Origin of the sequence: Pseudoalteromonas sp. TB41 (assembly GCF_000497975.1) — a bacterium.
Lineage (GTDB): Bacteria > Pseudomonadota > Gammaproteobacteria > Enterobacterales > Alteromonadaceae > Pseudoalteromonas > Pseudoalteromonas tetraodonis.
Window position 1 is genome coordinate 1 of the sequence record NZ_AUTH01000110.1, and the last position, 115343, is coordinate 115343.

At 41.8% G+C, this 115343-nt stretch carries 115 protein-coding genes (1 of these 115 running past the window's edge); 71 read left to right on the forward strand and 44 right to left on the reverse strand.

Annotated elements, in window-relative coordinates:
• The first annotated feature begins 71 nt into the window (after positions 1-71).
• From tnpA to L641_RS0119720, 10 genes are all read left to right on the forward strand, one after another.
• Positions 72-506 carry an IS200/IS605 family transposase gene (tnpA, locus tag L641_RS0119665; RefSeq protein WP_024601958.1) on the forward strand — a complete coding sequence of 145 codons (435 nt, stop codon included), beginning with the start codon at positions 72-74 and terminating at the stop codon, positions 504-506.
• 79 nt (positions 507-585) lie between these two features.
• The gene (locus tag L641_RS0119670; RefSeq protein WP_024602874.1) at positions 586-1443 is read left to right on the forward strand and encodes a DUF692 domain-containing protein; all 858 of its coding nucleotides are present in this window, start codon (positions 586-588) and stop codon (positions 1441-1443) included.
• A gap of 54 nt (positions 1444-1497) precedes the next feature.
• Positions 1498-2250 carry a putative DNA-binding domain-containing protein gene (locus L641_RS0119675; protein WP_024602875.1) on the forward strand — a complete coding sequence of 251 codons (753 nt, stop codon included), beginning with the start codon at positions 1498-1500 and terminating at the stop codon, positions 2248-2250.
• Between the two features lie 72 nt (positions 2251-2322).
• Positions 2323-2445, forward strand: a complete 123-nt coding sequence (locus L641_RS23765) for a hypothetical protein (RefSeq protein ID WP_275450857.1) — start codon at positions 2323-2325, stop codon at positions 2443-2445.
• Positions 2446-2606: 161 nt separating this feature from the next.
• Positions 2607-3152 (forward strand): adenine phosphoribosyltransferase, encoded by a 546-nt coding sequence (apt, locus tag L641_RS0119685; RefSeq protein WP_013465193.1) that lies wholly within the window; start codon positions 2607-2609, stop codon positions 3150-3152.
• Between the two features lie 3 nt (positions 3153-3155).
• On the forward strand, positions 3156-5489 hold the full coding sequence (dnaX, locus tag L641_RS0119690) for a DNA polymerase III subunit gamma/tau (RefSeq protein WP_024602876.1): 2334 nt from the start codon (positions 3156-3158) through the stop codon (positions 5487-5489).
• Positions 5490-5549: 60 nt separating this feature from the next.
• Complete coding sequence (locus tag L641_RS0119695; protein ID WP_010388590.1) at positions 5550-5876, forward strand: YbaB/EbfC family nucleoid-associated protein; 327 nt, start codon at positions 5550-5552, stop codon at positions 5874-5876.
• A 6-nt stretch (positions 5877-5882) separates the two neighbouring features.
• Positions 5883-6491, forward strand: a complete 609-nt coding sequence (gene recR / locus L641_RS0119700; protein WP_024602877.1) for a recombination mediator RecR — start codon at positions 5883-5885, stop codon at positions 6489-6491.
• Positions 6492-6596: 105 nt separating this feature from the next.
• Positions 6597-7310: an RluA family pseudouridine synthase gene (locus L641_RS0119705; RefSeq protein ID WP_024602878.1), complete on the forward strand. Its 714-nt coding sequence runs from the start codon at positions 6597-6599 to the stop codon at positions 7308-7310.
• 408 nt (positions 7311-7718) lie between these two features.
• Entirely contained in the window at positions 7719-8915 is a 1197-nt protein-coding gene (locus L641_RS0119720) for an integrase family protein (RefSeq protein WP_024602879.1), read from the forward strand.
• A gap of 13 nt (positions 8916-8928) precedes the next feature.
• Here the strand turns inward: L641_RS0119720 and L641_RS0119725 are convergent, their stop codons facing one another.
• The 18 genes from L641_RS0119725 to L641_RS0119825 form a co-directional block, all read right to left on the reverse strand.
• A complete protein-coding gene (locus tag L641_RS0119725) occupies positions 8929-9132 on the reverse strand; it encodes a helix-turn-helix domain-containing protein (RefSeq protein ID WP_024602880.1) in 204 nt (67 codons plus the stop codon).
• A 324-nt stretch (positions 9133-9456) separates the two neighbouring features.
• Positions 9457-9747, reverse strand: coding sequence for a hypothetical protein (locus L641_RS0119740; RefSeq protein ID WP_024602882.1), 291 nt, complete (start codon positions 9745-9747; stop codon positions 9457-9459).
• Entirely contained in the window at positions 9744-9893 is a 150-nt protein-coding gene (locus tag L641_RS23315) for a hypothetical protein (protein WP_158000851.1), read from the reverse strand. The genes L641_RS0119740 and L641_RS23315 overlap by 4 nt, the downstream gene beginning before the upstream one ends.
• Positions 9890-10102 carry a hypothetical protein gene (locus L641_RS0119750; RefSeq protein ID WP_024602883.1) on the reverse strand — a complete coding sequence of 71 codons (213 nt, stop codon included), beginning with the start codon at positions 10100-10102 and terminating at the stop codon, positions 9890-9892. The genes L641_RS23315 and L641_RS0119750 overlap by 4 nt, the downstream gene beginning before the upstream one ends.
• Positions 10103-10109: 7 nt before the next feature.
• Entirely contained in the window at positions 10110-10655 is a 546-nt protein-coding gene (locus L641_RS22500) for a hypothetical protein (RefSeq protein WP_139016080.1), read from the reverse strand.
• A gap of 46 nt (positions 10656-10701) precedes the next feature.
• Positions 10702-11118 (reverse strand): hypothetical protein, encoded by a 417-nt coding sequence (locus tag L641_RS0119760; RefSeq protein WP_024602885.1) that lies wholly within the window; start codon positions 11116-11118, stop codon positions 10702-10704.
• A gap of 94 nt (positions 11119-11212) precedes the next feature.
• Entirely contained in the window at positions 11213-11404 is a 192-nt protein-coding gene (locus L641_RS0119770; protein ID WP_029750478.1) for a hypothetical protein, read from the reverse strand.
• Position 11405: 1 nt separating this feature from the next.
• The gene (locus L641_RS0119775) at positions 11406-11852 is read right to left on the reverse strand and encodes a hypothetical protein (protein ID WP_024602886.1); all 447 of its coding nucleotides are present in this window, start codon (positions 11850-11852) and stop codon (positions 11406-11408) included.
• Positions 11849-12496, reverse strand: coding sequence for an MT-A70 family methyltransferase (locus L641_RS0119780; RefSeq protein ID WP_024602887.1), 648 nt, complete (start codon positions 12494-12496; stop codon positions 11849-11851). The genes L641_RS0119775 and L641_RS0119780 overlap by 4 nt, the downstream gene beginning before the upstream one ends.
• Positions 12486-12983, reverse strand: coding sequence for a hypothetical protein (locus L641_RS0119785; RefSeq protein WP_024602888.1), 498 nt, complete (start codon positions 12981-12983; stop codon positions 12486-12488). Before L641_RS0119785 ends, L641_RS0119780 begins: the two co-directional genes overlap by 11 nt.
• A 50-nt stretch (positions 12984-13033) precedes the next feature.
• Positions 13034-13708: a single-stranded DNA-binding protein gene (ssb, locus tag L641_RS0119790; RefSeq protein ID WP_024602889.1), complete on the reverse strand. Its 675-nt coding sequence runs from the start codon at positions 13706-13708 to the stop codon at positions 13034-13036.
• A 10-nt stretch (positions 13709-13718) separates the two neighbouring features.
• Positions 13719-13862 (reverse strand): hypothetical protein, encoded by a 144-nt coding sequence (locus L641_RS23690; protein ID WP_158000852.1) that lies wholly within the window; start codon positions 13860-13862, stop codon positions 13719-13721.
• Entirely contained in the window at positions 13862-14638 is a 777-nt protein-coding gene (locus L641_RS0119800) for a hypothetical protein (protein ID WP_024602890.1), read from the reverse strand. Before L641_RS0119800 ends, L641_RS23690 begins: the two co-directional genes overlap by 1 nt.
• 16 nt (positions 14639-14654) lie before the next feature.
• The gene (locus tag L641_RS0119805; protein WP_024602891.1) at positions 14655-14894 is read right to left on the reverse strand and encodes a hypothetical protein; all 240 of its coding nucleotides are present in this window, start codon (positions 14892-14894) and stop codon (positions 14655-14657) included.
• Between the two features lie 57 nt (positions 14895-14951).
• Complete coding sequence (locus tag L641_RS0119810; RefSeq protein ID WP_024602892.1) at positions 14952-15536, reverse strand: 3'-5' exonuclease; 585 nt, start codon at positions 15534-15536, stop codon at positions 14952-14954.
• Between the two features lie 51 nt (positions 15537-15587).
• Entirely contained in the window at positions 15588-17291 is a 1704-nt protein-coding gene (locus L641_RS0119815) for a YqaJ viral recombinase family protein (protein WP_024602893.1), read from the reverse strand.
• Positions 17291-18028: a recombinase RecT gene (locus L641_RS0119820; RefSeq protein WP_024602894.1), complete on the reverse strand. Its 738-nt coding sequence runs from the start codon at positions 18026-18028 to the stop codon at positions 17291-17293. Before L641_RS0119820 ends, L641_RS0119815 begins: the two co-directional genes overlap by 1 nt.
• Before the next feature lie 32 nt (positions 18029-18060).
• A complete protein-coding gene (locus L641_RS0119825) occupies positions 18061-18357 on the reverse strand; it encodes a hypothetical protein (RefSeq protein ID WP_024602895.1) in 297 nt (98 codons plus the stop codon).
• Between the two features lie 157 nt (positions 18358-18514).
• Here L641_RS0119825 and L641_RS0119830 point away from each other — a divergent pair, with 157 nt between their 5' ends.
• Entirely contained in the window at positions 18515-19324 is an 810-nt protein-coding gene (locus L641_RS0119830) for a hypothetical protein (protein ID WP_024602896.1), read from the forward strand.
• Positions 19325-19359: 35 nt separating this feature from the next.
• Here the strand turns inward: L641_RS0119830 and L641_RS0119835 are convergent, their stop codons facing one another.
• A complete protein-coding gene (locus tag L641_RS0119835; RefSeq protein ID WP_024602897.1) occupies positions 19360-20079 on the reverse strand; it encodes a S24 family peptidase in 720 nt (239 codons plus the stop codon).
• A gap of 125 nt (positions 20080-20204) precedes the next feature.
• Here L641_RS0119835 and L641_RS0119840 point away from each other — a divergent pair, with 125 nt between their 5' ends.
• From L641_RS0119840 to L641_RS0119850, 3 genes are read left to right on the forward strand one after another with little or no spacing between them, the layout of a single operon-like run.
• Positions 20205-20408 carry a Cro/CI family transcriptional regulator gene (locus L641_RS0119840; protein ID WP_024602898.1) on the forward strand — a complete coding sequence of 68 codons (204 nt, stop codon included), beginning with the start codon at positions 20205-20207 and terminating at the stop codon, positions 20406-20408.
• 41 nt (positions 20409-20449) lie between these two features.
• Positions 20450-20935, forward strand: a complete 486-nt coding sequence (locus L641_RS22670; RefSeq protein ID WP_158000853.1) for a phage regulatory CII family protein — start codon at positions 20450-20452, stop codon at positions 20933-20935.
• On the forward strand, positions 20935-21345 hold the full coding sequence (locus tag L641_RS0119850) for a hypothetical protein (RefSeq protein WP_024602900.1): 411 nt from the start codon (positions 20935-20937) through the stop codon (positions 21343-21345). The genes L641_RS22670 and L641_RS0119850 overlap by 1 nt, the downstream gene beginning before the upstream one ends.
• Before the next feature lie 32 nt (positions 21346-21377).
• Here L641_RS0119850 and L641_RS0119855 read toward each other — a convergent pair whose 3' ends face one another.
• Positions 21378-21626 carry a hypothetical protein gene (locus L641_RS0119855; protein WP_024602901.1) on the reverse strand — a complete coding sequence of 83 codons (249 nt, stop codon included), beginning with the start codon at positions 21624-21626 and terminating at the stop codon, positions 21378-21380.
• Between the two features lie 96 nt (positions 21627-21722).
• Between L641_RS0119855 and L641_RS0119860 the strand changes: the two genes are divergently transcribed.
• The 38 genes from L641_RS0119860 to L641_RS0120065 all read left to right on the forward strand — a co-directional run bounded on the left by L641_RS0119860 (position 21723) and on the right by L641_RS0120065 (position 57789).
• Positions 21723-21932 carry a TraR/DksA C4-type zinc finger protein gene (locus L641_RS0119860; protein WP_024602902.1) on the forward strand — a complete coding sequence of 70 codons (210 nt, stop codon included), beginning with the start codon at positions 21723-21725 and terminating at the stop codon, positions 21930-21932.
• A 2-nt stretch (positions 21933-21934) separates the two neighbouring features.
• Positions 21935-22348 (forward strand): hypothetical protein, encoded by a 414-nt coding sequence (locus L641_RS23325; RefSeq protein ID WP_024602903.1) that lies wholly within the window; start codon positions 21935-21937, stop codon positions 22346-22348.
• A 248-nt stretch (positions 22349-22596) separates the two neighbouring features.
• A complete protein-coding gene (locus L641_RS0119870; protein ID WP_024602904.1) occupies positions 22597-22812 on the forward strand; it encodes a hypothetical protein in 216 nt (71 codons plus the stop codon).
• Between the two features lie 59 nt (positions 22813-22871).
• Positions 22872-23969, forward strand: coding sequence for a hypothetical protein (locus L641_RS22675; RefSeq protein ID WP_024602905.1), 1098 nt, complete (start codon positions 22872-22874; stop codon positions 23967-23969).
• Between the two features lie 273 nt (positions 23970-24242).
• A complete protein-coding gene (locus tag L641_RS0119885) occupies positions 24243-24443 on the forward strand; it encodes a hypothetical protein (RefSeq protein ID WP_024602907.1) in 201 nt (66 codons plus the stop codon).
• The gene (locus tag L641_RS23330; protein WP_158000854.1) at positions 24440-24613 is read left to right on the forward strand and encodes a hypothetical protein; all 174 of its coding nucleotides are present in this window, start codon (positions 24440-24442) and stop codon (positions 24611-24613) included. The genes L641_RS0119885 and L641_RS23330 overlap by 4 nt, the downstream gene beginning before the upstream one ends.
• Positions 24610-25035: a hypothetical protein gene (locus L641_RS0119895; RefSeq protein WP_024602908.1), complete on the forward strand. Its 426-nt coding sequence runs from the start codon at positions 24610-24612 to the stop codon at positions 25033-25035. The genes L641_RS23330 and L641_RS0119895 overlap by 4 nt, the downstream gene beginning before the upstream one ends.
• Complete coding sequence (locus tag L641_RS0119900) at positions 25032-25229, forward strand: hypothetical protein (RefSeq protein ID WP_024602909.1); 198 nt, start codon at positions 25032-25034, stop codon at positions 25227-25229. The genes L641_RS0119895 and L641_RS0119900 overlap by 4 nt, the downstream gene beginning before the upstream one ends.
• Positions 25222-25674 (forward strand): recombination protein NinB, encoded by a 453-nt coding sequence (locus L641_RS0119905; protein WP_024602910.1) that lies wholly within the window; start codon positions 25222-25224, stop codon positions 25672-25674. The genes L641_RS0119900 and L641_RS0119905 overlap by 8 nt, the downstream gene beginning before the upstream one ends.
• Positions 25661-25963 carry a DUF1364 domain-containing protein gene (locus tag L641_RS0119910; RefSeq protein ID WP_024602911.1) on the forward strand — a complete coding sequence of 101 codons (303 nt, stop codon included), beginning with the start codon at positions 25661-25663 and terminating at the stop codon, positions 25961-25963. Before L641_RS0119905 ends, L641_RS0119910 begins: the two co-directional genes overlap by 14 nt.
• Positions 25960-26400, forward strand: coding sequence for a hypothetical protein (locus L641_RS0119915; RefSeq protein WP_029750488.1), 441 nt, complete (start codon positions 25960-25962; stop codon positions 26398-26400). The genes L641_RS0119910 and L641_RS0119915 overlap by 4 nt, the downstream gene beginning before the upstream one ends.
• Positions 26401-26532: 132 nt before the next feature.
• Positions 26533-27132 (forward strand): hypothetical protein, encoded by a 600-nt coding sequence (locus tag L641_RS0119920; protein WP_139016082.1) that lies wholly within the window; start codon positions 26533-26535, stop codon positions 27130-27132.
• Between the two features lies 1 nt (position 27133).
• Positions 27134-27457 carry a hypothetical protein gene (locus tag L641_RS0119925; RefSeq protein ID WP_024602914.1) on the forward strand — a complete coding sequence of 108 codons (324 nt, stop codon included), beginning with the start codon at positions 27134-27136 and terminating at the stop codon, positions 27455-27457.
• Positions 27454-27765, forward strand: a complete 312-nt coding sequence (locus L641_RS0119930) for a hypothetical protein (RefSeq protein ID WP_024602915.1) — start codon at positions 27454-27456, stop codon at positions 27763-27765. Before L641_RS0119925 ends, L641_RS0119930 begins: the two co-directional genes overlap by 4 nt.
• Positions 27758-27967, forward strand: coding sequence for a hypothetical protein (locus L641_RS0119935; RefSeq protein ID WP_024602916.1), 210 nt, complete (start codon positions 27758-27760; stop codon positions 27965-27967). Before L641_RS0119930 ends, L641_RS0119935 begins: the two co-directional genes overlap by 8 nt.
• A gap of 189 nt (positions 27968-28156) precedes the next feature.
• Positions 28157-28642, forward strand: a complete 486-nt coding sequence (locus L641_RS0119940) for a lysozyme (RefSeq protein WP_024602917.1) — start codon at positions 28157-28159, stop codon at positions 28640-28642.
• Positions 28623-29126 (forward strand): hypothetical protein, encoded by a 504-nt coding sequence (locus L641_RS0119945; RefSeq protein ID WP_024602918.1) that lies wholly within the window; start codon positions 28623-28625, stop codon positions 29124-29126. Before L641_RS0119940 ends, L641_RS0119945 begins: the two co-directional genes overlap by 20 nt.
• Positions 29127-29230: 104 nt before the next feature.
• A complete protein-coding gene (locus L641_RS22510) occupies positions 29231-29524 on the forward strand; it encodes an HP1 family phage holin (RefSeq protein ID WP_024602919.1) in 294 nt (97 codons plus the stop codon).
• On the forward strand, positions 29517-30731 hold the full coding sequence (locus L641_RS0119960) for an SGNH/GDSL hydrolase family protein (RefSeq protein WP_024602920.1): 1215 nt from the start codon (positions 29517-29519) through the stop codon (positions 30729-30731). Before L641_RS22510 ends, L641_RS0119960 begins: the two co-directional genes overlap by 8 nt.
• A gap of 55 nt (positions 30732-30786) precedes the next feature.
• Complete coding sequence (locus tag L641_RS0119965; protein WP_024602921.1) at positions 30787-31083, forward strand: hypothetical protein; 297 nt, start codon at positions 30787-30789, stop codon at positions 31081-31083.
• Positions 31076-31615: a terminase small subunit gene (locus L641_RS0119970; protein WP_024602922.1), complete on the forward strand. Its 540-nt coding sequence runs from the start codon at positions 31076-31078 to the stop codon at positions 31613-31615. Before L641_RS0119965 ends, L641_RS0119970 begins: the two co-directional genes overlap by 8 nt.
• Positions 31616-31621: 6 nt before the next feature.
• Positions 31622-34087, forward strand: coding sequence for a terminase family protein (locus tag L641_RS22680; protein ID WP_024602923.1), 2466 nt, complete (start codon positions 31622-31624; stop codon positions 34085-34087).
• Complete coding sequence (locus L641_RS0119980; RefSeq protein WP_024602924.1) at positions 34088-36307, forward strand: hypothetical protein; 2220 nt, start codon at positions 34088-34090, stop codon at positions 36305-36307. It abuts the gene before it with no gap.
• 2 nt (positions 36308-36309) lie between these two features.
• A complete protein-coding gene (locus L641_RS0119985; RefSeq protein WP_024602925.1) occupies positions 36310-36504 on the forward strand; it encodes a hypothetical protein in 195 nt (64 codons plus the stop codon).
• Between the two features lie 82 nt (positions 36505-36586).
• Positions 36587-37480, forward strand: coding sequence for a hypothetical protein (locus L641_RS0119990; protein WP_042849423.1), 894 nt, complete (start codon positions 36587-36589; stop codon positions 37478-37480).
• Between the two features lie 11 nt (positions 37481-37491).
• Positions 37492-38514: a N4-gp56 family major capsid protein gene (locus L641_RS0119995; protein WP_024602927.1), complete on the forward strand. Its 1023-nt coding sequence runs from the start codon at positions 37492-37494 to the stop codon at positions 38512-38514.
• A gap of 67 nt (positions 38515-38581) precedes the next feature.
• Positions 38582-39103, forward strand: a complete 522-nt coding sequence (locus tag L641_RS0120000; protein ID WP_024602928.1) for a hypothetical protein — start codon at positions 38582-38584, stop codon at positions 39101-39103.
• A 4-nt stretch (positions 39104-39107) separates the two neighbouring features.
• The gene (locus tag L641_RS0120005; protein WP_139016083.1) at positions 39108-39752 is read left to right on the forward strand and encodes a hypothetical protein; all 645 of its coding nucleotides are present in this window, start codon (positions 39108-39110) and stop codon (positions 39750-39752) included.
• Entirely contained in the window at positions 39752-41350 is a 1599-nt protein-coding gene (locus L641_RS0120010; RefSeq protein WP_024602930.1) for a hypothetical protein, read from the forward strand. The genes L641_RS0120005 and L641_RS0120010 overlap by 1 nt, the downstream gene beginning before the upstream one ends.
• A 1-nt stretch (position 41351) precedes the next feature.
• The gene (locus L641_RS0120015; RefSeq protein ID WP_024602931.1) at positions 41352-41972 is read left to right on the forward strand and encodes a hypothetical protein; all 621 of its coding nucleotides are present in this window, start codon (positions 41352-41354) and stop codon (positions 41970-41972) included.
• A 478-nt stretch (positions 41973-42450) separates the two neighbouring features.
• The gene (locus L641_RS22685; protein ID WP_024602933.1) at positions 42451-43374 is read left to right on the forward strand and encodes a hypothetical protein; all 924 of its coding nucleotides are present in this window, start codon (positions 42451-42453) and stop codon (positions 43372-43374) included.
• 3 nt (positions 43375-43377) lie between these two features.
• Positions 43378-45450: a hypothetical protein gene (locus tag L641_RS0120030; RefSeq protein ID WP_024602934.1), complete on the forward strand. Its 2073-nt coding sequence runs from the start codon at positions 43378-43380 to the stop codon at positions 45448-45450.
• An 83-nt stretch (positions 45451-45533) separates the two neighbouring features.
• Complete coding sequence (locus tag L641_RS0120035; RefSeq protein ID WP_024602935.1) at positions 45534-46985, forward strand: hypothetical protein; 1452 nt, start codon at positions 45534-45536, stop codon at positions 46983-46985.
• Entirely contained in the window at positions 46982-47440 is a 459-nt protein-coding gene (locus L641_RS0120040) for a GNAT family N-acetyltransferase (protein WP_024602936.1), read from the forward strand. The genes L641_RS0120035 and L641_RS0120040 overlap by 4 nt, the downstream gene beginning before the upstream one ends.
• On the forward strand, positions 47437-48363 hold the full coding sequence (locus tag L641_RS22525; RefSeq protein WP_024602937.1) for a hypothetical protein: 927 nt from the start codon (positions 47437-47439) through the stop codon (positions 48361-48363). The genes L641_RS0120040 and L641_RS22525 overlap by 4 nt, the downstream gene beginning before the upstream one ends.
• A complete protein-coding gene (locus L641_RS0120055) occupies positions 48363-48938 on the forward strand; it encodes a hypothetical protein (RefSeq protein WP_024602938.1) in 576 nt (191 codons plus the stop codon). Before L641_RS22525 ends, L641_RS0120055 begins: the two co-directional genes overlap by 1 nt.
• 1 nt (position 48939) lies before the next feature.
• Positions 48940-49875: a hypothetical protein gene (locus tag L641_RS0120060; protein ID WP_024602939.1), complete on the forward strand. Its 936-nt coding sequence runs from the start codon at positions 48940-48942 to the stop codon at positions 49873-49875.
• 42 nt (positions 49876-49917) lie between these two features.
• A complete protein-coding gene (locus L641_RS0120065) occupies positions 49918-57789 on the forward strand; it encodes an LPD5 domain-containing protein (RefSeq protein ID WP_024602940.1) in 7872 nt (2623 codons plus the stop codon).
• A gap of 5 nt (positions 57790-57794) precedes the next feature.
• Here the strand turns inward: L641_RS0120065 and L641_RS0120070 are convergent, their stop codons facing one another.
• Positions 57795-58352 (reverse strand): HNH endonuclease, encoded by a 558-nt coding sequence (locus L641_RS0120070; RefSeq protein ID WP_024602941.1) that lies wholly within the window; start codon positions 58350-58352, stop codon positions 57795-57797.
• Between the two features lie 313 nt (positions 58353-58665).
• On the opposite strand from L641_RS0120070, the gene htpG reads away from it, so the two are divergent.
• Together htpG and adk are read left to right on the forward strand one after the other, a co-directional pair.
• On the forward strand, positions 58666-60582 hold the full coding sequence (htpG, locus tag L641_RS0120075) for a molecular chaperone HtpG (RefSeq protein ID WP_024602942.1): 1917 nt from the start codon (positions 58666-58668) through the stop codon (positions 60580-60582).
• Positions 60583-60944: 362 nt separating this feature from the next.
• Positions 60945-61589 (forward strand): adenylate kinase, encoded by a 645-nt coding sequence (adk, locus tag L641_RS0120080; RefSeq protein WP_013465187.1) that lies wholly within the window; start codon positions 60945-60947, stop codon positions 61587-61589.
• A 73-nt stretch (positions 61590-61662) separates the two neighbouring features.
• On the opposite strand, the gene tpx is transcribed toward adk, so the two are convergent.
• Positions 61663-62244, reverse strand: coding sequence for a thiol peroxidase (gene tpx / locus L641_RS0120085; protein ID WP_013465186.1), 582 nt, complete (start codon positions 62242-62244; stop codon positions 61663-61665).
• A 221-nt stretch (positions 62245-62465) separates the two neighbouring features.
• On the opposite strand from tpx, the gene L641_RS0120090 reads away from it, so the two are divergent.
• On the forward strand, positions 62466-63470 hold the full coding sequence (locus tag L641_RS0120090; protein ID WP_013465185.1) for a response regulator: 1005 nt from the start codon (positions 62466-62468) through the stop codon (positions 63468-63470).
• Positions 63471-63476: 6 nt separating this feature from the next.
• The gene (locus L641_RS0120095; protein ID WP_024602943.1) at positions 63477-64448 is read left to right on the forward strand and encodes a diguanylate cyclase; all 972 of its coding nucleotides are present in this window, start codon (positions 63477-63479) and stop codon (positions 64446-64448) included.
• Between the two features lie 10 nt (positions 64449-64458).
• On the opposite strand, the gene L641_RS0120100 is transcribed toward L641_RS0120095, so the two are convergent.
• From L641_RS0120100 to L641_RS0120120, 5 genes are all read right to left on the reverse strand, one after another.
• Positions 64459-65340 carry a universal stress protein gene (locus L641_RS0120100; protein WP_024602944.1) on the reverse strand — a complete coding sequence of 294 codons (882 nt, stop codon included), beginning with the start codon at positions 65338-65340 and terminating at the stop codon, positions 64459-64461.
• A gap of 5 nt (positions 65341-65345) precedes the next feature.
• Positions 65346-66860 (reverse strand): SpoVR family protein, encoded by a 1515-nt coding sequence (locus tag L641_RS0120105; RefSeq protein WP_013465182.1) that lies wholly within the window; start codon positions 66858-66860, stop codon positions 65346-65348.
• A gap of 18 nt (positions 66861-66878) precedes the next feature.
• On the reverse strand, positions 66879-68162 hold the full coding sequence (locus L641_RS0120110) for a YeaH/YhbH family protein (RefSeq protein ID WP_024602945.1): 1284 nt from the start codon (positions 68160-68162) through the stop codon (positions 66879-66881).
• 31 nt (positions 68163-68193) lie between these two features.
• On the reverse strand, positions 68194-70116 hold the full coding sequence (locus L641_RS0120115) for a PrkA family serine protein kinase (RefSeq protein ID WP_024602946.1): 1923 nt from the start codon (positions 70114-70116) through the stop codon (positions 68194-68196).
• Positions 70117-70324: 208 nt separating this feature from the next.
• The gene (locus L641_RS0120120) at positions 70325-70906 is read right to left on the reverse strand and encodes a Fe-Mn family superoxide dismutase (RefSeq protein ID WP_010388603.1); all 582 of its coding nucleotides are present in this window, start codon (positions 70904-70906) and stop codon (positions 70325-70327) included.
• A 264-nt stretch (positions 70907-71170) separates the two neighbouring features.
• On the opposite strand from L641_RS0120120, the gene L641_RS0120130 reads away from it, so the two are divergent.
• From L641_RS0120130 to L641_RS0120145, 3 genes are all read left to right on the forward strand, one after another.
• Positions 71171-71509 carry a Grx4 family monothiol glutaredoxin gene (locus tag L641_RS0120130; RefSeq protein ID WP_024602947.1) on the forward strand — a complete coding sequence of 113 codons (339 nt, stop codon included), beginning with the start codon at positions 71171-71173 and terminating at the stop codon, positions 71507-71509.
• Positions 71510-72745: 1236 nt separating this feature from the next.
• Complete coding sequence (gene gltB, locus L641_RS0120140; protein ID WP_024602949.1) at positions 72746-77203, forward strand: glutamate synthase large subunit; 4458 nt, start codon at positions 72746-72748, stop codon at positions 77201-77203.
• Positions 77204-77212: 9 nt separating this feature from the next.
• Positions 77213-78628, forward strand: a complete 1416-nt coding sequence (locus L641_RS0120145) for an FAD-dependent oxidoreductase (protein ID WP_013465171.1) — start codon at positions 77213-77215, stop codon at positions 78626-78628.
• A 222-nt stretch (positions 78629-78850) separates the two neighbouring features.
• Here the strand turns inward: L641_RS0120145 and L641_RS0120150 are convergent, their stop codons facing one another.
• The 4 genes from L641_RS0120150 to nadK all read right to left on the reverse strand — a co-directional run bounded on the left by L641_RS0120150 (position 78851) and on the right by nadK (position 82683).
• Entirely contained in the window at positions 78851-79168 is a 318-nt protein-coding gene (locus L641_RS0120150) for a hypothetical protein (protein WP_024602950.1), read from the reverse strand.
• Between the two features lie 48 nt (positions 79169-79216).
• Positions 79217-80890, reverse strand: coding sequence for a DNA repair protein RecN (gene recN / locus L641_RS0120155; RefSeq protein ID WP_013465169.1), 1674 nt, complete (start codon positions 80888-80890; stop codon positions 79217-79219).
• A 75-nt stretch (positions 80891-80965) separates the two neighbouring features.
• Complete coding sequence (locus L641_RS0120160; protein ID WP_013465168.1) at positions 80966-81523, reverse strand: hypothetical protein; 558 nt, start codon at positions 81521-81523, stop codon at positions 80966-80968.
• A 275-nt stretch (positions 81524-81798) separates the two neighbouring features.
• Positions 81799-82683: an NAD(+) kinase gene (gene nadK / locus L641_RS0120165; RefSeq protein ID WP_024602951.1), complete on the reverse strand. Its 885-nt coding sequence runs from the start codon at positions 82681-82683 to the stop codon at positions 81799-81801.
• A gap of 338 nt (positions 82684-83021) precedes the next feature.
• Here nadK and L641_RS0120170 point away from each other — a divergent pair, with 338 nt between their 5' ends.
• Together L641_RS0120170 and grpE are read left to right on the forward strand one after the other, a co-directional pair.
• Positions 83022-83987, forward strand: coding sequence for an HrcA family transcriptional regulator (locus L641_RS0120170; protein WP_016900402.1), 966 nt, complete (start codon positions 83022-83024; stop codon positions 83985-83987).
• Positions 83988-84045: 58 nt separating this feature from the next.
• On the forward strand, positions 84046-84657 hold the full coding sequence (gene grpE, locus L641_RS0120175; protein ID WP_013465165.1) for a nucleotide exchange factor GrpE: 612 nt from the start codon (positions 84046-84048) through the stop codon (positions 84655-84657).
• A 27-nt stretch (positions 84658-84684) separates the two neighbouring features.
• Here grpE and L641_RS0120180 read toward each other — a convergent pair whose 3' ends face one another.
• Entirely contained in the window at positions 84685-85884 is a 1200-nt protein-coding gene (locus tag L641_RS0120180) for a Bcr/CflA family efflux MFS transporter (RefSeq protein ID WP_013465163.1), read from the reverse strand.
• Positions 85885-86054: 170 nt separating this feature from the next.
• On the opposite strand from L641_RS0120180, the gene L641_RS0120185 reads away from it, so the two are divergent.
• Positions 86055-86852 carry a M48 family metallopeptidase gene (locus tag L641_RS0120185; protein WP_013465162.1) on the forward strand — a complete coding sequence of 266 codons (798 nt, stop codon included), beginning with the start codon at positions 86055-86057 and terminating at the stop codon, positions 86850-86852.
• A gap of 66 nt (positions 86853-86918) precedes the next feature.
• On the opposite strand, the gene L641_RS0120190 is transcribed toward L641_RS0120185, so the two are convergent.
• The gene (locus L641_RS0120190) at positions 86919-87707 is read right to left on the reverse strand and encodes a nucleoside-binding outer membrane protein (RefSeq protein ID WP_024602952.1); all 789 of its coding nucleotides are present in this window, start codon (positions 87705-87707) and stop codon (positions 86919-86921) included.
• A gap of 118 nt (positions 87708-87825) precedes the next feature.
• Entirely contained in the window at positions 87826-89139 is a 1314-nt protein-coding gene (locus tag L641_RS0120195) for a Na+/H+ antiporter NhaC family protein (RefSeq protein WP_013465160.1), read from the reverse strand.
• Between the two features lie 571 nt (positions 89140-89710).
• Here L641_RS0120195 and dapB point away from each other — a divergent pair.
• The 5 genes from dapB (at position 89711) to L641_RS0120220 (ending at position 96998) form a co-directional block, all read left to right on the forward strand.
• Complete coding sequence (dapB, locus tag L641_RS0120200) at positions 89711-90508, forward strand: 4-hydroxy-tetrahydrodipicolinate reductase (RefSeq protein WP_008463955.1); 798 nt, start codon at positions 89711-89713, stop codon at positions 90506-90508.
• Positions 90509-90870: 362 nt separating this feature from the next.
• Positions 90871-92007 carry a glutamine-hydrolyzing carbamoyl-phosphate synthase small subunit gene (gene carA / locus L641_RS0120205; protein WP_016900401.1) on the forward strand — a complete coding sequence of 379 codons (1137 nt, stop codon included), beginning with the start codon at positions 90871-90873 and terminating at the stop codon, positions 92005-92007.
• A 16-nt stretch (positions 92008-92023) separates the two neighbouring features.
• The gene (gene carB, locus L641_RS0120210; RefSeq protein ID WP_016900400.1) at positions 92024-95242 is read left to right on the forward strand and encodes a carbamoyl-phosphate synthase large subunit; all 3219 of its coding nucleotides are present in this window, start codon (positions 92024-92026) and stop codon (positions 95240-95242) included.
• Positions 95243-95292: 50 nt separating this feature from the next.
• Complete coding sequence (gene greA, locus L641_RS0120215) at positions 95293-95769, forward strand: transcription elongation factor GreA (protein ID WP_010388635.1); 477 nt, start codon at positions 95293-95295, stop codon at positions 95767-95769.
• A gap of 170 nt (positions 95770-95939) precedes the next feature.
• Complete coding sequence (locus L641_RS0120220; RefSeq protein ID WP_013465157.1) at positions 95940-96998, forward strand: S66 peptidase family protein; 1059 nt, start codon at positions 95940-95942, stop codon at positions 96996-96998.
• 44 nt (positions 96999-97042) lie between these two features.
• Here the strand turns inward: L641_RS0120220 and L641_RS0120225 are convergent, their stop codons facing one another.
• A complete protein-coding gene (locus L641_RS0120225; protein ID WP_008109298.1) occupies positions 97043-97699 on the reverse strand; it encodes a nitroreductase family protein in 657 nt (218 codons plus the stop codon).
• A gap of 127 nt (positions 97700-97826) precedes the next feature.
• Here L641_RS0120225 and L641_RS0120230 point away from each other — a divergent pair, with 127 nt between their 5' ends.
• Complete coding sequence (locus L641_RS0120230; protein WP_024602953.1) at positions 97827-98762, forward strand: LysR family transcriptional regulator; 936 nt, start codon at positions 97827-97829, stop codon at positions 98760-98762.
• A 27-nt stretch (positions 98763-98789) separates the two neighbouring features.
• Here L641_RS0120230 and L641_RS0120235 read toward each other — a convergent pair whose 3' ends face one another.
• The 3 genes from L641_RS0120235 to L641_RS0120245 form a co-directional block, all read right to left on the reverse strand.
• Positions 98790-100244: a serine hydrolase gene (locus L641_RS0120235; protein WP_024602954.1), complete on the reverse strand. Its 1455-nt coding sequence runs from the start codon at positions 100242-100244 to the stop codon at positions 98790-98792.
• A gap of 173 nt (positions 100245-100417) precedes the next feature.
• Positions 100418-103591, reverse strand: coding sequence for an efflux RND transporter permease subunit (locus tag L641_RS0120240; protein WP_024602955.1), 3174 nt, complete (start codon positions 103589-103591; stop codon positions 100418-100420).
• A gap of 3 nt (positions 103592-103594) precedes the next feature.
• Positions 103595-104770 carry an efflux RND transporter periplasmic adaptor subunit gene (locus tag L641_RS0120245; protein ID WP_024602956.1) on the reverse strand — a complete coding sequence of 392 codons (1176 nt, stop codon included), beginning with the start codon at positions 104768-104770 and terminating at the stop codon, positions 103595-103597.
• A 171-nt stretch (positions 104771-104941) separates the two neighbouring features.
• Here L641_RS0120245 and L641_RS0120250 point away from each other — a divergent pair, with 171 nt between their 5' ends.
• Positions 104942-105205, forward strand: coding sequence for a YkgJ family cysteine cluster protein (locus L641_RS0120250; RefSeq protein ID WP_008109286.1), 264 nt, complete (start codon positions 104942-104944; stop codon positions 105203-105205).
• Between the two features lie 371 nt (positions 105206-105576).
• On the opposite strand, the gene L641_RS0120255 is transcribed toward L641_RS0120250, so the two are convergent.
• Positions 105577-107430: a TonB-dependent receptor gene (locus L641_RS0120255; protein ID WP_024602957.1), complete on the reverse strand. Its 1854-nt coding sequence runs from the start codon at positions 107428-107430 to the stop codon at positions 105577-105579.
• 202 nt (positions 107431-107632) lie between these two features.
• On the opposite strand from L641_RS0120255, the gene L641_RS0120260 reads away from it, so the two are divergent.
• Positions 107633-108136 carry a peptide-methionine (S)-S-oxide reductase gene (locus tag L641_RS0120260; RefSeq protein WP_024602958.1) on the forward strand — a complete coding sequence of 168 codons (504 nt, stop codon included), beginning with the start codon at positions 107633-107635 and terminating at the stop codon, positions 108134-108136.
• 395 nt (positions 108137-108531) lie between these two features.
• Here L641_RS0120260 and L641_RS0120270 read toward each other — a convergent pair whose 3' ends face one another.
• From L641_RS0120270 to L641_RS0120290, 5 genes are all read right to left on the reverse strand, one after another.
• The gene (locus L641_RS0120270; RefSeq protein ID WP_029750492.1) at positions 108532-108831 is read right to left on the reverse strand and encodes a hypothetical protein; all 300 of its coding nucleotides are present in this window, start codon (positions 108829-108831) and stop codon (positions 108532-108534) included.
• 200 nt (positions 108832-109031) lie between these two features.
• Positions 109032-109583 carry a DUF4136 domain-containing protein gene (locus L641_RS0120275; RefSeq protein ID WP_013465143.1) on the reverse strand — a complete coding sequence of 184 codons (552 nt, stop codon included), beginning with the start codon at positions 109581-109583 and terminating at the stop codon, positions 109032-109034.
• A 104-nt stretch (positions 109584-109687) separates the two neighbouring features.
• Complete coding sequence (locus tag L641_RS0120280) at positions 109688-112480, reverse strand: hypothetical protein (RefSeq protein ID WP_024602960.1); 2793 nt, start codon at positions 112478-112480, stop codon at positions 109688-109690.
• The gene (locus tag L641_RS0120285) at positions 112477-113025 is read right to left on the reverse strand and encodes a hypothetical protein (protein ID WP_013465141.1); all 549 of its coding nucleotides are present in this window, start codon (positions 113023-113025) and stop codon (positions 112477-112479) included. Before L641_RS0120285 ends, L641_RS0120280 begins: the two co-directional genes overlap by 4 nt.
• Positions 113026-113030: 5 nt before the next feature.
• A complete protein-coding gene (locus L641_RS0120290) occupies positions 113031-114302 on the reverse strand; it encodes a hypothetical protein (RefSeq protein WP_024602961.1) in 1272 nt (423 codons plus the stop codon).
• 196 nt (positions 114303-114498) lie between these two features.
• Between L641_RS0120290 and nhaD the strand changes: the two genes are divergently transcribed.
• A protein-coding gene (nhaD, locus tag L641_RS0120295) for a sodium:proton antiporter NhaD (protein WP_024602962.1) crosses the window boundary here: on the forward strand, positions 114499-115343 show its 5' portion. It continues 403 nt past the right edge of the window; only the first 845 of its 1248 coding nucleotides appear in the window; it begins with the start codon at positions 114499-114501; its stop codon lies off the right edge, out of view.

The following is a 115343-nucleotide window of genomic DNA, read 5'->3' on the forward strand; positions in this document are numbered from 1 at the left end:
GGCTTTGCCTGTAAAAAGTACTCATGTTAATTCCTTAGTTGATTTTTAGCGAAGTCACAAAAGGAAAAAACATGAGTAGATACGAGAAAGCATCGCATGTGTATTGGCGATGTCAATATCATATAGTTTGGACACCTAAGTATAGATTTAGGCTCCTTAAAAATAAAATAGGTAGGGATGTCTACAGGTGTATTCAGGTTTATTGCGAACAGCTTGGGTGCAAAGTTGTTGAGCTGAATGTACAAATAGCTCACGTACACTTAGTAGTAAAAGTGCCGCCAAAACTGTCAATTTCAAAGTTAATGGGCGCATTGAAAGGTAAAATAGCGTTAAAAATGTTTAGTAAATATCCGTACTTAAGAAAGAACAAGCTATGGGGTAATCATTTTTGGCAGCGAGGATACTTTGTTGATACGGTAGGCATAAACGAAGAAATAATACGAAGATATGTCAGGCATCAGCAGAAGGAGGAGAGACAAGAGCAAGCTCAGTTAACTCTGGAGTAAACAACGCCCCCTTTTAGGGGGCTAATTCAAAGCCACCTTCTTTAGAAGGTGGATCTTTTACTTAATATGAGGTTTTATTATGGCTCAAAATCAAACGCCTAACTTTGGCATGGTCGGTTTAGGCTTGCGAAGAGAAATGCTAGATGAGCTTGAGCATGCCATACCAAAACAAATTGAGTTTATGGAAGTGGCCCCAGAGAACTGGTTAAAGCTAGGTGGGCGCTTTGAAAAGCAATTTAAGCAGTTAACCAATACTAATTATTTTGTTTGCCATGGTTTATCTCTTTCTATTGGCTCACCTGAGCCGCTCGATATTGAATTTATAAAGTCGTTAAAATCTTTCTTTGATAACCACGATATTAAAGCTTATAGCGAACATTTAAGCTATTGCTCAGGTAAAGGCCATATGTATGACTTAATGCCAATTCCTTTTACTGAGGAGGCGGTTAACCATGTTGTTTCTCGGGTTAAACAGGTACAAGATATTTTAGAACGCCCGCTAGCGCTAGAAAATGTGTCTTATTATGGTGCCCCTGGTCAGCAGCTATCAGAGCTTGAATTTACCAATGCTATTTTAGAAGACGCAGACTGCCAGTTGCTATTAGACGTTAATAATATTTATGTGAACTCGATTAATCATGGTTATGATGCACAAGCGTTTTTAAGTGGGCTACCAACTAATAAAATTGCCTATTGTCATGTTGCAGGCCACTACAATGAGGCTGATGACCTTATTATAGATACTCATGGCGCAGATGTTATTGATCCCGTATGGCAGTTGCTTGATAGCGCTTATGAAACACATGGTGTATTTCCGACGCTGTTAGAGCGGGACTTTAATATTCCACCTATTAACGTGTTAACCAAAGAGCTGGATATAATTCATCAATTACAAGCAAAGCACCTGCAGCTGTTATCCACTGAGCAAAGTGCTTAAACAGTCCTATGCAGCTAGTAATAACAACAGCATGGTTTTAAAAGAGTATTAACTATGAGTTTTATCGATATTCAAAATGAGTTTATGGCTCATATTCGCCAGCCCAACACGAACCCTTGCCCAGCAGATGTTGAAGACAGACGTATGGCTATTTATCGGGAGCTTTTTTTTAATAATATTAATGGGTTTGTTTCATCAGCATTTCCAGTTTTAAAAACACTCTATAGTGAGCAACAGTGGCTATTACTAGTTCGTCAATTTTTTAGTGAACATGATTGCCAGTCTCCTTACTTTTTAGATATTGCTGAAGAGTTTATAACGTATTTAATGACAAGTTATGTGCCCAAAGAGTGCGACCCTGTGTTTATGCTAGCGCTGGCGCATTATGAATGGATTGAGCTTGATGTATCGGTAACTCAGGCTGACTTGAATGAGACCGAACTGGTAACGAATCAATTAACCCATAGCCCTTTATATTTATCTAAAACGGCACGTAACTTAAGCTATGAATTCCCCGTACAACATATTAGCGAAGCGTTTCAACCGCAACAGCCCTCTGAGCAGCCACATTATTTTGTGGTGTACAGAGATAAAGACGATGAAGTACAATTTTTAGCAACTAATGCGATGACCGCCATGCTGTTGTCTATTATTGACAATAACGCAGGAAGCACATTTGCGCATGTTTGCCAGCAAGTCAGTGAAAATGCACCTCAATTTAGCCTTGAGCAAATAACTCAAGGCGCATTAAGTACCCTAACGGCTATGGCACAGCGTCAAATTATAGTGACAAAAAATCAAGATTAAGCTCTTTATAGATTATTTCACATCGTCTATTATAACGCCTTTATTTGTTGTGCTTAATAAAAGGTTGTACCGATGTCAGATGATAAAGAGTTTAAAGACCCGTTTAATGCGGTTTACTTTTTTGCATTTTTAGCCGTGTTTGCTGGAATAGGGTGTTTAAATGCTATTTTAGGTTGGATCACCAGCTTGACGTAATTTTTGCTTTATTTCATAAGGCTGTTGTTTTCATCAGCCTTATATTTTTTTATCTTGTTTACCCTTCCTGAATTTTTATAACTACCGCAAACTCGCAATTTACGCTCACTTAAGGTTATAATCACCTGCTTTGTAATATGAACCATTGAGCAGTTAAAATTATGACTCAAGTAACACCAGCAATTATCAAAAACAGCATTACTACAATTGCTGATTACCCTAAAGCGGGCATTATGTTTCGCGATGTAACAACCCTAATGGCAAACCCTGAAGCGTTTAAAGCAACCATAGATGCATTTATTAACGCCTATAAAGATCAAGGTTTTACTAAAATTATCGGCACAGAATCGCGTGGCTTTATTTTTGGTGCACCGCTATCTTATGCCTTGGGAATTCCTTTTATCCCTGTTCGCAAACCTGGTAAATTACCGCGCGAAGTTATTCGCCAAGATTACCAACTCGAATATGGTGAAGATACATTAGAGCTTCATACTGATGCGATTGTAGCCGGTGACAAAGTATTGCTAGTTGACGACTTGTTGGCGACCGGTGGTACAATTGAAGCAACAGCCAAGTTGGTTGCAAAATTAGGCGGCAACGCCACAGATGCAGCATTCGTCGTATCGTTACCTGAACTAGGTGGGGAGCAGCGTGTTGAAAAAATGGGTATTAAAATCCTAAAATTGGTTGAATTCGAAGGCGAATAATCGATGAGTTATCAGGTTCTAGCGAGAAAATGGCGTCCTCAAACCTTTCATGAATTGGTTGGGCAGTCTCATGTTAAACAAGCGCTGGTTAATGCGCTGAGTCAAAATAGACTGCATCACGCTTATTTATTCACTGGAACCCGTGGTGTTGGTAAAACGACCATTGCGCGTATTTTTGCTAAAAGCTTAAATTGTGATGAGGGCATTTCTGCCACACCATGTGGTCAATGTAGTAGCTGTGTTGATATAGAAGCAGGGCGCTACATTGATTTACTCGAAATAGATGCGGCCTCACGCACAAAAGTTGAAGATACTCGCGAAATACTCGATAACGTTCAATATGCGCCAACCCGCGGACGCTATAAAGTGTACTTAATTGATGAAGTACACATGTTGTCAAAGCACAGCTTTAATGCCTTATTAAAAACGCTTGAAGAGCCACCTGAGCATGTAAAGTTTTTACTGGCGACCACCGATCCACAAAAATTACCGGTAACTATTTTATCGCGCTGTTTACAGTTTAATTTAAATGCCTTGTCGCAAGCTGAAATTAAGCAACAGCTTGAGCATGTTCTTACGCAAGAGCAGCTCAATTTTGATAATGATGCCCTAAGTATTATTGCTAAAGCAGCCGATGGCAGTATGCGAGATGCGCTGAGCCTGACCGATCAGGCTATTGCCCAAACAAATGGCGATATTAATAATCAAGCTGTTCAAGCCATGCTTGGTTTAATGGATACCCATTATAGTCAGAGTTTACTCGCTGCATTACTCGCGCAGGATGGCGCAGCCTTAATGGCTGAAGTTGCCCAAGTCGCGAGCAGAAATCCTAATTACATTGCACTACTTGATGACTTAATTGCACTTACGCATATTATTCAATTAAGCCAATTAGTGCCTGAAGCGGCAGCACTTGATAGCAATAATGCTGACTACATTAAGCATGTTGCAGCGCACACTCATGCTCAGCAAATTCAAGTGTATTATCAGTTATTACTGAATGGCAAAAAAGATTTACAGTGGGCGCCTGAGCCACGCTTAGGGTTTGAGATGATTATGCTACGATTGTTAGCATTTCAACCTGAGCACTCACAAACGACGCATTCAGCACCTAGCTCGCAACCCGCGCCAGAGCAAAATGCCACAGGGCGTACCAATGCATTGCGTGATATTTTAAATAAAAATAAACCAGCGCAGAGCAATAGCACTGAAAGTCAGCCATCAATACATAATCCACAGCCAATAGAGGCTGCTGAGCCTGAGGTTTCGCGCTCTGATAATAGCCGGACTCACATTGAGCAAGAGTCAACGCAAAGTCAGCCAAACGTGTCTGATACAACGCCAATGAGCGATGAACAAGCACAGCGTCAAAGCAAAGATGATGCCTACATGCAGCACAGCGATGTAGAACAAACCATTGCAGCGCAATACGATGATGTAATGAGTAGCGCGGTTGACCAAGGATTTAATCCTGAGCTATCAAACGTACCTAGTAGCACTGAGCATTCAGCGCCAACAATGGGCGAGCAAGAAGCACGTGCACAGTCTGCAATAGCGCGTATTTTACGTGACAGAAATATTTCCGGTGCGGGTAAACTGTCAAGCGCAGCAACCGAAAAACCTGTTGTGCCAAAATCGACCCCTGCTAGGCCCGTCGATAAACCTATTAGCAATACACCTCAAACTGTAGCGCAGGAGCCGCCTCCATGGGATAGTGAGGCGGGTGATGAGTTACCAAAAAAGCCAGCGCTCCCCATGTCAGGGAGCAAGCCACAGGTAAGCACTAAACCTGCAAATAAAGTTGACTTTAAAGCAAAGCATCAAACAATTACCGAAAATCTTGCACCTGAGCTATTAGAGCAAATTAATCCGCAAAAACCGGCTCCTGTTGTTGAACAAGCACCAAGTATTCCGGTGCCGGATGATTTTCAAAGCCCCATCAGTGAAATTAGATTTGCCCATCAACAAGATGAATGGGCTTATTTAATTAAGCGAATGGGGCTTGGCGGGCGCATGCGCCAGTTTGCCTTGCATTCAATTTTTACCAAGCAAGACAATCATTTTCATATTGAAGTCGATGAATCGCAAAAGCATTTAGATACGCCTATGCTGCGCCAAAAGTTAAATGTGGCGTTATCGACTATTTATGGACATAACGTTGAGCTAAATATCGACTTTGCCAGTGGGGTGATTGACTCGCCTTATCTAATTCAACAAAAAATTGATGCAGGTCGTCATCAGCAAGCGATTGATGTGATCACAAGTGATGAAAATATAGTACAATTTCAACAGTTATTTAGCGCTGAAATTGACGAAAACAGTATTCAGGCATTGTAATTAACGACCAGTGCCCTTATTTATACTTCAGTTAATGTATTAAAAGAAAGAGAGACGATTATGTTTAAAGGTGGAATGGGTAACATGATGAAGCAAGCGCAGCAAATGCAAGAGCGCATGCAAAAAGCCCAAGAAGAAATCGCAACAATGGAAGTCGTTGGTGAAGCTGGTGCCGGTTTAGTTAAAGTAACCATGCTTGGTAACCACAACGTGCGCCGTGTTGAGCTTGATGAGAGCTTAATGGAAGACGACAAAGACATGATTGAAGATTTACTTGCAGCAGCGTGTAATGATGCTGTTCGCCGCGTTGCTGAAGAAACGCAAGAGCGTATGGGCAAAGTGACAGGCGGTATGCAATTACCGCCTGGTATGAAAATGCCGTTCTAAGCAACTATGCAACTTTCAGATAGTTTAACATCGCTGATAGAGGCACTTCGTTGTCAGCCAGGTATTGGCCCGAAGTCTGCCCAGCGTATTGCATTTCATTTATTAGAGCGCGACCGTAAAGGCGGTGCTCAACTTGGTAATGCCTTGACTAAAGCAATGAGCGCTGTAGGTCATTGCCAATCGTGCCGCACATTTACCGAGCAAGCACAATGTGATATTTGCTTAAGCACTAAACGCCAAGACAGTGGTATTTTATGTGTTGTTGAATCGCCAACGGATGTACTCGCCATTGAGCAAACAGGTCAATACAAAGGGCTTTACTTTGTATTAATGGGGCATTTATCACCGATTGATGGCATAGGGCCTAAAGAAATTGGCCTTGATGTACTCGAGCAAAAGCTTGCGCAAGGCGGTATTAATGAAGTCATTTTAGCCACAAATCCTTCGGTTGAAGGCGAAACAACGGCGCATTATATTGCTCAGCTTTGCCACAAAAACAATGTGGGTGCATCGCGTATTGCTCATGGTATTCCTGTTGGTGGTGAGCTTGATTTAGTCGATGGAATGACGCTTATGCATGCATTTAGCGGTAGGCGCTTAGTCAGCCATGAATAGTTTATTTTAAGCTTAACTATTTGAACTTACTTTAAAAGCCTACATACATGCTGTAGGCTTTTTTGTTGGCTTTAATTGCAATATAAACAAAAGTTTAAGGATGGTATGGCTGCAATAACCCAAAGTGCTAATGTGATTGTTGATGACTTTATCGCACCTGTTTGCCATGAACACATAAAAATTATTTATCAAGATGAGGCGCTTTTAGTGATCAATAAACCTAGCGGTTTATTGAGTTTGTCGGGTAAAAACCCACTAAATTGGGATTCCGTTCATTATCGTTTAGTCAATGGTCAACAGGGTAAAACAGCCGCCTTTGCAGAAGCAAAGTTACCTCATCGATTAGATTTTGGAACCTCAGGGATCATGCTGGTGGCACTCAATAGTGAGTCGGCAAAAAACCTCAATCAACAATTTCAAAGTCACACCATAAGCAAACGCTATGTCGCTATGTTGCAAGGAAAAGTGTGCGATAACCACGGACAAATAAATTACCCGATTGCTAAAGACAAACTCTATTTTCCTCGTGTTAAGTTATGTAACACCACAGGCAAAGCGGCCTTAACACACTACACAGTACTTAAGCGTTTTATACAACCAATCAAGACGTTAGTGCAATTTACCCCCGTTACTGGTCGAACGCATCAATTACGTATTCATAGTCATGCAATTGGGCATCCTATTTTAGGCTGCGATTTGTATAAAAGTGAACAGAGTGAGCAGATGGCGTCGCGTTTGCAGTTACATGCCAGCGATATATACTTTCATCATCCAAGCACTCAAAAGCCGATGCATTTACACTGTGCTAGCCCATTTTGAACAGATATTGTTTTTTATAATATTGTTGTTTTTTGCTGGCAGCTTTTTTTACTTTTTTCCCTTGAAGTTCTGACACCTCCCCCCATATTAAGTGCATAACGCAGACACTTTGCAAATTGGAGATACATAAATGACTGCAGCACAAAAAGAAACATTAGGCTTTCAAACAGAAGTAAAACAATTACTAAACTTAATGATTCATTCTATATAGTAACCCCGCACTAAATATTTATACCCCGCAATAATTAATCATATCAGTTTTAAATCAATCACTTAAATAGCATTTATGGCGTTTTAACGCTATATAATCCGCACTAAACATGACTATTATAGATAGCAACTGCGTACCAAGCTGTGTACCATTAATTAATTAAACTAAAATTTGGTACACATTCGGAGTTAATACCAGTGAATATAACGGCGGCAAAGCTTAAGAGTATAAGCGGTAAACCCTACGATGGCGCGGCGGAGGTTTCCGACGGTGATAACTTATCGCTGCGCATTTCACCCAAGGGTAAAATCACATTTCAAATACGATTTAGATTAAACGGCAAGGCAGTGCGCTATAAGCTGGGAACGTATCCTGAGCTTACACTTGCTAAAGCGCGTGAAGAATGCGAAGCGCATATGGCTCAAGTTAGAAAGGATCTTGATCCTCGAAAAATGAAAGCGGTTAACAGCGTTGCTATGCTTGATAATAAAAACCCTACGCTAATGGATGCGATTAATTATTGGTACACGCTCTACTGCGAACCTATGCGTGATAACCCTAAAGGTATTTTTCATCGCATTACGTCGTGCATTAGTGAGCAGTGGCGAGATCAATATATATCAGAAATAAATAAGCAGCATTTTTCTGCCTTGTTTAAATCTATAAATGATGAAAGCTTATTGGGCAAGCGGGGCAGTGGCTTTTCGTTTAATGCGATTATTGAACTTAGATCGGCGCTTAGGTTTTGTTTGCGCCAGGGGTTTATTAATAACGCCGAGTTTGAAGCGCTAAGGCCAAGTGACTTTGCAACTGACTATATGCCGCGTGAGCACTTTTTAACAATAGAAGAGTGTAAGTTGATTTGGTCTAACATCGATAACCTTGCTTTAACTGATAGAAACAAAGTTATTTTACGCTGTGTTATGGTTTTTGGTTGTCGTATTAGCGAGCTTTACACTGCGTTTAAAGATGACTTTGATTTAACAAACCAGTTATTCACTGTGCGCAGAGAAAATACAAAAGGGGGTGTGCACTCTATTGTTAGGCCTATACCCGATGTGTTAATTGAAGATCTGCAGCACATTAAAAGCTTAACACCTGCCTTTAAGTACATGTTTAATAATAGAGGGGGTGATAAGCCGGCTAGCGGTTCTAGCGTTAGTTTAATTGCCAATGCCTGCTATGAAAACATAGATGGTTTAAGGCCGTTTAGAATGCACGATTTTAGACGAACCATATCAACGCACTTAACGGATGCGGGATGCCCTTTGCAGTTTACTGAAAAATTGCTAGGGCATAAAATGAAAGGCGTGCTGGCGATATACAATAAATCGCCAATGCTTGATGGCTTAACGGAGTGGGTGAATAAGTGGGTTACTATGATCACTAAGTAGCAGCGCCAAGCCATTAAGCGCTGTGCTTAATGGCTTGCTCGTTCATATCGCTGTAGTGTTTGTCTATCACTACTTTTAACCAGCGGTGCGGCCTGCCTACGTGAGTAGGCTTTATAAATTCGCCTTTGCTTACTTGCTTGCGTAAGTAATCCTCTGTTACGCCCTCAAAGGCAGCTACTTCTTTGGTCGTGTAAAATTTGCTAGATGGTAAACTCATTTGTCGCTCCAAGGGCAGAGGGCCAATAAAATAGGCCATAATAATATGGCGGTTATATAAACAGGCAAGCTTACTTCGTCGCTTTTGCCTGTCATGTAAACAAAACTAAGTCCGCACTTTATGTAAAAACAACATAAAATAAGTGCGACGATTAAAAATATAATTGCGTCATTGGTCATAAGTCACCTTCATATTGTTCATTATAACTAGCCACAAAGGACTCGGCTTCCTGGCTGTGGCTAAATTTAGCTACGAGTCTGTCGGTTTCCTCACCGTAAACAAAGCCAGACCCACCGCTATACAATCTTTCTCCAAAATTTACTTTCATAAATCACCTCGTTCGTAATTTTTTAAACGCGGGCTTTCTTTGCCGGCTATTTCAATGCGTGGCTTTAAAAGCGCTTTGTTAGCTTTGCCTATAGTGCTATCTGTTAGATCAAGGCCTTTAAATGCTTTGGTCTTGTTGTGTTCGTCATTAATAATTTGGTTGCGCTCAAAGTTGCGCATTTCAATTACTTCATCAAAGTGATCACCACAAGCAAAAGCGCCGCGATATTCATAAGCTTCATTTGCTTTTAGCTTAGCCTTACATTTTTTGCATGTGTAATTGCTCATAAATCACCTATTGATTCGAAATCTTCAAATTCTGCGCTACCATCTTCAACTTCACGATTCATACATTCAGCGCAAACAAAACTGCCCATAGAATCAATTAATTCAGCTTCATTTTCACAATGAGCGTATTCACAAGATTTACTCATAAATCACCTTTGCCTTTTATTTTGCCTTGCTTTCTCAAGCTGCATGCCATTTCAGTAATGGCCTTGTAGGTTCGACCCAATGACAAGCACAGCTCAGACACTGGCACTTTGCCGTAAAACTCAATTAAGTATTTTTGATCCGTGGTGGTCATTGGCTTTTTGTGGTTAAAGTGAACCTGCGGATCGTATTTGCACATTAGCTCTTTCATAAATCACCTATGGGTTTAAATACTCGGCATCGCCAACGGTAAGCCTAGTGGAAAGCTCCATGTGGTAACTTGCTAGCTCACTTTCTTCTACTGCAACAACTCTTGATGACTCAGGGTTTCCATACTCTTTAGCTATGCTGTTAAACATTGACACTAATTCATTTGCATCATCTTTGCTTTTTGCAGCAAACCAAGTGTCACTTCCACCGTGGACAGCCCAATATTTAGAGCTTTCCTTGTCGCTTTCAGTGTTTTGATTTTTTATCGAAAATAGCTTTTTAAGTTCGTCGCTATATTCGGGATAATCGTTGATAAACTCTTTAACGCCGTAATTAAGATAAAAAGCATTGCTTATGCTTTCTCTTAGATGCCCGAACGCCGCACATTCACCTGTTTCAGATTCGTAGTTTTCTCTTAATTTCAAGCATGAAATACAAGTTTTATAACTATCTGGCTCGCCATCCCATACCCCGCTACAATACTGATAATTTTCACCAATATTTATTTTCTCTAAACACTCACAGCAATTGTGAGGTTTTCTTGCTTTGCGCATTTTTTCTCTGAATGCACTTGGAATATTACAGTCACACATAAATCACCTATGCTAATTTTTTGGCGTAGTCAGGGTTCATTGCTCTATAACACGCAGACTTCATACAGCCTTTGGCGTTATTAAGGCGTTTGTTTAAATCTTCGCGGGTGTCTGGCACTGCGCATTCAAACGTGTCACGTTCTACACCGTTGTAAAAATTCCATGCTATACGTGGCTCGTCTTTGCATACATCGTTAGCGTAAATATTGACGCGGTAACCGCCGCTCTTTTCAGGGATACAATCAGCCGCATCTTTTAACAAGTCAGCCAAGTACGCTTTATGCGATACATTTGGCTGGCCGCTTTGCAGTAGTGCCCAGGCGAATGAATAAACGTAGTCGTTTAAATCCATTTCACCGCTAGCCTGCTGTTTTAATTTAAAGCCATGCTGTAAGGCTAGGGCTTTTATTTTTGCGTTGTTCATGCTGTCACCTTATGTTCTTTATTATCAGGCTTTGCAGCCGATTTAGGTTTAAGCGCATACCAGTTATGCGCTCTGCGTTTAACTTGCGGTTTCATTAGGCTGCTACCTCTGCATCAGGTTCTTGCTTGTAGTTGCTGCAAACCTCAGCCGCAAACACGCCTTTATTTAGTTTTGAACAGTTGCCGTATTTAGCTTTTTTACCATTCTCACTCAGGGCAAAGCCTTTGCAGGTAAAGTTCTGGCAGCTAATGCACGCTTTAGGCATGCCTACTTTTGATATTTCCATGCTATGCCCTCGCTTTAAGTTGGTTAGTTGTTAGTCGTTCGTATTTCTTCTGCGTTATTCCATGCGCTTTAAGTGCTTGACTTGTTTTCATACCACTATTAACTTTTTCCTTAATAGCGCTTAGCAGTAAGTGCTTGTTATCTCGCTGTATGTTATTAATAACTGTTTTTGTTATATTTTTCTTTTCTAGCTGATAGTAAATTGTGCCAGTTGATACACCGATTTCTTTTGCTATAACCGCAATACTTTTGGTTTTTAACTGTTCTGGTACATTGGCATTTTCAACTTTCAGCGCAGGCACGCTACCTTTAAGTTCAACACTATTTCTTCTCATGTGGTAACGGATCGTTTCAGGGTAAACGTCAAACTTATCTGCCACCTCTGTTATAGGCAGTGTTTTAACGAGCTCTAAAATTAGGCTTATATCCTGCTCACTTAATTTTTTCATGCTGCTTTCCTTTTATTTAACTTACCCACTTCGTTACCCCAAACAGCCCAGCCTTTTGTGCGCTTGCGTGAAAACAACTCAATACGCGGTACGTCACCGGCCAATTCAACGCAGGCCTCTCTGAACTTGTTAGGCTTTTCGCTATGCTGTAAAACAGGGAATGCACCACTAAAAACAGTAAAGCCTAATAAGTCGTCTAGGCTTGCCGCGTCATAATTACCAACGGCTCGCACTGAACGGCTTGCTACCTTTGGTTTGCCTTTGATTGCTATAATGGCCGACTCGCTACCTTGGCGTGTCCAAAAGCCCATACCAAACACGGGGTTGTTATTAACAGTGAGTTTGTTCCATACAAACCCGCTCATCGTTTTAATTGTGAAGCCCCATGATTTAACAACGTCTAGGGCTTCTTGTGGCATTGAACCAACCCACCACATAACCAATATGCAATCGTCCGCTGCAATATCATCAATAGGCATCGCTTTTAGCTCGTCTACGCTCATTGTTGATTTGTAGTGATGTGCTGCACCGCTTTTCATACTGCCGCCGGTCTTTTTATTGCTGAATTGCCAAGCAGGATCCGAGTAAATCAGATTAAATTTTTGGCCTTTAAACTCTGAAAAAATTGATTCTTTATTTTTCACAACTAAGCTCCCTAATCATGCCTTTATGAATATTCACCACCTGGTTGAAGTCAGAGAAATCTTCTATGAGCATAATTCTTGAATTGTTTTTTCTTGCATTGATGCCGAATTTCTTACTTCTCATTTCAATTGTTTGTTTCACAAACCCTTTGTTCTTCTTGCTCTCAAGCTCATTTACATGCATAAAAGAGACTAATTTTAAATCGAGAAGTACAAACACATAAAAGTCACAATTATCAATTGAGTTTTTCCTCAATGCGCCTTTTCCGCCTCTAGTTCCGAACCTAGCAACGTTGAAGCTCCTGCCGTAATCTTTATGTGTTTCCGTAGACTTTACCTGCCCTCTAAGTATCTCCCCGTTGACATCTACTAAAATGTCGTAAGGGAGACCTTGATCACTTAGAAAAGAAACGAAGCCAGATCTCATTAACTCAAAAACAGCAAGGTATTCTCCAGCTTTTCCTATTTCTATTTCGTTTCTGCTCAAAATAACCTCCTACACTTTTAAAGCTAACATGATCTAAAAAAGGAACTTCCTTACATGCACATTAAGAGTGCTGGGTATTGCAAGCCGATTGGCGCGAACGGAATATCGTCGTCAAAGTCTATGGTTGGGCTCATCGGGTTACTTGCTGTGCCTTGCTGTTGCCCGCCGCTCATGTATTGGCTATTTGATACGCCTTGCTGCGCTTGACCTCCTTGCTGTTGGCCTTGGTTATTTTGGCGCTGAGCTTGGTTGTTGCCTTGGTAATTATTATTACTATTGCTGTAAGAATTATTACCCTGCGCTTGGCCTTGATTATTGCCTTGTGCGTGGTTGTTTTGTTGGCCTTGGTAATTATTATTACCTTGGTTGCCCTGATGTTGATTATCTTGTCGCGAATCGAGCATTTGCATATTTTCTACTACAAACTCTGACGTATAACGATCTGCGCCGCTTTGGTCTTGCCATTTTCTGGTTCTGAATTTTGCTGTAACAAAAATCTGTGAGCCTTTACGCAGGTATTCGCCCATTATTTCGGCTAGCTTACCGAACGCAACAAGGTTTACCCATTCGGTATTTTCCTTTTGCTGGCCTGTGTTTTTATCTTTCCATTTGCTACCAACAGCAATAGAAAATGATGCCGCAGCTTGCCCTGATTGGGTGTAGCGAATTTCAGGGTCTTTACCTAATCTACCGATAAAGTTAGCTTGATTTAGATCGTTAGCCATTACTTACTCCTTACTTAGTTGTTATTAAAACGATGATGGCTAGCACTAAAACGCGTACTGTATTTACTGCTGCCATCTTTAAAAACTCTTTGCGCTGCTGCTTTGCAATAGCGCTTGAGCTGTTACCTTTGATTGCCATGTAATCGTGTAGCATTAGTAGTGGTACCAGGTGGTGTCGTAGTCGTCGGCATCAAGCCCTTGGTCAAGTTCGATGCGGCCTTTCATTGCGTACACATTGAAAAGTATTTTTTCCATACCATATAAGCGGCCCATAGACATCGCTTCACCGGGCTTTTTATCGTCAACTCGAATACCTAAAATGTCATACTTGCCAGTTTCCTTGTCTTTACTTAAATGCAGGTCGTAGGCGCAGTTACGGCTATCTTGATCAGGCTCTTTATCTATATATACAGAGAGTGAGTCGCCATACTCGCCAAATTTCCAATCATGTTTATCTTTAAAATCTTCTATAATCAGCGTTATTTCACCCTCGCCATCACCATCTTCTTGAGCGTCTTTTAGTAGCGACTCAACAATGTAAGAAAGCGTTATTTTTTCTGGCACTTCTGCCATTATTTCTGCAAACTCTTTATCTAGAACCTCGGTTAGGCGTGAGTCGTAAAACCCTTGCGCTGCTACTTTTAAGCGGTTTAATACAAAGTCGTGATACGTTGGTAAGTCATCCATTTCTTCTAGCTGCGGCATGATGGCTTTAGTCATTTTTTCTTTTAGGGCTTTGCCTAAATCGCTGTAACTGCGAAAAACATCGTTAGCGGTTTCTTCGATAAGCGAATCGACCTTTTTGCTAATTGCTATTTCAAGCGCGCCAGCTTGGATTTTTTCACTAAGAATACTGCCAAACATTTCTTGAACTGTAGTGCTGCTTGGATCAATTGTTGGTTCAAATACTTCTTTGGTTTCGTTGCTCATTTTTATTCCTTATTGCTTACGCTGCTCGGTTAATTTTTTCTGCTGGCTTAATACCGCCTAAGCCCTCGATTAAGTAGTGCATTTTTGCGCACACGCTATGGGCTTTATCTCGGTTTGTTGTGAACCTACAGCCTGGTAAGGCCCAGCCGTCTAAGCTGTTTTTTTTAGCGCTTACTACTGTTGCTAAGCCAACTGTTATGTTGTCGCTGGCAAGGTGCTCAACCATGCGTAGCTGTGGAACTCGTGAATTAGTCATATAAACCTCGTTAAAAGAGCTGCGCCCGCGGGCGCTTGGCTCAGGTCGGAGTTAAAATTAAGCGGCTTCGCCTTTTTCTGGTTCGCTTGGTTCAGTTGCTGCAAAATAAACAGCCATACTTGCTTTAGCGTCATTTAATGCGTTATGGGCGCCTTCAAGCTCTTTGCCTGTAAAGTGCTTATATGCCTCTACCAGCTTTGGATTTTTACCGGCTTTCATGGCTTTTTTAGCAAGGAACATAGAGCAATGATGGTCATCTTTTTGCGCCCACTTTTCTTGTACCGCTTCATCAAAGAAGCGTTTCAAGCCAATGCGAACAATGCGTTGGTCAAAGGTTCTGTTGAATGCGATGCGCTCAGAGCCTTCACAAAAATCTAAAAGCTGTTGGATAGCTTCTTTTTCAGGGATGCCGACTTCGATTGCATGCTCGTTAGTAATGCCGTGAATATCGATTGTTTCTTGCGGGATAACCCAGCCATCGGGCTTGATAATTAAATCTAGCTCGCCGATCAGCTCTTTTGTTTCAGGGTCGTGCTTTACTGCTGAAATTTGCACAATGTGCGGCTGGTTCTCGCCATCGCTTGGGGTTTTCCAATCTGGGATGCCGGTTGTTTCTGTGTCGTAACTTACTAATGGTTTCATGGTATTTGCCTTAGTTTTATAATGGGTTGGTGGTTAAATTAAGCCGTTCAATTAAGCTGCGTGAGCTTTGTTTAAGCGTTGCTCTAAATCTTTTATGCGAACGTCCTGCGCTTCGATATGACATTCAGCTAAATCAAGTTGGTCGCAGATACGGCCTAGCTCTTCGTTTTCTGCGCGGTCTGCATCGCTTGGCCATACATCAAGTGGTGTGTAATCGGTTGGGGCGCTTGTGCTTTCAAACACTGGCGACTTGAACGACTCACCTAATAGCGGTTCGTTTTGTCCTAGCATGCGGTTAACTTCGGTTAATGCTTCATGCTCTTGCTGCTCAAGAGGGAGTGAGCTTGATTGCTCTGCTTCAATTGCTTGATGCTCTGCGTTGCGCTGCGCGTTTAAATCGGCTTGCGCTGCTTGTTGCTGTGCATCAATTTCGGCTTGTGCGTTAGCTTGGCGTTGTTGCTCGAGCTCTGCCTGCTCTTGTTCGTATTGGGCTATACGGCCATTTATTAGGTGCGTAAACTGCTCTTTATCTGCAAGCAAGTGTTGCTGTATATCGTTAAATAAAAACTGATAATTATGCGCAAGCTCATTAAGCGTGCTTATATTCATTCGCATGTGCTGAGCGGTAGATGAAAGGTTTATTTTTTCATTGGCTACCGCTGTATCTATGGCGTTGCTGATTGACTCTAGCGTGCGCTTGCCTTTTATTTCGCTTTTAAGGTCAAGTGTTGATGGTGGCAGTTTGAACGGCGCAAGCTCTGCGTTAAGCTCATTGATGTGTGATGCTAAAGATACAGAACCGTTAATAATCGCATCGTTTTTTATTTCTTCTTTGCGGCTTTTTACTTGCTTTTCGGTTGCTAATCGAGCCTGGCGCAATTGCTCTTTTATAAAGTTTAAATCTTTAACGAATGCGTCAATGTCTTGAACTTCACCAAGTACAACTCCCGCCATGGCTTCTAGCTTTGTTTCAGCGCTTTTAAATACTTTGACCATGCTTTCAGCGTCAGCAAAGTCCTGATCAGACTCTAATCGCTTCTTTGACTTCTCAACTAAGTCTTCTGCTGCTGCTTTGTATTCACTTAGGTTACTGGTAAGTGTTAGCCCATCCATTTTATAAGCGATTGCAGGTAGGTCGCGTATTGGTTGCGCTTCAACCTTTTGCTTTTCCTCTTCTTCAACGTAGTTGCTTAAATCATTTGCAAATTGATGCCACCCAGCAATTACTTTTTCGCGGCGCTCAGGCACTGACTCATACCAGCAATGCAACGCTGTTTCTTCTGTGCCTTGAGAAGCCATAAATAAAGTGCGCTCTGCACCTGATACCAATAGCTGATGCTCAAGCTGCGGCCAGTATTCATCTGGCATTTCATTGTTAGGTATTGCATCGCTTAACAGTTTATTAAGCGTTTTATGTTCCCATGCCTGATCCTCAAGCATGGTAATGCCATCGAATGATGCTAAGAGTGGCAGGCCGTCAACTTCTTGCGTGCCAGTTGCCGGGAAAAGCTCATCATTAACAACGCGTTCAGCGATAGGGCGTGCCATTGCTTCATACTCATGGCCCGCTGAAAAGATCTTTTCCTGCTGTGCTGTCACTTCTGGCACTTCACCGGTGGCCTTTTCTTTTAACAATTGGTTGCGGCTTTTGTACTTACTAAGGCCAAGCATTGCGGTCGCTTCGCTTGCCGTAAAATGTGCACTGCGCACTTTATGCCACTCTGCTGAACCTTGTACTAAGTTTAAAATTCTCATTATGCTGCTCCTTTTACTTGTACTGAGTGAATTGTGTTTATTTGATCTTCGGTTAGCTTTGCTTTCGATTGAACTTTTCCAATAACTTGATCTGCGCTCATTTTTCCTGACTCAATGGCTTGCGCCCACTTAGGAAAGTTCGCGTTAAAATGCTCGCTAGGGTAGTAATCTAGTTGCGCTGGCTTATTGGCTGGGTTTACTTCTTTTTCAGTCACGATTGCGCCGGAGTCTTTAAAGCGCTCAGCTTCATCTGGATCAATAATTCCTGAAATGCCAAACGCATAACGGCCCGCTTGAATGGTTGCTTTATGGCGCAGCATGCGGGCAGGCCACTGTTTCCAAGTATCGGTAGTGCGTTTGCACTCTTCCATGTACTCGGTCACCTCAATAGGGTGCTGGCAATTCTTTTTAAATATGCGGCACGTAACAGCAATAAGATTTGCGCCGTCTCTAATGTCGTTAAACACCATGCCGTCAAAATCGTGATGGCTATTTATGATGCGCAACCAACCATCTATAGAAACAATTGGCTGTATCCCTCCTCCTTTAGCTGGAAAGGCGTAAATTTCTTTAACAAGTGGGTTAAGGCTATATTCGTTAGCCACCGCAATGAACGATGCAAATTGCTCTCGCGTTACTGGCTTTCCAGAAGGCATAACCGTGTTTAATATTACGTTTTCAACTTCTTGCTCATCCATTGATAAGCGAGTTGCTAACTGCGTTAATGCTTTACTCATAATTCAACTCCGATTGATGGTTTTTTAGATTCTTAACCTGCTAACTTAAGGTTTGATTGGGGTAGTGCGCCTTGTTTTTTAAAGTTGCGCACTGTGTTGTATGCCGCTTCTAGCTGCTCAACTGCGTCGGCATCTGTTAAAAAAACAGTTATTGATTTTTCGCACCTGCCATTGACGTAAATAAATACGCAAATTGATGGGTCGGTTGCTGTAGTAACCACATTTACATGCACGCTATGGCGAAAATTAAATGACTCAACCGCCAAGGCTTCAATGAGCGTTTTCGCATCAAGCGATAAAGCGGGGAATGTATTTGCTTTAATATCCATTTTTGTAACCCTAGTTTCATTTGATGCTTTACAATGTAACCAAAGTTCCAAAATGCGTCAAGTATAAATGGAACTAAAGTTACATTTATTTTTTATTAATTGAGGGTTAATATCTTCTTAGAGCTTGATAATCATTGATATAGAGGGATTTAACGCGATGAAAATAAAATTTTTAGGGGTTATGGTTGCAACGGCTACGCTTGCTGCTGGGTGTGGAGGTGGTGGCAGTGACTCCGGTTCTGGGAGTGGTGGTGTTATTGTTAATCCGCCGCCTGTAAGCTCTGTTGACTATCCAATTAACAACTCTTCATTGGTTAAATACTCTGCGGGAGATTACATTCAGTACGATGGCCGCGTTAAGCTTAGAGAGAGCGATACTTACGTTGGCTTTGATCAAAGCGCAACTGTATTAACTCAATATCAAAACCCTATTGAGCCTTTTAATATTGATTCAGGGAAAGATTTTTTAATTACACAGTTGGTTACATTAGAGTCAGGCGACGTTGTTACAGATAAGTACCATGTAATACAAACTGAAAGCGCTGAAATCTACACTATATATAACAGCGATACGTCTGAATATAATTGCGCTAGATATGAGGTTAATGACAATTGCATCGGTTTACTGACGATGCCTGGCGAGTATTTTAAATCAGATGTGTACACTCAAACTGGCTTTGAGGGCTCTTGGTTCTCTGGGAGATTTGATAAAGAATATGCAGTTACCCACACGCTACAGATGGGCGATACTGTAATTGTTGATACGCAATTGGGAACTTTTGAAACATACCCTTTAAAAATAACTTATTTAAGAGAAGATTTATATTTTCCTACTTTAAGCAAAAGCATTGTTGGTACTTACTGGATTCATCCAGATGTTGGGGTTGTAAAGGCTGAGTATGTGAGAAAGGAAAGTAATAGTGAGGTTTACGAGGTTAACTATTCAATTGTCGATAGTAGTTTTTAATTTAGTTTAAAGCTGGCTTGTTATGCCAGCTTTAATTATTGCTGAACCATTACAGAGTACCAAAACACTGAGCCTAAAACTTTAATATCTTTAGACTGCTCACTGTCGTAATCTTCATCCGGGTACTCATCTCGGTTAAAGCTTCTAAGTCTTATTCCACCTGATGGTAATCTATGAACAACTTTAACTCTTAAAAAGCCGTCATGATCAATGGCGTACATTGAGCCATCTTTAATCCTGGTGTTGGCTGTGTTTATTCCTACGGTTGCTTTGTCTGGTAAAACAGGCTCCATACTATCACCACTAACAGTAACACATGCTGCACACGCTGCATCTACGTTATAGCGTTTTAATGTTGATTTGGCGAAGCGCAGTTTAAATCCTGAGTCCTCTTTTTTAACCAACGAACCAGCACCGGCCGCTAACTCAACTTCCTTGTAAAATGGCACTTCTACCTCGTCATCTTCAAGATCCGTACTGCCTGACCACTCATAAATAACGCCAAGCTCAGCAACGTTAGATGTTAGCTTTTCTGTTCTTTTGTATGGAACACCGACTTTTTCACCGTAAAGAATATACTCAGGCGTGCAATCTACCGCTTTAGATAGCTTTAAAAGGCTATCCCCATTTATTTTTACTGTTGGATCTCGCTCCCACTTAGTAACCGCAGCGCGGTCTACACCGCACGCATCACCTAGGCTTTGCTGACTCAACTTGGCTGCTTTGCGCAGCGTTCTAATACGTTCATTTTGCATAATGGAACCTAGGTTACATTGTTGGGCCTTATAAGTCATCGTTTCTATAGTTCCATTTTAACTTGATCTAATATGGAACTACGGTTACTATTGGTTACTAAAGTTCCAAAAATAAAGGTGCTGAAATGCATAAAACCGCAGTCATAAAGCACTTTGGTAACCAAAGCGAGGTCGCCAGAGTGCTCGGCATTAGTCATAACGCAGTAGGTAAGTGGGGAAAAGTTATCCCGCTTTTAAGGGCTTACCAAATCCAAAGTCTTGACGGTTGCGATCTTAAAGTTGATTTATCTCTTTACGATTCGAACTCTCAACCCAAATCAGCAGCATAGGAGAACTATAGATGCTTTTATCTAAAAAGAGTACGAGAAACTTGCCCGTAGCTTATCGCTGTGTATCAGAAGCCGCAGCAAGTTTTACTCGTGATTACAATATATCTGATATTGCTAGACAAATGGGAAAGTCAGCAACAACGCTGAGCAACAAGCTTAATCAAAATGTTGATTCTCACATGCTTGGATTGATCGAAGCAGAAGCAATACAGCTGATCACGCAAGACTTTAGAATATTAAACGCAATGGCCTTGCATGCCGGGAAAGTTCTATTTGATCTGCCAGATGCAAACCTTACCAGAGAAGAATTAACAGTATTAAACCTGTCTTTGATGGAGTCTCAAGGCGAGCTGGCTAAATCAATGCGAGTAGCGCTAGAGCATAACCATATTACCGAGACTGACTTTACGATTATTGAAAAGACAGCTCTTGAGTCTATCACTAGCACTTTACAAATTGTCGCTGAATTACGCGAAATGGTAGGACGCAAACTGCCAGGTCGCGCCGAGAGCTTAAAGGTGGCGTGATGAGTGATAAATACTTAGATATTAAAGACCTTGTTGATGGCAAGTTTTATAAGTTTTCGCTTGATGGGCGTGCTTGTGCAGGCGTTTTTATAAAGGCCTTAGCTGGCGATAAAGAAGAAGACGGGTTTTATTGCAATGGTGTTGAGGTTTGCCCTGTTGCTGATGCGCAACAGATTTTGTCGTTGAGTGAAGAACGCGAAGCGCTTCACCGCTACAACCCAGCAGTACTAACCATGCCTGATTTTGATGCTGAATATTTAAGCCGAGTAACGAATGCTAGAGCAGAAATTGACGCTGTGATGCAAAGGTATGGTTTTGAGGGAATAAGAACAGAAGCGGGTAATAGCAAAGCGTGCAAGACGTTACGGGACGCTTTTCGCCATGATGTTTTAGTTAAATATCGGCCTTAAAGTGCTTAAGGCCGTGGGTGTTATTTGTTGTTTTATTTGCTTGAAAGGGCTTCTTTTAAGTCTTTCTCAAGGTCAATACCAAATAATGCTAGCGACTTTGCTGTGAGTGTATACCAGCCATCGGTGTGTTGTTTTATAAGCCCTTCTGATTCTAAAAAAATCAGTAGCCCTTTATGAAAATCGACGTCTGGTTTTTCCTCAGGCTTGAATGGTTTGGGAAAGTCTTTTTCAAGAGAGTTAAGTACAGCGACGGCATCGTTATAGAAAGTTTCTAGTTCCATGTTGTTGTCCTTTTGTTTGTTGGTTTAGTAATTCGCACTTGCATGCTAGCAGACAAAAGGGCGCTTTTTAATCAGTTTTAATTTTAGGTTTTATTTATGGATGCAGCAGATAACGCACAAATAGAAATAGACCGCGAACAAGCGCGGCAAATTGCCAATTTAAAACAAACTGAGGTTGTTGCAACTGATGAATGTATTGAATGCGGTAACGAAATACCAGAAGAACGCCGAAAGGCAGTGAATACCAATTTATGTATTGGTTGTGCAGAAATGCAAGAAATCAAACGAAAGCAGTTTAGGCGGTGAGTATGGAGCTTAACCAAAATACATTATTTGCTTTTTCATGCGATTGGTTTTCGTTTCAGTTAAACGGAACTAATAACGCAAGACGCGGGAAGTTTAATACGAATGTATTTTTTGGCTTCGGCAAGCGCGCAAGTAATCGCAAGCTTTATAAGTTACCAACGCTGTTTTGGACTAAAGGTGAAAATTCAGTCTCAACTATTCGCGCGATTAAACGCAGCACACAAACGGGCGGTTATGTGCAAAGGGGATTAAGAGCGCAAAGCATGCTTAGCCTTTATTTTTTGCGCTTTTATATTTCGGCACACTTTGACACTTACCGAGCAGGCGAGCTGGGGTTAACCGCGACTAATAATTTATTAAATGATGGGGAATACACCCTCTTCGTTAAGTTTGGGCGGTGGCAGTTTTTCATTTAGGCAGGATTGCGTTAGGCGTTCTTGCATTTCACGGCGTAGGCCGTCGTGGTTTGCTTCGCTACATGCGCTGCATATGTCGGCGCCATAGCGGTGCAAAGGTTTAAGCCTGAGTGTTGGGTGATCATGTTTGGTCTTTTGACAGACGATACAGGTGTATGAGTAAGGCATGTTTGCCCCTTTGTTGTGTTGTGATTCGCACTTGCAGCTTAAAACAACGAGGGGGCAACTTACAAATGATAGGTGTGAGTATGCGATTTATTTTTTGGCACGGTTTAAATATTGGCTTGCTGTTAATGCTGGCGAGTTTACTTGTTAGTGAAAAAAACGCTCTTTCAGACTTGTTAAGCATATTAGCGTGCGTTGCTTTTGTAGCTGGCTTTTTAGGCAGCTTTATTAAAGGGCGCAGGCGATTAAAAGAAGATAAGAAAATTAAAGCGCGGCCTACAGGTGTAGACCGCAGATAAAACAAAACCCGCATCAGCTTAGGAGGCACGATAGCGGGTTTCAATTCATCGAGGTAATTATGGCTAATTTAGCAGAAGTTTACAAGTTCCCTGATAAACAGGGAGGACTTAACGAAAAAGAACGGCGGCAGCTTATGAGTGAAAAAGGCGGCTTTGCTAGTACGTACAGAAGCATTGACCAGCAACCGTGGAGTAATGACGGCGTGTGCATGCTTATAGCGCAGTATTTAATACGTAACGCGGCGTTTAAGGCGCTAAGTATTGAGTACCGCAGTAACAGGCTTAAATTAAGCGCTGGGCAGTTTGTAACGACTGTGAGAGAGCTGGCAGCAAAAGCGGCTATAAACTCGCTATATAAAACAGAAAGCTCAGCAGCAACAGCTACAAACAGAGCGCTAGAAAAACTTGAAAAAGATGGTTTTTTAACACGTAAATCTATAGGCAGAACAGTGACGCAATGCACTGTAATTAGCCTACCAAACTACTCAAAATTTAACCAAAAAAGTGAAACACGAAGTGAAACACGTAATGAAGCACGAAGTGAAACACGTGAAAGCCTTGGTATAAAAGGCGTTGCAGCTAGTTGTGAAACACGAAGTGAATCACGCAATGAAACACGAAGTGAATCACTAAATAAGAATGATATTAATAATAAAGATCTAATAACCCCCCTTACCCCCCAGGGGGTGACTGCGTTGTTTGATGCGTTTTGGAAATCGTACCCAAGCAAAAAATCAAAACCCACTGGTCGCAAGGCGTTTGAAAAAATCGCAGCAAAATTCAAAACCAAGCCTGATGAATTTAAAACCTTGGTTGGCGAAATCATTAGCCATGTTGAAAAACGCAAACTTGACGATCCGCAGTGGACCAAAGACAGCGGGCAATTTATCCCGATGCCGGCCACTTTTTTGAATCAAGAGCGCTGGAACGATGAATACACAACGGGGGCAAACCATGAAAGCAGTCAGCACAATCTTACAAGCCAATCACATCGACAATTGCGGTCGAATCCTAATACCCGATACGCAGACGCACAAGCGTACTTGGAATCACGCGGACTCGCCGGACCTAGAGAAAGCGGTAGTAGCCCTGTGGACTCGTCTGGACCAAATGTTTACGGGCCGGTGGACGCGGGAACATGGGGGACTGGGGAGTGATGATTTTAAATATTTGCTTGGCTTGCTCACTGAAAAGTTTAAAAGCCCCGATGATGTTGCCGCCGCGAGCATTAAATTGCTTGAGAGTGGGGCAGAGCATCCACCGTCAATCCCTAAGCTTTTGTCGCTTTGTCAAAAGCCTAAGCAGCATGCAGCACACAAAGAGATTAATCGTGATTTTTTGTTGCCGCAGCTTGCAAAAGGCCCGCGCAGCGAAGGCACAGAACAAAAACTTACAGCTTTGCGTGAGCAACTAAAGCGGAGGGCTTTAAAGTGAACAAATACAAAAAAATTACAGTTGTTTTAAAGGGTTTTTTAGCCGTTGCTTTAGCGATATATGTGTTTTTGTATATTGGCTCATGTGCGCAGCAGCTTGATGAGGCGCGTGAAAACGTGTGCAAAGAAAAAGGCATGGTTTTAGTAACTGCTCGCGGTAAAGACTACTGCACATACGGCACAAGGGAGGGACTATGACTCTATTTAAAGAAATCGCAGAGCGTCAAATTAAATGCGAAGTATGTGGCTGTGACACTATTGCGCTATACGGTGGTGGCTGGGATAACGATTTAATCTACTGTAGAGATATTGAGTGTGGTGCTGAGTACGTATTCCCAACAACGACAATTGCGGAGGGTGCGGAATGAAATCATACGAGCAAGACCAAAAAGAGTTTATTCGTGCGCTTAAGCAGATTTTAGGTAGCGATTACCAAGCGGCATTGGTTGACGCAAAAGCAGCTAAGGCGGCAGCGCTTGAGGGGATAAGTAACCCAACACCAAAACAGATTGGCTTTGCAACAGCAGAAGCTAACCGCGCTATGGCAAGGCACGCTAAAGCCCATGGTGTTGATAGTGTGCCGCAGTACATTAAGGACCAAAAAGAAGCGGCTAAGAACAAACACGCACAGCGCAATAATTCACATAGCCAAAACCGCCAAGCGGCTAACCGCATGCAAAACATTAAAGCGAACCCCGGTAACTTTACATCAAACAAAGTGCCAGCTAACCAAGGCTATTCGCTTAACGCTGAGCTTGAAAAAACATACAGGGCAAAGGTGGCGTCATGAAGCTAAACGAACTTAAGCCAGGTACTGAATTTATTCTAGTCAGAACAGGCCAGCGCTACAGAAAGAAGATAAACCAGAATGGCAATAAATTAGGCTTTATTGCTTGCTCAAGAGTGATAAGCACAAAGCAAAGTGCATCCATAGATATTAATGGCCAGTGCTTTGTTGAGATAGCGAGTAACGACGATGAGTAAGAAAGTGCTAACCGCTACTAATGTCCAATACTTCATGCCGCAGATAGGCCAAGCAGTAAGAGACTTGTTACGCCAAGGCAAGAACGTGGTTATTGAGTTTAAAGAACACAAGGCTAAACGCTCATTAGCTCAAAATAGATTGCTTTGGATGTGGAACCAAGAAATAGCTAATCATTTTCGTGATCACTTTGGTCAAGAAAACAGCTCGGAAGATGTGCACGAAGTATTTGTTCGGAAAAAGTTTGGCGTGAAAGTCATTCAAGCCGGTAACGAAGAACCAATCATCGTACGCAAGCGCACACGCAAACTAAACACTAAGGAGTTTTGCGAATACCTAAATTGGATGGAGCAGTATTGCGCTGAGTATTTAGAGCTCATGCTACCTCAACCAGAGGACTTATATCACTTAGCCATTTACGGGGAGTCAAACAATGTCGCTCATTAGTAAAAAAATACGTAACAGCGCTCGCGGTCAAAACTGCCAAGTGCGCATACCAAGTGTATGCAACCATAACTCTGAAACCGTAATACTTGCCCATGTTGGTAAAGGTTCGGGTATGGGCCAGAAGTGTGACGATATACATGCCACTTACGCATGCTCTGCTTGTCACGATGTAATTGATAGACGAGTACGCCAAGGAAGCGCAAACGAAGTGATGGTTTATGCCTATGAGGGCATGGTTAGAACGCAAAAGCTTTTACTAGAGCAAGAATTGATACAGGTGGCTAAATGAAAATAACCATTGGTATTGATCCCGACTTTGTTAAAAGCGGCATAGCAGTTACCCAAAATGAAACGATTATTCATTTAGAGTCATTAGGCTTTGTAGATTTGTTTGAGTACATAGCCGCCGCAGGTGATAAGCAAAGTATTTTAATTAAGCTTGAGAACCCAAGCGCTATAAAGCCGCTATTTGGTGCAAAAGCTAAAAACAAGCGCTCTATACGTGAAAAGATTTGTCAGGACGTAGGGAAGTGCAAAGCCACCGGCTCACTCATTCAGCAAGTGCTAGAAAGCCAAGGCTATAAAGTGAAGTTAGTAAAACCACTTAAGGGCCCTGTTAAACGCCAAGCTAAAAATAATGCTGTTTACTTTAACAAGTTAACCGGCTGGCAAGGGCGAAGCAACGAAGATAAGCGCGATGCCGCATTGGTGGCGCTTTATGGGTGATAAATAACTGATTTAAAAGGCTAATAAAACTAATTAGCGAAGTGGGCGGGAAAGTTATTACAATTGGAAATGTTAAAAATTGTGTACTTTACCCGTTTTGTAAACATTTTCTTACACATGGGGCGCATACCGATGATGTCAATACAATTGCTTTACAGCAGACAAGTACCAAGAACAATAAATTGCGATCCTGCAATGCTTACGCGCAGCGCTAACGCAATCACCAAAGAAGAGATATTAGCCATACTAGGCCAAGTACAGCACAAGCACCCAATTGGTAACGCGGTACTTGATGCGCAAATAGCGATGGACGAATCAGCAAAGGCTTTATTGCAAGACGCGTTAATGCGTTCGTTAATAAGTCAGGGCTATGATGAGTTTATATCACAGGCGCTTGCTACAGTTGCCGTAATTGAAGTGTGCGATAGTCCTGCTTGTTCACGATGCAAAGGTACAGGTTTATTCATGAAAGCGGGGCAAGGAATGATTGAATGCTCTAAGTGCCATGGGGTAGGTTCGTTTGTACCAAGCGGGCGCGAGTTGCACCGAATGGTGCTGCAGGCACTACCGTTGGGTAAAGGCTTTAGCAGAGACACATTTAAACGCAAGTGGTACGATATTTACATGGGCACTGTTGATACGCTGCACACAGAAGCGGGCGACGCCGCTGCATATGCTAAAGACATATTACGCAAGATTGAAAGCGAAAACGAATATAGGGAAGTGGGCTGATATGGCAACGGTAAGCATCAATGGCAACCACATTGTTATAGATAAAATAACAAGGCTGGAAGAGTCTATTATTTCAATGGGGTTCAGTCCTGAAAATGGGGTGGACACTTTTCATTGTAGGTATGGATATATAATTCACATGGGGACCGACTCCATGACGATTGATTTAGGGACTTACACCAATAAGGTTAAACTTCCCGCTGATTTAAACACGAAAGAAGCGGTGCTTGATTTTCACAAAGAGATAGAAAACAATATTGCTAAGTGCGCAAAAAATCTTGCCAGGGAAGAAATCAAGCATTTCATAAGGATGACCGGACTATGAAACTATTCAAACTCAGCATAATCGGTGCTTTGTTCTCATACCATGAGCAGGCCAAGCCTGATTACTTGAAAGATACTATTGGCAATGCAGAGGCTGGGCCGCAAGCTCTAAATGAAATAATTAACCGTAGAGGCAAGAGCTTTACTCAAAGGCTGGTTATTCCGCCTAGCTTAATGCGCGATATAAGCGAAAAGGAAAGGAAAGCTGTTATCTTGGATGAATTAAGCGTACACGAGCAAGTTGCTAGGCAGTTAGCAATGCAAATGACAGATGATGACTTTAAAGTTATGGGAGCAGGCAATGACTGATAAAACTAAAAAAGAGATTGAAGCAACCGAAGCAAAAGTAATGGCAATGCTTGAGTTGGGTGAATTAGATAGCGCAGTAGTTGATTATATTGAACTGCTACAAGAAACAATTACAACTTACCAGGGCGAGCTTTACGCGAAGAATAGCCAAATAAGCAGCCTTGAATATAAACTAGCCAATATAGATAAAGTTGAATCTTGACTTTCGACCACTTATTGCTACTATTTCACCAAGCTAGGTATTTTACGCCTAGCTAGAAAAGCCCGCTTAACTGCGGGCTTTTTCGTATGCGCACAAAAGTAAGGTTTTATTAGTCATTTTACTCCTTAGTAAGCCCAGCCTAACCGCTGGGCTTTTTTATGCGCGAAACAAATTTAGATGGTGGGTGTTATGAAAGCTAAAAGTTTAATCGCACTTGGCTTATCAGGTGTTCTTGCTGCGGTTGGTGTTACGGTTGCTAACTTTGAGGGTAAAGAGTTAACCGGCTATGTTGATCCCGTTGGTATTGAAACAACGTGCTACGGCCACACAAAAACAGCGCAAGCAGGTAAACGCTACACAGAAGATGAATGCTTAAACCTGCTAGCCCAAGACCTAGCAGAGCATAACAAGCAGCTAATGAGTGCGGTTAACGTTCCACTTTCTCAGGGTGAGCATATGGCTTACCTTTCTTTTATTTATAACGTGGGCGCGGGTAACTTTCGCCGCAGCTCATTACTACGTTATTTAAACGAAAATCAGCGCAATCTTGCTTGTGATGAATTATCACGCTGGGTTTATGCCAAAGGGCGCAAGCTTACGGGGCTTGTAAAACGCAGAGAGCAAGAGCGTCAAATGTGCTTAAAAGGTGTTAGCAATGCTAAAGCTACTTGGTAGTGTTGAGCGACTGATTATAGTAGGGCTGTTAATTGCAATAGCGGCACTGACTTATTCAGCAAGCAGCATTAAAGCTGAACTTAAAACAGCCAAGCAAACTATTGAGCAAAAGGATTTAGCAATAGAGAACGCATCCATCCAAGCTGAATATCTAACACAAAGCGTTAAATTATCAGAGCAAGCAAACGTCAAGCTAATGAAAGAGCGTGAATCACTTGCCAAAATTAACGCACAGCACAGCGCTGAAATTGCCAAATTAAACAAACAGTTCCACTTCGCGCAAACTCAAATTGCAAAATTAAGGTCGTCAAATGATAAAGCCGTTAAAGATTGGGCTAATAGCGCTATTCCTTGCGATGCTATCAGCTTGCTCAAGTACGCCAGCAACAAAAGTTGTGACGAGAACAGTAGTGCAAACGCAGTACAAGTACGTGACACCGCCCTTACAAATAATCAAGCAATGCGAAGTGGAATCAAATTTTAACATGACCGATTCGGCTAGCTTATTAAATTACGCCCGCCAGTTAGAGCAAAACATAGATGAATGCAACAAAGGCATTGAACGCATCAAACAATGGATTATTGACAATGGATAAACCAGTAACAGTAGCAAGTTATACCGCAAGTATTGGCACTGCCGCCGGTGGGCTTTTTTCGCTAAATGAAATAGCGCTAATACTCGGTATTATTTTTACTGCTATTACGTTTTTTGTGAACTGGCGATACCAAGTTAAACGCCATTTACTTGAGCTACAAAAGCGCCAAGAAGATGCTGAGTTTCATAAAGCAAGAATGGCCGAGCTATTAAAGCAAGATAGCTTAGAAATGATTGAACAGCAGCCATCAGCTAACGACGATAAAGAAGTAAGCAACAATGCCTAAAATCGTATATGCGCCAATATTAGAGCAAGCTGGGTTTTTAAAGCGCAAAACAGCTGATGAGCCACAACCTGTTACATTCCCAGTTGACGATGTTGTTATCTTCGGTGCTTCAATAATGGAGCAATCATTTAGCGGTGCAAATCAGCAAGTAACTAGTAATTTATATGCCACCAAGGGCGCTACAGTGAATGTACACGAGAGGGCGACCTCTGGTGATAACACCACGGTAATGAAGTCAAGGCTGCCTGCAATAATTTCTGAGTTCCAACCCAACGCATCTAGGACGCTAGTTGTAATTCACGGGGGTGGTAATGACCAAAGTCAGTCTGGCCCTTATCCGGGTGGCGCGACTACTATGGAAGAAAATATGCGGTCTATGCTTCAAGATTTAAAAGATGCAGGGTTTAAGATTGCATTATCAACCATAACTTATCGCATACCGCCAGCAAGCAACCCAAGTGAGCTTTATAACGAAAATGTAATCAACCCTCTAATAGCTGAGTTTGCAGATGTAGCACTAGATATGTACAGCTTAACGTTTGACAATCAAGGCACTTGGTTTGAAGTTGACGGGATACACCCTAACTCAACTGGTGAGGATATGACTAGAAATTACATAGTTGACAACACCTTTGAGAGGTTTTCTAACTTAGGACCTATACCTCAGCCTGTAGGGTGGAATGATGTAGTTTTGCAGTTTGGTTTAATTAATGTATACCCTGATGGTAGTAATGAGTTTTCTATAGATTCAACTAAATCTAATATTAAAAATGTAGATTTGACTGTAGTAGAAGGTGCTGAGGTAACGCTGTTAGGTTCAGGCGGGCATAGTGATGAGCTAGGAAGAGGTAATGTTAATGACCCTACAGACGATAGTATATCATTAACAAACAACAGTGGCTTGTTAAGTTATGTATATAAGCAAGACGGAACAATAACTGTAGACTTAAGCGCTGCTACCCTTAACCCAACATCTACTTACACGGTTGGATTAACTGCATCTAGAAATGCCACAGACACAAGAAATAACGACATTGTAGTGGGTGGCGTAACCAAAGTTATAAACGTTACAGCATCACCGGCTGAAATAGTAGAGTTTACGGGCGTTCTAGGCTCTGACTTGATTGCGACAGGTATTACATCAAGCCCTACTGGTGGTACTGGTTTTGCTTATATAGGCATAACAAGAATAACCAGAACAGCATAAACAAAAACCACCGCATTAATTTGCGGTGGTATTTAACACATTGAGGAATTAACCAATGTCTATAACCAGACCAGATATTATTGTAAAGCCAAATAAAGATAACGACTTGATAGCGCTATTGAACGAGCAAGCGGGATTTGATGCGGTTACCGTTGGTACTGTGCTGCGCATTCAAAACAAGAGCGATAACTATGTGTATGTTCAGCAATCAGACCAAGTAACCACTGAGTTTAGCAGCGGTACAGAGTTAAAGCGCTCATGGCAAACAGAAACAGACGCGGCGGCACTAGGTGTTAGAGTTAGTTGCGGCGGTAAAGAAAGCACAATCAGCGTTGAGGTAGTGAATGCCTAAATTCAAAGAATACGATTGGTCAGGCTACACAACGCTTGAACGATTGTACTGCTATGAATTTATGGTTGATAGAAGCAAAGGCGAAGCGGCTATTCGCGCAGGCTATAAAAAGCAAGCAGCCAAGCAGCAAGCTACGCGTGTATATAAAAAATGTGAGTCACGCATTAACGAAATGCTTAACGACTTAACTGAGCCGCACAATGTAACCGTAGACCGCATTGTACAAGAGCTTGCAAAAATAGGTTTTATGGATGCGCGTCAGTTCTTTGATGCCAACGGCAACCCAATACCCATACAAAACTTAAGCGATGATGCAGCCAGTGTTATTGCTGGCATGAAAGTGCGTAGTGAAAGCGATGGTGATGATGGCGAAGTAGCCACAATTACTGAATACAAGCTCAATGACAAGATTGATGCGCTGCGCTTGCTAGGCCAAAACCTACAAATGTTCACTAAGAAACTCGTTATTGACGACAAGCGCCCGCTTGTTGTTGTTAAAGATATGACCGGCCGCAAGAAGAAAGAGCAGTAAGCGCGTGTGTCTCAAACTACTTATGAATTTTTGTATGCGCCGCAAGGTGACGTACTCGATCAGTATTATGTTGGCCGCGACCGTGTAACGCTAATTATGGGCCCGCTTGGCTCAGGTAAAACAACCGTATCGTGCATGCGTGTGTTTGACCAAATATGTGAACAAGCGCCGGACGCACACGGCTCGCGTAAAAGCCGTTGGATAGCGGTAAGAAATACCTATCCTGACTTAACGGGTACAACCATAAAAGATTGGTCTGACTTGTATCACAATGAACACACGCAGTTAGGCAAGTTTAATAAGGACTTTCCACCTACCCACTATTTAGACTTTGATCTAGAAGATGGCACGCGAGTAATTGCAGAGGTGGTTTTTTTGGCATTGGATAGGCCCGACTCAGTAAGGAAGCTGCGAGGATTACAGGCCACAGGGTTTTGGCTAAACGAAGTCAAGGAGCTAGACAAAGCCATAGTTGATATGTGTGACGGGCGACACGGACGCTACCCCAAAGACGTAGCGCCAAGCTGGCATGGCATTATAGGCGACACTAACGCGCCTGATACCGATCACTGGTATTACGAACTAGCAGAAAAAGAACACCCCAAAGGCTGGACATTCTTACGTCAGCCAGGTGGTGTGATTGGCACAGTAACGGGGCCACCTAACGCACGCGTTACTACATGGGAGCCAAATCCAAACGCCGAAAACATTAATAACTTGCCAGATGGTTACTACATTAACCAAGTGCAAGGTAAAAAGGACGATTGGATCAGGGTTAACCTAGCCAACGAATACGGCAGCGTATCAACGGGTAAGCCAATTTATCAGGGTGTGTGGAATGATGCAGTGCATGTATCTGAACACAAGTTATTGCCTATACCGTCCGTTAACAAACTTTTACTTGGCTTTGACTTTGGTAGAACGCCAGCGTGCATTATTGGTCAGTTAATGCCTAACGGTAAGTTGCGAGTGCTGCGCGAGCTAATAGCAACTAGCATGGGTATTCGGTCATTCATGGACCAATCTGTGATCCCATGCCTTAAAAAAGACTTTCCAACGTTTAATATTAAAGATATGGAAGCCTACGGCGATCCAAGTGGCGTTGCTAAGTCAGGAAACGACGAGAACAGCCCAATCGGCATATTAAACGACGAGTACAAGCTAACTACTTACCCAACGGCCACAAACATTCCCCTGCGCCGCTGGGAGTCTGTAAACGAATTTTTAATGAACACCATTGACGGCGTGCAAGCATTTGAGCTTAGCAGGTGCTGTGAAGTGATCCGCAAAGGTTTTAACGGCGGGTATCAGTTCCGCCGGTTAAACGTAAGTGGCGAGAAGTACGCAGAAGCCGCAGACAAGAATAAGTTTAGTCACTGTTTTGTTTTTGATACTGCTATTGATACAGAGCATGGCGTAAAAAAAATAGGCGAAATTAAAGCTGGAGATTTAGTGCAAACCCCGCTGGGGTTTAAGCCTGTACTGGCAACAATGAGTTCACTAGTTGAAGAGCTAATAGAGCTTACATTGTCAGATGGAAGAGTGATTATTTGCACGCCTAACCATCCATTCTTCACTGCTTATGGAATTAAGCGAGCCGATGCGTTACAGTATCTACCTCTAGTTTCAAAAGCAGATAAAGTGAGTGAAAAATGGGTAGGCCAAGTAAACATCAAATACAAGAATTTAACGGCATTAAGTTCTACAAAAAGCCAGATGGGTATTTCAAAGCTTGTTACAAAACCTATGAAAAAACCATCTACATGCACCGTTATGTTTGGGAGTTTTACAATGGCGAAATTCCTGACGGGCTTCAAGTTCACCATGTTAACCATGATAAAGCAGATAACAGAATTGAAAACCTTGAACTCATGTCGTGCTCAGAGCATTCCAGCCACCACGGCAGGCTTACAGCAGGAACTGAGAGTGCAAGGCAACACATGGAAAGTATTAGACCGCTTGCCACTGAATGGCACCGCTCAGAAGAGGGGAGAAAGTGGCACAGTGAGCATGCAAAGCGATCAGCGGAGCAAAGGCAAACTATTGAGAATAAGTGCGCATGGTGCAAAAAAATATATAAAGCAAAAGTTGGAGCAATTAAAAAAGGCTTTTGCAGTATGTCGTGCCAAGGCATGGCAAGAAAAGCGTCAGGAGTTGACGACGTTGAACGAGAGTGCTGCGTTTGTAGTGGAAAGTTCAATGCAAATAAATACTCAAAACGAAAAACATGCGGTAAGAGTTGTCAAAGCAAGGCTTCTGCCGCAAAAAGGTACGATAAGAGTTTATGACCTTATGGTACAGGATGCTGAGTGCTTTTATGCAAACGGCATCCTAGTGCATAACTGTCACGATGCGCTGCAATACCTTGCCCAAGGCGCGCAAGGTGAAATTAATTACGCATGGTTAGATCAACACTTAGCCAACAGCGAAAGCAACCAATCAATTATAGCTGATTCAGTTAGCGGGTATTAAATGAAACAAGAACCGAAAGACTACGAGCACGATTACGATAAAGACAATAAAATCGATATGCTTGCTATGGAGCTTGAGCGCCAATTAACACAGGTTATAAACGATCGTACCGTGATTGATAGCCGCATGGTTGAAGATTTAAAAAATTACCACGGCAAATTAGACGATGAAACAATCGATGCGCTTAAAAAAGCAAAGCGCTCGCATCCATTTATAAAGCTTACCCGCGCTAAAACAAATGCAGGCGAGTCGCAGTTAGTTGATTTGCTATTCCCTAATGATGATAAAAATTACGGCATTAAACCAACACCAAGGCCAGAACTAGCCGCAAAGCTTGATAATGAAACCCCTGTAGAAATTGACGGCGAGCAGTACCAAGACGAAGAGGGCAACCCAATCACGCAAGGCGACTTGGCTGAGCGAGAGCTTGAAATAGCAAAAGAACGCTGCGAAAACATGGAGCTGACTATTGATGATCAGCTAATTGAAACCAAATACAACAGCCGATCACGTAAAGCGATACACGATGCGTGTGTAGTTGGTACCGGTATATTAAAGGGTCCCGTTGTTATGGGTAAGCTAAACAAAGCTTACACAGAGCAAAATGGTGAATTTGTACTTGAGCTAAAAGAGTCCTTTACGCCAGGCGTTGAAGTTGTGCGCCCTTGGGACTTTTTCCCTGACTTATCAGCCAGTGAAATAAGCGAAGCCGAGTTCGTGTTCGAGCGCCGCTACATGAGTAAGCAGCAAATAGCAGAACTACCACAGCGCAAAGGCTTTAAAGCAGATCAGGTTAAGCGCGTGCTTAAAATGACCTCACAGCAAACGCAGCATACAACCAGTTACCAAGATGATGTACGCAAGCTTGCAGGGCTAAGCGACACCATTAACGATAGCCGCTATGAAACATGGGAATACCACGGCCCTATAGATAACGATGTGTTAATTGATGTGGGCGCAATTGACTTACCCGAAGATGAAGAGCAAGCGCTTGCGTTTATTGATGAAATGAGCGGCGAAGAAACCATGGCGACCGTGTTTTATTGCGGCGGTATTGTTATGGGCGCACGTGTTCACCTAATGAGCTACGAGGGCTACATGCCATATCGTGTGTTTAATTGGGAGCCTGACGACTCAAGCATTTTCGGCTACGGTATACCGCGCATGGTTCGTGATGAGCAAGGCATTTTAAATACTACATGGCGCATGATGCTCGATAACGGCGGCATTACCGCAGGCCCACAAATCGGCGTGAACAAAAAACACATACAACCTGCCGATGGCAATTGGAACATAACCCCATTCAAGCAATGGAACATGACAGGCGGAACAGACGACATACGCAAAGTATTTACAACGGTGCAATTTGATAGCCACCTAAATGAATTGCAGGGCGTTTACCAAGTTGCCCGCGTACTGTTTGATGAGGTGTCGGGCGTGCCAATGCTGCAGCAGGGCGAGCAAGGCCAATCAACTCAAACTCTTGGCGGCATGAGTATGTTAATGAACGCAGCTAACACAGTGCGCAGACGCCAAGTAAAAGATTGGGATGACAATATTACCGAGCCGATGATCAGTGACTTCTATCACTGGAACATGAGCTATAACGAAGATAATAGCATTAAAGGCGATTACCAAGTTGATGCTCGCGGTACTAGCGCGTTACTCGTTAAAGAAACACAAGCGCAGTCGCTTACTAACTTTATGAGTGTGGCGGGCAGTAACCCTGTGTTTGCACCAGTGCTACAGCTAAAAGCGGTTGATATATTGCGCGAGTGGGTTAAAACACAAGGCTTACCAAGCTCTATTATTCCAACCGATAAAGAGCTTGAGCAATACCAAAAACAACAAGCAGAACAAAATGAGGGTCAACCACAAGATCCCGCCATGATGGTTGAGCAGCTACGCATGCAGCAGCTACAAGCTAAGCAAGAATTTGACTCGCAAATGTTTGACAAAAAAGCCCAGCTAGATAGCCAAGAGCAACAAGCAAACATACAGATTAAATACCAGCAACTAGCCGCTGAAATGCAAGCACAGCAAAGCAAAGAGCGTGTTGAGCTAATGAAGCTCACGCAAAATGAAAAGCTAAGCAGTGAAAAGTTAATTGTTGAACTTAAAAAAGTACAAGCCAAAAACGAGCAAGATTGGGCTAAGTTTAGCGCTGAACTAAAAGTAAAACAGCAAGCAGGCCAAACGGCTAACTACGGACTTGATTAATTATGAGCTTTGTAACAACCAGCACATGGGTAAAAATTAAAAAGCAGCTAAACGAAGATAGGCACGACTTAGTTGAACAGTTAATACAATCAAATATAGAAAAACAATCCGACCAACTGCGCGGTAAAATAAAGCAGATTGACGACATACTAGACGGTTACCCAGCCCGTTTAACACAAACAGAATCCGACACGTAGCATTTAGCTATCTGTCAAACAGAACCCACGCATTGCCGTGGGTTTTTTTATGACTGCAAGAAAGCACTCACAGGAAAAAACCATGAGCAATCAAAATGAAAATCCGAACCCTGATCAAGAACAAGAGCAGGATGCGGCAGCGTTATTTACAGCACTAGCAAGCCAAGACTCTAACGACTCTAAGCAAACAAGTGATGATGATGCGCTGGACAACAGCGAAGAAAACAACGGCGATACTGATCCAGTAGAAAACGACCGAGGCGACACCGAGCAAGGCCAAGCCGATGACGATCCATGGTCGCAAGTAGATGAATCACTACGCAATGAGTTTTTAACGCTACAGGCTAACCATTCCAAGTTGCAAAACGACCACAAGGCTAACGCTGGCCGTGTTCAGGCGCTTAATAACAAAGTGGCTGAGTACCAAAAGCTAGTTGAGGGTGCAGAGCAACAAGGTAAGCCAACCGGCGACGGCCCCACTGCCGACGACCTTGAGGGTATGAGCTTTGAGGAAGTTGAAGAAGAGTGGCCCGAAGTAGCCGGCTATTTAAAGAAACAACTAGAACGCACGCAGCAGCAGCTAACGCAGCAATTTGAAGAGCGACTAAACCCGCTTAACGAAATGCACACGCAACAGCAGCAAGCACAGCAGCAACAGCATGTTCAATCTGAATTGCAACGACTCCAACAAGTACACCCTGATTTTCAGAGTATTGCTAGCGACTCGAAGTTTCACGATTGGGTAAACACTCAGCCTGACTCTGTTAAAGCTATGGCTGGCAGCTTACACGCCGCTGACAACATTGCGTTGTTGAATCTTTACAAAGGCAGTAACGGCAAAGGCCGCACTGCAAAACCGTCGTTATCCGATCACGCAACCATACCCAAAAAGGGCAGTGGGCGCCAAATACAAACCGATCCGAATAACGTCGATCCCGTCCAGTTATTTACACATCTTGCATCCAAGAAAAAATAGGAGCTTAAACCATGAGCAATAATTATGGTGATTTAGGAGTTGAAGCAGGCGTTTACGCAGAAATGAAAATGCTAGAGCACGCTGAGCCAATTCTTGTACTAAACAAAATGGGTGATCACAAACCGATGCCTAAAAACGCATCAAAAGTGATTAAATTCCGCCGACCTGTACCGTTGCCGTTAGCAACCACACCGCTAGCAGAGGGCGTTCGCCCTGCGGGTTCTAACTTTCGCTATGAGCGCGTGCAAGCCACGTTGCAACAATACGGTGATTGGATGGAGCTAACCGACGTTGTGCATGACTTGCATGAAGATCCAGTAGGGTCTGATATGGCAATGATGGCTGGCGAGCAAGCAGCCGAAACCATTGAAACCGTGTGTTTTGGTGAGCTAATTGGTGGCACTAACGTTATTTACGCTAACGGTTCAGCACGTGACGAAGTAACTGCAACGATTGGCCTTGGCTCTATTCGTAAAGCGGTTCGCTCGCTTATGTCTAACAAAGCTAAGCGCTTAACTAGCATCCTATCTGGTTCGCCAATGATTGGCACTACGCCGATTGAAGCGGCGTTCGTGGGCATCTGTCACACGGATATTGTAGCAAGCTTACGTTCAGTTAAGGGCTTTGTGCCGGTTGCTGAATACGGCTCACGTAAACCAATTTGTGCAGAAGAAGTGGGCAGCATTGAAGATGTACGTTTTGTTGCATCGCCACTGTTTAACTCATGGGCAGATGCAGGCGGCGCTAAAGGTTCAGGCGCAACAGAAGCGGTATCAACCACGGGCACAAGTGCCGACGTTTACCCTGTACTTATTATGGGTCAACACGCGTTTGGTCACATTGCGCTTAAAGGCAATAAAGACGCAGGCGGCGCAATTAAGCCAATGGTACGTAACCCAGGCAAGCCAGAAAAAGGCGACGAACTAGGCCAAACTGGTTCAGTGTCTTGGAAAACATACTATGTTGCGAAAATTCTAAACGACTTATGGATGGTGCGTTTAGAATGTACGGCGCTTGAGAATCCTCAAGACTAATTAACAACACCCAACCAAAGCCCAGCCTAACCCGCTGGGCTTTTTTATTATGCCATTGGAGCAAATAATGAAAATTACTTCTAAAACAAATAAAGCTGAATTAGTTGCATACGCAGCACAAGCATTGGGCGCACAGTTAGATGAAACAAAATTTAGCCGTGATGAGTTAATTGCCGAAGTTCGCAAGCTTGAAAAATCACTAGGCATTGCAAGTGATGATGCAGGCGATGACGACGCTGTTAACGAGGGCGGCACTGGTAACGGTAACAACGCTCAAAATAATGACGATGCAGACAGCGAACAAGCGGCAAAGAAAAACCCACGCTTTGTATACCTGCGCATTCATACGCCGCCATCAATTAACACTGATGAAGATGCCGAAGAAGAAACACACTGTATTGTGGGCTTTAACGGTAAAAACTACCAAATTCAATACGACGTAGAAGAGGGCGTAAAAGTCCCATACGGCGTATACGACGTGCTTAAAAACGCAGTGCAAACTAAGTACCGCCGCGTTAAAGGTAAGCGCGAAATGGAAGAGCGCAAAGAGCAGCGTTACAAATTTAACGTTGTTAAGACTGTAGACTAAAAACATGACGTTTTTGGAGCTATGCCAGCGGGTTAGGCAAGAGTCGGGAATATCCGGCTCGGGCCCTGAATCTGTGCTTAATCAAAAGGCGATATTACAAAAGGTGGTTGAATGGGTACGTCAAGCCGATCTTGATATTCAACGCCTACACGGTGATTGGTTTTTCTTATGGAGAATGGGCAACGCAAATTTAACTACTGGCATAACTGAGTACACAGGCGCGAGTTTAAACTTAACGGGCACATTACAAGACCTGTTAATGCTCGATATTAACGGGTATCCGTTACGTTATTATTCATGGAAAGAGTTTAAAGCAGCAAGGCGACAGCTTAACGAACAGCAAGGTTTACCCACCGAGTACACGGTAAGGCCTGATAACGTGATTGTTATTAATCCTGCGCCAAGTAGCGATATTGTAGCAACCGCTGAATATTCTATTGCCGTTGAGCCAATGGCCAATGACAGTGACGAGTCAGTTATACCAGAACGCTTTCACGATATTATCGTGCACAAGGCGCTTATGTATTACGCAAGTCACGAAGAAGATGCCAGCTTGTATCAAGTGAGCGAGTCACGTTATGAGCAAGCGCTAAGTGAGTTAGCGGCTGATCAGCTACCGCAAATTAGCATGCGCGGGAGATTGTACTAATGGCAAGCAACACTAACGTATCAACGGTGCCGCTTGCTGGCGGGCTTAATGTTACCGCGTCTGATCAAATGCTTGCGCCAGGCGAATGTGTAGAGCTTATAAATTATGAAATAACCACTACAGGGCGTTATAAACGTGTGCAAGGTTATGAGCGGTTTGATGGTCAACCAGCGCCAAGCCAAGTAATAGCAGCTAATTTACCGGGCTTTCCTTTTCCTAGTGTTGAGGAAACCATAGAAGCTATAAAGCTAGGGCAGCAACAGCGCCGCGACTTAATCAACAAAGTGCCAGGGGCGGGGCCGGTGTTGGGCGTGTTTGGTTTTGAGGGTGATTTATTTGCCTTTAGAAATACAGCCGACAACAGCGCCGCTAAATTACACAAAGCAACCGCTACCGGCTGGCAAGAAATAACAACGCCTGCGCTATTACCCAATGGCTACTATGAAGTGCGCGAGGGCAATTTCACCGGTTCAGCAGGTACAATGGCTATTTATGGGGTAGATGGCAAAAACCCTGCGTTTACCTTTGACGGCACAACGTTTACACAAATACCCAGCATTATTACGCCAGACGCACCAACGCATTTAGATATACTCCCAAGCCAAATTTTACTACTTTCATTTAGAGGGGGCAGTTTTTTATATTCAGCAGTTGGCGATCCTTTTAAGTTTAGCTCTGTAGATGGCGGCGGGGAAATAGCCGTAGGCCAAGAAATTACCGGCATTGAAGCGCAAGCCGATGCCACAACCGCTATTTTTACCCGCAATAAAAGCTACGTGCTTTACGGCTCAAGCGCAGCAGATTTTCAGCTTAAGTCTTTAGGACTGCGCTCAGGCGCACTCGAAAAAACCATTCAATCAATGGGTAGCTCAATCTATTTAGATGATAGAGGGCTAACACGCCTAGAGCGTGTGCAGCAGTTTGGCGACTTTGAGGGCGCAACAATAAGCCAAAAAGTACAAACCTTACTTACCCAGCGTTTGCAAAATGTTAAAGCAAGCATGATCAAACGCGAAAAAAACCAGTACCACCTTTATTTTAGTGACCAAACCGCGCTTACACTTACCTTGTACGGTAGCGAGGTGATGGGGTATACGCAATTACGCTTAGGGTTTACACCACACTGCACATGGTCAGGTGAAAACGCGCAAGGTAAAGAGTCGTGCTACATAGGTGGCGAAGATGGCTACGTATACCAAATGGATAGCGGCAACAGCTTTGATGGTGCTGTGTATGCAAGCTCATTCCAAACAGGGTTTATGAGTGGTGGTAAGCCTGAATATAAAAAGCGCTGGCGTAAACTGGTTATAGAAATGCAAAGCGTAACGCAGGTAGATGCGCAATATAAATGCTATTACGACTATGCAGATCCTAACATACCGCTTAGCGATACCTTGCTTGGTAGCGGTGCAACGTGGGATTTAAACGAATGGAACAACGCACTTTGGGGCGGGGCGAGTACATCATGGAGCGATTTATATATTGATGGTGTAAGCCGTAATATGGCCGTTTACATGCGCTCAGAGTCAGACTATTACCCACCTTACGAAATGAGCCTTTTATTTATTCACGCAAGCCCACGCGGGCGCAGGAGATAATATGAGCTGGCAACCATGGACGTTTACAGATCCGTTTATAGCATACACGCCTATACGTGCCGAAGAAATGAACCCAAACTTAAACGGGATCAGCGCAAGCTTTAATTATGTAGCCAACGAGCTTGATAAGTTTAGGCCGCGCATGCCAAGTAACTTTAACGGCAACATAGAAATACAAGACTCAACGTATATAAGCACGCTGCTTGGCGTAGATGAAAACGGCAATATGGCACTGATTGATCAGTCAGCATTTAAAGCGGCAGGTGATAAAGATTTCACCATTAAAAAAAGCAGTGATCAGCAGTTTACTATAAGCGGTGATAATCATGCAGACTGGTTCATGCTTAATTACGAAGCGGTTAACGATGAAAATATTGTTGTTGTAGTTGGGCCTGCTATTACCAACGTTGACGGCGTAGATGCAGCCGCCCCCGCTACCACAATTATTTTTACCCAAGACAGCGCAACCCCGCTTATTTTTGTCCCGCTTGAGGGGGTAACCATTAAATCACCTGGCTTTCTAAAAGCCTACGGCCAAAATAGCACAGTAACTCTAATAGCGGTTGATCAGTATACGTGGGTCCTTGGTGGTGATGTACTCCCAGCTGAGGCTATTGTTTAATGCAAAAAGTCAGCAGAACCATGCTGGCAGTGGTGGCCGCTATTCAAAGTGGCGCACACACAAGGCGCAAGCCTAAGTATATAAAAGAGCAAGCGCTTGTGAGTGGCTTNNNGTATCCGTATTTTTACGAAGAAACCATAAGCGGAGCAGTCGCGTTTGCGGGTGGCAAGCTATTTGATGTGCCAATTATAACCGACACTATCAATGGTAGCGTAGCCTTTGCAGGTGGCGAACTAATACAGATTGGACCAATTGAGTACACTATACAGCCAGAACAAATAACAGGCAGCGCGGTCTTTGCAGGTGGCGAACTAATACAGCTTGGTCCAATTGAGCACACCATACAGCCAGAGACAGTAACAGGCAGCGCCACCTTTGCAGGCGGCGAATTAAAAGTAGTGGTTGTTAATTACGACAACTACGCACCAGAAACAGTAACAGGAAGCGTCACATTTTCGGGCGGTTCATTGGAGACAGTATGAACATTCAAACCGGCGGTAAAGTAAGCGGTGTTTACGGCATTAAAGTATTGCGTAATGCAGACACAGATAAAGAGCACTTAGAAGATTTTGGCGAATCACCTAACATGTTGCTCGATGGTTTTTTTGAACGATTTGCGAGTGGAGATTTGAGCCCGTCTAGCTGGTATATGTTTGTAGGATCAGGAACTACACCAGTAGACGCCACGCAAACGCAGCTAGTTTCACAGGTTGGTAGTTACGAACAAATATCTGCAACTTCAAATGACAATGTAAAAGTTGGCAATGACTATATAGCTTCATCTACAGGCATTGCTGAGTGGTCCATAGGTGCTATTGTAGGTAATATTTCAGAAGTTGGCGCAAGGCTAGGGACCCTAATAGGCTCAACCGTGGATAGTAGAGCCTTAATTGTTGACTCGCAAGGGAATCCGACAACAATCACAGTTACCGCAGAAGATAAGTTAGTAATTAGCTATACGTTAAAATACATTATTCCTACTCAACAGCATGTATCTGTGGTTGATTTTGCAGGGGTTCAAACAACGTGCACTTTAGAAACGATAAATGCGCTAAGCAAATACAGTTGGGACTTTTACTCAGCGCTAGCTATTTTTGCTGGTATTTTAAATTACTCTGGAACTCAAGAGCTTGTGAACAACCCAGAGCTTGGGGAAACCTCATCATTTGATCGCTCTAGTATATCAATAACATACTCTGAACCGTCAACTGGAGTTAGGCGAGTATCTTTTTTTGCAAGCATAGAAGATTGTAACGAGCCATTAGGTTTGAAGTATTTAGCAACTTCGGGAGTGGCCTCGTATACCTATAGAGCTCTAGGCATACACTTCGATCCACCAATCCTGAAAGACAATACCAAAACCCTAACATTAAACTTTGACTTCACCCTAACTAGAGCTTAATCCATGGCTATTCCTAATAGTCCTAACTGGTCGATGTTGACTAATTTACTCAATTACCAACCAGCAGGCATAGCTAAACCACCTAGCCTTGCGTTTGATGTGGTGCAAGCTGTATCACTAGGGCCTATGCAATTAAATAATTCAGGCGGTAAGTTAAACGAACGCTACTGGATTGCTTACGTTGATAATGGCGCTGTGTATATTAAAGGCTCGCAAGGAGAACAATGGGGCGATGAAACGCTGTTATTTAATGAGCCTGAATCAATAAAGCAAATAACACTCACGTTTGACCAGCTAGGTAGGCCGCTCGTGTTTTATCGCGTTGGCGCCGATACATTAAAGCTTTACTGGTATAACCCTGTACTTGAGCAAACAGAACTTAAAATATTAGCGCAAGGTATTGACCCAAACGCAGGGTTTGACGCCCCGCAAGATACAGGGCAAAGCTATTCCGATGCCATGTTATTTTATGTGCGTGATGATGTTATTTACATGCGCATTCAACGCGACCGCTTTGAAACAGAGTACGCAACCCCTATGGGTCAAGGTGCAGATAGTAGCATTGACATAGTTTACAAAGAACATACCCCAGACAGCATAGGAACTTCTTTATATACTAACTTACCTGAACCTATAAGCGCTGGCGATACAGTTATAGCAACAATAATGCACAGAGATACATTAACGCTACCTCAAGGCTGGGAGTTTTTAGGTGTAACTGAGCCAGTTACCACCTTTAACCAAGTAGTGACACAAGCAGTAATAAAGGTTGCTCAATCTGATATAGGCTCGACTCATACCTTTACGCAAGCCACATCACAAAGAATGGTGTTAAGTATTATTGCGGCAAGAAGTGATAGCGAAATAACGCCGGAGTTTATAGGGAAGTTGCGCTATATCCCTCAGGCGCCAGCCCCTTTACCGAACATATCAGCATCATACAATGGAGCGACTATAATAGCGGCAGCTTCTTTTGTTTATACGAAAAATAGCGGAAATCAAACTGTAACAGTATCAAATCCTTATTTATTGGAAACTCAGCCTACTAGAGTTTTCAATAGATTAGGAGTGGCAAGCGCTAAAGTTACTGATGTAGGCATACAGGGCGCAACCATGAGCCATGAAACTGATGATTCAGAGTATGGCGCTTCTATGGCTACAGCATTAAAGCCATCTACCGATATAATAAGCACAATAAAAAATCTAAAGTTAATGAGCAGCGGCATGCGGGTAGATAACCGCTACCAAGTAGTTTACCGCCATGAACTAACTGATTATGTGCCAGAGCCGCCAGTACCACCAACGCCACCGGTTATAAATGGCGGTTACCGCTACCGTTTAGTGTTTGCGAGTTATTTTTTAGCAACCGGACTTGATGTGCAAAACCCCGCAGTCGATCCTTTAGAAATAAGCTTTGATATAACGAGGTCGTTAACGCCAGAGCAAAAGCCATTTGAGCAAGGCACCTACGGCTTATTGCCTGAGTGCAGGGATTACGCATTACCCATTTATAGCAGCGGGGCCACGCTAATAAATCATCCCATGCTTGAAAATAAGGTTCGCTTTGATAATAGCAAACAAGTAAACGCATGGACGTATGTAAAACAAGACCCACCAATCAAAATAAATAAACGCATAGCCATTGAGTTTATTTATGGAAAAGACTTTAAGCTTAAATTATTTGTATGCTTTAACGGCAGAGTAACCATTATTGATATGGGGCAAACGCCAAGCGGCGAAAATCGCAAGCTTGCAGATGGGCACTATAAACTTACCTTTATTGATACAACCGTTAGCGTGTATTTTAATGATGAGCTTATTATGCAAAGTGAGTTTGAGCGCGGCACCAACTTTACAGAGCAGCAACCTATACAAACCTTAATAGGCGGCACAAACTTTACGCAGCGTTATTTATTTAAAGGCTGCATGTTTAATTTAGCGGTTAAAACAAGCGAGGTTGATGCACTTTTTAAGCTAGACCAAAAAAATGAACTGGTACAAACACCACAAACAGGCAGCTCATTTTTAGAAATAATAAACCATAAGCGAGCGAATTGGGCTTACTATATTGTTTAACTTGGAATCCCGACCACTTTAGCCTATTATTTACCCATACTGCCTATATTACGTATCCCCTTTCCCTTTTAAGGTAACACCCCATGCAACAACAATTTAAACCAACTGCTAACCAGCAGATGGTGCAACCGCTTGCGCCTAAAAAAAAGGCGATAAATAAAACCGTAACCCCTATGAGAAGAAATGACAAACCCGATGATCAGGTGGGGTTTGGTATGCCTGTTAATGGCAATGGCATGGCAACCGATGCGCAGCCAAGCTATCAAGGCGGGGTAAAAACACCGGATTACTTAAAGCCTACTAATGGCAAGCCTGTGGATAAAATGAATATAGGCAACCCAAGCAGCAAGCCAACCGGCTTAATGGGCTACAAGCCACAAGAACCGTCACGCGGATACGGCCCTACGCCAACCCCAACACAACAAGCGGCTACTCAAGGCACTGGCAAAACAACCGCCGATTTAACTCAGCAAGCAAATAACAACCAATCAGCAATAAGCGTTAACGAGGTAACGGGTAAAATCCCTCAAACCACTTACGATCCTATTGAATACAATAAAGACGGCTACGAAGGCGTTAAAGGCGAAGAGCAATACAACTACGATCCGCGTGACGAATCGTTAGTACAAAATCAAATAACAGGCCTGCTTGACCCAAATAGCGCGCTAATGCGAAAAGCCATAGCCCAAGCGCAAAACTACAGTGCATCAAGAGGGTTACAGTCTAGCTCTATTGGCAGCGAAACAGCACTGTCATCAATGATAGATAAAGCACTCCCTATTGCGCAGCAAGACGCAGGCGTGTACGCCAATGCAGATCAGGCAGGCTGGCAAAATTCATTTAACGCACAGCAAAACAACCTAAGCCGCGAACACGACGCATCCATGTTCGATAAGCAAGGCCAGTTACAAGTTGATTTACAAAACAATCAATACGACTTTCAAAACAACCAAAGCAATGCAGATAGACAGCAGCAGTTTGAAATGCAGCAAAAGCAGTACGATCAAAGTATTGGCACATTAGAAAAGCAAGCTGAAATACAGCAAAAACGCGATGAGCTAATGAATCAGTTTGAATCAATGAAAATGGATAAAGCCTATTTGCAAGACTTAGAAAAAACTAAGCTTACATGGGAAAAAGCAGACGCCGACTTTGAGAAAAACTTAGATGCCAACACTAAGATGCAATACCAAAACGCCACAGCCGATGCGTACAACCGTTACTTAGAACAGGTAGCGTTGGTATTTAGTAACCCTAACATGACACCAGCACAACAAAATGCGGGCGTTAGCTACTTAAAAAATATGTTTGAGTCACAGCGCCAGCAAATGCAAGTTATATACGGTGTCACCGGTGGCAGCAGCTCAGGCCAGCAAACAGGCATTAGCAACCCTAATCAGCAAATTAAAAACCCATCACCAGGCACTGGACCGCAACAGCCAGTAATACCTAACGCAAGCGCAGGTTCTTCATCATCTAGTAGTGGTGGCGGGCGACCTGGTGGCAATAACATGCAGAGGTTAATGCAAAGATGATCCGCTTAGCAACGTATGCAGATATACCAACCATTATCGAAATAGGTCAAAATGTGATTGACCGCTCTAAAACCTACAACGTACAGGTTGATCCCAAACAAACCGCGTACATGATACGCCGAGCCATTAACGATAAAAAGATGGATGTATTCATTGCCCAAAAAGCCGACCACGTAGTCGGCTTTTTAATAGCCTTAAAAGATGAATACTGGTTTGCAAAAAAATACTACGCCACCGATTTAGCTTTTTGTGTATTGCCAGAGCATGCAGATCAGGGTGTATGGCTATTGCGTCGCTTTATTCGGTGGTGCAAACAAAACAGCATTGAAAACATTCAGCTTGGTTTAAGTACAGGCTTAGACCCACAAGGAAGAACAGGCAAGCTTTATGAGTCACACGGATTAACGTTGGTTGGCGGGATATACGCCACAATTAAAGAGGTTATACAACCATGAGCTTTATAAAAAAAGCAGTTAAAAAAGTCTTTAAAACGGTTAAACGCCACGTTAGCAAGGTGGTTAAAGTCGTTAAAAAAGTAGCAAAGTCAAAAGCGTTTAAGATCGTAGCCGGTGCTGCGTTAATTTACTTTGGTGGCGCAGCGCTTATGTCGCTGGCAGGAGGTGGAACCGCGTCTGCGGGCATCGGCTCCGCATGGGCAGGGGCGCAAAGTGCGGGCTCTGCGGTTATGGCTGGTAATTTTAGCGGTGCCGCATCAGCGCTTGGTAGTGGTTTTACAGGTGGCGCAGCAGCAGGCGCAGGCGCAACCTTTAGCGCAGGGCAGGCGTTAACAGCCGAAACAATTGCTGCAAATGCCGCAGCTGGCCAAGCAGGAACGCTTGCAGCTGTAGAAACAGCCGCAGCCAATAGCTCAGTGCCTAGCATTTCATCAGCTAGCGAGTTAGCAGCCCAAGGAGCTACTAATACAGGGCTAACAACAGGCACTAACGCTGTTAATACCCAATACCTAAATAGCTTTCAAACAGGGTTAAATGGAGCAGATGCAGCCGCAACAAACGCAATAGGCAATGCAACTACTAAAGCCGCAGCAGATGCAACAAGTGGCGGACTGCTCTCCAATATGTGGAATGGCTTAGGTGAAGCGGGCAAAGCGGCCACAATCACTAGTGGTGTGCAAATGGCTGGCTCTATGCTACAAGGAAAAGCGCAGCAAGAAGCATCCGAAGAAGAGCGCAAACGCCGCAGCTATTGGGGTGTAGATGGCGAGGGCAACACAGCGGCCACCGCTGGCGAAATGAACTTTGGACTAATGGACCCTGTAAACTTTAACAATGCGCAAACTCAAGCGCCGCCTACGTGGCAAACATCAATAGATGATTTAATTAATCGTCAAAAAAATGTAGCAGGGAGTAACGGCTAATGATCAATCAAAACCAAATGCAGGGTAATGAGCAAAACATTGATCCCGAACAAGAGCCGTTACAACAAGGTGAAGAACTGGCAACGCCAGAAGAGCAGCAACAGCTTGAAGCGTTTTACGATATGGGTATAGATATTATTCATAGCGAGGGGCAAGTAGGCGACCAAATAGCAAATATGGTACTGCAAGCGCAAGATGTATCTATGGGAATTGGTGGCGCAGCATCAGCACTGCTTATTGCTATTGAGAAAAAAGCAGGCATGGTTCCCGATGAAATAAAGCTACAGTTAGCACAAGAGCTTATTGCAGAACTAACCGGCTTAGCGGTTGAAGCAGGCGCACTGGCAGAAGATGAAGTAAACGACGGCTTTATCGATGCAGTAGCAAGCCACGCTTACAGCTCGTACATTACGACAAAAGAGTCAATGGGAGAGCTTAACCCGCAAGAGCTTGAAGCCAGCGTGAAAGAAGCTGAGGAGCTAATGGGCACAAGCGCCAGAGGTGGCCAGCCACAGCAGCCACAACAACCAGCAAGCCCTGCAAGCGGTGGCTTAATGTCAATGGCAGGAGGTTAGTATGGAATGGGGATTATTGGGCGGGCTCGGCCAAGGCCTAAGCCAAGCAGCAGGCACCATTAACCGCGGCATGGCAGAAGATAGAGCCGCAGAGCGCGCACGAGAGCTTGAGCAAAAACGAGCTGCCAGCGTAGAGCGACGTTGGCAAGCAAGTGAAGCACGCGCTAATCGTCAAGAACAGGCACAAGCAACGCGTTGGGCTAAGCAAGACGAACGCCAAGCAAATCAAGACGCACGCCAACAAGAACGCGACGCGGTAAGCGATAGCCAATTTGATCGTCGTATGAGTGCACAGGAAGCGCAAGCAATAGAGCGTAACTTGTCGGGCATTATTAGCGAAAAGCAAAAAGCCGAAAGCGATATAGTTGAGCGCTATCGTGAACTTTCGGTAGACTCGCTTGGACAGCCACTCCCCGCAGAGCAGCTTGAAGCGCTCAAGTCACAAATGGAAAAAGATGTAGACGCTGTAAGAACTAGATATTCTTTACTTATTGATAACCAAACTAAAAGCTATGGCGCTAAATTAAGAGGCACTGGTTTTGCTTATCTGCTTGATACTCCTGAAACCCAAGAAGCGCCAGAGAAAAAAGATCCACCACCAAGCCAGCAGGTGCAAACCTCAATAGACGACTTTGCGCGTAATTTTCTTGGTAAAAGTAGCGCTCAAAATAAAGGACTCATGGGTTATGCTGATCTCGACGATAAGATTGTAGCTGAAACTCAATGGGATGATGGCAAGGCAGACCCAACATTTTTAAACGCGTTTAGAAATGAGTTGGCAGACAAGCGAGTTCCAATAAGCAATGATAGATCTCCATTAGATCAGTTTGCTGTGATTGCAGGGCATGCGGCAGGCGTGCTACCTGCCACAATAAAGAACGCGGTAGAGCCAGTGTATGACTGGGCAGAAACCAAGCCATCAAATAGAAACCAATAAACCCGCTTTGTAGCGGGTTTTTTATTAATAAGAGAAACACTAATGGCAAAAAATTACTTTGCAGATGAACCAATGCCTACGCTCTTTACGCCTACCGTAGAGCCTGTAACCAAACAAAACAGTCAAGGCTTATTTGGTGATGCCGTGGACACGTTTCAGTCTAATATATTTACTTCGCTTGGTGGCGTATTTGACTTTGTTGGCGCTGATGGCCTAGCTAAGTCAATGCGTGATAATTCAGAAGAACAATATGCAGAGGTTTCTCAGCAAGGAAAAGATGCCTTAGCCAAGGAGTTTGTTAGTGAAGATGAGCGGGGTAATATAACACTTGGCGAGGGCGCTACCGATTTAGATACATGGCTGTTAACCATGGCAAGTGTAGCAGGCCAATTTGCAGGCACTGCAATACCCGGTGCGGGCGCGGCAGGTTTAGCAGGTAAGGCTGCAAGCTTAGGCGCAAAAGGTAAAAACATTGCCAACATTGCCAGCATGGGCGCAACCGGTGGCGCAGCCGCTACAGGTCAAGGCATGGAGCAAGCGCGCCAAGAAGTACAAAACATGCCAGACACTTTACTGGCAGAGTCACCATTATTCGGTGATGTGTTTAGAGGTGTGCACGCAAACCAACCAGAACTAAGCAACGTTGAAAAGTGGGAAGCAGCAAAAACCGCACTTGCTAATAAAGTAGCGCAAGAAGTAAGAACAGATCCCAAGGTGTTACTGGCTAACTTTGGCGCAAGTGCCATCGGCGATCCCATTATTGGCAAAGCATTAACCGGCGCACGACTAGCTAAAAGCGGGGCGTTACGTAGCGCATTAGCTGGCTTTGTAACTGAGGGCTCAACCGAAGCCGTACAGGCGGGCGTGCAACAGCTAGGTGTAAACCAAGCTTTACAGCCAATAGATAATCGCGACGAAATGCAAGGTGTAGTTGCTGCAGGTTTAAACGAGGGTTTAGCCGGTGGCGGCTTTGGTGCCGCTGCGGGTGGTATTGGTGGCTTAGTAAACAGACAGCCAAAGCAGCAAACACCACAGACTGAACCAACAGCAGAGCCAGCACCACAATCAGCGGTTGATCCTGTCACTGAGCAAATGAAAGCAAGCAACCCTAATTTGGGTGAAGCTATGGCGAGCATGGATCAGCATTCTACCAACGTTAAAAGCGAGGTGGATAATTTAGATATTCCAACCGCTGCAAGGCAGGCAGGCTTTGACACAAACGCGGGTGCGGGGCAGTTTGGCGACTTTATAACCAGCCCTAGCCAAGAATCAATCCAAAGCATGCGCAATCAAAGCATTGCCGATATGATTAACGATGCAATTAATAACATAGGCCCTACACCTGACGATCGTTTCAGTCCAATAAAATACCAACACGTAGGCGAGTTATTATCACCAGAACAAAGCACAGAGTTACAGCCAGCACCGCGCCAAAGCGCACAGATTGATAGTGGCTTTATTGATGGCGAAATGGTGCCAGAGCAAGGCTTGTTACCTACACAGCAGCAAACACAAAACCGCCAAGCATTCGAGCGCGTGCAATCTGAGTTTAATAACCAGCCCGCACAAATTGAAAACAAAAATATTATATTTGGTGAAGATGGCAGGCCACGCCAGCAAGCAGCAGAACGTGTTAAGCAAGCAGGTAAAAGCGCACAAAACTTATTACCACAAAAAGACATTATATTTGCAGGCAACGAAAGCGGCGTAAATGTAGCCCGCAATGGCAAGCCATTTAAAAGCATGAAAGAAGCGCGTAACAGCAAGCTAGCGCGCCAAGCAAAGCGCCAAGGCTTAACCGTTGACGTTGTACCATTTGATAATGGTTATGGCTGGAAAGTTAACGAGCCTGCTACCCTCACAGATGAGGGCGCCATACCGCAAAGCACTGAAAGCAATATAGAAGTAAACGCGCAACCAACAGCCAACCTAGCGGGCGATCCTATTAATGGTGAGTGGACCGCGTTTAACGAGCAAAGCGAAACTAAAAATATACCACGCGCAGAAATGCCACAAATCAAAGCTGAAAATCGCGGCGCCATGGTTAACTTTATGAACGCACGCGACATAAGCCATGAGCAAGACGAAGTACCTGCAAGCTCATTAAAGCCAACGCAGCAAGAGTTTTCACCCGCCAAGGTTAAAAAGGCAATGGAGTTTGAGGGGGGTAACCGCTCTATATTAGTATCAAGTGATAACCATGTGTTAGACGGGCATCACCAATGGTTAGCCGCACGCGAAAAAGGCGAGCCAGTAAAAGTGATCCGCTTAAATGCGCCTATTGAACAGCTAGTACCATTGGCAAAAGAAATGCCAAGCACTGAGACGCAAGATAATGCTGGCAACTTAACAGCAACCGGCAATGAAGAAACTGCCACCACTGGTAAACTAAACAGCGATAGTGGTAAACAATCTGAACAAAAAGCCGTTAAAACTGCCGAAACTGGTAAATTAATTGAACAAGAGCCGGCAGCTAATGAACAAGCCAACCAGCTACCATCAATACTAAAAACCACCAAGCGAAAATGGCTACAAAGTGAAGCTAAAAAGCTAGGCATTAAAAAAGGTTCGCCAGGCTATGACGCAGCCATAGCTAAAATAGAAGAAAGCTACGAGCCAGCTATTGATAAAGCGCTCGCTGAATCATCGTTTGAAACATATCAAGAGTTCAATAGCGATACACCGGAAAGCATTAACCGCCAAGCTTATAGCGAGCTACGCAAAGAGTTTGGTTTAGATGATCAGCCAATTGAAAAACCACAAGAGCAAAAAACAGTACAAGCCAACGATACGGAAAGTCCTAACAGTTCAGAAAATAAAAAAGTAGACGATCCTGTAGCCGCAGACCCCGAAGCTAACGAACAACAGTCAACCACCAATCAAGCAACGGTCAAGCAAGAAAGTATTAATGACTTTGGAGAGAAGCTAGGCGGTGCACGTAAAGATGTTTGGAGTGGCTTTAGTGAAGCCATTCAAGATCAACAAAGCACAGCAGAATTACCGTTAGGCAAAGCGTGGCCTGAGCCAAATTATAAAGAGCTTGTTGATAATGGCGCAAGCGTTGAGTCTGTCGCGCTTATGGCTGCAATGCGCAGTGAAGTACAAGCAAAGCCAAGGCTTTCATATAAAGTATCTCGATGGGCTGAAAAAGTTAATACGTTAAAGTCATTTGCCGCAGACTTAATGAATGGTGATCGTGATGTAGAAAGCGTAATGCAAAGAATGCGAAACCATAGCTCAAAGCTAGCGGCCATTGTTGATGCTATACCATCCATAGCTAAGGCTGATCTTGATACACTAAAAAGCGTTGCGGATTACCGTATTAACTCTGGCAGCTTTTCTATTTTTGGCGGTAAAACATATTCACCTAGTAAAGTGTTTTACTTTATAGAGCGCAATGGTCGCCCTGTTTATGATGGCGCGAGTGAAACGCTTAGTGACGTACAGGCACTATTAACTAAAGTAATAAAAGCTGAACAGGCTGATAGTTCTAGTGCGACCAGTGGAAAGAAAAGTAAAATTAGTGTTTATCGTGATCGTTACACCAAAGATATTTATCTAGGCTGGAAAGGTGCAAGTGGTGTTTTAAAAATAAAATCATTTAACGATTTGAGCGCTGCAAGAGAATACCTTAAAAACAACCGCGACGAAGTAGAGCAAACGCTACAAAAAATGAAAGAAACCCCAAGCATGCGCAAACCTGTTAATGCTGAACGAATGGGCCCTGAACGCTATGCAGAAAACGTAACACCAGATACGTTCGGTGAAACGTTTGGCTTTAGAGGTGTAGAGTTTGGTAATTGGGTAGAGCAAGCTAAGCGACAAAAGGATTTAAACCAAGCTTACGACGGCTTAATGGATTTAGCAGAGGCACTAGACTTGGAGCCAAAAGCACTAAGTTTAAATGGCAAACTAGGACTTGCATTTGGCGCCCGTGGTAAGGGCGGTAAAAACCCTGCAGCAGCACACTACGAACCAAATAGCGTTGTTATTAACCTTACCAAAAAGGCCGGTTCAGGATCGCTTGCGCATGAGTGGTGGCACGCCTTAGACAACTATTTTGGTAAGCAAAAAACAAAAGGCGAATTTATAACAGAATCGCCGTACTCTATGAGTAGCGATGAAATACGCCCAGAAATGGCAAGTGCATTTAAACATGTAAAAAGCGCTATTGCTCAAAGTGGCTTGCCTGAGCGTTCAAGAGAACTTGATACAAGACGGTCTAAAGCATATTGGGCTACACCAGTGGAAATGACGGCGCGTTCATTTGAAACTTACATTATTGATAAACTTAATCAGCAAGGTATAACTAACGATTACCTTGCTAACGTAGTGGGCAGTGAAGCATGGGAAGCAGCAGAGTCGCTAGGCTTTGAGTCGGACAACACCTACCCATACCCCAACAAAGAAGAACAAGAGAAAATAAACCCTGCTTATCAAACATTGTTTGATACTGTTGAAAGCGAAAATACCAGCGAGGGAATACGTTTATTCTCAAAATCTAAAAAGCCAGCTAGCAGCAAATCAATCAGCACTGAGCAAGCGCAGCGTATTGCTGATCAGTTTGTTAAAGACTTAAAAGGCGCTAACGGGATCACTGTTAGCATTCTTGATGATACCGCCACAGCAGAAAAACTATGGCGCATGAGCTTAGACGGCGCAACGGTTAAAGGCGCTTATAGCGAGCTGAGTAAAACGGTTTATATAATTGCAGAAAACATTAATGATTTAACCGATTTAAAACAAACGCTAGCACATGAAACAATAGCCCACGGTGGACTCGATACTGTTATTGGCGCCGAAGCCAAACAGGCGTTTATTGATCGCATCAAGAAAACCAAAGGCCGTAAAGCGTTTGAACAGTATTGGAAAGATGCCAATAACGACTATTGGGATATGAGTTTAGATGTAAAAGCAGAGGAGATATTCGCCCGCTTTGTAGAGAACGAGCCAAGCAAAGGCGAGTTAAAATATTGGTGGAACGCGTTAAAACGCTGGATAAAAGCGCAGTTAGATAAAGCGGGGATTATGTACCGTGAAGATGATGAACTTACCGCCATGCGTGAAATGCTTGAAAGCATAGTAAAAGGATTTAAAGCGCAGCGTGAACCTATGGTTAGCAGTCAAGCAGAAATGACTTACAGCCAATCAGATAAAAAATTCAGCCGCACAGCGGATAATGACAGCCAAGAAAAAAGTAAAATAGCAGATGCAGTAAAAAATGCGATCAATCGTGAGAACCGCTTTGAAAAATCAAGCGTGCCAGAGTGGGACGCATTAAACGCACAATTACGCGAAACTGATAAAACCGCAGGCGAAAAAATAAAACGTCAGCTTTCACGCTGGTTTATGCCCGGTGGCAACATGCCAGAGACAGTTAAACAAGCAACTAGAGGCCGCGATCGCGATGTGGCGGTGCATGAGTTTGATGTGTCTATGCTGGTTGGTAAGTTAAATACAGCCATGAAAGCGGCAAAAATAAACCCTGACAGACTAACCGATGATCAATGGTCTAAGTATCATCAATTTTTAATAGGTGAAAATGATGGGCAATCACTAAAACAAAGTGAGCGCGAAACCCTTATTCTAATGCGCGAACATATCGACGGACTTACACAAGACTACGTTGCAAGTGTTAACAATAAACTTCAACAGCGATTTGAAGAAGATGGATCTATTGACCCTAAAGAGTCGGCGCGCCTTGAAAAAATGCTAGGTAATATAGGCAAGTATTTAAACCGAAGCTATAAAGCGTTTGATGATCCTAATTGGTTTGAAAAAATACCTACAGACGTAATTGATGATGCCCGTACATACTTAATGAAGCAGTATAAAAAGGACGGCGCAACAATAGAAGAGGCACAGCAAAAAGCCCAAGTAACCATGAATGAAATGGTTAAAACAGGCACAGCTTACGACAGCTTAGGATCGTTTATTGCTGAAAGTAAGCTTGGCTCTAAAGACTTATCTACGTTAATCCCACGAAAAGACATCGCACCTGAGATCAGAGCTTTACTAGGTGAATATGTAGACCCGCGCATTAACTACGCAAAGTCAGTATCAAAAATGTCAGCAATGATCGCTAACGATAAACTGCTAAATACTATACGCGATATGGGCATAAACAACTTTATTTTTGAAAAAGACAACCGACCACCTAACGCGACAGTACAACTGGCGGGTGAAAAATCCGAAGTGTACGCGCCATTAAATGGCATGTGGACAACGCCAGAAATTAAAGAGGCGTTTGAAGATGCTATGGGCGGCGAGCGTGGCGAGGGCTGGTTAGACAAAGCCATACAAATAAATGGATTTATTAAATATGGTAAAACTGTTTTATCACCTACAACAGCCATGCGTAATGTGATGTCGTCGTACTTTTTTACTGTAGCAAACGGGCACTTTAACCAAAAATACATGAAGCAAGCCGTTGCAGCATTTAACGCACAGGTTAAAGGGAAGGTAACCGATGGCGAGTCTGATTATATGAAACGATTGATCAAGCTTGGCGTTGTATATGACTCGGCCAATGCAGGTGAAATGGTTAAAATGATGACTGATGGAAAAGTAAGTCAAATGCTTGAGGGTAAAAGCGGTGCTGCATTTGAAAATTTGCGCTGGCTAACTGATAAGGCTACAGGGTTCTATCGTTTTGGTGATGACTTTTGGAAAATAGTCGGATTTGAAAATGAAAAAGCAGCACTAATACGTACTGGTATGGCAGAAAGTGATGCAGAGATAGTGGCCGCTGAACGTATACAAGACACCTATCCAACATATAGCCGAGTAGGTAAAGCAGGTGTTTGGCTGTCACGGTTCCCGCTAGCAGGTACGTTTGTATCATTCCCCGCTGAAATAATTAGAACTACAGCTAATATGATAAAGCTTGCTGCAAGCGAAATTAAGTCGGAAAACCCAGAGATACGCGCAATGGGAGCAAAGCGGGTTGTAGGAATAAGCCTTGCGAGCGGCGGAATGTTCGCGCTTGGCGCATTAACTAAAGCCATGTTTGGCGTGACCGACGATGAAGAAGAAGCACTAAGAGATTTAGCGCCGCCATGGCAGAAAAACTCAACTTTCTTATACGCAGGCAGAGATAAGGACGGAAACCTGCGCTACTTTGATATGACATTTATGGACCCTTACGCCTACTGGAAAAGACCAATTGAGGCCATAATGAGAAACCAGCCGCTAAATGAAGCAATTACGTCATCAATTGGCGATATGGTATCGCCATTCTTAGGAACTGATATATCTGCAGGAAAATTGTTAGAAGTTGTTAGCAATAAAAAAGAAAGTGGCGGGCAGGTATACAAGGAAAACGATACAGCAATACGTCAAGGAGCAGATATTGCAGGGCATTTAGCTTTAGGTTTAGCGCCCGGGGCTGTAAATAATGCATGGCGTATTGGTATGGCCGCAGCTGACGTTAAGCGATCAACCGGTAAGCCTTACAGCCTATCAGATGAAATGCTGGCGCTTGCAGGCTTTAGAAGCTCAACCTTTGATCCAAAGGTCGGCTTATACTACCGCACTTTTGACTTTAACAGTGCCATAGCCGAAGCAAGAAAAGAGCTAAGCGGCGTACTCAGAAATCCTAACAAAGTATCTGATGATGAAATAAGCGCAGCTAAAGAGCGAGCTAAAACAAAGCAAGAGCAAGCATTTAAACAAATGTCACGGCTAATTAAGGCGGCTGAAACTGGCGGCGCAAGTAGAAGTCAAGTTGTGCAAATAATATTACTTGCCGGAATAAGTAAGCGTAATGCAGGATTTCTGCTTAGAGGGCAGGTGCCCCCTGTAAACTTGTCTGATCGCTCATTTGAAAGCGCAGTAAAACGAGCTCAGTTAATTATGGATAGTGAGACGGCAAAAGAGGTAAGAAGTCGATTTAATAGAATTGTTACCCCGTAACATGATTATAAAGGCCTGCGCTGACCGTGATTAAGGTGGTAACCTTTTTCTCGCTCAGCGGCCAATCGTGCGGCGATAGCTTCTGATTTATCATTAAAATAACCAAGACTTTTATGTTTTCCGTCAACAGTAATCCTAGCTTTCCATTGCCCTGTTCTTTTGTACCAAATAACACCGGTTACCCCTGACGTGTTGTCAGATCTTAACCTTTGGTTTTTGTTGTTTTGAGATGAGCCATTGACCTCAACTATATTGCACCATCTATTATCAAGCCCATTACCGTTATCATGATCAACCATCTTAGGGTGGCGACCTGTCATGTATAAAAAGGCCAACCTATGAGCAAGCATTACCTTTCCAAAAATGGCTATATATTTATATGACTTTCCGTTTTTATGAGTTCTTGAGGTTCCTGCTGATATTCCGCCATACTTAGTAGTCCATGCATTTTTACTTTGCAGGCTCTTAAATTGATACAATGGCCTATCAGCTCTCCATGTGAAATCGCCGCTTATGGGATCATATATCAATGCTTCTTTTAGGGTTTTCTGAGTTATGACCATGGCGTTAATAATTAAAGTTAAAAATTTAAACTAACCAAGCTTAGCCCTTAAGTCTAGGAGCAAATAAAAAGCCCGCTTAATTGCGGGCTTTAACAGAGTATCTAACCATCAACGGACAATATAAAAGTAACATGCAACTATATTGAATAATTAAGTTATAGCGGCCTGCGCCTTAAGTCTAGTATAATTTTATTCTCTCTCTTGAATTGTCAGTTAAGAGTCACAATATTCTACCCATGTTAATTGATTAACATTCTTTGGAAAAACTCGACGGTGTACCAAAGTGTGTACCAAAAGTTAAAAAGGTAATACTATGACTGATAATAAAAACATTACAAAACATGAGTTTGGCTCAGACACGGGCAAGCTATTAAATCTAATGATTCACTCGCTTTATTCTAATAAAGAAATATTTTTACGTGAGCTTGTATCAAATGCATCTGATGCAGCCGATAAATTACGCTTTTTAGCGTTATCAAACGGCGACTTATATCAAGGTGATGCTGATTTACGTGTACGTATTAGTGCTGATAAAGAAGCCAATACGGTAACCATTTCTGATAATGGTATTGGTATGACACGTGATGAAGTGATCAGCTCTTTAGGTACAATTGCAAAGTCGGGTACCGCAGAGTTTTTCAAAAACTTAACGGGCGACCAAAGCAAAGATTCACAACTTATTGGTCAATTTGGTGTGGGCTTTTATTCAGCGTTTATTGTTGCTGATGAAGTGACAGTGCGTACCCGTAAAGCAGGCGAGACAACAGCTGTAGAGTGGCAATCAAAAGGTGAAGGTGAATACACGCTGCAAGAAATTGAAAAAGAAGGCCGCGGTACAGACATTATTCTACACCTACGTGAAGAAGAAAAAGAGTACGCAGACGAATGGCGCCTTCGTAGTATCGTGACTAAATACTCTGATCATATTTCTACACCAGTACAAATGTACAAAGCAGAAGTACCAGAGTCTGAAGGCGAAGACGGTGAGAAAATTCCAGCAGTTCCTGGTGAGTGGGAAAGCATTAACCGTGCTACGGCATTGTGGACGCGTGATAAGTCTGAAATCTCTGAAGATGAATACAAAGAATTTTACAAGCATGTAAGCCATGACTGGGAAGATCCACTTAGTTGGGGACATAACAAAGTTGAAGGTAAAACTGAATACACCAGTTTGTTATACATTCCGAAAAAAGCGCCGTTTGATTTATGGAACCGCGAGCGCCAAAGTGGCTTAAAATTATACGTGCAACGTGTATTCATTATGGATGATGCTGAGCAGTTTATGCCAAGCTACCTGCGTTTCGTTAAAGGTCTATTAGATTCAAATGATTTACCACTAAACGTATCGCGTGAAATACTTCAAGATAACAAAGTGACCCAAGCTATCCGTAAGGGGTGTACGTCGCGTATTATTAAAATGCTTGAGCGTATGGCGAAAAACAAAGCCGATGATTACCAAACGTTTTGGAATGAATTTGGTCAAGTAATGAAAGAAGGCCCAGCAGAAGATGCGGCTAACAAAGAGAGCATTGCTAAGCTATTACGTTTTGCTTCAACGCATACCGATTCAGACACTCAAGATGTCTCGCTTGAACAATACATTGAGCGTATGAAAGACAGCCAAGATAAAATTTACTATGTTGTCGCTGACTCATTTATTGCAGCTAAAAACTCACCGCATTTAGAAATCTTCCGCAAAAAAGGCATTGAAGTTTTACTACTAAGTGACCGTGTTGATGAGTGGATGATGAGCCACTTAACTGAATTTGCAGACAAGCAATTTCAATCAATTACTCGCGGTGATTTAGATTTAGGCGACTTAGACGACGAAGAAACTAAAAAAGCACAAGAAGAGTCTGAAAAAGAAGTTGCAGGCCTTATTGAGCGTATTAAGACCGCATTAGGTGATGATGTTAAAGAAGTACGCTTTACACATCGTTTAACCGATTCGCCAGCCTGTGTGGTGAGCGACGACAACGACATGAGCTCGCAAATGCAAAAGCTGATGGAGTCAGTAGGTCAAGCAGTGCCAGAAGCTAAACCTGTGTTTGAGCTAAACCCTGAGCATCAGATTGTTAAGCATTTAAATGATGAGCAAGACGAAGATAAATTTGCGCAGTGGTCACATGTATTGCTAGATCAAGCATTACTAGCTGAGCGCGGTACGCTTAAAGATCCAACTGGATTTGTCACTCGCTTAAATAAACTTATGCTTGATTTAAGCAAATAAGTATTAAAAATCAATGATTGAGTAAAAAGGGAACATTTGTTCCCTTTTTTTATGCGCTGGAGCATAGAGTTTATTGATTTTTAAAGGTTAAATTTGCTGCATAGACGCTGCCCGAAAGGGTCTGTCTGCCTACATGGATGGTGGCAAATGGCGTGAGCAGGACGCAGAAGCTTTGCTCGATTTTTACTCAGCCTACTAGGTTGCAAACATTGCGCCGCGATTAAAGTGCCCCTAGTTTGCACAAATATTAATCCGCAAAGGCCAACAGACTCTAGACAATTAGTATAAGTTACTTGAGTATCTGCGGCGCTTGTGGAAGAATTCAGACTTTAAAATAAACTCTCATATTAGGGGACAATGATATGCGCATTATTCTTTTGGGCGCACCGGGTGCAGGTAAAGGTACTCAAGCTCAGTTTTTAATGGATAGATACGGTATTCCACAAATTTCTACCGGTGATATGCTACGAGCTGCAATTAAAGAGGGCACACCACTTGGCCTTGAAGCAAAAAAAGTAATGGACGCAGGTCAGTTAATTTCTGATGACATCATCATTGGCCTTGTTAAAGAGCGCATTGCAAAACCTGATTGTGAGAAAGGCTTTTTACTTGATGGCTTCCCACGTACCATTCCACAAGCTGATGCAATGAAAGATAATGGCGTTGTCGTTGATCACGTTATTGAATTTGATGTTGCTGATGAAGTGATTGTTGAGCGTATGGGTGGCCGTCGTGTTCATCCTGGTTCTGGTCGTGTTTATCATGTTGTTTACAATCCACCAAAAGAGGAAGGTAAAGACAACGAAACAGGCGAAGAGCTTATTATCCGTGCGGATGACACAGAAGAGACAGTTCGTAAACGCTTAGGCATTTACCATGAGCAAACAATGCCATTGGTTGACTACTACCAAGCAGAAGCGCAAGCGGGTAATACGCAGTACCATAAATTAGACGGTACTCAAGCGGTTGAAGCAGTAAGCAAGCAACTAGCTGAGCTTTTAGGTTAATTTTTATCTAAAATTAAGAGCATAATCAAAAAAACCGCTTCATAGCGGTTTTTTATTATCTGAAATTCGACCTTTAAAGCGTTTTAAGCTTTTCAATAACGCTATCGTATTCAGGCTCGGTTGATAAGCTACTAACTAATTGTTTATATATAACTTTATGGCTTTTATCGAGAATAAAAACAGCGCGAGTAAGTAACCCCATATCTTTAATTATTAACCCATACTTTTGGCCAAAATCACGCCATACAGAATCAGACAGTGTCGTAACTTTATCGATATTCTCTGCTTTGCAAAAACGTTTTTGTGCAAAAGGTAGGTCGGCACTAATCGTCAACATGGCCACGCCAGGAAACTGTTGCGCTACTTTTTCATTAAAATGCTTTGTTTGTAGGCTACAAATGCCAGTATCTAAGCTTGGTACCACGCTTATCAATACGGCTTGCCCTTGGTAATTTTCTAATGTAATGGCAGTAAAGCTGTCGTCGACCACTTTAAAATTTGGCGCATCAGCACCGACTTTAAGGCCTTGGCCTAGTAACGTAACAGGTTTACCTTGCGCTGTTACTTTTCCTGCATCTAAGGTGTTTTCAGGTAACTCTGATGCAAAACTAGTGCAACAAAACAGGCTCAATGCAAAGGCTAATGAACGACGCATGGATTTTTTCCTTTTAAGAATTAACGTAATAGTGGTGAGTGTATTATACTGTGATGGAGTTACCAAGCAGAATAATTGACGCGTTTATTTTTCCCTAAAATTGTAAATAAGCAATACTTTGATTACTATGTATATATAAGAAATAGGTATTAATTAATAATATCCGTGCCTTTATTTTTTGCGGTGTCAGCGTACAACAAGTTTTAAAATAGAGAGATAATATGTCAACATCGGTTTTAATTTGTGATGATTCAAAACTAGCTAGACGTCAATTAGCTCGCTCTTTACCCGATGATTGGGATATTAAAGTTGAATTTGCATGTGACGGTGTAGACTGCATAAAACAAATAACTAAAGCCCAGCCTGAAATTCTTTTCCTTGATTTAAATATGCCAGAAATGGACGGCTATGGCGTGCTTGCTGCAATGAAAGAGCAAGGACTCGACGTTCTCACTGTTGTGGTATCAGGCGATATTCAACCGAGTGCGCATCAACGTGTGCTTGAGCTTGGCGCCATAGATTTTATTCAAAAACCGTGTTCCCCCGAAAAGCTTGCTGCCATTATTGAACATCATGGTATTAGAGATAGAGCACTGCGTGAACGCATGTCTCACTCGTTAGGTGAACAAGTTGACCCTGATGTTCGTGATATATATCAAGAGCTGACTAATGTTGCCATGGGTCAAGCGGGAGATTTACTTGCAAGACTGCTTAATGTATTTGTTAAGTTACCCATTCCTAATGTTAATGTTTTAGAAGTCAGTGAGCTCAACATGGCGTTAAGCTCTGTTGATACCAATGATACTACATCGGGTATTTGCCAAGGCTTTATAGGTGGCGGGGTATCTGGCGAGGCATTATTACTTTTAAATGACTCTAGTTTTAAAGAAATAGCCTCACTGATGAATTACGAAGGTGAACTAAACGACAAGGTTGAGTTAGAGTTGCTAATGGATGTAAGTAACATTTTAATAGGCGCTATTTTAACCGGCTTGTCAAAACAGCTCGACATGACCTTTAGCCAAGGGCATCCAATAGTTTTGGGGCAGCATCGGGACGTTTCTGAACTTGTTCAGTCGAATAAGTCGCGCTGGCAACGGACTCTAGCCATAGAAATAAGTTACGGTATTGAAAATCATGATATTAGTTGTGATTTAATGTTGCTCTTTACTGAAGATTCACTAAAAACTTTGAAATACAAAGTTGCTTATCTACTAGAAGATTAAATATTTATGCCAGCTGATTTAGATTTGAATGAAATCCATTGGTTAATGGATATGTTTAATACGGTTGATGTCGGTCTTGTTGTACTCGATCGAGAATACAAAGTGCATGTATGGAATGGTTTTATGGAAAATCATTCTGGTTTGTTACCGAGCGCTGTAAAAGACAAAGACTTATTTGATTTATTTCCGGCCATTGATGAAAAATGGTTTAGAAGTAAATCTGAGTCAGTGTTTGTATTAAAGAATCGTTCATTTACTATTTGGGAGCAGCAGCCGTATATTTTTCGTTTTAAAAACTACCGACCAATTACCGGTAAAGCGGACTATATGTATCAAAATGCCACGTTTATTCCACTTACCAATGTGCGAGGCGAAGTCGAGCATATTTGTATTATTATTTACGATGTGACAGATATTGCGGTTAACAAAAAAGAACTAGAAGAGTTAAATAAAAAACTAGAACAAGTAAGCCAAACAGATAGTTTAACCCAGCTTGCCAATAGAGGGCATTGGGAGCACTTACTGCACCAAGAATTTTTACGAACGAAGCGAAACGAAGGTTGTTGCTCGTTATTAATTTTTGATATTGACCACTTTAAAAAGATAAATGATAATTTTGGACACAGTGCTGGAGATGAAGCACTTCGTCATATAGCGAGTTTACTGAAAACTGCATTGCGTGAAACAGACATTGCTGGGCGATACGGCGGTGAAGAGTTTGTTGTTACTTTACTAGATACCGATAAACAAGGAGCTATTGTATTTGCTGAACGCTTACGCCAGCTAATTGAAACCTCTCCGGCGAAATACAATGAGCACACGGTGCATATGGCCATTAGTGTGGGTATTGCGTGTTTTGATGATCAATTTAAAGATCACGAACGCTGGATTGAAGCTGCCGATAAAGCGCTTTATCATTCAAAAGAAACAGGTCGAAATAAAGTGTCGGTATACGCTGATATAAAAAATGATGCTTAGACATCATTTTTTAATTGGGGGGTAAAATAAGCAAGTCAGTTTTAAGTAAGCGCATTATTTTTTCTGCAGTATTACCAATGAGTTTTGCTTTAATTCCTACATTCCCAACAGATCCTATAATCACTAAATCAGCATTAAGCTTGGCCGCTAAGCTTGGGATCACCTGCTCAGGTAAACCCGCTTTAATATAAAGTTTGTCGCGTAAGTTATTATCAATAATGAGTTGTTGCTGTGATTGAGGTAATTTCTCAAAGGCATTGACTAGTTGCTCTTCTGAAAATACTAAGCCTAAATCTCTTAATATTGGAGAAATATACACTGTGTAGCCGGCATAAAATTCACAGTCTGTTCGCTGTGCGTATGCTAGGCCATATTTAATAATTGACTGATTAAGCTTATGTTTTGCGGTTTTTTCGCTGGCTAAATCAAGTGCGGCGAGTATGTTGGTATGCTTGCGCCACTTGTTATCTGCCGCTAAATACAAAGCGATGGGTGTAAAGCGGATAAGTTGCCAATCAAGTTCACTAAATTGGCTGTCGCTGTCGATATGGCGTGTTTTTATCACCATTTCGTAGTCATCAGTATTAATATCTTCGTTAAGCCACTGCTCGGGGGCTTCATGCCATGCGGTTTGAAAGGTATAACTGCAACCCTCCAGTTCAGCGCTAATCAGTGGCTCCAACTGTGCCCTTAATGATGCAAGGCATTTATCTTGCAGCGCAAGTAGTTGTTCTGGCGACAGAGAAAATAAAATATTGCCGGTTTCTTCAAAGCTAAATGCAACAATATCAATATGTTTATTCCCTTGCAGCGCTTTTTGTTTAGCATGCTGCAATGACGTTTTTGCAAATTCAACCGAATCAATCAGTACAAGAAGCTTTTTTTTGTCCATTATTTTTACTCTGTTGTATGGCGTGAATCATCAATTGGACATTGACCAATGGTTGAAATCTCACCAGAATTTGACTCCTGTTCCAGTTTTACCTTAAAGCCCCATAGTCTGTAAAGGTGTTTTAATACCTCCCCATGGGAGTTAGCCAGTGGAACGGCATTATGAGGTACATATCGTAGGGTTAAAGAGCGGTCGCCGCGTAAGTCAACATCGTAAACTTGTATGTTAGGCTCATGATTACTAAGGTTATATTGTGCAGAAAGTGCTTCTCTAACCGCTTTGTAGCCATTATCGTCGTGAATAGCGCCTATTTCTAAATGTGGGTTACTAGCATGGTCGACTATGGTGAATAATTTAAAATCCCGAATCAGCTTAGGGGATAAAAATTGGCTAATAAAACTCTCATCTTTGAAATTTTGCATTGCAAAGTGCAGTGTCTCGAGCCAGTCACTGCCCGCATGCTCAGGGAACCAGCGTTTATCTTCTTCTGTTGGGTTTTCACAAATACGACGTATATCAACCATCATATTAAAGCCCAGTGCATAGGGGTTAATACCTGAGTAATAATCGCTATTATATGGAGGTTGGTACACAACATTAGTATGGCTTTGTAAAAACTCCAACATAAATGAGTCGGTTAGTTTTCCCTCATCATATAAATGGTTCAAAATAGTATAGTGCCAAAAAGTGGCCCAACCTTCATTCATTACTTGGGTTTGTTTTTGTGGATAAAAGTATTGTGATATTTTTCGCACTATCCTGACGATTTCTCGCTGCCATGACTCGAGTAAAGGGGCATTTTTTTCAATAAAGTACAGAATATTTTCCTGCGGCTCCTGCGGGAAGTGGCGTTCGTGTTTTTTTGACTCTTGCTGTTGAGAAGGAATGGTACGCCATAATTCGTTAACTTGTGATTGCAAATACTCAGCCCGTTCTTGCTGACGCTTTTGCTCTTCAAATAAAGAAATTCGTTGTGGACGTTTGTACCTATCAACACCGTAACTCATTAATGCATGACATGAGTCGAGTATGCTTTCTACTTCGGAAATACCGTACTTTTCTTCACAGCGGCTAATATAGTTTTTAGCAAACAATAAATAATCAATAATTGAGCCTGCATCAGTCCATGTTTTAAATAAATAATTCCCTTTAAAAAATGAGTTATGCCCATAGCAAGCATGTGCCATAACCAGTGCCTGCATCGGAAGGGTGTTTTCTTCCATTAGGTAAGCAATACAAGGGTTGGAATTAATCACAATTTCATACGCAAGTCCCATTTGGCCGCGTTTATAATTTTGCTCCGTTTGAATAAATTTTTTACCATACGACCAGTGAGTGTAGCCAATGGGCATGCCTACACTTGAGTAGGCATCCATCATTTGTTCTGCGGTGATCACTTCAATTTGATTAGGGTAGGTGTCTAGCTTATAGTGCTCAGCCACACGGGCTATTTCGTCTTGGTATTGTTGCAATAGTTCAAAGGTCCAATCGGGCCCATCACTTATTCGATTATCGTTCATAATGCTACCTCGCTTTGGCTATGCAGCCCCTTGCTGTTGACGACCTTTTTTAAATAGCTCCCTAAATATAGGGTAAATATCTTCAACACCTTGAATATGTTGGATGGCAAAATTACTGTTCGTTTGGCTAATACTTTGATACTCGCGCCATAAACTTTGATGAGCACGTGTGGTAATTTCTATATAGGCAAAATAGCGAACAGCTTTAAGTATTTTATTACGTAAAATGTGCCCACATTGGGGCGTATCATCGGCCCAATTATCGCCATCAGAAGCTTGTGCCGCGTATATATTCCACTCATCAGCGTTATAGCGCTCAGCTATTATTTCATTCATCAGTTTTAGTGCACTTGAAACAATGGTACCGCCTGTTTCTTGTGAATAAAAAAATTCTTGCTCATCAACTTCTTTAGCCTGGGTATGATGGCGAATATAAACAACGTCGATGTCTTTGTAGCTGCGAGTTAAAAACTGATAAAGCAAAATGTAAAAGCGTTTTGCCATGTCTTTTGTTGCTTGATCCATCGAACCTGACACATCCATAATACAAAACATCACCGCTTTACTGGTTGGGTGTGGTTGCTTGTCGTAGTTACGAAAACGTAAGTCGTAATTATCGATAAAGGGCACGGTTTTTATTTGCTGTTTGAGTGTGTCGATTTCTTTTTGTAATAAGGCCACAGCGGCTTTATCACAGTGTGGTTGTTCAAGCAGCAGTGCTAGTTGTCCCTCAAGCTCACTAAGGCGGCGTTTTTTACCTGCGGTCATCGCAATACGACGAGCTAGAGAACCTTGTAATGAGCGCACTACATCAATATTACTGGGCATACCATCGCTGCAAAACCCAGCGCGATGGGTTTTCATTTGTACTAGTTTATCAAGCTGATTTTCTTGCAAGTTAGGGAGTTCTAAATCCTCAAATAACAAATCAAGGTATTCATCTTTAGAGATAGAAAAAACAAATTCATCTTGGCCTTCGCCAGAGTCACTTGCTTCACCTTCGCCTGCGCCACCGCCTTTGCCTCCTTTAGGGCGTTCTATTTTGTCGCCAGTAGAGAACTGATCGTTCCCAGGGTGTATTTGCTCTCTATTACCGCCTCTACCTTGATGAAAAGTAGGTTCGCTAATATCACGCTGCGGAATAGAGATACTCTCTCCAGAGCTTGAATCAGTGACACTGCGTTTATTGATCGCATCAGACACCGCTTCTTTGATCTGCTTTTTATAACGCCTAATAAAACGCTGGCGGTTAACTGTGCTTTTGTTTTTGCCATTTAAACGCCTGTCGATAAAATGCGCCATAATGACCTCCTAAAAACTGCAATTATGAAGGTTATTGCGATTTTCTAACCCGTAAATACCACTCAGATAGCAAGCGCACTTGTTTTTGCGTGTAGCCTTTTTCAACCATACGATTAACAAAGTCCTCATGCTTTTGCTGATCTTCAGCTGATGTTTTTGCATTAAATGAAATAACAGGGAGTAAGTCTTCCGTGTTTGAGAACATTTTTTTCTCAATAACCGTGCGTAGTTTTTCATAACTTGTCCACAGCGGATTTTTGCCATTGTTATGAGCGCGAGCACGCAGTACAAAGTTAACAATTTCATTTCTAAAATCTTTAGGGTTTGAAATACCTGCAGGCTTTTCTATTTTTTCAAGCTCAGCGTTGAGTGCATCTCGGTCAAATAATTGCCCTGTATCAGGGTCGCGGTATTCTTGATCTTGAATCCAAAAATCAGCATAAATAACGTAGCGGTCAAAAATATTTTGGCCATATTCTGAATATGACTCTAAGTACGCGGTTTGTAGCTCTTTACCTATAAACTCAACATATTGTGGAATTAAATAGCCTTTTAAAAAGCTTAAATAACGCTCTTCAACTTCGGCACTAAATTGTTCACGCTCAATTTGTTGCTCAAGCACATAAAACAAATGCACAGGGTTGGCGGCCACTTCGGTGGTGTCAAAGTTGAATACTCGCGATAAAATTTTAAACGCAAAGCGGGTTGAAAGGCCGGTCATGCCCTCATCAACACCAGCATAATCACGATACTCTTGATACGACTTCGCTTTTGGATCGGTGTCTTTAAGGGTTTCACCATCGTAAACTCGCATCTTAGAGTAAATGCTTGAGTTTTCCGGCTCTTTTAAGCGCGAAAGAGTGGTAAATTGGGCTAAAATTTTAAGTGTACCTGGCGCACAGGGGGCGTTGTAAAGCTCACTGTGTTCAATAAGCTTATCGTAAATTTTAATTTCTTCGGTCACTCGTAAGCAATAAGGGACCTTAACAATATAAACACGGTCTAAAAAGGCTTCGTTGTTTTTATTGTTTTTAAAGGTTTGCCATTCTGATTCATTAGAGTGGGCGAGTATCATGCCGTTAAATGGCAGGGCGCTTATGCCTTCTGTGCCGTTATAGTTACCTTCTTGGGTCGCTGTTAAAAGCGGATGTAACACTTTTATGGGGGCTTTAAACATTTCCACAAATTCCATTAAGCCTTGGTTGGCTAAACATAATGCGCCTGAATAGGCATAAGCATCAGGATCATTTTGTGCAAAGTGTTCAAGTTGGCGAATATCTACCTTACCAACAAGAGCAGAAATATCTTGATTGTTTTCATCTCCGGGCTCTGTTTTAGCAATCGCAACTTGATTTAAAATTGATGGGAAGCGTTTCACCACTCTAAATTGACTAATATCACCATTAAATTCTTGTAAACGTTTTGCGGCCCATGGCGACATTACCGTTTTGAGGTAACGAGACTTAATTCCATATTCTTTTTCGAGTAGGCTGGCATCTTCAACGGGATCAAATAATGACAGCGGATGGTCATTAACTGGTGAGCCTTTAATGGAGTAGATAGGTACTTGTTGCATTAAATACTTTAATTTTTCGGCAATTGATGACTTACCACCACCCACAGGGCCGAGTAAATAAAGCACTTGTTTACACTCTTCTAATCCTTGCGCGGCGTGTTTTAGATAAGACACAATTTGCTCAATGGCGTCTTCCATACCATAAAAGTCAGCAAATGCTGGGTAACGTGCAACAACACGGTTCGAAAATAAGCGACTTAAACGAGTATCGGTAGCGGTATCTAACATTTTAGGCTCGCCAATGGCCATCAGTAACCTTTCAGGTGCACTGGCATAAGCAGACTTATCGGTTTTACAAATTTCGAGGAATTCAGCAACACTGTACTCTTCTTCTTGTGTTGATTCATAACGTGCTTGGTAGTGATCAAAAATAGTCATAATGACCTCCGAAACCTACTTTGAAGATGTATTCACTATCTAAAGTCTAGTCACGAATTTCATTTTTTGTGCAATAAAATTAAAAATTTATATGAAAAATGATCAAGATGCGCTTTTATAAAACAACCTACGTATAAACGCAATTAATGCAAATTGTAGGCATAAAAAAAGACGCCTAAGCGTCTTTTTAAAACTAGTATTAAACTAATTATGCGAAGTTAGCGTTCGCGAATTCCCAGTTAACGAGTGACCAGAAACCTTTAAGGTAATCTGGACGCACGTTACGGTAATCAATGTAGTATGCGTGTTCCCATAAATCCACTGTTAGTATTGGAGTAACACCTGCATCTGTTAGTGGTGTAGCAGCGTTAGATGTATTAACGATGTCTAGTGAACCATCAGCCAGTTTAACTAACCACGTCCAGCTTGAACCAAAGTTATTTACTGCTTTGTCGTTTAACGCGTCTTTAAATGCGTCAAATGAGCCCCATTTAGCGTTAATTGCATCAGCAATTGCACCTGTTGGAGCGCCACCGCCATTTGGAGATAGGCTGTTCCAGTAGAAAGTATGGTTCCAGATTTGAGCAGCGTTGTTAAATACACCGCCTTCTGAAGAACATACGATCTCTTCTAGTGATTTACCTTCAAACTCAGTGCCTGGGATTAAACCGTTAAGTTTAGTCACATAAGTGTTGTGGTGTTTACCATGGTGAAACTCTAGCGTTTCTTGTGAAATATGTGGCTCAAGTGCATCAATTGCATACGGTAGTGACGGTAGTTCAAATGCCATTTTTTATCTCCATCTTCTTTTGGTTGATAGTCTATTTAGTAATACGTAATGCCTGCGCAAACAGGGCACTTATCTATACCAAACAGGAATATAGTGTTACTATAATTGTTGAGTATTTTACTCAAGTTTTAGCAAACAGCAATGCTCTTGCTAAAGCTATTTAAGATTGAGGCTTTAATTGCCTATGTTAATCTATATATCTGAGGCCACAGTGAAACTTTTTCAAGGCCTAATGTGTTCGCTATCGTCATTTTGAGGTTGTAAATGGAAACCATCGATAAAATTAAACAGCAAATTGCTGAAAACCCAATCATCTTATACATGAAAGGATCACCAAAACTGCCTAATTGTGGTTTTTCTTCACAAGCATCACAAGCATTAATGTCGTGCGGTGAACCGTTTGCATATGTGGATATTTTACTTAATCCAGACATTCGTGCAGAGCTTCCTGCTTACGCTAACTGGCCTACCTTCCCGCAACTTTGGGTTGAAGGCGAGTTAATTGGTGGCTGTGACATTATCATTGAAATGTTTCAACGTGGTGAATTACAACCACTGATTGCTGAAACAGCTGCAAAGCATAAACCTGCAGACGCTGAATAAGCGTTTAGGTAAAAAAAGCTGCAATTTGCAGCTTTTTTTATGTCTAGCGTAAGCTTAAATAGCACTGAACCTGCCGATTTCACAATGGTATAGGCTGATTTTCCTATGATGGGGATTTAATTCTCAGCCGATCCAATAACCTGTCGATATAATACCCACCTCAAACAATTTGCTGCCATTAAAAGCTGTAAAAGTAACGAACAGTATTAGGGTCTGTTGACCTTTCAAGGTTAAATTTGCAGCAGTCTGTTTGGTATTTAGGCAAGGCAGAGCCTATGTGGTGTGGTATTCCTCATAAATAGGCGATAACGCAGCATCAATAACAAACAGGCGCTGAACTTCGGGTTCTGCCTAGGGACGATTTACTCTTTGTTGCTCGGTTTTTACTTAGTCCACTAGGTTACAAACCTCGCGCCGAGATTAAACCGCCCCTAGTTTGAACAAATTGTAATCCGCAAAGGTCAACAGACCCTAAGCTTTTCTTATCGTTTTTGCTTAATTAACTTAATTATTTTGTGCACAGGCATCTTTTTTCATCACCGTTCCTTGGCGTTAATACTTATTCAAAGTAAGCCATATGCGCAGGCCATAGTTGATAAAATTAAAAATAATTCACTCGTAAACAGTGCTAGCTTACTCAAAAGTGAGCCTATTTTTACGCAGTCAAGTGAGATGTTAACTTTTAGTATGTTGATTTTAAAGTGCTTTATATTTAATGACTGTGTTCATAGCAGTCACTGTTTTTGCTTAGGTGGCCAAACAAAGTTTACCTATAGGTAAGGTAGATAAAACGTCAGTAGATGCATAATATGAAAGCAAATACTGGTAACTATTAAATAATATATGCATTAATTTAAACCACTGTAAAAAACTATTAATTAATTTGCTTGTAAAAGGTAAATATCAGCAAGTTAATAAAGAATAAAATACGGCTATGAATAATTATTCATTATTTGCATGGTTTACGTTTACGTAAACTGACTATTGAGGGGGGGGTTATTTACAAGTTCTTAAAAATAACACCGGTGTCATTAAAGTTTTCGATCCAATATCTACTCAAATGTTAATATTTAGCATTATTTTATGATTTTTAATGAAGTTGAAATATATTCAATATAATGAATATGTATTCAGAAAGATATTGACTCAGGTTAGGAATAACGCTAATTTTGATCGTCTGTTAGCAAATCGTCGAGCCGTTCATCCACGTTAACAGTGCAGCAAGGGGAGGGGTCCATGTTATATGACTCAAAACTAGAAAAAGATAATTGTGGCTTTGGCTTAATAGCCCAAGTTAATAACCAAGCGAGTCACCGACTCATCCGTACGGCGATCACCGGTTTAGATCGCATGCAGCACCGCGGCGGTATATCTGCTGATGGTAAAACGGGTGATGGTTGTGGCTTGTTACTTCAAAAACCAGACAGCTTCTTTCGTGCTATTGCTGCTGAAAATAATTGGCATTTAGGTAAAAATTACGCCGTTGGGATGATTTTCCTCAATGCTGATCCGGTATTAGCACAAGCAGCTAAAGATGTTTTAAGCGAAGAACTAGAAAAAGAAACGCTTAATATTTTAGGTTGGCGTGTTGTCCCTACCGATCCATCAATGTTAGGACCTATAGCCCTAAAGCAATTGCCTGGGTTTGAACAAATTTTTATTAGTGCGCCAGAAGGGTGGCGTTCTAAAGATTTAGAGCGACGTTTATATGTTGCACGTCGTCGTGCAGAAAAGCGCTTGATGGATGATGAATCATTTTATATTGCGAGCTTATCTGGGCTAGTCACCATCTATAAAGGCTTAATGATGCCTGCTGACTTGCCAAATTTTTATCTCGATCTTGCTGATATTCGCATGACCAGTGCTATTTGTGTTTTTCATCAACGCTTCTCTACAAACACACAGCCTCGCTGGCCTTTAGCGCAACCATTTCGTTATTTAGCGCACAATGGTGAAATTAATACTATTGAAGGTAACCGCCAGTGGGCCCGTGCACGCTCTTATAAATTTGCTTCGCCGCTTATTCCTGATTTACAAAGCGCAGCGCCGTTTGTTAATGAAACAGGGTCTGACTCATCTAGCCTCGATAATATGCTAGAGCTGTTTTTAGCTGGTGGTATGGATTTATTCCGTGCGATGCGCATGCTAGTGCCGCCAGCATGGCAAAAAAACCGTGCTATGGATGACGACTTACGTGCATTCTATGATTTTAATTCGATGCATATGGAACCGTGGGATGGCCCTGCAGGCATCGTTATGTCGGATGGGCGTTTTGCAGCCTGTAACCTAGACCGAAATGGTTTACGTCCAGCGCGTTATATTATTACTCAAGATGGCTTTATTACTTTAGCCTCTGAAGTGGGTATATGGGATTACACCGCTGACGAAGTGGTCGAAAAAGGACGTGTTGGCCCGGGCGAACTCCTCGTTATTGATACTAAATTGGGTAAAATTTGGCATTCAGATGAAATTGACCAAGATTTAAAATCACGCCACCCTTATAAGTCGTGGTTAGAAGAAAACGTTAAACGATTAACGCCTTTTGAAGCACTTACCGAGCAAGATGCGGGCAATCGCTCATTTGATGATGAAACCCTTGTCAAATACCAAAAGATGTTTGGCTATACTAACGAAGAGCTAGACAGCGTCATTCGTGTCATGGGTGAAAATGGGCAAGAAGCCACTGGCTCAATGGGTGACGATACGCCGTTTGCCGTACTGAGTGAAGGGCACCGTTCACTTTATGATTATTTCCGTCAAAAGTTTGCTCAGGTTACTAATCCGCCAATTGATCCGTTACGTGAAAACCATGTAATGTCGCTTGCAACGTGTATTGGCAGTGAGCAAAACGTATTTAATGAAACAACAGGGCACGCTAAACGCCTGCAATTTGATACGCCTATTTTAATGTACGCTGATATGCAGCAGCTACTTAACGCCGATGAAGCGCACTACAGCTATTGTAAGATTGATATTACTTACACCGTAGAAGAAGGCCTTGAGAATGCGGTTAAGCGCATCTGTGATGAAGCACAAGCAAAAGCCGCATCTGGCTGCATTATGCTGGTATTAACGGATCGTAACTTTGATGACAATCAATTACCTATCCCTGCTGCTATGGCGGTGGGTGCGGTACAAAAACGCTTGGTAGATAATAACTTACGCTGTGAGTCAAATATTATTATTGAAACTGGCAGCGTTCGCGATGCGCATCAATTTGCGGTACTACTTGGATTTGGTGCAACCGCAATTTACCCGTATTTAGCGTACGAGTCACTTGTGGCTATGAGCGATACCAAGGTAATTAATAAGTCATACTGTGAAGTTACACTGGCTTATCGTCAAGCAATTAATAAAGGCTTGTACAAAATCATGTCTAAAATGGGCATTAGTACCGTGGCTTCATATCGTTGTTCAATGCTGTTTGAAGCCGTTGGTCTATCGGACGCTATTGTTGAGATGTGTTTTAAAGGCGTGGCGAGTCGTATTAAAGGGGCGTGTTTTAGCGACTTTGATGACGATCAGCAAAGCTTGCATAAACTGGCGTTTAGTAAACGTAAATTATTAAGCCATGGTGGTTTATTTAAGTACGTACACGGCGGCGAGTACCATGCTTACAACCCTGATGTGATTCAAACGTTACAAAAAGCAGTACGTAGCGGCGAGTACAGTGATTACAGCGAATACGCAAAGCTAGTTAATCACCGTCCAGTCGCGACTCTGCGCGATATGTTGGCTTTAAAACTGCCAGAAAAGGGTATAAGCATTGATGAGGTAGAGCCTGCCACTGAGCTTTATAAACGGTTTGACTCAGCCGCCATGAGTATTGGTGCATTATCACCAGAGGCGCATGAAGCACTTGCAATTGCCATGAATCGTTTAGGTGGCTGCTCAAACTCTGGTGAAGGTGGCGAAGACAAACTTCGTTACGGTACAGAAAAAAATTCACGTATTAAACAAGTAGCTTCGGGTCGATTTGGTGTCACCCCACATTACTTACGTAGCGCTGATGTTATTCAAATAAAAGTGGCACAAGGCGCTAAACCTGGGGAAGGCGGACAATTACCGGGTGAAAAAGTCACTCCCTATATTGCCAAGCTTCGTTACTCGGTACCGGGTGTGACTCTTATTTCACCTCCGCCGCATCACGATATTTATTCTATCGAAGATTTAGCCCAGCTGATTTTTGACTTAAAACAAGTAAACCCGAATGCATTGATTTCAGTAAAACTGGTATCTGAACCGGGTGTTGGCACAATTGCAACCGGTGTAGCAAAAGCGTATGCCGACTTAATTACTATTTCAGGCTATGATGGTGGCACAGGTGCAAGTCCATTAACCTCAGTTAAATACGCTGGCAGCCCATGGGAGTTGGGACTTGCTGAAACACAACAAGCATTGGTAGAAAATGGCCTTCGCCATCGTATTCGCCTGCAAACAGATGGCGGTTTAAAAACCGGCCTTGATATCATCAAAGCGGCCATTTTAGGCGCCGAAAGTTTTGGCTTTGGCACAGGGCCTATGGTTGCATTAGGCTGTAAATACTTACGAATCTGTCACTTAAATAACTGTGCGACAGGTGTGGCAACACAAGACGAAACATTACGTCAAAAGCATTATCATGGTCTGCCAGAAATGGCGATGAATTACTTTAAGTTCATTGCTCAAGAAGCGCGCGAAATTATGGCAAGTTTAGGGGTTGCAAACCTAACCGATTTAATTGGTCGCTTAGACTTACTCGAAGCCATTGAAGGCAAAACAGCGAAGCAGCAAAAAATAGATTTATCAGCGGTTATCGCTCAGCCAAATAATCCAACGGGTGAAACTTTGTTTTGCAGTGCACCAAATAGCTCGCATTATTTAGGTGAGTTAAATGAGAACTTACTTGGTAAGGCACAAGAGGCAATAGATAACTCAAGCGGCATTTCATTAGTAAGTCGTATTTGTAATACCGACAGATCAGTAGGTGCCATGCTTTCTGGGTATATTGCTGATAAACACGGTAATCAAGGCATGGCCGCAGATCCGGTAGTTATTGAATTACATGGTACAGCTGGTCAGTCATTCGGTGTATGGAATGCCGGTGGCCTTGAAATGACTTTGGTTGGCGATGCTAACGATTACGTTGGTAAAGGCATGGCTGGCGGTAAGCTAGTTATTCGCCCACCATTGGGTTCGTCATTTGAAAGTCATAAAGCAACAATTATTGGCAATACCTGTTTATATGGTGCAACCGGCGGTAAATTGTTTGCAGCAGGATGTGCAGGCGAGCGTTTTGCTGTACGTAACTCAGGCGTGCAAGCTGTTGTTGAGGGCGTAGGTGATAACGGTTGTGAATACATGACCGGTGGCGTTGTGTGTGTACTTGGTAATGTAGGAGTGAACTTTGGTGCAGGTATGACCGGTGGTTTCGCTTACATTTTAGATGAACGAGGTGATTTTGAGAAACGCATTAACCCAGAGTTGGTTGAAGTGGTTACTTTAGATGACTTAAGTTCACATCAAGAGCATTTACGCGGCTTAATTGCTGATCATTTAGAGCTAACAGGCTCATGCAGAGCAGAAACTATTTTAGCTAACTTTGAACTTTATTTACCGATGTTCAAATTAGTAAAACCTAAATCAAGTGACGTAAAAAGTTTACTCGGGCACCGCGCTCGCAGTAGCGCCGAACTACGTGTTCAGGCGCAATAAGGGGGCAGTATGAGCGAAAATGTATATCAATTTATAGACGTGCAGCGTGTAGACCCACGCAAAAAACCAATCTCGTCGCGTAAAAAATCGTTCGTAGAAATTTATGAACCCTTTTCAGAAAATCAGGTTAATTCACAAGCGGATCGTTGCCTTGATTGTGGTAACCCTTATTGTGAGTGGAAATGTCCAGTACATAATTATATTCCACAATGGTTAAAACTGATCCGTACAGGGCGTATTTTAGAGGCCGCTGAGCTATCGCACCGTACTAACAGTTTGCCAGAAGTGTGTGGACGAGTATGCCCGCAAGACCGCTTATGCGAAGGCTCATGTACATTAGATGAAGAGTTTGGTGCAGTAACAATCGGTAATATTGAAAAATACATCACCGACACCGCGTTTAAAATGGGCTGGAAACCAGACATGTCCTATGTGACATGGACTGATAAAAAAGTTGCCATTATTGGCGCAGGGCCTGCGGGCCTAGGCTGTGCAGATATCTTAGTGCGTAATGGCGTAAAGCCTGTGGTATTTGACCGTCACCCTGAAATTGGTGGGCTGTTAACCTTTGGTATTCCTTCTTTTAAATTAGAAAAAGAAGTCATGCAAAAACGTCGCGAAATATTTACCGAAATGGGTGTTGAATTCAAGCTTAATGTCGAAGTAGGTAAAGACATTAGCATGGATGAAATACTTAATGAGTATGACGCTGTATTTTTGGGCGTGGGGACTTATCAGAGTATGCGAGCGGGGCTTGAGAACGAAGATGCACCGGGAGTACATGATGCCCTGCCATTTTTAATTGGTAACACTAATCGTGTTATGGGTTACGATGAGTCTAAACAAGCTTGCATTGATATGGCAAACCAAAAAGTAGTGGTACTAGGTGGTGGTGATACAGCAATGGACTGTGTGCGTACCTCTATTCGTCATAACGCGTTAAAAGTAACGTGTGCTTATCGTCGTGATGAAGAGAACATGCCTGGTTCAAAACGCGAAGTAAAAAATGCCAAAGAAGAGGGCGTCATTTTTACTTATAACGTTCAGCCTAAAGGGATTGTGCTTGATGACAAAGGTGCTGTAGCCGGTGTTAAAATGGTAAAAACTCAGCTTGGCGAGGCAGATGAAAACGGCCGCCGTCGCGCTGAGGAAGTACCGGGTTCAGAGCATATTATTGAAGCCACACAAGTGATTATGGCATTTGGTTTTAAGCCACATAAAATGGATTGGCTAGAGCAGTACGACGTAGAAATTAACCACTGGGGTGGTATTAATGCACCCGAGCAAGGTGAATTTACACATCAAACCACTAATCCTAAAATATTTGCTGGTGGCGATATTGTTCGTGGTTCAGACTTAGTGGTCACCGCTATATTTGAGGGGCGTAACGCTGCAGAAGGCATTATGGATTATTTAAAAGTGTAAATAATGCTTTTGTTAGAATGGAGTCAAAAGCAAACCTTCGGGTTTGCTTTTTTTATTTCCTCAGTTTTACAAACAAAGGTAAATATTTATGGTTCCATAGTCGGTGTTTAAGGTCTACAAAAAGGGACGTAGGTTTTGACCTAGCTATTTACAATTATAAGATTTTACAAATAAAAAAGCCCGCAATACATAGATTGTGGGCTTTTTTAAACGCGCTGTTAGTTAATCCATCGAGAAGTGATCTAGGCTCGGTTTCACTCTGGCTTGTCGGCGTTTCACACTTTTATAGCAAATAACGTTACAAACAAGCTGTAGGCCAATAACTAACCAACTTAGTGTTATTAAGCCACTAATAGCTGTGCGGCTAAAAACTAACATAACAGCAATAACAATATGTACAATTAATGCCACATTTAAAAAGCGATATAAGCTCTGCTTAAATTGTGTATGTTTAAACTTACTAAAAACAGCCAAAAGTATACTGACAATCAGTAGCAGCCAGTTAATTGCTAAGCCAAAATAAATGACCGTCGTTTGCATTAATGTATCCTCATCGTATCAAGGTAACGCACTATAAAGCGATTCACTTTATCCGTGCGCTTTTATAAGCTCTTTTGCATTTGCTTTAGCTGTTTTGCTAATGTTATCACCACCCAGTAATCGAGCAATCTCATTTACTCGACCATCTTTATTCAATGCCAGCATATGCGTAAATGTTTCACCGTCTGCAATTTCTTTGGCAACAAAAAACTGCTGATGAGCGCTACTGGCCACTTGCGGTAAATGGGTTACACAAATTACTTGCGTAGACTTACCTAGTTGGCGCAGTAGTTTACCAACAGCAGCAGCTGTTGGGCCAGAAATACCAACATCCACTTCATCAAATATAAGCGTAGGGGTCGTGACTTTTTGCGCAATAATAACCTGAATAGCCAAACTAATGCGTGATAGCTCACCACCCGAGGCTACTTTTGCTAAAGGTTGCAATGGTTGCCCTGGGTTTGTTGATACTAAAAACGAAACATTATCAAAGCCTAAGCTATTTGGAGCGCGATCGTTTTGTGCAGTCAATGCTATTTCAAATACGCCATTTTCCATAGATAGATTAGCCATGCTTTCGCTGATCAATCCATTTAATGTATTCGCATACTGGTGGCGACTTGCACTTAATTGTTCACTGGCGTTTTGATAATCCTCAAGGGCATGTTCAATTTCACCTTCAAGTTGCTCAAGACGTGAGCTGTTATTACTTATCGACTCAAGCTCTTGTGCAATAGTTTGATGAAATCCAACGAGCTCTTGGGGTTTTATATGGTGTTTTCTGGCTAAGTCCATTGCACCACTGAGTCTATTTTCTACTTCAGTTAATCGCTGAGGATCCAAGTCGGCTTGTTCAGTGTAATTACGAACTTCTCGGCTTGCTTCTTCAACTTGAACAGCGGCTTCTGATAATAATGTTGCCACACTGGCTAAGCTTTCATCATACTGTGCAAGTTCAGTAAATTGTTGGGCGCTGTGCTGTATAATGGAACACGCATTTTGTTCATCATTTTCATATAAATGCTGCAACTCGCGCTGGCAGACTTGCAATATAGTTTGGCTATTGCTGAGTTTATAATGTTCGGCTTCTATTTGCTCAAATTCATCTGCCTGCAATGCAAATTCATCAAGCTCTGCGACTTGATACTCCAATAGTTGCTTTTGTGCGGCTTGTTGCTGCTGCTGTTGTTCTAGCTGTTTAAATTCTTTTTGTAAGTCAGCAAATTGTTTATAACGCTGGCTTACAGCATTAACAAGATTATGATGGCCTGCATATGCATCGAGTAATTGTAGCTGATGCTCTGCCTTTAATAGGTGCTGGTGCGCATGTTGACCATGAATAGAAATTAAATATTGGCCTAGCTCTTTTAGTTGTGCAGCGGTAACTGGGCTGCCATTAATGTAGCTTTTACTGCGACCATTTTTACAAACAACTCGACGAAGTAAACATTCGTTGTCGTCGTTATTAAGCATGTTCTCTTCTAAAAAAGCATGAGCGAGTGGTAAATTGCTTAAATCAAATTGTGCACTTACCTCTGCTTTATCAGTACCTGGGCGCACAGCAGACGCTTCTGCTCGCTCTCCAAGACACAATGATAATGCATCAATGGCGATTGATTTACCTGCTCCCGTTTCACCGGTGATAGCGGTCATACCCGAATGCCATTCTGTGCTTAAATTACTTACGATTGCAAAATTTTTAATTTCTAAACCAATTAACATACTGTTCATCCATCCAGTGAATTAACTGTTAATTTATACAGTGTTTTGGTTTTTTGCAAATTAAATTTCTATATTTTAAGCAAGGCTGGACTCAATTAATGTTTTTTTTTCTTCATCAATAGGGAGGTTTTCATCGTTAAGGTCAATACTATCAACTGGTTGCGCTATGTCTTCAGTTTTTAACTTTAAAATTAGCGTAGGAAGGACTTCTTGATAAAAGTTTTTATTATATAAAATACCTTGAGCTGGTAACTCTGCTATGAAATATTGAGTGGTATCGGAAAAAGCTTGGCTGTTATTATTTTTATAGGTTTTTATTAGTTCTTCGTTAAGTATATTAATAAGTAAATCGCATAGCGATTCTAGCTTATTTAAATTTTCATCAGTGTGTGGCTGTACCACAAAAAAATTACTGACAACGGCTTGAATTCGAGGAAGGTGTTTAGCACTAATGACTTTTGCATCAAGTAACTCGTTAAGTTTTATTTTTAAACGTGATTGAGTACTTGCAACGCGCTCGTTAAACAGCTTTTTCTTTGCTTCAATAGTCTTTTTACGATTACTTTCAATGAGTAAGTAACTGCCAAGTAAAGTAATTAACAATAATAAAGCAAGAAATACTACATAAGTCATTGCTACAATTTCCTGATGGTGATGATTAATAATCTAGCCCGATATTTTGCTCTAAAGTTGCATGTTTGGCAATAACTGAGAGATTGTTTATCTTTTGGGGTGAAACATGCACACTCAAAGAGACTCAGCCTTGCCTACCTGTTTAGAGGCAAGGGATATGAGCATGCGCAGTAGTTTTAATCGCTTTTTACTTTGTCCACTCGATTAACTATCTCTTGCTGCGATTACATCGCCTCTCAATTAAACAACTCTCAGTCCTAAAAGCTCAACCGTTTTTAGTATAAACGGCTACCCCAGTTTAACTTCTTACGAAGCACATTATAATAAGAGTAATTTTTTGGGTGAATTAACCGTAATTTTCTATCTGCTTTGCGAATAACGACCTCATCACCGGGTAATACGGCAAGTACAACATGGCTGTCGCAACTTACCTGTAAGCTATCGGTATTTTCTAAACTAAGCTTTAAACGTACTTCGTTATCGGCATCTACCACTAAAGGGCGGCTTGATAAAGTATGCGGGAACATAGGAACCAATGACATGGCGTTGAGTTCTGGGGTTAAAATAGGGCCGCCGCCCGATAAAGAGTAGGCTGTTGAACCTGTTGGAGTCGATACAATTAATCCATCAGAGCGTTGTGAGAATACAAAATCATCGTTAATAAATGCTTCAAACTCAATCATGTGTGCTACTTTATCAGCATGAAGCACCGCTTCGTTTACTGCCGAATTAGCGCTTTTAAGTTCGTTATGACGGTACACTTCTACTTCTAATAAAAAACGTTTTTCTTCAATGTAATCGCCACTGAGTACTTGTTCTAAACTGCCTTCAAATCCTTCTGGATTTAAATCGGTTAAAAAGCCTAAATTGCCTCTGTTTACACCGATTACCGCAATATCAAAACGAGCGAGTACTCTTGCAGCGCCAAGCATATTGCCATCACCACCAACCACAATGGCTAAATCGGCGCGCGCTCCCAAATCAACGAGTTTTACGAGCTTGTCCTCAGGTACATCACTAAGTTGACCTCCCGTGCGTTTTTCAACAATCACCTCAAAGCCTAAAGCTAATAAAAACGTATGTAATCGTTGTAACGTAGCGGCTGCATTAGGATGATTTGGCTTACCAATCAAGCCAATAGTGTTAAAGGGAGAGTCCATAATAAATACACTGAAAGTTTCGGTATTGGTAGAGTAACCTAAAACAGAAGTGTTTGAAAACACAGATCTTAGGGTCTGTTGTCCTTTCAATGCGAAACAGACACTGACTGAAGGGTTTTGACTAGAGGCGATTAACTTTTTGTTTTCGGTTTTCACTTAGGCCACTAGGTTACAAAGCTCGTATCGCGATTAAATCGCCCCTAGTTTGAACAAATTTTAATCCGCAAAAATAACAGAGCTTAATAGTGACTAATTGATTTAATTAATTCACTGTAAAATTTAGATTTATTAAATTTCTTATACTTGAAATAATAATACCTAGCCCCGATATAACAGTCATGCGTAAAGATGTAGATAACATGAAATTAAATCCTCGAGACCAGCAAATTTTTGCCGCTGTTATGAGCCTGTACTGTAATGGTGATGGCTTACCTGTGCCTTCAACAAAAATTGCAAAACAAAAAGGTATGGCGGTGTGTTCTGCCACTGTTCGCAACGCGATGGCACGCCTTGAAAAAATAGGCTTATTGTATTCACCACATACATCTGCAGGACGAGTCCCCACCAATGATGGCTTTGACTATTGGTTTGATGAGTTTTTTACTTTGGGTGCTATTGCTAATTATTGGCAGCCTGAGCAGGCTGAGCTAGTCGAATTGGCACATGGCTTGAGTCAACGTTATCAAGTATGCTGTTGTGTGGGGCTACCACAAGTTAGAACTCAGCAGGTATTTAGAGTAGAAGTACTCGACTTTGACGCTAATAATTGGCTTATCTTACTTTTAGACAGAGCAGGGCAAAGCCATAATATTTGCATTAACAAGCCTGATGATCCCAGTGACGGCCAACGCTACGAGTTTGCTACTTGGCTTAACACTGTATTTAGCCAGCAAACGCTCATTGAAGGGCTATACAGAATGCAGGCCATGGCAAATACGGCACCGCGTAATTGTCATGACTCTTTAACTCAATGGACGCGTGAGTTAAGCCAAAAATTAGGCTCAGATAACAGTATTGTGGTGGGCGAAAACTACCTTTATAAAAAAATAGATTGTGAGCAAAGTCTTAATATTGGTGTTTCATTTTTAAATTTTGTGGAAGATAAGCTCGCATTTAAAAACGGGGTCTCTATACTCAGTGCTGAAAATTTACCTTTTAGTACTTGTGATGATCTCATTGTGATCACTGTGCCGTACTTTCAAAATCAGGAATATCAAAGTCGTTTTTGTGTTATTTGTCCGAAATCAGCGCAATTAGAGAAAATAATCCAAGAATTTAAATTATTAGAGCCATCGGGCTCTTGAATCTTTTTATTCAATCCCCATAATTACCGCAGTTGTAAAGAATTGGAGCGTATATTTTATGTCTGAGCAGACACAAAACCCAGAGCAAGAAGTAGAATTGAACGAAGAAGTGGCGCAAATGGAAGCCGACGTTGAGGCTGCAGTAGAAGCAGCAGAACAACACGCCGAGCAAGAGCAAAGCCCTGAAGCAGAAATTGCAATGTTATATGCTGAGTTAGAAGCGGCAAAACAAACTATTGCAGATCAGAAAGATAGCGTCGTTCGCGCTGCTGCTGACGTTGACAATATGCGTCGTCGTGCTGCACAAGATGTTGAGAAAGCGCACAAATTTGCACTTGAAAAATTTGCTAACGAATTACTTCCTGTTATAGATAACTTAGAGCGTGCTATTGAGTTCTCTGATAAAGAAAATGAAACGCTTAAGCCTTTGTTAGAAGGTATTGATATGACAGTAAAAAGCTTTAACGATGCAGTGGCTAAATTTGGCGTTGAAATTGTAAACCCACAAGGTGAGCAGTTTAACCCAGATTTTCATCAAGCAATGTCGATTCAGCCAAGTAATGATGTGACGCCTAATACTGTGTTAGCAGTAATGCAAAAAGGTTACACATTAAACGGTCGTTTATTACGTCCTGCAATGGTTATGGTATCTAAAGCAGCTGATGCTTAATTAAGTATACAATTAAAAAATGCCTCATTATGAGGCATTTTTTTTGTCTTTAAAATAATGAACTAACTGCACTAGGATAGTGAGTACAACTGCGCTGAACATTAAACTTGAAAATGGAACTGCACTTTGTGCATGCATTACCGCTAATATAGGGCCTACTAATGCGCCACTACCAAAACGTAAGGTGCCAATAACCGCCGTTGCAGTCCCTGTATTTTGCTCAAATTTCATCAAAATCAATGAATCTGCGTTACTTGCTATTATACCTAGGCTCATCATCAACGGAGCAATAGCCGCAACAATAAAGTAAAGTGACAAGTTTAATACGCTAAAGCTAAGTAATGCTGCGCCAGAGATAAAGCCACACATTAAGCCATAATAAAGCATTTTGCGTGAGCCAATACGTGGCACTACGCGAGTATTTAAAAAATTACCAAACATCAACGCCATTACATTAAAAGCGAATAACAGGCCAAACAATTGTTCTGATACTTTAAATAGGTCGAGGTAAATATAAGGGACGGACGTTAAAAAGCAAAAAAAGCCAAACGACACAAACATCGAGCTTAAAATATCGGCGCGGGCGTGCGTATTACTTAATACCACTTTATAACTTGAGAAGAATAATGCTAATCCTTTTCGCTCATTTTTAAATATTGGAATATCGATTAAGTAACGTTGCACAAAAAGTAAAATAACAAAGCTATAGGTCGCTAAAACAATAAAAATAGTCGACCATACCGAAAAGCCTAAAATGACCGAGCCGATAGAGGGGGCAAGTAACGGTGCTATCATCATAATCATAGACACGTAAGACATACCTTTAGCAGTATTTTTTTGATATATATGCCTAATGATCCCAGGGACGACAACCGTAGCGGCCGCGCCTGTAAATGCCTGTACAGCTCTTAACAGCCAAAAAGTATGCACTTCAGTGGTAAATGCTAACGCCAGTGAACTTAAGCCAAATAAACTGAGACCTATCCGTGCCAGTTTACGCCTGCCAATTTGATCGGCTATGGGGCCAAAAAATAACATGCCCAATGCATAACCCGCTAAGTATATACTCAACGATATTTGAACATTTGGCATGCTGGTATTGAGATCATTGGCAATCACCAGCATCGCCGGTAAATACATATCAATGGCTAAAGGCGTGATCGCGACAATACTGGCTAATAAAGGCAATAAAATACGGGTATTAAAAGAAGAAGCCGAAGCGCTCATTTAAAAACTCAAAACAACGAATATAGGCCCAGCATTATAGCAGGGCAATAGCCTTGGATAAACTTAGTTTGCCTGCTAACTTAATTGTTTAATTGCAAAAAGCAAAGATTTTAAACTAACACCGCGTTTGCTATTCTATACTTAGTAACAAACTTTTTTAGGGTAACACAATGAAAAAATTGGTTTTGGTAGTTCTAGCCAGTGCAGTATTAGCAGGTTGTAAAACATCACCAACTGGGCGAACGCAAATTGCGCTTTACTCAGATCAACAAATGACTCAAATGGGTACTGCCAGTTTTGCAGAGATGAAAAAAACGCAGCCGATAAATAAAGATCCAAAAGTAAACAGTTACGTCAATTGCATTGCTGAAAAAGTAGTGGCCGTGCTTCCTACAGAATATGCATCTCAAAATTGGGAAGTGGTGGTATTTGAAGATGAATCTGCAAACGCCTTTGCATTGCCTGGCGGTTATATTGGTGTACATACGGGGCTCTTAAAAATAGCCACAAATCAAGATCAGGTTGCCACTGTTTTAGGTCATGAAGTTGGACACGTGATTGCTGAGCATTCAAATGAACGGGTCTCACAAAGTTCTATTTTACAAACGGGTATGCAGCTGGGCAATGCGGCGCTTGAAATGGGTAACGTGCAATACCGTAATGAAATTATGCAAGGCCTTGGTTTAGGCGCTCAATATGGTGTGGTTTTACCCTTTAGTCGCTCACATGAGTCAGAGGCAGATACAATTGGTTTAGATCTTATGGCGCAAGCAGGGTTTAATCCCAAAGAGTCTGTAACACTTTGGCAAAATATGAGCCAAGCGGGCAGTGGGGCTACGCCAGAGTTTTTATCAACTCACCCAGCACCAACGAGCCGTATTGCAAATTTACAATCGCAAATGAGTAAAGCGCTTAGCGAGCAAAAAACAGCTAAAGCACAAGGTAAAAATCCGCAGTGTAAGTTGTGATCAGCCATAAAAAAACCTGTCTAATGACAGGTTTTATTTTTTATAATTAAAACATTCAATTATATATTAGAAAGTCCACTCTAAATGAACTTGCGGTACTGATTCACTAACATCAGTACCAAATTTATTGTGCCAGTATTGCCATTCCATACCTAACAGTAAGGTATTTTCTTTCATTTCTAGCGCATGTCCCATATCCCATACAATAATAGGTTGGGCTAAAAACCAAGCACGCACATCGTTACCAAACTCATCTTTTCGTTCAGCAATGTACTCTGCATGTCCTTTTACGTTAAACTTTTGCGAGCCAATCATGAACGGGTAATCAAAGGCTACATCAAACATCCAGCTGTTAGTTTCAATGGGTGCACCGCCTTTTGCAACGCCTTCGCTATCATCAATGTATGCACTGATAAGGGTTGAAAAGAAATTAAAACCAGGCACATCCCAGCTTAATTTTACGCCTGGTAAATATTTAACTACTTTGGCATCGCCTGCAGCATTAATACCCATGGTTAGGCCAACATCAACAAGCGCCCCTGACGCTACTTTTTCGTCCATTACTGCAGATAAACTAAGGGTAGAGTAACCTTCAAAGTAAAAGTCTTGATCTTGAAAGCCATCATCGTTGCTGTCGGTACTGTAATCAATAAAGAAAAAGTTATCGCCATAATCATGCCCAGAAGCATGCTCAATTGAGTACACCGTGGTATTAGATTTTTGTTCAGTAAATGGGTTTTTGTGGTTGCCGTTATTAATATGAAGCGCCGTATTGCTCCAATTAGCAGCGGTAGCTGTTGAACTTAAGGCACACGCACTTAGTGCAACGAGAGGAAGTAAGTTTTTAATTTTCATAACCATATTTTATGTGACACGCTGAATATCACATTATAGCAAACACGGTTAATTTGTTAATTATTTATTGTGATAAACAGTGCATTAGCACGCAGCTAATACACTGTAAAAAGGGAGATTATGCTTTATTGCGGCGCAAACAAATAACAGCAATAGCAGTAAAGGCTAAAATAAAGCAGTAGTAAGATGAGGTTGAAACATCCCACGGGCTAATTTTAAATGTAGCACCGAGTAATAATGCTTGCGCGCCATAAGGCAAAGACCCTTGGGTTACACAGGCAAAAATATCTAATAAACTGGCAGAGCGTTTACCACTAATTTCGCCATCATCAGCCAGTTTTTTAGCAATAGGGCCTGTCACAATAATAGACACGGTATTATTGGCAATACACATATTACTGGTGACAACTAATGCCGCGATCCCTAACTGATCGGCTACTTTACGGTGCCATTTGGCAATGACTTTAGTAATAGCTTGAATTTTTTGAGCGATATAGTCGAGGCCGCCATTAATACGAATAAACTCAGAGAGGCCACCAATAAACATAGACAGTAAAAATATTTCCTGCATTTCACTAAAGCCTTTGTAAATATCTTTTACAAAGCTTGCACCTTCATAGCTGCCGGTAAAGCCCATTAATGCGGCAAACACAATACCGCTTAACAGCACTACAAACACATTAAAGCCCATTACCGCCAGGACTAAAATAAAGGCATACGGAAGTACTAATAAAATATCGTAGTCTTTGGTATCAACTACTTGTGCTGCAGGCGTTAAAAATAATAGCAATGCAATAGTGAGTATGGCGGCCGGAACAGCAATTTTAAGGTTTTCTTTAAACTTATCTTTCATTTCACAGCCTTGCGTGCGGGTAGCAGCAATCGTGGTGTCAGAAATTATTGATAAGTTATCACCAAACATAGCACCAGATACAATGGTACCGGCCATTAAAGCAGGATCAATTCCTGTTTTAATAGATACTGCATAGGCAATTGGGCCAATAGCACCAATAGTTCCCATTGAAGTGCCCATAGCAGTAGAAATAACCGCCGCTATTAAAAATAAACCAGGTAGTAGTAACGAAGGGGGAATAAGTGAAAGTCCGGCATTAACAACCGCATCCACACCGCCGGTAGCACCAGCAACCGCCGAAAAAGCACCCGCTAGTAAGTAAATAAGACACATGGTAATAATATTGTTATTACCTACGCCCTTTATAAAGGTTTCTACGCTTTGGTTGATGCTGGTTTTATTTAAAATAAAGGCTAAAACAATCGCGGGTAAAATAGCGACTGGTGCTGGGAGTTGATAAAACGCGTAATCAACCCCTTGAGATTGTAAATATAAGCCTGAGCCTAAAAAAATAGCAACAAAGGTGAGTAGGGGAAGCAAAGAAAATCTTGCTTTATTTTTATCAAATGATGGCTGCATCATAATCCTCGTTAATTATTCATAGCAATCGAAGTCGATTGATATATTAAACAGCCAAAGCATCCCTCTTTTAGCTGAATTTAGTTGTTTGTTTTACTATCTAACCAGATAAGTAACCCAACAGCGCCCGCAAGCCAAAGACCAAATCGGCGCAAAAAAAGAAGTTTAAATGTATAGATGGCTAAATGCAAAGACTATCTGTTATTATTATGAGGGTCTGTTGATCTTTCAAGGTTAAATTTGCAGCAGTCTGTTTGGTATTTAGGCAAGGCAGAGCCTATGTGGTGTAGTTGTTCCCCATAAATAGGCGGTAACGCAGCATCAATGCCAAACAGGCGCTGCCCGAAGGGTTCTGCCTAGGGGCGATTTACTCTTTGTTGCTCGGTTTTTACTTAGCCCACTAGGTTACAAACCTCGCGCCACGATTAAACCGCTCCTAGTTTGAACAAATTTTAATCCGCAAAGGTCAACAGACCCTAAAATAATCGAAGCTTTTTTATAAGCTTTCCTGACTATTACATGAGTTTTAGATAAAATCTAGCTAACTAAAAAATACATAGGTTGTAAAAAGATGAATCGAGTAGGTGTGTTTGGTGCGAATGGCCGTATGGGACTGGCACTTGTAGAAGCAGCAACAATCAATAAAAATTCACAATTAGCGGCGGCCTATGTGCGCAGTCAGTCACCGTTATTAGACCTGCCCGTTAATCAGCTTAATAGCGCAGCGGCAAAAGAGATTAAGTTTAGCAGTGAACAGCAGGTTGAAAATGTAGATGTGCTTATAGACTTTACTTTGCCTGAAGGCATGAGAAATCATTTAAAAACAGCCGTTGAGCAAAAAACACCTATGGTAATTGGCACCACCGGCTTAACTCATGACGATATGGCGCTATTAACGGATGCAGCTAAACATATTCCGATTGTATTTGCGCGTAATTATAGCGTGGGCGTAAATTTACTGCTTAACTTAGTGCAAACGGCAGCAACAAAACTAGGCGATGATTTAGATATAGAAATTTTTGAAGCACATCATCGTCATAAAATTGATGCGCCATCGGGCACTGCACTTGCCATTGGCGAGTCGATTGCTCAGGCAAAAGGGTGGGATCATGATGAGGTTGCCGTTTATGATCGCAACAACATAGAGCAGGCCAAATCACAAAATGAAATTGGTTATTCGGTGCTAAGGGGCGGTGATATAGTAGGTGAACACACGGCCTACTTCGCTACAATGGGCGAAAGACTTGAATTAACCCATAAAGCAAGTTCGCGAATGACCTTCGCGCTAGGTGCTATAAGAGCTGCGCAGTGGTTGAAAAATAAACCTGCAGGACTTTATGACATGCAAGATGTGCTAGATTTAAAGTAGTTAAGTTCCTTTTTTAACGCTTTGGGGTGGTTTTTTGCTATAACCACTTATTTATTGCAATTTACTAATTAGCGTTAGACCTAAAAGCCAACTTCATGTAGAATGCAGCCAATTTGCCAAAAATTACTAAATGCGTGTTTCCAATTATACTCATATGGTTAGCAAAACCGGGGTTTGTGTGGGAATGAAAAGAGTTTTAGGCAAGAAAAATGAATGAAGGTTTAGTGGTTTACATCGGCATCATTTAAGACTGCGTAAAACAATTTAAGCTCACAGAAATCAGGTTTTGACCAATTATCTGAGTATTGGCGGGGTGTTAAGCAATTTGCTTACTCCCGTTTTTTACTGTTAGGAGGTTTAACTTGACTAAATCCGCTCTGTTAGTCCTAGAAGACGGCACAGTGTTTCGCGGTACTGCAATCGGCGCTGACGGCATGTCAGTCGGTGAAGTAGTATTCAATACGTCTATGACTGGTTATCAAGAAATTTTGACTGATCCATCGTACGCGGAACAAATCGTAACTTTGACGTACCCACATATCGGTAATACGGGTACCAACAGCGAAGACGAAGAAGCGAGTCACATTTGGGCTAAAGGCCTAGTGATCCGTGATTTGCCACTGCTAGCGAGTAATTTTCGTAACGAGCAATCGTTAGATGATTACTTAAAAGAACGTAATATTTTAGGTATTGCGGACATCGACACCAGAAAACTAACCCGTATTTTGCGTGATAAAGGCGCACAAAATGGCTGTATCGTTGCCGGTGACGAACTAGACGAGAAAAAAGCGCTTGAAGCTGCGCAAGCCTTCCCAGGCTTAAAAGGCATGGATTTAGCAAAAGTTGTCTCAACCAAGGAAAATTTTGAGTGGCGCGAATCAAGCTGGACATTAGGCGAAGGGTTTAAAACCTTACACGCTGATGATGAAAAGTTTCATGTTGTTGCCTACGACTTCGGTGTTAAACGTAATATTTTACGTATGCTTGTAGATCGTGGTTGTAAACTAACGGTTGTACCCGCACAAACCTCTGCCGCTGACGTACTAGCATTAAACCCTGATGGTATTTTCTTATCAAATGGCCCTGGCGATCCTGAGCCATGTACTTATGCCATTGATGCAATTAAAACCTTTTTAGAAACCGATACGCCAATTTTTGGTATTTGTTTAGGGCATCAACTATTAGCGCTTGCCTCAGGTGCTAAAACAGTAAAAATGAAGTTTGGCCACCATGGTGGTAACCACCCAGTTAAAGATCTTGAGCGCGATGTCGTAATGATCACCGCACAAAACCATGGTTTTGCTGCAGATGAAGCCACATTACCAGATAACCTACGTGCAACGCATAAATCGTTATTTGACGGCACATTGCAAGGTATTCACCGTACAGATAAACCAGCATTTAGCTTCCAAGGTCACCCAGAAGCGAGTCCTGGTCCGCACGATGCAGCCCCATTATTTGACCACTTCATCGATTTGATGCAAGCGCGTAACCACTAATTTAACCGGAGTAATAATGCCAAAACGTACCGACATAAAAAGCATTCTTATCTTAGGCGCAGGCCCAATTGTAATTGGTCAAGCTTGTGAATTTGACTACTCTGGTGCTCAAGCGTGTAAAGCACTAAGAGAAGAAGGCTATCGAGTTATATTAGTTAACTCAAACCCAGCAACTATCATGACTGACCCAGAAATGGCCGATGCAACATACATCGAACCAATTCACTGGGAAGTGGTAGAAAAAATCATTGAAAAAGAAAAGCCAGATGCTGTCCTGCCTACAATGGGTGGCCAAACAGCATTAAACTGTGCGCTTGATTTAGACAAGCATGGTGTATTGGCTAAGCATGGCGTTGAGCTTATTGGCGCAACAGCCGATGCAATCGATAAAGCAGAAAACCGTGAGCGCTTTGATGTTGCTATGCGTAACATCGGCCTAGAATGTCCACGTGCTGAAATTGCCCATTCAATGGATGAAGCGCGCGATACCATGACCCGTATCGGCTTACCGTGTATTATTCGTCCTTCTTTCACAATGGGCGGCACCGGCGGCGGTGTGGCTTACAACATGGAAGAGTTTGAAGAAATCTGTGAGCGCGGTTTAGACCTTTCACCAACCAGCGAGTTATTAATAGATGAGTCGTTAATTGGTTGGAAAGAATACGAAATGGAAGTTGTTCGTGACAAAAAAGACAACTGTATTATCGTCTGTTCTATTGAAAACTTTGACCCAATGGGTGTGCACACAGGTGACTCAATCACTGTGGCTCCAGCACAAACATTAACCGACAAAGAATACCAAATCATGCGTAATGCCTCTATGGCCGTATTGCGTGAAATTGGTGTTGAAACCGGCGGTTCAAACGTACAATTTGGTGTAAATCCCGTTGATGGCCGTATGGTTATCATTGAAATGAACCCACGTGTATCACGTTCATCGGCACTGGCCTCTAAAGCAACCGGTTTCCCTATTGCTAAAATCGCCGCTAAGTTAGCGGTAGGCTACACGTTAGATGAGCTTCAAAACGATATCACTGGCGGTAAAACCCCAGCGTCGTTTGAACCGTCAATCGATTACGTTGTAACAAAAATTCCTCGCTTTAACTTTGAAAAATTTGCCGGTGCAAACGACCGTTTAACGACGCAAATGAAATCAGTGGGCGAAGTAATGGCGATTGGTCGTAACCAACAAGAGTCATTACAAAAAGCATTACGTGGTTTAGAAGTAGGCGCAACAGGCTTTAACCCAATTGTGGCACTTGATGACCCTAAAGCAAAAGAAAAAATCATTCGTGAATTACGTGAGCCAGGTGCAGAGCGTATTTGGTACATTGCCGATGCAATGCGCCATGGTATGAGCGTTGAAGATGTATTTGAATTAACTAAGATTGACCCTTGGTACTTAGTACAAATTGAAGATATCTTAAAAGACGAAGCTAAAATTTCAGAAGTCGGTATGGCCGGCTTAAATGCAGACTTCTTGCGTAAACTTAAACGCAAAGGGTTTGCAGATCCGCGTATTGCAGAAATTGCCGGTGTGTCAGAAGCTGAAATCCGTAAAAAGCGTCATCAACTCAATATTGTGCCTGTGTACAAACGCGTTGATACGTGCGCTGCCGAATTTAGCTCAGATACAGCTTACATGTACTCATCTTACGATGAAGAGTGTGAAGCGAACGCATCTGACCGTGATAAAATCATGGTGATTGGTGGTGGTCCTAACCGTATCGGCCAAGGTATTGAATTTGATTACTGTTGTGTACACGCAGCGCTTGCGCTTCGTGAAGACGGTTACGAAACTATTATGGTTAACTGTAACCCTGAAACGGTATCTACCGATTACGATACGTCTGATCGTTTATACTTTGAGCCAATTACGCTTGAAGACGTACTAGAAATTGTACGTGTTGAAAAGCCAAAAGGCGTTATCGTGCAGTACGGTGGTCAAACACCACTTAAACTAGCGCGTGAGCTTGAAGCGAACGGTGTGCCAGTAATTGGTACTTCGCCAGATGCGATTGACCGTGCAGAAGATCGTGAACGCTTCCAACAACTTGTTGAGCGTTTGGATTTACTGCAGCCAGAAAATGCCACCGTAACCTCAACTGAAGAAGCTATTTTAAAATCAGTTGAAATTGGTTTCCCACTGGTAGTACGTCCTTCGTACGTATTAGGTGGTCGTGCGATGGAAATTGTATACGATGAGCAAGACTTACGTCGTTACATGACCGAGGCCGTATCTGCATCAAACGAAGCACCCGTGTTACTTGACCGTTTCTTAGATAACGCAATCGAAGTTGACGTTGATGCTATCTGTGATGGCGAGCAAGTGATTATTGGCGGCATCATGGAGCATATTGAACAAGCGGGCGTTCACTCTGGTGACTCAGCGTGTTCATTACCAGCTCACTCGCTAACGCAAGAAGTACAAGATGTAATGCGTAAGCAAGTAACTGATATGGCCCTTGAGCTTGGCGTAGTTGGTTTGATGAATACACAGTTTGCGGTTAAAGATGGCAAAGTGTATTTAATCGAAGTAAACCCACGTGCAGCACGTACAGTTCCATTTGTATCTAAAGCAACGGGTGTAGCACTTGCAAAAGTTGCGGCACGTTGTATGGCAGGTCAATCTTTAGCAAGCCAAGGCATTACTAAAGAAGTGATTCCACCGTACTACAGCGTAAAAGAAGTGGTATTGCCATTTGCTAAGTTCCAAGGTGTGGATCCTATCCGTGGCCCAGAAATGCGCTCTACGGGTGAAGTAATGGGTGTTGGTGATACTTTCGCCGAAGCGTTCGCAAAAGCACAATTAGGTGCAAGCAACACTTTACCACGTGGTGGTCGCGCGTTACTATCTGTACGTAATAGCGATAAGCCACGTATTGTAGAACTAGCTAAAACCATGACAGACCTTGGTTTTGAGCTAGATGCAACAGGTGGAACAGCTGCTGCACTTGAAGATGCTGGAATTACGGTTCGCCGTGTAAATAAAGTATATGAAGGTCGTCCGCACATTCTTGATAGAATCAAAAATGGCGAGTATAGCTATATCGTTAATACCACCGAAGGTCGCCAAGCGATTGAAGATTCGAAGGTGTTACGTCGTGGTGCATTGCAGCACAAAACCAATTATACTACGACATTGAATGCGGCATTTGCTAACTGTACTGCTAACCAAGCAGATGACCGCAGTAAAGTGACGTCTGTTCAAGAACTACACCTGCGATTGAACTAAGGAAATGTGCCAAGGCCGTAACCACGGCCTTGGGATTAAGTGAGAAAAGTATGCAATCAATTCCAATGACAGTTCGTGGCGCAAAATTATTGCGCGATGAACTTAACGAATTAAAAACTGTTACCCGTCCAAAAATTGTATCTGATATTGCTGATGCACGTGAACACGGTGACTTAAAAGAAAATGCTGAGTATCACGCTGCGCGTGAGCAACAGGGTTTTTGTGAAGGCCGTATTCAAGAAATTGAAGCAAAACTTTCAAACATGCAGATGATTGACGTAACAAAGATGCCTAATACAGGTAAAGTGATTTTTGGTACTACAGTAACCATCGTTAATGTTGAAACCGACGCTGAAGTTAAATATCAGATTGTTGGCGATGATGAAGCAGATATTAAAAGTAATTTAATCTCTGTCAATTCACCAATTGCTCGCGGCTTAATTGGTAAACAAGCGGATGACGCTGTGATTATCAAAACGCCAAAAGGTGATGTAGAGTACGAAATCATTGAGGTTGAGTATATTTAATTAGTTAACTCACTTTAACGTTTTATAAAAACCAGTGCTTAGCAATAAGCACTGGTTTTTTTATGCTTGGTTTTTATATTTGGTTTAGATACCGGTCAATTATTATTCATTGTTTGTAAATGTAGACTATGTTGTTATGGTAGTAACCTATTCTTCAATAAGGAAATAATATGGCAAATATACTGTATCCAGCACCTTTAAAAGTGGGATCTAAAATCGCCGTGTGTTCTTTATCAGCGGGGATCAAATCAAAATATCACCCACGGTTAGACATCGTCATTAATGGCTTAAAACATCGAGGTTATGAGGTTGTTGAAGGGGAGTTTTTACGTCAAAACGAGCCGCGAACTCAACTTACTGCTAAGCAGCATGCCAAGCAATTAATGGACTTTTTATTGGATGATAAAATAGATGCGATTATGCCGCCAATGGGCGGAGAGCTGGCAATGGAAATATTGCCGTTACTTGATTTTGGCGCAATTAAAAATGCCAAACCTAAATGGTTGGTGGGTTATTCAGATGTCAGCACGATTGCTTGTGCACTGACAGCAAAATGTAATTGGGCAACACTGCATAGCGCCAATTTAATTCAGTTACACCCCGATGAAAAAGATCCGTATTGTTTACAAATTTTTGAAAGTCTAAGCTATGAGGCTAATAGTGAGTTTGAGCAAGCCCCCTCGACTTACCATCAACATAGCAAGCCTGATTATGCACAAAACCCAAACGTATTATTTGATCACAGCGCGCCAACCCAGTGGCAATGTTTAAATTACACCGATAAACGCAGTATCGAAATGTCAGGGCGATTGTTTGGTGGGTGTCTTGATACGGTTGGGCTGTTGCTTGATTCGCCTTTTTTAGCACTGCATGAGTTTAAAAAGCATAATGCCTCGCAAGGTATTGTGCTTTATTTAGAAAGCGCAGAGCTCACGCCTGCGACGGTTGCACGGTTTTTATTGTCACTCAAATTAGCCGGTATGTTTGATGATATAAACGGGGTGATTATTGGCCGCCATGTAACCTTACAGGGGCAAGATCCGGGGTTTGATTATCGCCAAGGCTTAAATGCCGCTTTTGGCGGGTGTTTATTTCCGGTGATCATTGATGCCGATATTGGTCACATCCCTCCTAATTTAAATTTAATCAATGGAGCTTTATGCACTGTTACCGCAGATGTTGATCAAGGCAAAGTTATTAGTGCGTCTGTGGTCACAAAACTAGCCTAATAAAGTGAGCTGCTCACTAACAATTTAAAGTGAGCAGCTTTGACTTATAAAACCTGAATTACTTGTTCTTTGCTTAAACGTGATTTTGGCAGCTTAGCATTGTAGTCTTCTTCTGCATCATGGTAACCCAGCGCAAGTGCCACATCACAGATGTAGCCGTCTAATTCGCTTGCAAACTCTTCACCAATCAGCTGTGCATCAACGCCTTCCATCGGCGTGGTATCAATCCCTAAGCGTGCTGCTGCATGCATAGTATTGCCTAAAGCAATGTAGGTTTGTGCTTTGGTCCACGCGGCATTATTACCTTGCTCATCGGTATTTAAATCAACAAACGCAAAGGCGCCAAAAGCTTGCTCGCGGTTTTCTTTTTGAGTTCGGCCATTTTTTATATCAGCATCAATTACGTGTCCGTAATCTTCACGAGTATATTGCGGATTATGAGCAAATAAAATAATGTGCGACGCCGCTTTAATGTGTGGCTGATTAAATTGAAACTTATTAGCAAAGGTAGTGTGCATACGCTCTTTTGCAGCGTCTGATTCAATCACTACAAATTTCCAAGGCTGCGAATTAATTGACGAAGGAGAAAGACGCATAGCATCATACAATACCGTTAAATCGTCTTGAGAAATGCGCTTTGTCGCGTCGTAACGTTTAGCAGTATGGCGGCTTTCAAGGTCGCGAATAATAGGGTGAGTCATAGTCTCTCCATAATAAAAAAGGGCTAATAAACAGTGTTCACTGAGTGTATGAGCAACATAATACAATTTGCTTTATTTAAAATAAACAGCATAATTATTGAATCATTATCAAATAAAAATAGATAATATGCAGATTGATGACTTAAAACTGATTTTAAAAGTAGCAGAGTGTCGAAGTATTACTTTAGCTGCTGCTAAGTTAGATATGCGCACAGCAACCGCCAGTGCGGCTATTAAGCGCGTAGAATCAGCCCTTGGCTGCGAATTATTTATTAGAACAACTCGCCATTTGCGTTTATCCAGTGCAGGGGAGCGGTACATACCCCAATGCGAACAAGCGCTGGCTGTACTTGAAACGGCAAGGCAAAACCTCAAAGGAGAACATGATGCTATTGAGGGAGAATTGCGGGTGGCTACTTCATCTGATTTAGGGCGCAACCTAGTGATCCCCTGGATTGATGACATTATGGATAGGTACCCAAGTGTGAGCTTGCGTACGCACATTAGCGATAGCAATATCGATTTTTTTCGTGATTCGGTTGATATTGCACTGCGTTATGGCTCCCCAAGTGATAGCAGTGTTTATGGATTTAAAATTTGCAACGTACCGCGACTACTCTGTGCTACACCTACCTATTTAGCTAAATATGGTGAGCCAGAGCACCCTGATGATTTAGCGCAGCATCAAGGGTTATTTTATCAGCTGCAAGATATTATCAATAATGTATGGGAGTTTACCGATGGCCAAAAAAAATACAAAGTAAAAATGCAGGGCAGACGTGCCTCAAACGATGGCGATTTAGTAAGGCGCTGGTGTGTGGCAGGTAAAGGTTTAGCGGTTAAATCAGCGTTAGATATTGCAGATGATTTGCTAAATGATCGCGTGATCACGCTGATGCCTGGTTATCAACACACCTGTGGCGAACTTTGGTTAATATGCCCAAGCCGCCAATCCATTACGCCAGCAGTGAGATTGCTAAGAGATGTGTGCAGAGAAAAAGCTACTCGTTTGTTACAACAGTTAGTTGATAAAGGTGTTTTAGCAAAAAGTGCACTTGAATGATGTTTTTCCAGCCAAGTGCATGTTGATTTAAAGTTTGCTGCTGAGTGTTTTAATTGCCTGGGATGCATTTTCACTCGTAGGGTCGAGCTCTAAAGTTTGTTGATAAAACTCAAGTGACTTTGCAATGTTACCATCAGCTAAATATGCTTCCGCTAAACTGTCGTGGGCATTCGCAGAGTCTGGATTTGTTTGCACATTGAGTTTAAATACAGCAATGGCTTCTTTTATCATCTTCATTTCGAGTAGTTCATAGCCAAAATAATTAATTGAGCGCTCGCGAGGAGTATCGCCACTAGAGACCAATTCTGCGTATTTCTTATTTAACTCACTAATGCCACCACTTTTTATTGCCTGAAACAGCATGCTATCAACATTTTCGGTTGCTACCTCGTAAGATTTACCATAAACAATATTGGTTAAGCCTTTCGTCATAGGCGTGAGCGGAGCTCCGCCAGTGTTATTTAAAATCACGATAAGTAGCTGATCTTCCAATATACGACTAATAAATGCATTAAATCCATCTATACCTCCACCATGTTGTACTTGTGTTAGTGGTTTGCCATATTTATAAGCACTTAATTGATTAACTTCCCAGCCAAATGCGTAATTACGCTGCTGCGATACGGTATACATTTGCTTTTTTAGCTCTTCATTTATTAGCTTATTTGTATAAAGTGCTTGGTCCCATTTTACGAGATCGCGGGCGGTTGAATAGAGAGACCCCGCGGCATAGGGAATAGACATATCTAGATAATCGGCATTAGTGTAACCGTCTAAGTTATTGTTATAACCAGATGCACGTTGCTTGAGCAGCTTTTCATGAGAGTCATAACCGCTGTTGTGCATATTCAGCGGGGTAAAAATGTTCTGCTGCAGTACGTCTTGGTATGTTTGTTGAGTGACCTTTTCAATCACGGCACCTAAAATAAAGTAGCCTGAATTGCTGTAGCGAAATTGTGTACCGGGCTCAAATAATAAATCATCACTACATAACAGCGTTATAAACTCATCAACGCTGTAAGGGTTGCGGCTGTAATCATCTCTAAATGCTTTTGCATGAGTATAATTACTTAGGCCTGAAGTATGGTTAAGGATTTGGCGAATGGTAATTTTATCGCCAATATCTTTACGATAGCCGGGTAGGTAAGTGCTTAAGGGGGCATCGAGCTGTATTTTGTTTTGTTGAACCAATTGTAGAATGAGTAGGGCTGTAAATTGCTTTGTAATAGAGCCTATTCGAAACTTGGTCTGTGATGTGTTTTTAATATCCCATTCAAAGTTTGCGTAACCATAGCTTTTTTCAAAAATAACTTCGCCGTGTTTGGCAACTAACACGTTACCATTAAATTGTTTTAACTCATGAAAGCCTTGTATGAAAGAATCAATTTCTGTGGCTTTATTAGCGGCTAAGCTTATTGTAGATATAAAAAGTACACTCATAGCTAATAATTGAGTTAGCCAAACTCTAGTCTTGTGACTCATAATTTTCCTTAATTATTATTGTTTGTTTTAAAATGAATTTTTAGCGTGGTTAGTATGAAAAGTAAACTTATTTCGTGTTGCAATTTTGTGTTCAGCTTGTTTTTTTTTATTTTTTGCAATAAAAAGCCCGAGTTGTAAATAGCTCGGGCTTGTTGGTTGGGATAACAAATTTATTAGTGAGAAGGGGTGGTTTTATCTACCATTATGGTATTACTCAGTTTCGTATCCGAAGTCGACTCTTTACCTCGAAATTTACGTATCACTCGTTTCAAATCTTCAAGCGCAACGTACTGACACGGTATAAGAATAAGCGTAATTACTGTGGCAAACAGCACACCAAAGGCGAGTGATACGGCCATAGGTATTACAATTTTTGCTTGTAAACTGGTTTCCATAATAATGGGCATTACGCCAATAAAAGTAGTAACAGAGGTTAGTAATATCGCTCTAAAGCGACGCGCTCCGGCTTGCATTACCGCTTCTTTTATTGCCACACCTTCTGCACGGGCTTTGTTTACAAAATCCACCATAACAAGTGAATCATTAACCACCACACCGGCTACCGCAATAATGCCAAACATCGATAAGCTGCTCATGGTCATACCTAGTACCATGTGGCCAAACATGGCGCCAACCACACCAAATGGAATGACCGACATAATAATTAATGGTTGCGAGTAAGAGCGCAGAGGAATAGCCAATAATGCAAAAATTATGATCATCGATAGCGCAAAGTCACGTAATTGCTCATCAGCGCTATCCATTTCCTCTTGAATACGACCAGCCACATTACTTTGTACCCCTGGGTAGTTTTTAAGTAATGAAGGTAAGTACTCATCACGAATTTGTTGTGCAATGGCAAAGGGTTCTACTTGGTCAGTATTTACCGCAGCCCACACGTTTACTGTACGTTTTGAATTTTCACGGCGAATACGATTAACCCCATCAACTAATGAAATATTAGCAACTTCACTTAATGGTACTTCAGCGCCTGTTGGGGTGATAATACGTACGCTGTCGATATCACTGATTGAGTTACGCTCATCTTCTGGGTAGCGGATCATCACTTTAATTTCTTCACCTTCGCGAAGAATACGTTGTGCTTCAAGACCGTAATAGCTAAAGCTTACTTGAGAGGCCACATCAGCAAGGGTTAAGCCCATACTGTAAGCAAGTGGTTTTAAATCTAGCTGTACTTCATCGGTAGCGCTTTGCATTGAGTCATTAACATCGCCTACGCCTTCCATACTTTGCAACTTGGTTTTAAGCTTACCAGCAACTTCTTTAAGTACTTGTGCATTTTTACCTTCGAGTTTAAAGCTTACATCGCCATCGTCTCGACCCCCGTTCATAATACTGTCTTGAATGGTTAGGGTTTTAACACCCGGTAAGTTAGGCATTTGTTCGCGCCATAAGGCACTCAGTGCAAAGGTATCAATAGGGCGCAGGTCGGGTTCAACTAAAATAGCCATAATGTTTGCTTGCGTTCGCCCACGTAAGCTAACTGATAAATCGCGGATCATCGGTTTACCGTATTGCTCTTTGAGCTGGTTATCAACGCTCAGTATTAGCTGCTCTACTTTTTTAGCTGTCTCAAGCGTTGCTTGCTCAGAAGACGCTAAGTTCATTTCTATATCAATGCGAGGAAAATCGTGCGGTATTTTAGGATTAGGCACAAATTTAACTAAACCACCGGCAAACATTCCCGCACTGACAATCAGTAAACACATAAAACCGACAATTACGGTATAGCGATAATGAATGCAGCGACCAACAAACGGGGTGTAGTAGTTATCAACAAAACTTTTTAGGCCGTTATCCATTACTTTACGTGCACGGTGAAGCGGGTTTTTTGGATTTGGTTTACGGTCTTTCATTGCTGCAATATGTGCTGGTAAAATAAGTTTTGATTCAATCAGTGAGAAAATTAAACATAAAATAATCACCCCACCAATGGCTTTAGAAAAAGCCGCACCAGGGCCTGTGGCAAGAGTTTGCGGTAAAAATGCCGCAATAGTGGTAAGTACGCCAAATGTGGCTGGCATTGCCACGCGCTTTACGCCGCGTACTACGTTATCGAGTGTATGGCCGTGTTTTTCTATTTCAGCACTAGCAGATTCGCCCACAACAATGGCGTCATCAACCACTATCCCAAGCACCAGTATAAAGGCAAATAACGAGGCTAAATTAATGGTGACATCTAAAAAGCCAATTGGCATAAACAAAAAGGCACCTAAAAATGACACAGGTAAACCCATCATTACCCAAAAAGCTAAACGTAATGGTAAAAACAGCGCTAATACCAACATAACTAATAAGCCACCCCAAATCATATTGTCGACCATCATATCGAGGCGACCTTCGAGGTAGTAAGTTAAATCAACAATAGGAGAGAGCTTAACACCTGCAGGCAGTTGCGATTCTTTTTCAGCCATATAGGTTTTAAGTACTTTAGCAACATCGGTAATATCTTGATCTTTAGAGGCGTTTACTTCAAACGACAATGAGTTTTTACCATTGTATTTTGAGTATTGCAGGCCTTCTTCAAAGCCATCATTTATGGTGGCAACGTCACCTAAATAAACTTGCGCGCCATCGGCAAGGGTGATCAGTGGTAGTTTTGCAAACTCGCTACCACGGTAGGCTTGTTTTTCAACGCGCATTGAAATATAGCCATTTTCAGAGCGAATTTGCCCAGCTGACATATTGGCAGAAAAGCTTTGCACTGCACTGGCAATATCTCTAAACGTTAATCCATAAGCACGCAGTTTGTCTGGGCTTACTTCAATACCAATTTCGTAATTAAGGCCACCATTAAAGTTAACTAAATTAATATTAGGCAGTGCCTGAAGCTCGTCTTTTATATCGTTTCCGAGCTCTTTAAGTTGGTAGTTACTCATGTCACCGTAAAGCGCAAGTATCATTACTTCTTGTTCGTATTTATCGCGACGAACAATAGGGCGCTCCATACCCGCAGGAAACGTATTAATTGAATCTACTTGTACTTTAATTTCATCGAGTACTTCTTGCGGGTCAAACTGCTCTTCTATTTCAATCCACGCTTGTGAAGAGCCTCTATTGGAGTAGGTGATAAGGCGCTTTATTCCCTCTATACCCTCAAGGTTCTCCTCGACTTTTATGGTAATGCCCTCCTCAACCTCTTGCGGGGCTGCGCCAGGGTATACCGCGGAGACACTGATCCAGTTACTTTCAAATTGTGGAAACATTTGTTTGCGAATAGTAAACGCCGTTAAAATGCCACCAATAAGTATAAATATCATCAATAGATTTGCTGCAACAGGGTTGCGCGCAAACCATGCAATTAGGCCTTTTTCACGTGTAGACATAAGTTACTCCTGTTTCAATGCAAGTTGAGTAACGTCTGGGGTTGTTACAACGTCTTCAATTTTTACCGCCATTCCCTCGGTAGGGTATTCAAGGGCAGAAGTAATTAGCTGTTCACCTTCATTAAGCCCTTGGTCTGCGATCACCATGCCATTTTGTTCACGTATAATATTGAGAGTTTTAAACGACAGGGTTAAATCGTCATTTAATATCGCAATTTTATTTTCTTTGACTAAATGATGTGGCACAACAATGGCGTTATTAACTGCACGACCTTCTATGCTAGCGTTAACATAGGAGCCAAAACGCAATGGTTGAGTTTTGTTAGCATATGGGGTTGGTAATTGTGCCACTAAGTAGCTCATACGGCTTTTTTGATCTATCACCCCTTCACTGCGTACCACTTTAGCCTGCCATGTGGTTTCTTTGCCCGCGAACTGCGCACTAAATAACACTGTTGCACCAATACCGCCATTATTTAAGTATTGAAGCTCTTTATCGGCAACCGGTAAACGTACTTCAGCGACCGAAGTGGCGCTGAGTGAGCCAAAGCTATTACCTGGATTTACAACAGAACCCAAACTAATGCTACGCGCGTTTATAATTGCATCGTAGGGGGCTTTAATATAAGTGCGTTCTAAATTACGTTTAGCACGTTTTACACTTGCTTGTGCTGAGCGATAACGCGCCATTTTCTCTGCTAATTGCGGTTTACGTAAATAAAGCGCAGAGGCGGTGATATCACTTGAGTCTGCTTTAATGCGTTCCCATTCAGCTTTAGCAACATGCGCTTGAGCACGTTCTATCTCAAGCGCTGAACTTGCTTGGGCGAGCCCAGCCTCAGCTTCAATTAAATCAGCTTCGTAATCATTTGGGTCAATTCGTGCTAAAATATCTCCTTGCTTTACGAAGGCACCTTCAACAAATTGCCCTGCAACAGAAATAACTTGGCCACTTACCTGAGCAATCAGCTCAGTGCGGTCTTTAGGTTGCACAATACCGTACGATTTAACATCGAGAGTGATTGCATCAAGGTGAATAGGTTGTGCTGCAACCAATGGGCGAGTATCTTGTTCTGGTTTTTCTTCTGGTGGTTTTTTCATTGCTGAAAAGCCCGCTGCAAGGGCGATGCCACCAACAAGGACCGCGATAGGGAGTATTATTTGTTTTTTAGTCGCCACAGGGCATTCCTTCATAAATTGTGCTGATGAACTAATGATACGCAATAAAGTGTTTACAGTGTGTTTGAAGATGTAACAAGTCATTGCATAATGCGGTTACAAATAGAACAAATCGCTCTGTTTGTATGCAAAGCAGCAACAATATAATTAAAATTTATTACTGAGGTTATAATGAAAACACAATCAATGGCGTGCCGTTTAGGCTGTGGAGCATGTTGTATTGCACCAAGTATTAGCTCGCCAATACCGGGTATGCCAAATGGTAAAAAGGCCGGAGAACGTTGTATTCAGCTGGATGAGCGTAATTTATGTAAGCTATTTGGTGATGAGTCGCGCCCTAAAGTGTGTAGTGATTTTAGCGCCACTTTAGATGTATGCGGGACAACCAATGAACACGCATTAACGTTAATTACAGAATTAGAGCAATTAACCTAATTTATTGTATTAAATACACATATATTTACAATTTATACGCTTGAAAAGTGTAGTCACTTACTTTGTCTTTCTAAAAGTAGTACTGAGAGAGTGCAAAGAGACACTGCGCTTTAAGAGTAAGTGACTTAGACACAAAGTCACTTGGTTTAGTGAGTCGTGTTTTTCTCATTTTCTTCTCATTCAATTCTCTTTGTTCATACGGTTTTAATGATAAATGTACAAAGAGGGCGAAGAGGCGCTGGGCTTTTAGAGTACGTAAAGTAGGGCGAGCTGCGGTATGAAATTTTTAAGTCAGCTTGTTGCTAGTCTGTTTATTATTTCAATTTAAAAAACACGCTCAGCGTGGGATACACCCTCGCTGAGCTAAATTGTTACCAGCTATACGTGGCGCTCAGCGTATATTGCTCACCGCGACCCGGCGTGCCTGGGATTTCTTCAAACGATTCATCCCACAAATTATCCGCTGCTAAAGTAATAAAGAAATTTTGCAGTGTAGCTGGGGTTATTTTTAACGTCAGCTGAGTAAATAGTGCCTCGTCATCTGAACGGCGAAGGGCATTTTTATGCTGTTTACGCCATTCATTATCTACTCGAAACTCTAACTTATCCGTCGGGTTCCAAATTGCACCGAGCGTTACACGATGATCAGGAAAATTTAAGGCATAAAAGCTAGCATCAACATTTTCAGCGCCATAGGTTTCTGTTTTATGTAAGTAGGTATAGCTGGCAACAATTTCTGTATTATTAAATTGTTTAGTGGCTAAAAACTCAAGGCCTGTGGTGTCAATATCAACCGGCTGTGCAAATCGCGCTGAGCTTGAATCAAAGCTAAATGTCCAATCGGTTAGGTTGTTATCTTTACGATAAAAAAGTGCGGAATTAAGCTGCCAGCTTTGTTGCTCAAGCAATAAGCCCAGCTCTAAATTTTTAGTGGTTTCGCGCTCAAGATTAGCGTTACTTCTGAACAACCCACCAGTCTCGCTGCCACCAATGGCGGTGTAGCCTGCTACTTGGCTTGCCTCAGCATACGACAAATACAATGTACGCTCAGTGCCATCGTTATTATGGGTATTTAAACTAACATCACCAATCAATGATAGCTCAGAGTCATCACGACTGGTGTTATCAAATGCAGCCCCTAAACGCACCGTTAGTTGCTGGTTGCTTGCTAGTGCTGTTGTGTATTCTGGTAATACACTAAGCTTAAAGTAGTTACGTGAAGTAAAGTTATTTTCAAGGGTGGTGGAGTCAATACTGTCTTCTATATATTGCGCCGAGTAATTAACCGCAACTGACTTTGTTTGCGCATGACGACCTGAAATAGCCAATGATTTTACTTGTGTTTCATGAAATGCTTGGAACGCGCTTGGGTTTTCTCTTGAATAAACATAATGGTCGTTATGCTTGCGGTAATAAGCCGATACTTCAAATTCACTGTTGGTAGCATAGGCTTGCTTATGGTTGAGCATCCATAATTGGGTTTCTAAGTCTTCGGTTTCATTTACACCAAAGGGGGTATAAAGGTTTGGCCAACCAAAAAACTTTTCTTGTAAGCCGTAAAATAAATCAGTTTGTGAATCGCTCCCAGTTAACTGCACTCTACCTGAGGTACGAGTAAAGTCATGATCGCCAAAATCAATTGAACCATCACTTTGTGAGTGCGAATATTCACCTTCAAAACCAATACGCCAATTAGCGTTTGCTTCAATTGGAGTACTCACACCTGCATGAATTGTTTGTAGGTTAAAGTCATTTGAGCCTGCGCCCAAAGAGACACTGCCACCGGTTGTTATTGGTTTCCAAGCAAACGACACAGTACCTACCGAGCTATTCATGCCATAAAGTGCGTTATCGGCTCCGGTTAATACGCTGGCACCCGTTAGCATTTGTGGTGCAATAGGAATTTCTGCAAAGTAGTGACCAGACTGCGGGTCGAGTAGAGTTGTACTGCCGACTCTAAAGCCGGTATTTTCAAAAATACCCCCGCGTATCGTTACATCAGCTTGTGCTTCAGCCATATTGCGTGATTGCAAGTCAACACGCGGGTCGTACTCTAAATTTGAAATAGGTGAATCAAATGTACCAACGGGTAAGGTATTGGCAGTGGGAGACGCTTCAATTGTTATTTGTTCTATGGTTGCTGTTTCTTTACTCTGTTCTGCATAAGCAACAGTCGAAATACTGGCTAGTACAGCCGGTATAATAAGGTGCGGGGCACGATTCATATCATTATTCTCATTTTATGCAATGGCGCTAACAATTAAATACCTATCACTTTTTATCACATGATAAGGTAAGCTCACTAAGCTAGGGTGATTTTGGGCGCTATTGTACATTAATGATAAAAAACTGCATTTGATAATCAAACCTAGCGTTACAAAATAGTAACTCTGCATCCTATAAATTATTTACATTGGTCACTTTATTATGCAAACACAACAACCGAGCCATTCATTAAATCAGCACACACTTTATTTTGCTGGTGGTTGCTTATGGGGCGTGCAAGAATTTATGAAGTATTTACCTGGAGTAGTGACTACTGAGGCGGGGCGTGCCAATGGCACTAGTAACACAACACAAGGTGAATACGATGGCTATGCCGAATGCGTGAAAGTAACCTTTGATATTCAAGGAGTGACCTTAAATGAATTAATCGGCTATTTTTTTGAGATTATTGACCCATACAGTATCAATAAACAAGGTAACGATGTAGGCGAAAAATACCGCACCGCCATTTTTAGCCAAGACAGTAATCATTTAAACATCGCCAGAGACTATATTAGCCAGCGTGATGATGCTGAAAAAATAGCGGTACAAGTAGCGCCATTGACTAATTATGTCCCTAGCGATCCCGAGCATCAAGAGCGTTTAACCAATCACCCTGATGATTATTGCCATATCCCACTTGATTTATTACACAAGTATAAATAACAACTTCATTGATGCGTATTTAAATAAAAAAGGCTGGTAACTAATAAAGCTAAAATTAGCTGTTACCTCGTTTATGCTTTTTTTTAGATTTATTAGGCTTTTTCTTTTTTCGAGGGAACATATCTCTAAAAAGGTAGGGCACAGCTAAAAAGTAGATCCCAGTTCCTAAATAAAGAAAAAGGTAAAATAGATAAGTAAACGGCGACGCTGAAAAGAAATAAACGTCAGATTCGACCCGGTAATCTGTTGGGGTCAGAATATAGCCATCATGTATAAACTTTATCGCAAATAAAATAGATAAAAGGCCTAAAGCCCAAAAGACTAAAGAGAATGCGATTTGATTCAATAGCATTCTCGTATTACTTATATCTACATATTTTACTTTTGGTTTCTTTTTATTTTTTGATTGCTTCATTTTGGCCAAAAAAAGTAATAATGATTGCCATTAGTATGCCTACTAAGCCAATGCTTGAAAAAACCAGACTGTATTCACTCTTAATATTGAAGATATTTAATAGGCTGGTTATTAACAATAAAAAAATACCAATAATTTTTATAATCGTTAGTGTTTTATTCAAACAAAACCATGTTTGACAAGAAGGGCATTGTTTTTCAATAAAAATACTATTTTTGTTAATATTTTTTATATCTTTAGCTGCAAAATTACTTTTACAATTTGGGCATGTTTCTTTCATTTTAATCCTTTAATTTACCTCACAACTTTAAACACTAGGTTTACTAAACATCTTATTGATTAAGCTTTATCCCTGTAACATGGTAACTATAGCATTGAGCTATCACCTTGTTAATGCGCAACTTATTACATTATAGGCAAACAGTTTTTAAGCCATAAAAAAGCCCGCGAACATACGGGCTTTTAAATATTAATTAAAATTTATTGCTGCGCTTTAGGCGGGAAGTTGCTTAAAATATTGGCAACCGTTTCTTTAATAGCGGCTTCACGTTGTGATGGTGTTTGTTTTTTCTTTAAACGACCATCTTTAGCACCACGCCAAATTAATTGGTTTGACTCACGATCAATAATATCGATAACTAACGTGCCTACTTCATACTCACGTGCGCTTACATCGTGGTTAAAGCCTGTGCCCCAGTAACCCCAACGTGCACCGTAGCCTACATTAAAGGTATCTACTTCTAGCTCTTTATCAACACTTGCATGGTAATTAACAAGTACATCAGCTTGCGCTACGTCAACCAATTGCATACCTAACTGTTGGCTTAGTTGGTTGTTTACCGCATTGCGAACGCGTTTTTCCATAAGGCCACTGATTTGGTAGTTATTCGTGTCTTTAGTTAGGCTCGCGTTTTCTACCCAAGCAAACGTTTTGTAGTTACTAAAGTTTGCTGATTTATCGTAATCCCAATCGGGCGTTTGTGTACAGGCGGTAAGTAGCGCCAGTGCTGCGACAATAAATATATGTTTCATACCGTTTGCTCCAATAAAGTGCGTTTGTTTAAACTACCATGGGCGAGGGTAATTTAAAATCTAAAAATAAGTGTAACTGGCTAAGATGAATAGCCAATTAACTCTTAGTCCAGTAGAGAGGCTTTATGTTCAACCTCAATCCAATCTTTTTCATCTACCCAGTTTTGTGCGCCGTCTTTTACTGAACGAATTGGCACAATATAATCACAACTTATTTGCGGTTTAACCGAAGCAAATATTGGCACAAAGCCAAAGCTCAGGGCGGTTTCTATAATTGCTTTTTGGTTTTGCGGATCGATATCAGCCGCTTCATCTATGTAAATAGGTATACGGTATAAGTTTTGTTCCTGATCGCTTAATAAGTAACGAATAAACAACATGCCACATAATAGCTTAATGGTGATACGCGTACCATTTGAACCAGCCGAATCTATTTTTTCAAAGTGCTCGGTTTCGCCCGCGCGGTTAACCACTTCAAAACGAATATCAAATAAATCGGTAAGGGTCAGGCCTGCTTTGTCTGAGGCGAGTTTAATTAAATGATCTTTTGCGTCGTTTACCGCACTTTCGCTGTACGGCTCTTGGCTGAGTAAATCCAGGGTATCGCCTTGTTCAATTTGGTTAGATGTACTGATAATGGTATCAATGCTATCTACCAACATTTTTCGCGGGATAATATTAATTTTAAACGCTTGCAGGTTTGAAATGCGGTGCTGGCTTATGCCTTTATTAAAGCTATTCATTTCACGGCGTAGGCGGTCTAAATCTTCACGTAAGCCTTTAATCGTGGCGGCCACTTCGGTGAGGGCAACGCGACCTTGGCGCTCAACGGCATCGCGCTCGTTATCAATGTTATGAAACGCGCTAATAAGTTTTTGGTATTTACTAAACTCATCGTTTTCGTTATCGAATTTGGTAATACCTGCATTGTAAATATGCATATAAGTATTACGTACATTTATATCGAAATTACGTAGCTCTTGGCAGTCTTTGTTAAAGTGGTGAATTAAATCGCTTAAATTATCAAAATCGATTTTTATATCAATCATGTAAGGTGTCACTTTACCACTGTATAAATCTAACGTGTGGTCAATACGCTCGGTTTTAACTTGGCGCAGGCGCTCTGTTTGACGATTAATTTGCGCTTGTTTTGATTTAATTAACGAGCGTCTATCAGCAATTGAGCCACTGTTTTTTTGAATATCTTGTAGGTAGTCGTCAACTTGTTCGCGTTCGGCTAAAAGCTGCTCTTTTAGCATTGCTTGGGCGTCAACCGATTGTTGCATCACTTCAAATTGCTCTAAGCGTTTAAGTGCACTTTCAGCACTCATAAGCTCATCGTATAGCGCGTCTTTTTCTTTTTGCTTATCTGCAACATTGGCGGCCACTTCGCGCTGTTGTTTAAACTCTTTTAATGATTGCTCAAGTGCGGTTAATTGAGCACTCAGTTGCTCTTTGTTTTCGCCGCTTTGCATTTGCACAGGCGAGAGTTTTTTAAGCTTAATACTGGCACCGGGCAGGGTGAGTACACCGCCTTTTACGTTTTCACTAAGCTGCGCTAAAAATTCGCCGAAAGCATCGTCATCATCAATAGTGATATCGCCATTGCTGGTGGTAGCAAAGGAGAGAAGATCGGGGTTTAATAGTCGCGATATTTCTTCAACTTCTTTCAGTGATAAGTCTTCACGCATACGAGTGAATAAATTAAATTCTAAGTTTTTAAGTTGTAACTTTAAGCTTTTAATTTGTTTTTGTGTTTCGCCAATGCGGTAATCAAGGGTGTGCAGGCTTTGACCTTGTGCACTCGTTATTGAGTGTGACAACGACTCGTAGTCATTTTTTAACTGCGTTAAGCTGGTTTTGAGCGTGGCTTTATTAACCAGCTCAAACTCACTTTTAAGAGCGTTGTAATCTAAAAACCACTGTTCAATTTGGGTTTGTTTGCGCTCTATATCGCGCGATTGTTGAACGTATAGGCTTTGTTTTTGTTCAAACTCGTGTTTTTCGTGCTCAATATCTTCAAGAGCGATGTTGAGCTCGCTTAGTTGCTCTTCCTGATACGTATCAAAATCAATCAGTGCTTGGTCAATTTTTGGTGCATAAGCGGCCAGTTTACCTTTAAGAACGGTTTGGTTTTCAAGCATAGATTCGAGGGCGGCTATGGGCTCTTGCATTGACTCAAGGGCTTTTAATTCACGTTTTGCGCGGTTTACTTTATCAAACGACCGGCGCCATACTTCGTAAAAGTCGACCTTTGAATTTGACATGTGGCGTTCAAACACACGTAACATAAAGCGCTTAACGTCGTTTGCGCCTAATTTATGTAAATTAAGAATACGACGAAAGATTTCTTTGTATATTGCAGAGTCTTGAACGTTGTTAAGGGGGATCATTTTTAAATTGATCTCACCATCAAATTGCGTTGCACCGCCAGTAAGTAGGGCGTTTAACTCTTGCGCTTTAAGCTCTATCGGGTTGTAACCTTGCTGCTTTAAGTGATTAAACAGCTTGGTAAACTTAATAATGGTATTGCCTTGGGTGTACTGGGCTAAATCAAGTTTGCCTTGATAGCAAAAGTATTGGTGTGCATAACCGGCAATTTTACCTAAGCCTGCTACGCCAATGACAACTGAGCCATGGGGTAAATCGGCTTGCAATAAAATGTACGATTGATCTGATGAAAAATAAAACTTACGGGTTTCATCTAAATCGTGGCCATCCCACTCGGTAAGGCGTAAATCGTTAATTAGCGGAAATTGCAGTGCATTAATAACTGAGCTTTTACCTGTGTTGTTAGGCGCACAAATCGAGCTACTTTTATCAAGTGGGATCACACACTTTGCATAGCCTGCAGTATTAAGTAGGGCGAGTTTACTCAGTCCGTATAAGTTTTTCATTCCTCGTCCTCTCCTAAAAAGGTTTCTTCATTTACTTCCATTAAGGCATCAATATAGCGATGAATTGGCGCCTGTAGCATAAAGCCGCCTTCCACTTCGCGGGCAAGGCCTAAACGTACCATGCGTAAATACACATCTTTGCGTAAATCAGAACCCGAGAATATTTCAAGCTGATCAAATAAATGTTTATTAAGTTGTACCAAGGTTTGCATTAGCTCTAAATCGTTTGGCTCATCAAATAATGCACGCATTGGGTCTTTACCTGTGTTGGCAAAGTGTTCGATTAAAATATAAATAGTGAGCGCTATCGCGCGCGATATTTTGCCCATATTGGGGGTGCTTTCATCGCTAGCAAAATAATAAAAGCCACGACTGTCGTGCTTTAAATCATGGCCTAATGCTGTGAATAAGGCGCTGTAGGCTTCAATTTGTTGGTCAAGCTCTTGCCACATTACCGTGTCTTGTTCGCAAATGTGGTAACCCGCGACTAATTTTTTATTAATGGCTTGTAAGTGAGAAAGCTCATTTAAGTTTATCTGTGTCATGGTCATTACTCGTGCTCGGCTTTATCAGCCTGAGGCTCTGAATTAAAGGGGTACAAAGAAAAGTGCTGGCCTGCAATGTTAACGCGGGCTTTTTTATCGCTTTGGCTAATGTGTAGGGTGGTATCGCTCACTAGCTTTTGATATAAAAACAGCATTTCATCGGCTTCAAGCTCTGGGTAGCTTTCGTCTAAAAATTGCAGCAGAGGCTGTGGTTTTTTACGCTGCTTTTTGAAGCGTTTTGCAAACTGCGCTTTTACATCGTGATAGTCAGGAATGTTTGGCGTGACAAACGCAGGCACATCGTTTTGCTCTGGTAGCTGATATTCATGATGCTCAAATTCAGCCAGGCTTGCCATGTAGGCTACTATATGGCGCTGTTGACCCAATGAATACTTTTGCGCATCGCTTACAAAATGTGGCTGCACGGCGCTGAGCATATTATCTACCCCATTTTTACGTATTAGCCCTAATACTTTTGCTACTTGGCGGGTAACAAGGTTATTACGGCGCAACTCTTCACGCAGTGGCATAAGCATATCGGCACTTTTACGTAAGCTTATCCGGCCAACTAAGTGCATTTCTAGAATTCGGGTACGCAATTGCTCAAGCATACGTTTATCACTGTACGCCTTGCCTGAGCGTTCAATATGTTCTATTTGGGTGCTAATTTGTTGCTCAATAAGGGTAAAGCAGGCATGAAAGTCGCCTCTAATATCGACCATTTCTAGCATGGGTTCTATATATTCATCAAACGCTTCTATGACAGCTTTGTAGCGCTTTTGCAGCGATTGCACCGCGTTATTTGATTTGGCTTGCTCAACAATATTTAAAATGGCGTTTTCGTTATGTAAAAACAGCTTAATTATTTTACGAACCCGATCATCCATAATGCGGCTAAAGCGGCGTAAATCATCAAAATCTTCCATTTCACCGGCATTAGATAGCCGATTACCTAAACGGGCCAAATCATCAACCAATACGCTTATTTCTTGTGCTAAGCCTAAATGCTCTTCTTGCAGTAAAAAGGTAGCAAAGTCAGCAATAGCACGGTTAATTTCTAGTTGTGACGATTTAGCCAGCGGAATAATAATTTCTTGATTTAATAACCGATTGGTTTCTTTATAAATGCGCTCATTATTCCATGTCGGTTGCTTTTGTTTTATGGCATTTTGTAAATCTTTAATACTAAAGTCGGCCATTTTAAAGCGTTTAAATAATAGCTCTAATACACCCCAATGCTCAGTGAGGGTATTAAGTAGCTTTTTAGCTGGGATCATAAGGCGTTACAACATCCTGGTATTCGTTATTTTATATTTCTCGAACTTATATGGTATTCGTTTTTGCGACGATTTAATAATAGTTTTTACACTCGCTTAGTGATAGTATCCGCGCCGAATATAGGCACATAGAGTTTGTGGGTATATTTTTTACATGGTTTCAATTTTTATTTAACCCCGAAGGTTGTTTAATATCATGGTTTCCTCGATTATCCTGACGCTGATAGCGATTGCATTTTTGCTTATCGTTATTGAGGATGTGATCCACGTTAACAAAGCCAAAACGACGTTATTTTTTGGTACACTTTGCTGGATTATCTCCTTTATTTTTCCTCTTAATGGGCAAAGCCCCGAAACGATTCAAACCCTCCTAGACCACAATATTTTAGAAATTGCTTCTTTATGGCTGTTTTTAATGGCCGCAATGACCTTTGTCGCCTATTTAAACTCTAAAGGACTCATCGAAAATGTTGTGAACCGGATAATGCCAACCAGCATTAGTGAACGAAAGCTAATGTTTTTGGTAGGGTGTTTTGCATTTGTATTTTCATCTATCTCCGACAACGTAACAGCTACACTGATCTCCTTGGCTGTTATAATGTCATTAAAGCTTGAAGCCAAAAAACTAGTTAAGTACGCCACCTTAATTGTATTTGCAGTGAACTCAGGGGGTGTATCACTTATCACAGGTGATGTAACCACACTTATGATTTTCCTTGATGGTAAAGTAACAATTAGCAATTTATTACTGTTAATTGTGCCTGCATTATTAAGCGTATTATTACTGGCTACTTTATTATCAATTGGTATGAACAAGCAGTTAGAGTTTAAAAAGACTAAATTTAAACGCATTGAAAAAACCGACATTACTATCGCTGTTATTTTCTTCACTACCGTTATTTCTACCCTTACTTTAAGTGTTTTATATAGTGTGCCGCCGTTACTTACCTTTTTACTCGGCCTGTCTATTATGTTTTTAGTCGCACAATTTTTAATGCGCAAAAAAGATATCAATAAAGATATGATCGACTTTATACGTGA

Bases quoted from the DNA above. Each gene is read 5' to 3' on its own strand.
- L641_RS0120090 (WP_013465185.1), top strand. From the start codon at position 62,466: ATGTCAACATCGGTTTTAATTTGTGATGATTCAAAACTAGCTAGACGT.
- L641_RS0120180 (WP_013465163.1), bottom strand. From the start codon at position 85,884: ATGAGCGCTTCGGCTTCTTCTTTTAATACCCGTATTTTATTGCCTTTA.
- L641_RS0119815 (WP_024602893.1), bottom strand. From the start codon at position 17,291: ATGAGAATTTTAAACTTAGTACAAGGTTCAGCAGAGTGGCATAAAGTG.
- L641_RS0119725 (WP_024602880.1), bottom strand. From the start codon at position 9,132: ATGAGTTTACCATCTAGCAAATTTTACACGACCAAAGAAGTAGCTGCC.
- L641_RS0120100 (WP_024602944.1), bottom strand. From the start codon at position 65,340: ATGGACAAAAAAAAGCTTCTTGTACTGATTGATTCGGTTGAATTTGCA.
- tpx (WP_013465186.1), bottom strand. From the start codon at position 62,244: ATGCGTCGTTCATTAGCCTTTGCATTGAGCCTGTTTTGTTGCACTAGT.
- L641_RS0119835 (WP_024602897.1), bottom strand. From the start codon at position 20,079: ATGCAAAATGAACGTATTAGAACGCTGCGCAAAGCAGCCAAGTTGAGT.
- L641_RS0119855 (WP_024602901.1), bottom strand. From the start codon at position 21,626: ATGGAACTAGAAACTTTCTATAACGATGCCGTCGCTGTACTTAACTCT.
- L641_RS0120240 (WP_024602955.1), bottom strand. From the start codon at position 103,591: ATGTCTACACGTGAAAAAGGCCTAATTGCATGGTTTGCGCGCAACCCT.
- L641_RS0120110 (WP_024602945.1), bottom strand. From the start codon at position 68,162: ATGGCGCATTTTATCGACAGGCGTTTAAATGGCAAAAACAAAAGCACA.
- L641_RS0119740 (WP_024602882.1), bottom strand. From the start codon at position 9,747: ATGAGCAATTACACATGCAAAAAATGTAAGGCTAAGCTAAAAGCAAAT.
- L641_RS0120035 (WP_024602935.1), top strand. From the start codon at position 45,534: ATGCAACAACAATTTAAACCAACTGCTAACCAGCAGATGGTGCAACCG.
- L641_RS0120070 (WP_024602941.1), bottom strand. From the start codon at position 58,352: ATGGTCATAACTCAGAAAACCCTAAAAGAAGCATTGATATATGATCCC.
- L641_RS0119970 (WP_024602922.1), top strand. From the start codon at position 31,076: ATGCCTAAATTCAAAGAATACGATTGGTCAGGCTACACAACGCTTGAA.
- L641_RS0120275 (WP_013465143.1), bottom strand. From the start codon at position 109,583: ATGAAACATATATTTATTGTCGCAGCACTGGCGCTACTTACCGCCTGT.
- L641_RS0119905 (WP_024602910.1), top strand. From the start codon at position 25,222: ATGAGTAAGAAAGTGCTAACCGCTACTAATGTCCAATACTTCATGCCG.
- L641_RS22685 (WP_024602933.1), top strand. From the start codon at position 42,451: ATGAACATTCAAACCGGCGGTAAAGTAAGCGGTGTTTACGGCATTAAA.
- L641_RS0120030 (WP_024602934.1), top strand. From the start codon at position 43,378: ATGGCTATTCCTAATAGTCCTAACTGGTCGATGTTGACTAATTTACTC.
- L641_RS0120280 (WP_024602960.1), bottom strand. From the start codon at position 112,480: ATGAAAAACTTATACGGACTGAGTAAACTCGCCCTACTTAATACTGCA.
- recN (WP_013465169.1), bottom strand. From the start codon at position 80,890: ATGTTAATTGGTTTAGAAATTAAAAATTTTGCAATCGTAAGTAATTTA.
- L641_RS0119980 (WP_024602924.1), top strand. From the start codon at position 34,088: ATGAAACAAGAACCGAAAGACTACGAGCACGATTACGATAAAGACAAT.
- L641_RS0120185 (WP_013465162.1), top strand. From the start codon at position 86,055: ATGAAAAAATTGGTTTTGGTAGTTCTAGCCAGTGCAGTATTAGCAGGT.
- adk (WP_013465187.1), top strand. From the start codon at position 60,945: ATGCGCATTATTCTTTTGGGCGCACCGGGTGCAGGTAAAGGTACTCAA.
- L641_RS0120260 (WP_024602958.1), top strand. From the start codon at position 107,633: ATGCAAACACAACAACCGAGCCATTCATTAAATCAGCACACACTTTAT.
- L641_RS0119895 (WP_024602908.1), top strand. From the start codon at position 24,610: ATGAAATCATACGAGCAAGACCAAAAAGAGTTTATTCGTGCGCTTAAG.
- L641_RS0120055 (WP_024602938.1), top strand. From the start codon at position 48,363: ATGATCAATCAAAACCAAATGCAGGGTAATGAGCAAAACATTGATCCC.
- L641_RS0119675 (WP_024602875.1), top strand. From the start codon at position 1,498: ATGAGTTTTATCGATATTCAAAATGAGTTTATGGCTCATATTCGCCAG.
- L641_RS0119850 (WP_024602900.1), top strand. From the start codon at position 20,935: ATGAGTGATAAATACTTAGATATTAAAGACCTTGTTGATGGCAAGTTT.
- L641_RS0119910 (WP_024602911.1), top strand. From the start codon at position 25,661: ATGTCGCTCATTAGTAAAAAAATACGTAACAGCGCTCGCGGTCAAAAC.
- L641_RS0119825 (WP_024602895.1), bottom strand. From the start codon at position 18,357: ATGGATATTAAAGCAAATACATTCCCCGCTTTATCGCTTGATGCGAAA.
- L641_RS0119945 (WP_024602918.1), top strand. From the start codon at position 28,623: ATGCTAAAGCTACTTGGTAGTGTTGAGCGACTGATTATAGTAGGGCTG.
- L641_RS0119830 (WP_024602896.1), top strand. From the start codon at position 18,515: ATGAAAATAAAATTTTTAGGGGTTATGGTTGCAACGGCTACGCTTGCT.
- L641_RS0120225 (WP_008109298.1), bottom strand. From the start codon at position 97,699: ATGACTCACCCTATTATTCGCGACCTTGAAAGCCGCCATACTGCTAAA.
- L641_RS0120000 (WP_024602928.1), top strand. From the start codon at position 38,582: ATGAAAATTACTTCTAAAACAAATAAAGCTGAATTAGTTGCATACGCA.
- L641_RS0120015 (WP_024602931.1), top strand. From the start codon at position 41,352: ATGAGCTGGCAACCATGGACGTTTACAGATCCGTTTATAGCATACACG.
- L641_RS0119760 (WP_024602885.1), bottom strand. From the start codon at position 11,118: ATGAACAACGCAAAAATAAAAGCCCTAGCCTTACAGCATGGCTTTAAA.
- L641_RS0119800 (WP_024602890.1), bottom strand. From the start codon at position 14,638: ATGAGCAACGAAACCAAAGAAGTATTTGAACCAACAATTGATCCAAGC.
- dnaX (WP_024602876.1), top strand. From the start codon at position 3,156: ATGAGTTATCAGGTTCTAGCGAGAAAATGGCGTCCTCAAACCTTTCAT.
- L641_RS0119705 (WP_024602878.1), top strand. From the start codon at position 6,597: ATGGCTGCAATAACCCAAAGTGCTAATGTGATTGTTGATGACTTTATC.
- L641_RS22510 (WP_024602919.1), top strand. From the start codon at position 29,231: ATGGATAAACCAGTAACAGTAGCAAGTTATACCGCAAGTATTGGCACT.
- L641_RS0119940 (WP_024602917.1), top strand. From the start codon at position 28,157: ATGAAAGCTAAAAGTTTAATCGCACTTGGCTTATCAGGTGTTCTTGCT.
- L641_RS0120285 (WP_013465141.1), bottom strand. From the start codon at position 113,025: ATGACACAGATAAACTTAAATGAGCTTTCTCACTTACAAGCCATTAAT.
- L641_RS23325 (WP_024602903.1), top strand. From the start codon at position 21,935: ATGGAGCTTAACCAAAATACATTATTTGCTTTTTCATGCGATTGGTTT.
- L641_RS0120250 (WP_008109286.1), top strand. From the start codon at position 104,942: ATGAAAACACAATCAATGGCGTGCCGTTTAGGCTGTGGAGCATGTTGT.
- L641_RS0120270 (WP_029750492.1), bottom strand. From the start codon at position 108,831: ATGAAAGAAACATGCCCAAATTGTAAAAGTAATTTTGCAGCTAAAGAT.
- L641_RS0120120 (WP_010388603.1), bottom strand. From the start codon at position 70,906: ATGGCATTTGAACTACCGTCACTACCGTATGCAATTGATGCACTTGAG.
- greA (WP_010388635.1), top strand. From the start codon at position 95,293: ATGCAATCAATTCCAATGACAGTTCGTGGCGCAAAATTATTGCGCGAT.
- dapB (WP_008463955.1), top strand. From the start codon at position 89,711: ATGAATCGAGTAGGTGTGTTTGGTGCGAATGGCCGTATGGGACTGGCA.
- L641_RS0119805 (WP_024602891.1), bottom strand. From the start codon at position 14,894: ATGACTAATTCACGAGTTCCACAGCTACGCATGGTTGAGCACCTTGCC.
- ssb (WP_024602889.1), bottom strand. From the start codon at position 13,708: ATGGCTAACGATCTAAATCAAGCTAACTTTATCGGTAGATTAGGTAAA.
- L641_RS0119695 (WP_010388590.1), top strand. From the start codon at position 5,550: ATGTTTAAAGGTGGAATGGGTAACATGATGAAGCAAGCGCAGCAAATG.
- L641_RS0120010 (WP_024602930.1), top strand. From the start codon at position 39,752: ATGGCAAGCAACACTAACGTATCAACGGTGCCGCTTGCTGGCGGGCTT.
- L641_RS22500 (WP_139016080.1), bottom strand. From the start codon at position 10,655: ATGCGCAAAGCAAGAAAACCTCACAATTGCTGTGAGTGTTTAGAGAAA.
- L641_RS0120040 (WP_024602936.1), top strand. From the start codon at position 46,982: ATGATCCGCTTAGCAACGTATGCAGATATACCAACCATTATCGAAATA.
- recR (WP_024602877.1), top strand. From the start codon at position 5,883: ATGCAACTTTCAGATAGTTTAACATCGCTGATAGAGGCACTTCGTTGT.
- L641_RS0120130 (WP_024602947.1), top strand. From the start codon at position 71,171: ATGGAAACCATCGATAAAATTAAACAGCAAATTGCTGAAAACCCAATC.
- L641_RS0119840 (WP_024602898.1), top strand. From the start codon at position 20,205: ATGCATAAAACCGCAGTCATAAAGCACTTTGGTAACCAAAGCGAGGTC.
- L641_RS0119810 (WP_024602892.1), bottom strand. From the start codon at position 15,536: ATGAAACCATTAGTAAGTTACGACACAGAAACAACCGGCATCCCAGAT.
- L641_RS0119770 (WP_029750478.1), bottom strand. From the start codon at position 11,404: ATGGAAATATCAAAAGTAGGCATGCCTAAAGCGTGCATTAGCTGCCAG.
- L641_RS0119775 (WP_024602886.1), bottom strand. From the start codon at position 11,852: ATGAAAAAATTAAGTGAGCAGGATATAAGCCTAATTTTAGAGCTCGTT.
- L641_RS0120005 (WP_139016083.1), top strand. From the start codon at position 39,108: ATGACGTTTTTGGAGCTATGCCAGCGGGTTAGGCAAGAGTCGGGAATA.
- tnpA (WP_024601958.1), top strand. From the start codon at position 72: ATGAGTAGATACGAGAAAGCATCGCATGTGTATTGGCGATGTCAATAT.
- L641_RS0120195 (WP_013465160.1), bottom strand. From the start codon at position 89,139: ATGCAGCCATCATTTGATAAAAATAAAGCAAGATTTTCTTTGCTTCCC.
- L641_RS0119985 (WP_024602925.1), top strand. From the start codon at position 36,310: ATGAGCTTTGTAACAACCAGCACATGGGTAAAAATTAAAAAGCAGCTA.
- L641_RS0119995 (WP_024602927.1), top strand. From the start codon at position 37,492: ATGAGCAATAATTATGGTGATTTAGGAGTTGAAGCAGGCGTTTACGCA.
- L641_RS0120060 (WP_024602939.1), top strand. From the start codon at position 48,940: ATGGAATGGGGATTATTGGGCGGGCTCGGCCAAGGCCTAAGCCAAGCA.
- grpE (WP_013465165.1), top strand. From the start codon at position 84,046: ATGTCTGAGCAGACACAAAACCCAGAGCAAGAAGTAGAATTGAACGAA.
- L641_RS0119935 (WP_024602916.1), top strand. From the start codon at position 27,758: ATGACTGATAAAACTAAAAAAGAGATTGAAGCAACCGAAGCAAAAGTA.
- L641_RS0120170 (WP_016900402.1), top strand. From the start codon at position 83,022: ATGCGTAAAGATGTAGATAACATGAAATTAAATCCTCGAGACCAGCAA.
- L641_RS22675 (WP_024602905.1), top strand. From the start codon at position 22,872: ATGGCTAATTTAGCAGAAGTTTACAAGTTCCCTGATAAACAGGGAGGA.
- L641_RS0119990 (WP_042849423.1), top strand. From the start codon at position 36,587: ATGAGCAATCAAAATGAAAATCCGAACCCTGATCAAGAACAAGAGCAG.
- htpG (WP_024602942.1), top strand. From the start codon at position 58,666: ATGACTGATAATAAAAACATTACAAAACATGAGTTTGGCTCAGACACG.
- L641_RS23330 (WP_158000854.1), top strand. From the start codon at position 24,440: ATGACTCTATTTAAAGAAATCGCAGAGCGTCAAATTAAATGCGAAGTA.
- nadK (WP_024602951.1), bottom strand. From the start codon at position 82,683: ATGGACTCTCCCTTTAACACTATTGGCTTGATTGGTAAGCCAAATCAT.
- L641_RS0120190 (WP_024602952.1), bottom strand. From the start codon at position 87,707: ATGAAAATTAAAAACTTACTTCCTCTCGTTGCACTAAGTGCGTGTGCC.
- L641_RS23765 (WP_275450857.1), top strand. From the start codon at position 2,323: ATGTCAGATGATAAAGAGTTTAAAGACCCGTTTAATGCGGTTTACTTT.
- L641_RS0119750 (WP_024602883.1), bottom strand. From the start codon at position 10,102: ATGAAAGAGCTAATGTGCAAATACGATCCGCAGGTTCACTTTAACCAC.
- L641_RS0119870 (WP_024602904.1), top strand. From the start codon at position 22,597: ATGCGATTTATTTTTTGGCACGGTTTAAATATTGGCTTGCTGTTAATG.
- L641_RS0119920 (WP_139016082.1), top strand. From the start codon at position 26,533: ATGATGTCAATACAATTGCTTTACAGCAGACAAGTACCAAGAACAATA.
- L641_RS0120095 (WP_024602943.1), top strand. From the start codon at position 63,477: ATGCCAGCTGATTTAGATTTGAATGAAATCCATTGGTTAATGGATATG.
- L641_RS0120150 (WP_024602950.1), bottom strand. From the start codon at position 79,168: ATGCAAACGACGGTCATTTATTTTGGCTTAGCAATTAACTGGCTGCTA.
- L641_RS0120160 (WP_013465168.1), bottom strand. From the start codon at position 81,523: ATGACTTATGTAGTATTTCTTGCTTTATTATTGTTAATTACTTTACTT.
- L641_RS0120220 (WP_013465157.1), top strand. From the start codon at position 95,940: ATGGCAAATATACTGTATCCAGCACCTTTAAAAGTGGGATCTAAAATC.
- L641_RS0119965 (WP_024602921.1), top strand. From the start codon at position 30,787: ATGTCTATAACCAGACCAGATATTATTGTAAAGCCAAATAAAGATAAC.
- L641_RS0119860 (WP_024602902.1), top strand. From the start codon at position 21,723: ATGGATGCAGCAGATAACGCACAAATAGAAATAGACCGCGAACAAGCG.
- L641_RS0120235 (WP_024602954.1), bottom strand. From the start codon at position 100,244: ATGAGTCACAAGACTAGAGTTTGGCTAACTCAATTATTAGCTATGAGT.
- carB (WP_016900400.1), top strand. From the start codon at position 92,024: ATGCCAAAACGTACCGACATAAAAAGCATTCTTATCTTAGGCGCAGGC.
- L641_RS22525 (WP_024602937.1), top strand. From the start codon at position 47,437: ATGAGCTTTATAAAAAAAGCAGTTAAAAAAGTCTTTAAAACGGTTAAA.
- L641_RS23690 (WP_158000852.1), bottom strand. From the start codon at position 13,862: ATGCTACACGATTACATGGCAATCAAAGGTAACAGCTCAAGCGCTATT.
- L641_RS0120230 (WP_024602953.1), top strand. From the start codon at position 97,827: ATGCAGATTGATGACTTAAAACTGATTTTAAAAGTAGCAGAGTGTCGA.
- L641_RS0119670 (WP_024602874.1), top strand. From the start codon at position 586: ATGGCTCAAAATCAAACGCCTAACTTTGGCATGGTCGGTTTAGGCTTG.
- L641_RS0120255 (WP_024602957.1), bottom strand. From the start codon at position 107,430: ATGAATCGTGCCCCGCACCTTATTATACCGGCTGTACTAGCCAGTATT.
- L641_RS0119820 (WP_024602894.1), bottom strand. From the start codon at position 18,028: ATGAGTAAAGCATTAACGCAGTTAGCAACTCGCTTATCAATGGATGAG.
- gltB (WP_024602949.1), top strand. From the start codon at position 72,746: ATGTTATATGACTCAAAACTAGAAAAAGATAATTGTGGCTTTGGCTTA.
- L641_RS23315 (WP_158000851.1), bottom strand. From the start codon at position 9,893: ATGAGTAAATCTTGTGAATACGCTCATTGTGAAAATGAAGCTGAATTA.
- L641_RS0119930 (WP_024602915.1), top strand. From the start codon at position 27,454: ATGAAACTATTCAAACTCAGCATAATCGGTGCTTTGTTCTCATACCAT.
- L641_RS0120105 (WP_013465182.1), bottom strand. From the start codon at position 66,860: ATGAACGATAATCGAATAAGTGATGGGCCCGATTGGACCTTTGAACTA.
- apt (WP_013465193.1), top strand. From the start codon at position 2,607: ATGACTCAAGTAACACCAGCAATTATCAAAAACAGCATTACTACAATT.
- L641_RS0120115 (WP_024602946.1), bottom strand. From the start codon at position 70,116: ATGACTATTTTTGATCACTACCAAGCACGTTATGAATCAACACAAGAA.
- L641_RS0120290 (WP_024602961.1), bottom strand. From the start codon at position 114,302: ATGATCCCAGCTAAAAAGCTACTTAATACCCTCACTGAGCATTGGGGT.
- L641_RS0119960 (WP_024602920.1), top strand. From the start codon at position 29,517: ATGCCTAAAATCGTATATGCGCCAATATTAGAGCAAGCTGGGTTTTTA.
- L641_RS0119900 (WP_024602909.1), top strand. From the start codon at position 25,032: ATGAAGCTAAACGAACTTAAGCCAGGTACTGAATTTATTCTAGTCAGA.
- L641_RS0120145 (WP_013465171.1), top strand. From the start codon at position 77,213: ATGAGCGAAAATGTATATCAATTTATAGACGTGCAGCGTGTAGACCCA.
- L641_RS0119915 (WP_029750488.1), top strand. From the start codon at position 25,960: ATGAAAATAACCATTGGTATTGATCCCGACTTTGTTAAAAGCGGCATA.
- L641_RS0119925 (WP_024602914.1), top strand. From the start codon at position 27,134: ATGGCAACGGTAAGCATCAATGGCAACCACATTGTTATAGATAAAATA.
- L641_RS0120065 (WP_024602940.1), top strand. From the start codon at position 49,918: ATGGCAAAAAATTACTTTGCAGATGAACCAATGCCTACGCTCTTTACG.